This window comes from Streptomyces sp. NPDC020958 (assembly GCF_055562175.1).
In genome coordinates, this window is the sequence record NZ_JBVHFU010000004.1 from 339026 (window position 1) to 451024 (window position 111999).

Genomic DNA, 111999 nt, shown 5'->3' on the forward strand with positions numbered 1-111999 from the left:
GCTCCGCGAGCGGCTCCGTGAACTCCTCATGCTCGCCTTGTACCGCAGCGGCCGGCAGGCCGAGGCGCTCGCCGTGTACGCCGACACCCGCCGGCTGCTCGCCGAGGAACTCGGCGTGGACCCGCGGCCCGGCCTGCGCGAGCTGCAGCAGCGGATCCTCCAGGCCGACCCGGCCCTCGCGGAGCCCTCCGCCCCCGCGGCCGAGCCGCCCGCCGCCGCGGTGCGCCCCGCCCAACTCCCGGCGACCGTGCCCGACTTCACCGGGCGTTCCGCCTTCGTCGCCGAGCTGAGCGAGGTGCTGGCCTCGGCGGAGGGCCGGGTGATGGCCGTGTCCGCGCTGGCGGGCATCGGGGGCGTCGGCAAGACCACCCTCGCCGTGCACGTGGCCCACCAGGCGCGGGCGGCCTTCCCGGACGGCCAGCTGTACGTCGACCTCCAGGGCGCCGGGGCACAGGCGGCGGACCCGGAGACGGTCCTCGGCTCCTTCCTGCGCGCCCTCGGCACGCCGGGCTCCGCCATCCCCGACTCCCTCGACGACCGGGCGGCCCTGTACCGCTCGGTCCTGGACGGCCGCCGGGTGCTCGTCCTGCTGGACAACGCGAAGGACGCGGCCCAGGTACGACCGCTGCTGCCCGGCACGGAGGGCTGCGCGGCCCTGGTCACCTCCCGGGTCCGGATGGTCGACCTGGCCGGGGCGCACCTGGTCGACCTGGACGTGATGTCCCCCGAGGAGGCGCTCCAGCTCTTCACGAGGATCGTCGGCGAGGAGCGGGTGGCCGCGGAGCGCGAGGCGGCCCTGGACGTCGTCGCGGCCTGCGGTTTCCTCCCGCTCGCGATCCGGATCGCGGCGTCGCGGCTCGCGTCGCGCCGCACTTGGACGGTGTCGGTGCTGGCGGCGAAGCTCGCCGACGAACGCCGCCGCCTCGACGAACTCCAGGCCGGTGACCTCGCGGTGAAGGCGACCTTCGAGCTGGGCTACGGCCAGCTGGAACCGGCCCAGGCCCGCGCCTTCCGGCTGCTCGGCCTGGCCGACGGCCCGGACATCTCCCTCGCCGCGGCCGCGGCGGTCCTCGACCTCCCGGCGGAGGACACCGAGGACCTCCTGGAGGCCCTGGTCGACACCTCCCTGCTGGAGTCGGCGGCACCGGGCCGCTACCGCTTCCACGACCTGGTCCGGCTCTACGCACGCGCGTGCGCGGAACGGGACGAGCAGCCGCCGGGCGAACGCGAGGCGGCGCTGTCCCGCCTGCTGGACTTCTACCTGGCCACGGTGGCCGGGGTGTACGCGAGCGACCGGCCCGGCGACCGGCTGGTGGACCACCTGGAGACCACCGCGTACCCGGGGCTGGCCTTCCAGGACCGCCACCGGGCGCAGGACTGGCTCTACGCGGAGGCGATGTGCCTGCTGGCCTGCGTCCGCCAGTCGACGGCGCCGGCGCTGCTGCGGCGGGCCGTGGACCTGCTGTGGGCGGCCGTCGACCTGACGGAGTCGGGGCTGTACTCCCGGGAGTACGAGACGACGGCCACCTGCGTGCGGGACGCGGCGCGTGCCGCGGCGGACGTGCGGGCGGAGGGCCGCGCCCTGGTCACGCTGGCCAACGGCCACCATCTGATCGGTCGTTTCGAGCTGGCGAACGAGCAGGCGAGCGAGGCGGTCCGGCTGTCGGCCCTGGCGGACGACCCGCTGCCCGGCTGCTGGGCGTCGAACATGCTCGGCATCATCGCGATCTACCACAACCGGCTGGAGGACGGCGAGGTTCACCTCACCCGCGCCATCGACAGTTTCCGCGCCTGCGGGGACGAGCCCGGCGAGGCCAGCGCGCTCTGCAACCTCTCCCGGATCCGGCTGTCCATGGGGCAGACCACGAGCGCGGTCCGGCTCGCCCAGCAGGGCACGGACATGTACGACGCCATGGGGCACGCGCTGAAGGGCGCCAACGGCCGCTACGCGCTGGGCCTCGCGCTCACCAGGGGTGGGCAGTACGAGCAGGCCGCCGAGCGTCTCCAGGAGGCTCTGGAGGTGTTCCGGGACTGCCGGATGCGGCTGTGGGAGGGGATGTCCCTGTTCCGGCTCGCCGAACTCGACCTGGCGGCCGGGCGGCCGGCCCAGGCCGCGACCAACGCCGAGTCCGCCCTCACCCTGCTGCGCGGCGTCGGCGGGGAGTGGCGGCGCGGGAACGTGCTGTCGGTGCTCGGCCAGGCCCTGAGCCGGATCGGGCACTCCGGCCGGGCGACGGTGTGCTGGCGCGACGCCCTCGCCATCTTCGAAGGGCTCGGGGCGACCGAGGCCGAGGAGGTCAGGGCCCTGCTCAAGGCGGGCGCCGTCGCCTGAGCCGAGGCCCGAGCGGGGCCGGGGCCCGGACCGGCGGGGGCGTTCATCATTCGTTTATCGCGTGAGGGCACTCTCGTCGTGTCGATCCGTCGCGTCGGGGGGCAGACGGTTCGGCCGGAGGCCGCGCCCTTAAGGTGAAGCGGCCCGGATGCGTCCGTCCGGCGGCCCTACGGGGGAGTCGCCGGACGGACGTTCCTGCCCACAGCGTCAGAAACATTCAGGGGAGCGAACGATGAGCGACGAGACGAAGACCACCGAGGGCGGCGCGGCGACCACCGAGAGCGCCGAGATCACCACGCTGAACAGTCACGCCACCAGCGAGCCCCTGAACATCACGACGCTGAACAGCCACGCCACCAGTGAGCCGCTGAACGGCACCGTCCTCACGGCGGACGCGGGCACCACCGTCACGCCGGACAACTCGCACGCCACGGACGAGAAGGCCTGACGAAGGACCACACCCGGACGGGGACGGCCGCGGCGGCGCGGAGGGGGAGCCGCCGCGGCCGAGGTGTGTCGTGGCGGAGGCGCGCCTCGCGTCATCCGGTACCGGTGACGGGCCGGCCCCGCAGCGCCCCCTTGAGCACCTTCCCGCTCGCGTTCCTCGGCAGTTCCGTCACGAAGTCCACCGTGCGCGGCACCTTGTAGTTCGCCATCTCGCGGCGGGCCCAGGCGATCAGGTCGTCGGCGGTCAGGGGGGCGCCCGGGCGGCGTACCACGAAGGCCTTGCCGACCTCGCCGAGGCGGGCGTCCGGTACGCCGATCACCGCCACGTCGGCGACGTCCGGGTGCAGGCCGAGCAGTTGCTCTATCTCCGCCGGGTAGGCGTTGAAGCCGCCGACGATGAACATGTCCTTCAGGCGGTCGGTGATGCGGAGGTTGCCCGCCGCGTCCAGGACCCCGACGTCCCCCGTGCGCAGCCAGCCGTCCGGGGTGAGGGCGGCGGCCGTCGCCGCCGGGTCCTCGTAGTAGCCGCGCATCACGTTGAAGCCGCGGACCAGCACCTCCCCGGCCTCGTCCACCCGCACCTCGGTCCCGGGTATCGCCCGGCCGGAGGTCGACGCGATCACCGTCGGGTCGTCGCCCCGGCGGCACATCGTGACGATCCCGCTCGCCTCCGAGAGGCCGTAGGCGGTGAGGACCGTCTCGACGCCGAGTTCCCCGCGCAGGCGCTCGACGAGCCGCAGGGGTACGACGGCCGCTCCCGTCACCACCAGCCGCAGCGCGGACAGGTCGTGGGTGTCGCGTGCCGGGTGGTCCAGGAGGGACTGGTGCAGGGTCGGCGGCCCGGGGAGCACCGACACCCGCTCCGTCGCCACGTTCGCCAGGACCGCCGCCACGTCGAACACCGGCTGCGGGATCATCGTGGCGCCCCGCATCAGGCAGGCGATCACGCCGGCCTTGTAGCCGAAGGTGTGGAAGAAGGGGTTGACGATGAGGTAGCGGTCGTCGGTGCGCAGGCCCGCCAGGTCCGCCCACACCTCGTAGGCGCGCAGGGTCTGCGCATGCGTGATCATCGCGCCCTTGGGGCGGCCGGTGGTGCCCGAGGTGAAGACGAGGTCGGAGAGGCAGTCGCCGTCCAGTGCGGCCGACCTGGCCGCCACCTCGCCGGCCCCGACGCCCTCTCCGGCCGCCAGGAAGTCCTTCCAGGTGCGGAAGTCGGCGGGCGCGTCCGCCGCCAGCACCACCACGTCCCGCAGCTCCGGCAGGCCGGGCAGCGGACCGGACCCGGCGCCCTCCCCCGCCGCCCTGCGCAGTGACGCCACGTACGAGGTGCCGAGGAAGGTGCCCGTCACGAACAGCAGCCGGGCCCCGCTCCGGCGCAGCACGTCCGCCGCCTCGGCGCCCTTGAAACGGGTGTTCAGCGGGACCAGCACCCCGCCCGCCGACACCGCGCCCAGCGCCGCGACGATCCACTCCAGGGAGTTCGGCGCCCAGATGCCCACCCGGTCGCCCGTCCTGACGCCCGCGGCCATGCAGGCGGCCGCCGCCCGTTCCACCCGGGCGCCCAGCTCGGTGTAGTCGATCCGGGTCCGGCCGTCCACCACCGCCTCGGCGTCCCCGTACCGCCGCGCCGCCGACCGCACCAGTCCCGGAACGGTCCCCCACTCCATGTCACCGCGCACAACCGGCCTCCCCGAACACATAGCTGACTGTCCGTCAGATTAGCTGTAGCCTGACGGCCTGTCAGCAAACCGCGACAGCCGTGGAGGTGCGGGCACATGGCCGGTCTCAGGGACATCAAGGACGCCACCGCCATCGTCGGGATCGGGCAGACCCGCTTCGCCAAACGGCTCGACGAGGACGAGCGGACCCTCGCCTGCCGGGCCGTCCTCGCCGCCCTCGACGACGCCGGCATCGACCCCGGCGAGGTCGACGCCCTCGCCTCCTTCACCATGGAGGAGACGGACGAGGTGGAGCTGGCGAAGGCGGTCGGGTTCGGCGACCTGACCTACTTCGGCAAGGTGGGGTACGGGGGCGGCGGCTCCTGCGCCACGGTCGCGCACCTCGCCGCCGCGATAGCGAGCGGGCAGGCGACGGTCGGCGTCGCCTGGCGGTCCCGCAAACGCGGCTCGGGCCCCCGCCCCTGGACCAACACCACCGTCCAACTTCCCACCCCGGCCCAGTGGACCCGGCCCTTCGGCCTGCTCCGGCCCGCCGACGAGATAGCCATGCTCACCCGCCGCTACCTGCACGAGTACGGCGCCACCCGCGACCACCTCTTCAACGTCGCCCTCGCCTGCCGCAACCGCGCCAACCAGAACCCCGCCGCGATCATGTACGACCGCCCGCTCACCCGCGAGATGTACATGACCTCCCGCTGGATCAGCGAGCCCCTGTGCCTCTTCGACAACTGCCTGGAGACGGACGGCGCGCTGGCCTGCGTGGTCGTCTCCCGGGAGCGGGCCCGGGACTGCGCCAAGGCCCCCGTCTACGTCCACGCCGCCGCCCAGGGCCTGCCCGCCCAGCACCACGGCATGGTCAACTACTGGAACGACGACCCCCTCACCGGACCCGCCTGGACCGCCGCCCGGCACCTGTGGAAGCACGCCGACCTCACCCCCGAGGACGTGGACGTCGCCCAGATCTACGACGCGTTCACCGCCCTCGTCCCGCTCTCCCTGGAGGGGTACGGGTTCTGCGGGCGGGGAGAGGGCGGGGCGTTCACGGAGGGGGGTGCCCTGGAGATCGGCGGGCGGCTGCCGCTCAACACCGGCGGCGGCGGCCTCAGCGAGGCCTACGTACACGGCTTCAACCTCATCACCGAGGGCGTGAAGCAGCTGCGCGGCACCAGTACCGCGCAGGTCCCCGGCGCCGTCAGCTGCCTGGTCACCGCCGGTGAAGGGGTTCCCACCTCCGCCCTCCTCCTCACCAACCGGAGCTGAGATGCTGCGACCGGTCACCGACACCGACGGCGCGCCCTTCTGGGAGTACGCGGCGCGCGGCGAACTGCGCGTCCAGGCCTGTGCCGACTGCCACGAACCCCGGTTCCCGCCCCGCCCGTGCTGCCCGCACTGCCGGTCCTTCGCGAGCGAGTGGCGGCCGACGAGCGGACGCGGCCGTATCTGGTCGTACGTCGTCCCGCACCCGCCGCTGCTGCCGGACTACGCCGCGCAGGCGCCGTACAACGTCGTGGTGGTCGAGCTGGACGACGCACCCCGGGTGCGGCTGGTGGGCAACGTGGTCAGCGAGGCCGGCGCGCCTCTCAACTCCGTCTCGCCGGACCGGATCCGGATCGGCGCCCGGGTGCAGGCGGTCTTCGCGGACGGTCTGCCGCAGTGGGTCCTGGAGCGGCCGTGACCCTGCGCGTCGCGACCGACAAGGAGACCGGGGTCGCCGTCGTCACCCTGGACCGCCCCGGGAAGCTCAACGCCATCGACCTGCCGACGGCCACCGAACTCTCGGCGACCTGGCGGGCGTTGCGCTTCGACGACGCGGTACGGGCCGTCGTCCTCACCGGGGCGGGCGGACGGGCCTTCAGCACCGGTCTCGACCGGGGCGCGGTGGTGCCGCAGCCCTCGTCGCCGTACAGCCAGGACGATCCGCTGCTCGCGATCGGGCCGAAGACGAACGACCTGTGGAAGCCGGTGGTCGCGGCGGTCGCCGGGATGGCCTGCGGGGGCGCCTTCTACCTGCTGGGCGAGTGCGACTTCGTGATCGCCGACGAGACCGCGACCTTCTTCGACCCGCACACCTCCTACGGCATGGTCAGCGCGTACGAGTCGGTGCTGATGGCCCAGCGGATGCCGTACGGGGAGGTGGCGCGGATGGTACTGATGGGCAACGCCGAGCGGGTCTCGGCGCGGCGGGCGTACGAGGTGGGGCTGGTGTCCGAAGTGACGGGCCCCGGACGGGCGTTGGACGCCGCCGTGCGGTGCGCGACCGTGATCGCCGGGTATCCGACGGAAGGGGTGCAGGGGAGCGTGCGGGCGCTGTGGGCGGCGAAGGGGGCGGGACGGGAGCGGGGGTTCGCGACGGCGCCGCACCTCATCACGCTGGGGAACCTGCCGGAAGAGCGGCAGGCGGAGCTGTTCGGGGGCCGGTCGCGCAGCGCCCCGCACATCCGGTGAACGGGGGCCGCCAAAGGGGGAGCGGCTCTGTGCCGTCGGGCGGCTGCGGGTGGGTTGTGGGCTGGTCGCGACTCACCCGTGGCCGCCCCCCGACCGGAGGCGCCCCTCACGCCGTGCGCGCCGTCCCCGTCCCCTTCTCCGCGTCCAACGCGTACACGCACCTGTCCTTGCTGCACGCGTACACGACCCCGTCGCGCACCACCGGCGACCCGGTGATCTCGCCCCCGGTGGCCAGCTTCCAGCGCAACCGCCCGTCGTCGGCCTTCAGGGTGTACAGGAGGTGGTCGGTGGAGCCGAAGTGGATCCGGCCCTCGGCCACCGCCGGGGCACCCACCACGTCGCCGCCCGCCTGGAAGCGCCACTTGGGCGTCCCGGTGACCGCGTCCAGCGTGTACAGCCCCTTGCCGCTGCCGACGTGCACGTGGCCGGCGGCCACCAGCACCGGCTCGATCGACGCCCGGGCCTCGGTGGCGATGCGCCAGCGGTCGCGCCCGTCGGTGGCGTCGAGGGCGTAGACGGTGCCGAGGTAGTCGGCGAGGTAGATGCCCCCGCCGGTGACCGCCGGTCCCGGCACGAACGTCGGCGGGGAGAGGAACACCGCCGGTGCCTCGAAGTGCCAGCGCACCCGCCCCGTCGCGGTGTCGATGGCGATGACGCGGGTGCCCGCGCTGGCGTACACGAAGCCGTCGTCGGCGTGGGTGAGGCGGACCGGGACGCCGCCGCAGGAGGCCGCGTCGCCGATGGGGTACGACCAGCGTTCGTCGCCGGTACGGGCGTCCAGCGCGCGCAGCCTGGCGTCCTGCCAGACGAAGACCGTGCCGTCGTACAGGGAGGGCCCGGACTCGGGGGTCTCGAAGTCGGTCTGGGCGCCGGACAGCTCCCAGAGCTTCTGCCCGTTGGAGGCCTCCCAGGCCTGGACCCCGCCGCCCCGGGTGCCGGTGACCAGGGTGCCGCGGTCGGCCTTGAGGGAGTACACCCAGGCGTCGGTGGACAGCCGCCACAGGTCGCCGCCCTCGCGGGCCTCCAGGGCGAACAGGGTGGGTCCGTCGGAGGCGTGGATACGGCCGTCGGCGACCGCCATGGACCAGGCGACGTCCCGGGTCTTGAAGCGGCGGCGGCCGGTGGCGACGTCGAGGGCGTGCACCTCGAAGGAGGTGACGTAGACGAGGTCGCCGTCGACGGAGGGGGTGCCCCAGACGTCGTTGGACATCCGGAACCGCCAGGGCCGCCAGCCGGACGCCGTCTCCGGGGGCTGGACGGGCACCGGCGGTACGACGGGGTCGACGCCGTTGACGCCGGGGCCGGGGCGGGACCAGCTGGCCACCAGACCGGCCTCGGGCGGGGGTGCCTTGACGGCGGCGGCGCGGGCGTCGGCGACGCGCGGGCCCGGCCCGATGGGGACCTGGGCGCCGGCCAGCCGGACCGGGCCGGCGTCGGGGGCGCCGACCGGCACGGGCGCGGGGACCGCGGGGTCGTACGACGGTGGCGGCGGGAGGACCGGACGGCCGCCGCTGCGGGCGCCGGACGGGTGCGCGGAGGGTTTCACGGCGGGGCGGCCGCCGCGGCGGGACTCGATCAGCCCGACCGCCTTCTCGGGCAGCCAGGCCGATGCCGTACCGCTGTCGTCGGAGCCGGAGCCGAACAGGTGGGGCGCCAGCTGGGCCTGGAGGTCGGCCGGGTTGGGGCGGGCGGCGGCCTCCATCTGCATGCAGGACTCGATGAGCGGGCGCAGCTCGTCCGGGAGGCCTTCGAGGTCCGGGCCCTCGCGCAGCAGCATGAAGACGGTCTCGACCGGGTTGGCGCCGTGGAAGGGCGGGTGGCCGGTGGCCGCGAAGACCAGCATGGAGCCGAGCGAGAAGACGTCGCTGGCGCCGGTCACGCTGCGGGAGTCCTTGGCCTGCTCCGGGGACATGTAGGCGGGGGTGCCGACGGCGACGTTCGTCATGGTCAGGCGGGTGTTGGAGACACCGGAGGCGATGCCGAAGTCGATCACTCGCGGGCCGTCCTCCACCACGAGGACGTTGGAGGGCTTGAGGTCGCGGTGGACCAGTCCGGCGCCGTGGATCGACTGGAGGGCCTCGGCGACGCCCGCGGCGAGCCAGCGCACGGCCTGGGCCGGCAGCGGCCCGCAGTCGTTCACTATCTCTTCGAGCGAGGGCGCCGGCACGTAGGCGGTGGCGAGCCACGGCACGGCGGCGCGCGGGTCGGCGTCGACGACGGCCGCCGTGTAGAAACCGGAGACCGCGCGGGCCGCCTCCACCTCGCGGGTGAAGCGGACCCGGAACAGCTGGTCCTCGGCGAGCTCGGTCCGGACCGTCTTGATCGCCACGCGCCGGCCGGACGCCGAGCGCGCCAGATAGACCAGCCCCATGCCGCCGGCCCCCAGCCGTCCCAGCACCTCGAACGGCCCGATCCGCCGCGGATCGTGCTGCGTCAGCTGATCCACCACTTGCCTGCCACCTCCCCGTACGGGCCCCGTCACCCACATATGTACGCGACCCCGTGCAGCGTCTCACCACCGCACCGCCATGGCGGCACGCACCCCGATTCTTCCTGGCCCGGCCACAGGTTGCGAACCCGGTGACCAGTCGGGGTGTCTCATGACAAAGTGAGACATTTACCCACCGAAAGCCGCCTTCCGGTGGCCTCAGCGTTGCAGCAGCGCGAAGGACGCCCCCTGATTGTCGGTCACGACGGCCACTTTTCCGTACGACGTCTCGAAGGGCGGCGCCTGGACCCGGCCGCCGAGCCGCCGGACCGCCTCGGCCGCGGCCTCCACGTCCCCGGTGCGGAAGTGCACGACGAACTGGGCCGGCATCCCGGCCGCGAACACCTCGGTCACCGGGGCGCGGCCGAAGTCCGGGTCGGCGCCCGCCCCGAAGAGGGCGTCGTGGAAGACCTGGGCGTAGAAGGTGTCGGCGGCGCCGGTGTCAGGGGTGTAGAGCTGCGCCCAGGCGAAGCCGCCCGGGGCGTGCCGCAGGCCGAAACCGGCGTGGGCGGCGGCCTGCCAGACGCCGAAGACGGCCCCCTGCGCATCGGTGACCAGCGCGGCGGTGCCGAGCTCGCGGACGGGCGCGGGGGCCGTCACGACCTGCCCGCCGGCCGTCAGGATGCGCCGGCACAGACCCGCCGCGTCGGGGGTGGCGAAGTAGACCGTCCAGACGGTGGGCATCCGGCCGTCCCGCTTCCGCGCGAGCCGTGCCACGTCCGCACCGGCCAGCCGGGCCCACGCGGAACCGTTCCCGGCGTCCGCGAACGTCCACCCGAAGAGGTCACCGTAGAACCGCTTGCCCGCCTCGACGTCGGGAAGCTGCACGTCCACCCAGCACGGGACGCCCTCCGGGTATTCGGATGCCCTGTTTTCGGCCATGTCGTCAAAGTAACCGTCCGGCCCGCGCCGCGCAGACCAGCCGCACCCACCCGGAGTGACCGGGGCATTCCCGTCCGTTTCCCTTCCGGGCAGGCCCCCCCCGCACCCGCGCACCCCATTTGCAGTCGGCCGAATCGCGCTCCGATCACCCCTCGGTAAGCTGACGGCATGACAGGACAAGTGCGTACCGTCGACGGCCGCGTGGCCGGTCGGCGTGGGCAGGCGACCCGGCAGAAGCTGCTCGACTGCCTCAGCGAGATGCTCAGCTCCTCCCCTTACCGGGACGTCAAGGTCATCGATGTCGCCCGGAGGGCGGGGACTTCGCCCGCGACCTTTTACCAGTACTTCCCGGACGTCGAAGGCGCCGTCCTGGAGATCGCCGAGCAGATGGCCACCGAGGGCGGCCAGTTGACGGAACTGCTGGCGGGGCGCTCCTGGGTCGGCAAGGCCGGCTGGGCGACCGCGCAGGAACTCGTGGACGGGTTCCTGGAGTTCTGGCGCAAGAACGAGGCGATCCTGCGCGTGGTCGACCTCGGGGCCGCCGAAGGGGACAAACGGTTCTACAAGATCCGTATGAAGATCCTGAACTCGGTGAACAACTCCCTGGCCGACTCCGTCGCGGAGTTGCAGTCCAAGGGCCGGGTCGACAAGGACGTGAACCCGGCCGCGGTGGCCGGTTCGCTGGTCGCGATGCTCGCGGCCGTCGCCTCGCACCAGAAGGGTTTCCAGAGCTGGGGTGTGAAGCAGGCCGAACTCAAGCCGAACCTGGCGCTGTTGGTGCACCTGGGCGTGACCGGGAAGAAGCCCACGAAGTAGCACCCGCGCGAAGTCCTGTCTGGCAGGCGGTGGTTCACACACAGCGGTGAACCACCGCCTGTCGCCCTACGCGGGCAGCGGCCGGTCGCGCACCACGTGCTTCATCACCAGGGTCGAGGTGAGGCGCTGCACCCCCGGCAGGGTCGCGAGCCGTTCGTCGTAGAGCCGCTGGAAGGCGGCGAGGTCGGCGGTGGCCACCCGCAGCAGGTAGTCCGGTTCGCCGAACAGCCGCTGCGCGTCCAGCACATGGGGGATCTCGACGAGCGCCCGCTCGAAGTCGGCGACCGTGTCCCGGTCCTCCTGCCGCATCGACACGAAGACCAGCGCCTCGAAGGTCAGCCCCACCGCGGCCGGGTCCACCACCGCCCGGTAGCCGCTGATCGCCCCCGACCGCTCCAGCTCGCGCAGCCGGCGGTGGCAGGGCGAGACACTCAGCCGCACCCGTCCGGCCAGCTCCGTCACGGTCAGCCGGCCGTCCTGCTGGAGCTCGGCAAGGATTTTCCGGTCCACGTCGTCCATGGGGTAGATTCTCCCCTGAAACCGCTGGTCACGCGCAAACTTCGACAACACTTTCGAGCCGAACGCGCCTAGTGTCCCCAGCATGGACACCGCACCCCTGCTCTCCTTCCTCGCCGTCGACCTGCTGCTGGTCTGCGTCCCGGGCGCCGACTGGGCGTACGTGATCGCCGCGGGCGTGCGCGGCCGCTCGGTCGCGCGGGCGGTGGCGGGGCTGGTGGCGGGGTACGCGCTGCACACGGCACTGGCGGTCGCGGGACTCGCGGTGCTGGTGGCGGGTTCGCCGCGGCTCCTGACCGCGCTCACGGCGGCGGGCGCCGGCTACCTGCTGTGGCTGGGCTGGGGCGTACTGCGCCACCCGGCGGTGCCGCAGGAGGCGGGGGGCGGGGCGGACGGCGAGCGGGACCCCGGGGGCTTCTGGCGGGGGGCCGCGATCAGTGGGCTGAACCCCAAGGGGCTGCTGCTCTACCTCTCCGTGCTCCCGCAGTTCCTGGTCACCGAGGGGAACCACGCCCCGGTCGCCGTCCAGACGGCCGTGCTCGGCACCCTGCACATGGCCTGCTGCGCCGCCGTCTACCTGACCGTCGGCACCCTGGCCCGCCGCCTGCTCGCCGCCCGCCCCGGCGCGGCCCGCGCGGTCACCCGCACCTCGGGCGCGGCGATGCTCGGCATCGGCGCCCTCCTCCTCGCCCAGCACGCCCTGTGACCCGGCGCGTCCGCCGTCAAGGCCCGGAGTCCGCCGCCTGCAACCGGGCCACGGACCCCCCGTCCGGCGTCCGCCGATGCCGTCCGGTGTCCGTGGCGCTCCGCCCGGTGTCCGCATACTCGTCCGGCATCCGTAGCGTTCCGCCCGGTGTGCGCCCGCCCGGTTCCGTCCGCCGCCCGGCCGCCCCCACGGCCCGCTCGCCGCATCCACCCCGGCGTCCGCGTGCGCCGCGCGTGCCGGAGGCTCCGCCGCCCCGGGTGACGGTCAGGTACAGGTAGTCGCCACTCCCCGTTGCGCACCGTCCGGCATCCACCTCCGCAGCCCGCTCCCCACACCCACACCCGCACCCGCACCCGCACCCACCTTGGCCGTGCGCCGTCCGGCATCCGCGTTGGCCGTTCGGCGCTCCGACGTCGCATTACGTCCATGCCGTCCATGCCGTGCCGCGACCGATGCGCCGTCCTCCGTCCGCCTCTGCCGTCCCGGTGCTCGCCCCTGCTGTCCCGCGTCCGCTAGGGCGTTCTCCGGGTGAGTCGGAAGACTCTGATCTCGCGGTCCACCCGGGCCTGGTAGGCGGCGTACGGGGGCCAGAACGCCAGCAGTGCCTGCCAGGCCGTCGCCCGCTCCTGTCCGGTCAGCAGCCGGGCGGTGACGGGGATGTCCCGTCCCTTCCAGCTGATCTCGGCTTCGGGGTGCCGGAGCAGGTTGTGCGTCCAGGCCGGGTGCCCGGTCCGCCCGAAGTTCGACCCGACCAGGTACCAGCCGTCGCCGTCGGGCATGCACGCGAGCGGCGCCCGGCGGGGCTGCCCGCTGCGCGCCCCGGTGGAGGTGAGGATCACCCCGGGCAGCATCTGCGCGCTGAGCAGCACCCGGCCCCGGCTGAGCCGGTGCACGGCGCGGTCCAGCGCCGGGACCACATGCGGCGCCACCTTCGCGAACCCCCGCGTGGCGGACACCTTCTGCACCAGCCGTTCCCCGATCACATCGCCACCCCCGCTCCCTCGAACAGCCCGGCCCGCCCGGCCGCGTGGTCGCGCAGCCGGTGCACGGGCCCGAAGAGCAGCTCGTCCCCGGCGGCCCGCTTGAAGTACATGTGCGCCTCGTGCTCCCAGGTGAAACCGATCCCGCCGTGCAGCTGGATCCCCTCCCCCGCGGCCATCCGCAGCGCCTCCAGCGCCTGCGCGAGCGCGAGCCCGCCCACCCGCTCCCCACGGACCGCCGCCCAGGCCGCGTAGGAGGCCGCCGACCCGGCCGCGCGCACCGCCACGTACACGTCGGCCAGCCGGTGCTTGACGGCCTGGAAGGACCCGACGGGCCGCCCGAACTGCTCCCGCTGCTTCACGTACTCCACGGTCCGCTCCAGTATCCGGTCGGCCGCCCCCACGGCCTCGCACGCGAGCACGACGGCGGCCGTGTCCCCGACGGCGGCGAGGGCGGGGTGCACGTCGGTGTCCTCGTCGCCCAGCATCTCCGCCGCCACGTCCCGCAGTTGGACGCGCGCCTGGGCGCGGGTCGGGTCGAGGGCGGTGCGCCGGGTCCGGACGACCCCGGGGGCGTCCCCGGCCACCAGGAAGAGCAGGACCCGTGACCGGGCGTACCCCCCGGCGTGCGCGGGGACGAGCAGGAGGCCCGCGCTGTGCCCGTCCAGCACCTGGTCGGCCTCCCCGTACAGCCGCCAGCCCCCGTCGGTGCGCCGCGCCTGGACCCCGCCGGCCCGCCCGCCGCCGGCCCAGTCCCCGGCGAGCGGCCCGGTGAGCGCGAGGGCGGCGGCCAGCCGGGTGCCGGGGACGGCGAGGGCCGCGGTGAGGCCGCCGCCGGTGATCCTCGGGAGCAACTCGGCACGCTGGGCCCCGGTGCCGAGGGCGAGGAGCAGCGGGGCCGCGAGGACGGCGGTGGCGAGGAACGGGGAGGGGGCCAGGGCGCGCCCCAGCTCCTCGGCGGCCGGTGCGACCTCCCGGACGGTGCAGCCGACACCGCCGTACTCCTCGGGCAGCGCGAGTCCGGGCAGGCCGAGCTGCTCGGCGAGGGCGGTCCACAGGCCGGGGTCATGGCCGGGTGCCCGGTCGACGGCGGCCCGTACGTCCTGCGTTCCGCAGCGCTTGTGGAGCAGTTCCCGCAGGGCGCGCCGGATCTCGTCCTGCTCGTCGGTGAAGCGGGCGTCCATGACGGACCTCCTGACGATCTGACGGTCCGTCATGCTAGGGGGGCGGGATGCAGATGCACAGGGGCGGAGCGGGGCCGATCTGATGTACCGTCAGATTCATGACTGGACCCCGCAAGGTCGCCGTGGTCGGTGTGGCGCTCTCCGACTGCGGCCGGGTGGACGAGGCCACCCCCTACGCCCTGCACGCCCAGGCGGCCCGCCGGGCGCTGGCCGACGCGGGCCTCGGCCGGGAGGTGGTGGACGGCTTCGCGTCCGCCGGGCTCGGCACGCTCGCGCCGGTGGAGGTGGCCGAGTACCTGGGCCTGCGCCCCACCTGGGCCGACTCCACCTCCGTAGGGGGCGCCACCTGGGAGGTCATGGCGGCGCACGCGGCGGACGCGATCGCCGCGGGCCACGCGAACGCGGTCCTGCTCGTGTACGGCTCGACGGCCCGCGCCGACATCAGGGCGGGGCGCCGGACCGGCGACCTGTCCTTCGGCGCCCGGGGCCCGCTCCAGTTCGAGGTCCCCTACGGCCACACCCTCATCGCCAAGTACGCGATGGCCGCCCGCCGCCACATGATCGAACACGGTACGACCATCGAGCAGTTGGCCGAGGTGGCGGTCCAGGCCCGGGCGAACGCGGCGCTGAACCCGGAGGCGATGTTCCGGGACCCGATCACGGTCGACGACGTCCTGTCCGGACCGATGATCGCCGACCCCTTCACCAAGCTGCACTGCTGCATCCGCTCGGACGGCGGCGCGGCGGTGCTGCTGGCGGCCGAGGAGTACGTACCGGACTGCCGTACGGCGCCGGTGTGGGTGCTCGGCACGGGCGAGTGCGTGTCCCACGCGACGATGTCCGAGTGGCCCGACTTCACCGTGTCCCCGGCGGCGGTCAGCGGCGAACTGGCCTTCCGGCGGGCGGGCGTGACGCCTGCCGACGTCGACTTCGCGGAGATCTACGACGCGTTCACCTACATGACGCTGGTGACGCTGGAGGACCTGGGGTTCTGCGCGAAGGGCGAGGGCGGGGCGTTCGTGCAGAAGGGCCGGCTGCGGGTGGCGGGCGGCGAGCTTCCTGTGAACACCGACGGGGGCGGCCTGTCGGCCCAGCACCCCGGCATGCGGGGCCTGTTCCTGCTGGTGGAGGCGGTACGGCAGCTGCGCGGGGAGGGCGGTGACCGGCAGGTGCGGCGGGCCGGCGGGGAGCTGCCGGAGCTGGCGGTGGCGTCGGGGACGGGGGGCTGGTTCTGCTCCTCGGGGACGGTGGTGCTCGGACGCGGGTGAGCCGGACCGGCCTTTCGTCCGTATGGAGATTCGGCGTGCCGCGGCAACCTTTCCGGCCCCGGCGGCCACTGCCGTACCGGAAGCTCTCACGTTCGAAGAACGTGCACCGTCGACCGCGTAAGGATCACTCCGTGGCCTCCTCCTCACACCGCCGCCGTCCGCAGCCGGACCGGACCTTCGCATGGCGCCCGGTCCGCGCCCCGTTGCTCGCGGTGACCGCCGTCGCCGGCCTCGCCCTGCTGGTGACCCTGATCGTGGCCTTCCGTCCGGGCGGCTCGGGCGGCACCGGGCAGGACCGTGCCGTGTCCGCGTCCTCCTCGGCCACCGCGACCGGCACGCCGGAACCGGCGTCGGCGTCGGTGTCGGCGTCACCCACGTCGCCGAAATCGCCGTCGGCCTCGCCGAAAGCGGCGGCGATCAGATCCGCCACGCCGTCGGCGTCCGCGACCCGGACTTCGTCCTCCCCGGCCCGGCGGGCCTCGACCGGCACCGCCCGCACTCCGTCCACCACCACCGCCGCCGCGCCCGGCCGGATCCGCCCCGGGACCACCTACGACGGGGTCGCCACCTCCTACGACATCGGCAACGGCGACGGCGCCTGCTCGTACGGCCCCACCTCCGACGTGATGACGGCGGCGATGAACACCGCCGACTACGAGACGGCGAAGGCGTGCGGGGCGTTCGTGTCCGTCCGCGCGGCGAGCGGCACGTCGATCACGGTACGGATCACCAACGAGTGCCCGGCGCCCTGCGCGGTGGGCCAGCTCGACCTCAGCAGGCAGGCGTTCGCGAAGCTCGCGCCGCTCTCGGCCGGCCGGATCGCGGTCACCTGGAGCCTGCTCAGCCCGGCCACCTCCGACACCGTCTCCATCCGCTACAAGACCGGCTCCTCCCCGTACTGGTGCGGCATCCAGGCGATCGGCCACCGCAACCCGCTGGCCCGGCTCGAAGTGCGCACCGGCGGCGGCTGGCTGGCGCTGGCCCGCACCGGGTACAACTACTTCCTCTCCGAACACGGCACCGGCTGCGGGAGCGCCATCCGCCTCACCGACATCTACGGCGAACAACTCGTCGTCCCCGCACTGCCGGTACGCCCGAACACGGTCCAGCCGACGGGCCTCCAGTTCACCCGGCACTGAGAGCGACTAGCCGCGGGCCCGGACGACACGGTGGGCGCGGTGGGGGGCGGGGCCGTCGGGGAGGAGGGTGACGCCGGTGTGGGTGCGGCGGACCGTGAACGCGGTCAGGGCCAGGACGAGGGAGACGGCGGCCACGCCCAGCGGGATCAGGGCGGGCGTCGACCGCCCCGCGGGAAGGTTCCCCGCGTGGACGGCGCCGGCGAGCGAGACGGCGCAGAGCAGGAGCGCGAGGAGGCAGGCCGCCCCCCAGCCCGCGCGGACGCGCCGGGTGCGGGCGTGGTCGCGCACCTCGGCCAGGACCGGGGCCGCGCAGACGGGACACTCCAGCTCGACGCGTTCCCTGCCGTCGGCCGGCCGCACCAGCTGGAAGTCACGGGCGGCCCAGGTGGCCGTCCGCCGCCCGCGCCGCCCGACATCGCCGCGTACGTGGCGTACGGCCACTTTCACGGTCCTCGGTCCCCTCATGCCGGACAGTGTGCGTCCGGGGCACAGCTGCGCGCAGGGGTTTGCCCGGCCGCGTCCGGCACGTGCGGCGCCGGGGAACGCGCACCGGCCGTACGGCCCCTGATGGCGCGGCTGCGGGAGGCTCCCGAGTGATACTCGGCACATGGCAGCAACGGATCTCCACACGCTCCTGAAGTCGCTCCGCGTCTGGTCCCCCGAGACCACGGAGCTACGGCCGTTCGACCCGGCGACGGCGCCGGACGCCCCGCTCCCGCTGTTCACCACGTGGTTCGCGGAGGCGGTGGCGGCCGGCCAGCCGGAGCCGCACACCGTGTCGCTGGCGACGGCGGACGAGCGGGGCCGGGCGGACGTGCGGATCGTGATGCTGCACGGCGCGGACGCGCACGGCTGGTCCTTCGGCTCGCACGTCACCAGCCGCAAGGGCCACCAGCTGAGCGTCCACCCGTACGCGGCCCTCGCCTTCTACTGGCCGGTGCTGGGCCGCCAGGTCCGGCTCCGCGGCCCGGTGTCCGCGGCACCGGCCAGGGAGAGCCAGGCGGACCTGCACGCCCGCTCGACGGGCGCCCTCGCGTCGGCGCTCACCGGCCGCCAGAGCGGTGTCCTGTCCTCGTTGGAGGAACTCCGCACGGAGTCGGAGGCCGCCTGGCAGCGCGCCCGTGCCGACCCGTCCGCCCCCTCCCCGACCTGGACCCTCTACCGGCTGCACCCCCAGGAGGTGGAGTTCTTCCAGGGCGACCCCGACCGACGCCACGTACGCCTGCGGTACGTCACCGAGGCCGACGGCGGCTGGCGCAGGGAACTGCTCTGGCCGTAGGCACGGGCGCGGCGCGGCCTACTCCGCGAACTCGTACTCCGCCCAGTCGGCGACCTGCCGATAGCCGATGCGCTGGTACAGGGCGTTGCTCGTCGGGTTGGCCAGGTCCGTGAAGAGGAGGAGCTCGCCCACTCCCGCGGCCAGCGCCGCCCGGCTGACCCGCGCCGTCACCGCCCCGGCGTAACCGCGGCCGCGCAGTTCCGGCGGGGTGTAGACGGGCCCGACCCGGGCCTGTCCGGCGACCGTCGGGGTGACGCCGGCCATGGAGACCGGGGTGCCGTCCGGGGTCTCCCAGAGGGTGACCCCGCCGTAGGAGAGCCGGAAGTCGGCCCAGTCCTCGCCACCCCGGCCCCCGGGCAGGCCCGCGTCGGCGACGAAGGCGTCGTACCAGCGGATCAGCAGTTCCCGGTCCGCCTCGCCCGCGACCCGTGCCCGCCCCTCGGGCAGCGGCGACGGGTCGGTCAACTCGGCCAGCCGGTACAGCCGTTCCCTTCCGCTGAGGCACCCGGACACCCCGGTCCCGCGCTGCCACGCCGCGGCGAACGCCTCCGCCGTGGCCCGCTCCGAGGCGAAGCCGGTCACGGGGTGGCCCAGGTCGAGGAGAGCGGTGACCAGCGTCTCGGCCTCGTCGGCCGTGAGCCGGGTGGTGCGCAGGGCGTACGGCGGGGTGTGCAGCAGCGCGGCGCCCACGGTGCCGTCCGCCCGGACCAGGCGGCCGAGGAACGGCGGCCGGCCGCCGTAGGCCCGCGGTCCGCGCCGCCGCAGCTGCTCGGTCACCGTCAGGTGGACGGTGTGCAGGTCGGGCCGTGAGTGGAGGAAGTCCTGCGCGTGGGACAGGAATGCGTCGATGTCGGAGGTGAAGTGCCAGGCGGGCGCGTGCGTTTCGGCTTCCATGGTCGATGATCCCGCCCGACCGCCCTGCCGGGCATCCGAATTAGATGCCGGCGACTTCCGGGTCCGTCGCGAGGCGGGCGTGCAGGTGGACGTCGCGGAACGCGTCCTGCCTGCCCGCCTCGAACATCGCGTCGCGCAGCGTCCCCTCGTGCCGGAAGCCGCAGGTCCGCGCTGTCCGGCAGGACGCCTCGTGGCCGAGGGCGTGCCCCAGTTCCAGCCGGTGCAGATCCAGTTCGGTGAAGGCCCAGCGGGCGGCCAGGGCCAGGGCGTGGGTGGCGACCCGGCGGCCGCGCGCCTCGGGGAGCACCCAGTAGCCGACCCGGGCCGACCGGAAGACCCGGTCGATCAGGTTGATGCCGATGTGGCCGAGGGTCGTACCGCTCGCCTCGTCCGCGACGCGGAACGGCGCGCAGATCCCGTCGTCCGCCTGCGCCTGCTGTCGGACCATGGCGGCCCGGGCACCGGCGAGGTCGCTCTCCGTCGTGAGCGGGGTGTTCCAGCGGCGGAAGTCCGGATCGGTGCGCCCGCGCAGCCAGCTCTCCACATGGGCTTCGACGTCCGGGTCCCAGCGGTCGAGCCGCAGGCCGTGACCGTGCGGTGGCGGGCCGGGTCGGCGGGCGGCGGGCTGTTCCTCGATCAGGGCCATACGCCCATTGAAACCCGTGGGGCGGGTGGTGGCCCAGCCGGTTTCAGCTCGCCGCCGGGCGGAACACCGGTACCCCGCGCCGGAAGGCGACCTCCAGGGGGAGACCGGGGCGCGGCTCGGAGGTGTCGACCAGTTCGGTCATCATGCGCGGCCCTTCCGCCAGGTCGACCACGGCCGCCACGTACGGGACGCGGTCGCCGAAGGGCGGGAGGTCGTTGCGGTGGACGACGGACCAGGTGTAGAGGGTCGCGCGGCCCGTCGCCTGCTCCCAGGTGCCGTCCTCGCTCCAGCAGTGCGGGCAGAACTCCCGGGGGTAGTGGTGGGCCCGTCCGCAGGAGCGGCAGCGGCGCAGCAGGAGCCGGCCCTCGGCCGCCGCCTGCCAGTAGGGGCGGGTGAAGGCGTCCGCCTCGGGGATGTCCATGCGTCTGACGGTACGTCAGCTGAACCGGAAAGCCGAGAGCCGGGGCGAAAGGGCCGCCCACGGCTTGCGCACCCCGCCTCTTCCGTTTCCGTTCAGACCAAGTGGGCTACGCCACACATCCCACCTGTTTCTCCACGGGTGTGATCAATCCGCAACCAATTCCGGTCTTGACCGAGACCCATCAACGTGAAGCGTGATTACGCTCCCGCTCATGGCCGTGTTTCCCCCCACCGTTTCGCCCGTCTACGTCATCGGCGCCGGCCCCGGAGGTCTCGCCGTCGCGTACGCGCTGCGGGCCCGGGGCGTCCGTGCCGTCGTCCTGGAGAAGTCCGACAACGTCGGCGCGTCCTGGCGCCGCCACTACGACCGGCTCCACCTGCACACCACCCGCCGGCTGTCCGCCCTGCCGGGGCTGCCCATGCCGCGCCGCTTCGGCCGCTGGGTCTCCCGCGACGACGTGGTGCGCTATCTGGAGAAGTACGCCGAGCACCACGAACTGGAGATCGTCACCGGTGTCGAGGTCTCCCGCGTGGAGCGCTCGCCCGGCGCGGACGGCTGGCTGCTGCACGCGTCCGGCGGCCGGGAGCTGACGGGCTCCGCGGTCGTGGTCGCCACCGGTTTCAACCACACCCCGCGCATCCCCGACTGGCCCGGCCTGGACGGCTACCAGGGGCGGTTCCTGCACGCCGGGGAGTACCGCGACGCCGGGCCGTTCGCCGGTCAGGACGTGCTGGTCGTCGGCATCGGCAACACCGGCGCCGAGATCGCCGTCGACCTGGTGGAGGGCGGCGCCGCCCGGGTACGGCTGGCCGTCCGCACGGTCCCGCACATCGTGCGCCGCTCCACGGCCGGCTGGGCCGCCCAGTACAACTCGATCCTGGTACGGCGGCTGCCCACCCGCCTCGTCGACCGGCTCGCCCGCACCATGGCCAAGGTGAGCGTGCCCGACCTGGCCGCCCACGGCCTGCCCCGCCCCGACACCGGCCTCTACAGCCGGGTCAAGCAGGGCTCCATCCCGGTCCTGGACGTCGGCCTCATCGACGCGGTGCGGCGGGGCCGGGTCGAGATCGTGGCCGCCGTCGAGGGCTTCGAGGACGGCAAGGTCGCCCTCGCCGACGGCACCCGCACCTCCCCCGACGCGGTGATCGCCGCGACCGGGTACGTCCGGGGCCTGGAGAGCCTGGTCGGCCACCTCGGCGTCCTCGACGACCGCGGCCGCCCGGTCGTCCACGGCTCCCGCGCCCCCGGGAACGCCCCCGGCCTCTACTTCACCGGCTACACCAACCCGATCAGCGGCATGTTCCGCGAGATGGCCCTCGACGCGGAGAAGATCGCGAAGGCGCTCGCCAAGCGCCTGCGGACGGCGTAGAGATCCTCAACCTCCTTACGTACGAACCGTGTTACTCATGTGACGCATGCGACGAGAGCGTTTTGTTACCGGCGGTAGCACCAAGCCCGTGCCCGAGACCAGAATGTGAGCCCTGCTCAACTTTCCGGCTTCACCCCTCTCGCTCCGTACGGAGGACGCACGTGGCACGCGAAAGACAGCTCTCCCGCCGCTCCCTTCTCGGCGGTGCCGCCGCCGGGGCGGTGGGCCTCACCGCGGTCTCCGCGGGCCCGGCCGCCGCGGCGGCCTCCCGGACCGTCGACGTCGCGATCGTCGGCGGCGGCATCGCCGGACTCACCGCGGCCCGCGACCTGGTGGCCGGCGGCCGGACGGTCGCCGTCCTGGAGGCCCGGGACCGGGTCGGCGGCCGGGTGGTGAACCTGAAGCTGGCCAACGGGGGTCACACCGAGGGCGGCGGCGAGTTCATCGGCCCCACCCAGGACCGCATCAAGGCCCTCGCGGACTCCCTGGGGGTGGCGACCTTCACCACGTACAACACGGGCGACAACCTCCTCTACAAGGACGGCAAGCGCACCCCGTACGACACCGGCGGACTGCTCGGTTCGGTCCCGCCGGTGGACGCGGCCGGGCTCGCCAACGCGGCGATCGTGCAGTCCGAACTGGACAGCATGGCCGCGCAGGTGCCGGTGGACGCGCCCTGGACCGCGCCCAAGGCCGCGGAGTGGGACAAGCAGACCTTCGAGAGCTGGCTGAACGCGAAGGCGGTCATCCCCTCGGCCAAGTTCCTCCTGGACGTGGCCTGCACGTCGATCTTCTCGGCCCAGCCCCGCGAACTCTCCCTCCTCTACGTCCTGTACTACATCGCCGCCGCCGGCAACGAGTCCACGGCCGGCACCCTGGAGCGCCTCACCGACACCGCGGGCGGCGCACAGGAGTCGCGTTTCGTCGGCGGTTCCCAGCAGGTCCCGATCAAGCTGGCGGCGACCCTCGGCGACCGGGTGGTGCTGAGCGCCCCGGTCCGCTCGATCGCCAGGGCAGGCGGCTCGTACGTGGTCACGGCGGACGGCATCACGGTCACCGCGACCCGCGTCGTCGTCGCCCTGCCGCCCCCGCTGGCCGCCCGCATCAGCTACGACCCGCTGCTGCCGGCCGCCCGCGACCAGCTCACCCAGCGGATGCCGATGGGCTCGATCGGCAAGGCCATCGCCGTGTACGACACCCCCTTCTGGCGGGCGGACGGCCTCAACGGGCAGGCCGTCAGCGACTCCGGCGTGGTCCGCTCGACCTTCGACAACTCCCCGCCGGACGCCTCCTACGGGGCGCTGATGGGCTTCATCGAGGCGGACGAGATGCGGGCCTACGACGCGGCGGGCGAGGCCGAGATCAAGGCCGCCGTCCTGGCGGACTACGCCAACTACTTCGGCGACAAGGCCAAAAACCCCACCTCCTTCGTGCTCCAACGCTGGGACAATGAGGGCTTCTCACGGGGCGGCCCGGTGGCCTACGCACCGCCCGGGGTGCTGACCGAGTACGGTGCGGCGCTGCGCAAGCCGGTGGACGGGATCCACTGGGCCGGCACGGAGACCTCCACGTTCTGGACGGGATACATGGACGGAGCGGTGCGCTCGGGCGAGCGGGCGGCGAAGGAGGTACTGGCCGCCCTCGGGTGACCGGGAGAGCGTTTTAAGCCCCAACTTTGCGTGCAGAGCGGTTCCTGACGCAGTGTCAGTTCAGTAATCTGACACTGCGTCAGTTTATCGTGCTGTCACACAGAGGCGGGCGGACCGATGCTTGGATCAACCCACGGCACCCTCACCACCGACTCCCGCCGGGCCCGGGCCATCGCCTGCGGTGAGCAGCGCCCCGGGCCCGCCGTCCACGGCCGGACCGCCGCCGAGGACGACCTGGACGTCAGCGGCCGGCCGCTGTACGCGGACGTACCGGATCTCGACCGGTTCTTCCGGCCCGAGTCGGTCGCCGTGATCGGCGCCTCGGACGCCGAGGGCCGGCCCAACACCGGTATCACCCGGCAGCTCCTCGACTGGGCCGGGCGGGTCGGGGCCCGGGTGCACCCGGTGCACCCCACCCGGCCGGCCGTCTTCGGCATCGACTGCGTCCCTTCCGTCGCCGACCTGCCCGAGCAGGTCGATCTCGCCGTCCTGCTGGTCGCCGACCCGCTCCCGGTGATCGAGGAACTGGCCGCGGCCAAGGTCAGGTTCGCGGTCGCCTTCGCCTCCGGATTCGCGGAGACCGGCGCGGCGGGCGCGGCCGCCCAGGCCCGCCTCGCGGCGGCCGTACGCCGCTCCGGGCTGCGGCTGCTCGGCCCGAACACGAACCTGAACGCCTTCGAGCGGTTCCGCGACGACCTGGAGGGCCCCGCCATCGCCCTCATCACCCAGTCCGGCCACCAGGGCCGCCCGGTCTTCGCCGCGCAGGAGCTGGGCGTCCGCCTCTCCCACTGGGCGCCCACCGGCAACGAGGCCGACCTGGAGACCGCCGACTTCATCTCCTACTTCGCCGAGCGCCCCGAGGTCGGCGCCATCGCCTGCTACGTCGAGGGCCTCAAGGACGGCCGCGCCTTCCTGCTGGCCGCCGACCGCGCGGCCCGCCGCCGGGTGCCGGTGGTGGCGGTGAAGGTCGGCCGCACCGAGGCCGGCGCCCGCACCGCCGCCTCCCACACCGGCAAGCTGACCGGCGCGGACGACGTGGTCGACGCGGCGCTGCGGCAGTACGGCGTGATCCGCGTCGACGGTCTCGACCAACTCCAGGACACCGCGGCCCTGCTGGCGCGGGCGCGGGCGCCGCGCGCGGACGGCGTGGTGGTCTACTCGATCTCGGGCGGCACGGGCGCGCACGTCGCCGACCTGGCGTCCGGCCTGGGGCTGCGGCTGCCGGAGCTGTCCGAGGCCCGGCAGGCCGAACTGCACCAGTGGATACCGGAGTACCTGAGCGTGGCCAACCCGGTGGACAACGGCGGGCATCCGGTGGGCGACTGGCGCGGCCGCAAGATCATCGACTCGATCCTCGCCGACCCCGAGGTCGGCGTGCTGATCTGCCCGATCACCGGCCCCTTCCCCCCGCTCAGCGACAAGCTGGTCCAGGACCTGGTGGACGCGGCGGAGGCGACCGACAAACTGGTCTGCGTGGTGTGGGGCTCGCCGGTCGGCACCGAGGCCGCCTACCGCGACGTCCTCCTTCGCTCCTCCCGGGTGGCCACCTTCCGCACGGTCGGCAACTGCCTGACCGCCGTCCGCGCCCACCTGGACCACCACCGCTTCGTGAGCGACTACCGCTCCCCCTTCGACGAGGCCCCGCGCACCCCGTCGCCCTCCTACCGCAAGGCGCTCGCGCTGCTGCGGCCGGGACAGCAGCTGAGCGAGCACGCGGCGAAGCAGCTGCTGCGCGCCTACGGCATCCGGGTGCCGCGCGAGCAGCTGGTGACCAGCGCGGCGGCGGCCGTGCGCGCGGCCGGGCTGGTCGGCTACCCGGTGGTGATGAAGGCGTCCGGCGGGCAGATCGCGCACAAGACCGAGCTGGGCCTGGTGAAGGTCGGGCTGACCTCGGCGAGCCAGGTCCGGGACGCCTACCGGGAGCTGACCGACATCGCCCGCTACGAGGGGGTCGCCCTGGACGGGGTGCTGGTCTGCCAGATGGTGGAACGGGGGGTGGAGATGGTCGTCGGGGTCACCCACGACGACCTCTTCGGGCCGACCGTGACGGTGGGGCTCGGCGGGGTGCTGGTGGAGGTGCTGCACGACGCGGCCGTGCGCGTGCCGCCGTTCGGCGAGGACCAGGCCCGGGACATGCTGGCCGAACTGCGCGGGCGGCCCCTGCTGGACGGGGTCAGGGGGCGGCCGCCGGCCGACCTCGACGCGCTCGTCGAGGTGATCCTGCGCGTCCAGCGCATGGCCCTGGAACTGGGCGACCGGCTCGCCGAGCTCGACATCAACCCGCTGATGGTGCTGGAACAGGGCCAGGGCGCGGTGGCGCTGGACGCGCTGGCGGTGTGCCGCTGATGGACACCGTCCGGTACGCACGGGCGGAGCGGGTCGCCTACGTCACCCTCAACCGTCCCGAGGCCCTCAACGCCGTGACCCCCGCCGAGCGGGAGGAGGTCATCCGGCTGCTGTCGGACGCCTCCGCCGATCCGGAGCTGGGGGCGGTGGTGCTCACCGGCACCGGCCGGGGCTTCTGCGCGGGCGCGGACCTGCGCGGCTCCGGGTCCGCCGCGCCCCTCCCCGGTGACGTGGCCCGCACCATCCGGCGCGGCGCCCAGCGCCTGATCACCGCCGTCCTCGACTGCGAGAAACCGGTGATCGCGGCCGTCAACGGCACCGCCGCCGGCCTCGGCGCGCACCTGGCGCTCGCCTGCGACCTGGTCCTGGCCGCCGAGTCGGCCCGTTTCATCGAGGTGTTCGTCCGCCGCGCCCTGGTCCCCGACGGCGGCGGCGCCTACCTGCTGCCCCGGCTGGTCGGCCCGCACCGCGCCAAGGAGCTGATGTTCTTCGGCGACGCGCTCCCGGCGCCGGAGGCCGAACGTCTGGGCCTGGTCAACCGGGTCGTACCGGACGAGGAGCTGGCGAAGACGGCCCGGGAGTGGGCACAGCGCCTGGCCGCCGGCCCCACCCGCACCCTGGCCCTGACGAAACACCTGCTCAACGCGTCCCTGGAGAGCGACCGGACAGCCGCCTTCGCCGCCGAGGCCGCCGCCCAGGAGCTCAACATGACGACCCACGACGCCCAGGAGGGCCTACGCGCCTTCACGGAGCGCAGAAGCCCCGAGTTCCGGGGCCGGTGACGGCGGCAGACCGCCGTTTCGAACGCCCACCCCTTCCCATCTGACGATCCGTCACTTTCAATGGAAGGGTGATGGGACACGCTGGGGCGGCCGCGGCTGCCGTTCGTTATCTCAGGTCGGTTCCCGCGCCGGGGCCCGTGGAGGCCCTGCCGCGCCCGGAGTTGCGGTGTGTGCGGGCGGACGAGCGGGCGCCGGTCGACCCCGTGGAGTTCCGGCGGGTGCTCGGGAACTTCGCGACCGGGGTGACCGTCGTCACCGCACCGGCCGCCGAAGGCGAGCCCTCCCCCGCCGGATTCGCCTGCCAGTCCTTCTCCTCCCTCTCCCTCGACCCGCCCCTGGTCTGCTTCATGGTCGCCCGCACCTCGGCCACCTGGCCGCGCATCGCCCGCGCGGGTGCCTTCTGCGTCAACGTGCTCGGCGCGGGCCAGGGCGAGCTGTGCCGCGCCTTCGCGAGGAGCGGCACGGACAAGTTCGCGAGCGTGGCGTACGACGCGGCCCCCGCCTCGGGCGCACCCCGCCTGGCCGGCGCCACGGCCTGGATCGACTGCGCGATCCACGCCGTCCACACGGGCGGCGACCACCTGATCGTGGTCGGCCGGGTACGAGCCCTGGGCACGGCCGACGGAAGCCTCCCGGACCAGGCCCCGCTGCTGTTCCACCGGGGGCGGTTCGGCAGGCTGGAGCCGGAGGGTTAGGGGCTGTCCGGCGGATCATGCCGCAGACGCGGGGTCCGGCACGCCCTCCCCCACTGCCCGAAAGGCGTGGGGGGACCCCCAGCGGCGGTGTCGTCGATCACCGACGTCCCCCAGCCTCCGGCCGGGAGGTGCCCCCACCGCGTCGCCCGCCGCGGCAGCGGCTGATCGGCCACGGCTCCTCCGCCGTGCAGCCGGACGCACCAGACCCCGCTCACCTCGGCCGACGAGCCACCCTTGCTTCCCTGCGACCTGATCCGCCGGACAGCCCCTAGACGGCGAGAGCGGGCACGGGCGGCATCGGTCGGCGGCGGATCACCAAGGCCATCAGGGCCGCCGCCGCGCACAGGGCGCCGGAGGCGTACCAGACCATGTCGTAGGTGCCGAAGACGTCGCGGGCGACGCCGCCGAGCCAGGCGACGAGGGCCGCGCCGACCTGGTGGGAGGCGAGGACCCAGCCGAAGACGATGGCGCTGTCCTCGCCGTACTGCTCGCGGCACAGGGCGAGGGTGGGCGGGACGGTGGCGACCCAGTCCAGGCCGTAGAAGACGATGAAGAAGATCATCGGTGGGTGGATCGCCGGGCCGAGCAGCATCGGCAGGAAGAGCAGCGAGAGGCCGCGCAGGGCGTAGTAGACGGCGAGCAGGCGGCGGGGTTCGAAGCGGTCGGTGAACCAGCCGGAGGCGATGGTGCCGACGACGTCGAACACGCCGATGACCGCGAGCAGCGAGGCCGCGGCGGTGACCGGCAGGCCGTGGTCGTGGGCGGCGGGCACGAAGTGGGTCTGGATCAGGCCGTTGGTGGAGGCGCCGCAGATCGCGAAGGTGCCGGCGAGCAGCCAGAAGGGCCCGGTGCGCACGGCGGAGCGGAGCACCCCGATCGTCCGGCGGGCGGCGCCGGTGACCGGCGGCGGCTTGGGCACGAACTGGTCGGCGCCGTACGGCTCGAGGCCCACGTCGGCCGGGTGGTCGCGCAGCAGCAGCCAGACGAACGGGACGACCGCGAGGGCGGCCAGGGCGACGGTGACGGCGGCGGGACGCCAGTCGTACGTCTCGACCATCCAGGACAGCAGCGGCAGGAAGATCAGCTGGCCCGAGGCGGAGGCGGCGGTGAGGATGCCGGTGACCAGGCCGCGCCGGGCGGTGAACCAGCGGTTGGTGACGGTGGCTGCGAAGGCGAGGGCCATCGACCCGGAGCCGAGCCCGACCAGAAGGCCCCAGCAGAGCAGCAGCTGCCAGGCCGCCGTCATCCACACGGTCAGGCCCGAGCCGAGCGCGATCACGGTCAGGGCGACGGCGACCACACGCCGTATGCCGAAACGGTCCATCAGGGCGGCCGCGAAGGGCGCGGTGAGCCCGTACAGCGCGAGATTGACGGAGACGGCCGCCCCGATCGTGCCGCGCGACCAGCCGAACTCCGCGTGCAGCGGGTCGATGAGCAGGCCGGGCAGGGAGCGGAAGGCGGCGGCGCCGATGATCGTGACGAAGGTGACGGCGGCGACGAACCAGGCGCGGTGGATGCGTGGTGCGCGGGCCGGCTTCGGGTGCTGGAGGGCTGCTGCGGGTTCCGTTGTCTGGGGCACGCCATAAAGCTTCGGCCAGCGGATTCACTCCATCGAGTGGCCCGAAGGACAGTATTCGCTAGGATCGGGCCATGGACAGCCAACTCCATGAGCCCGGGGCGCCCGGTTTCCGCCCGCACCGTGTGGTCGTCCTCGCCCTGGACGGTCTGCTCCCCTTCGAGCTGGGCATCCCGCACCGCATCTTCGGCCGCCCCAAGGACCGCCGGGGCCGCCACCTGTACGAGGTCGTGACCTGCTCGGTGCGGCCACCGGGACCGGTCGAGACCGACGCCGACTTCGCGATCCACGTGGCGCACGGCCCTGAGGTGCTGGCCACCGCCGACACGGTGGTCGTCCCGGCCTCGTACGAGCTGGGCCCGGTCTTCGAGGAGGGCGTCCTCACCCCCGAACTGGCCGCCGCCCTGGCCCACATCCGCCCGGGCACCCGGCTCGCCTCCATCTGCACCGGCGTCTACGTCCTGGCCGCCGCCGGCTACCTGGACGGCCGCCCGGCGACCACGCACTGGGCCGAGGCGGACCATCTCCAGCGGCTGTTCCCGCGCATCGAGGTCGACCCGGAGGTCCTGTTCATCGACGACGGCGACGTACTGACCTCCGCCGGGGTGGCCGCCGGCATCGACCTGTGCCTGCACATGGTCCGCCGCGACCACGGCACCGCCGTCGCCAACGACGTGGCCCGCCGCACCGTCGTACCCCCGCACCGGGACGGCGGCCAGGCCCAGTACATCCACCGCCCGGTCCCCGACCTCCAGACGGCCACCACCACGGCCGCCCGCGCCTGGGCCCTGGGCCGCCTGCACGAACCGATCCAGCTGCGCGACATGGCCGAGCAGGAGGCCATGTCGGTACGGACCTTCACCCGCCGCTTCCGCGAGGAGACCGGCGTCAGCCCCGGCCAGTGGCTCACCCGGCAGCGCGTCGAACGCGCCCGCCACCTCCTGGAGTCCACCGACCTCTCCGTCGACCAGGTGGCCAGGGACGCCGGCTTCGGCACCGCCCAGTCGATGCGCCAGCACCTGCAGACGGCGCTGGGCGTCACCCCGACCGCCTACCGCCGTACCTTCCGCACGGGGACCTCACAGACCACGGGGACCACGGGGACCACGGGGACCGTCAGAACGTGAGCACCCCCCGGGCCACCCGTCCCGCCTCCGCGTCCGCGCGGGCCTTCTCGAAGTCCTCCACCGGGTAGGTCGCGGTCACCAGTTCGTCCAGCATCAGGCGGCCCTGCCGGTACAGCTCGGCGTACAGGGCGATGTCGTGCTGGGGGCGCGAGGAGCCGTAACGGCAGCCCAGGATGGACTTGTCCAGGAACAGGGAGGCGACGACGAAGGACGCCTCGGCGGTGGCGGCGGGCACGCCGAGGAGGACCGCCTGGCCGTGCCGGTCGAGGAGGTCGACGGCCTGCCGGACCAGTTCGACGCGGCCCACGCACTCGAAGGCGTGGTCGACGCCGTGCGGCAGCAGGTCCTTCACCCCGTCCGTCGAGGTCAGGAAGTCGGTCGCGCCGAACTGCCGGGCCACCTCCTCCTTGGCCGGGTTGGCGTCCACGGCCACGATCCGCAGCGCGCCCGCGATCCGGGCGCCCTGGATGACGTTCAGCCCGATCCCGCCGGTGCCGATGACCAGCACGGTGTCGCCGCGGTCCACCCGGGCCCGGTTGAGCACCGCGCCCACACCGGTCAGCACCCCGCAGCCGATCAGCGCGGCGGACGTCAGCGGGATGTCCTTCGGGATGCGCACCGCCTGCACGGCCCGGACCAGGGTGCGTTCCGCGAAGGCGGAGTTGCAGGCGAACTGGTGGACGCCCCGGCCACCGCGCGTGAACGGCTGCTGGGGGCGCCCGATGGCCTTGCGGCACATGGTCGGCCGCCCCCGGTCGCAGTCGGCGCAGGTCCCGCAGTTGGCGAGCGTGGAGAGCGCCACGTGGTCGCCCGGCGACACGTGACCGACCCCCGCGCCCACCGCCTCCACCACTCCGGCGCCCTCGTGGCCGAGCACCACGGGAACGGGGAAGGGTATGGTCCCGTCCACCACGGACAGATCGCTGTGGCAGAGCCCGGCCGCCGCCACGGACACCAGCACCTCACCCGGACCCGGCTCCCGGACGTCCAGGTCGTCGACCACCTGGACCTGCTTCCCGTCGAACACCACACCGCGCATCACGACTCGACCCCCTTCGGTTCCCTCGGCAGACCGAGCACGCGCTCGGCGATGATCGTGCGCTGGACCTGGTCCGAACCGCCGTAGATGGTGTCGGCCCGCGAGAAGAGGAACAGGTGCTGGGCGGCGTCCAGTTCGTAGGACGCGGCGGCCGACCAGTCGGCCGGTCCGACGCTCGCGGCCGCGCCCCGCACCAGCACGGCGAGCTCACCGAGCCGCTGGTGCCAGCCGGCCCACAGCAGCTTGGCCACGCTGGGCGCGCCCGGCTCGGCGGCCGAACTCCCTAGTGTGCGCAGGGCGTTCCACCGCATCACCCGCAACTCGGCCCACTGCCGCACCAGCCGCGCGCGGACGACGGGGTCGGCGGCGGCGCCGCTCGCCACGGCGTCCCGCACCACCCGGCCCAGTTCCTCGGCGAACCCGATCTGCTGGGCGAGCGTGGACACCCCCCGCTCGAAGCCGAGCAGGCTCATCGCCACGCGCCAGCCGTCGCCCTCGCCGCCGACGACATGGTCGGCGCGCGCGTACGCGCCGTCGAAGAAGACCTCGTTGAAGTCGCTGGTGCCGGTCAGCTGCCGGATGGGCCGGACCTCGACGCGGCCGGGCTGGTCCATGGGCACGAGCAGGAAGCTCAGCCCGTGGTGCCTGCGGGAGCCGGGCTCGGTCCGGGCGAGCACGAAGCACCAGTCGGCCTCGTGGGCGAGGGAGGTCCAGATCTTCTGCCCGGACACGCGGTAGCCGTCCGCCTCCCGTACGGCCGCGGTCCGCACCCCGGCCAGGTCCGACCCGGCGCCGGGCTCGCTGTACCCCTGGCACCACAGCTCCTCGCCGGCGGCGACGGGCGGCAGGAACCGCGCCTTCTGCTCGGGCGTGCCGTGCGCGAGGAGCGTCGGGGCAAGGAGGTTCTCCCCGATATGCCCGGAGCGCGGCGGGGCGGCCGACCGGGCGTACTCCTCGGCCCAGACGACCTGCTGCGTGAGCGTGGCGGTCCGGTTCCCGTACCCGCCCTCCGCCCACCCGAGCCCGATCCACCCGTCGGCCCCGAGCGTCCGCTCCCACCCGCGCCGGTCCACCCCGCCGTCCACGTGCGCCCCGAGCCAGGCCTGCACCTCCCCACGAAAGACCTCGTCCTCCGAACCCGAGCCGAACTCCACGGTGCCCTCCAGAGATGGTTCGATTCGACCGACCAACGGGCGCTGGGGGTCCCCCCGGCCGAAGGCTGGGGGGAGGAACTGCGCGAGGAACCACGACGGCGCCGCACTCGCCCACACGCCGCACCCCCCTAGGCGTTCGGCCGCCCCCCGCCCCGCGCAGCGGCCTCCATCGCCGCCACCCGCGCCAGCATCGGCATCGGCTCCACCCCCACGCTCCCCGGCAGCACCTCGGCGATCCGTTCCGGCGTCCAGGAGCCCCCCTCGGCGTACGCGGCCCGCACCTCGCTCGGCTGGGCCCACACCGCGATCTTCGGCCCGGCGACCGTGTAGACCTGCCCGGTGACCCCCGCGTCCCGCGCGGCGTCCGAGAGCAGGTAGACCACGAACGCGGCCACGTCCTCGGGCTCCCCGATCTCGGCGAGTTCCATCGGCACCCCCGCAGACATCCGGGTACGCGCCACCGGTGCCACCGCGTTCGCGGTCACCCCGTACTTGTGCAGGCCGAGCGCCGCGCTGCGCACCAGCGAGATGATCCCGCCCTTGGCCGCGCTGTAGTTGGCCTGCGAGACGGAACCCTGGTGGTTGCCGCTGGTGAAGCCGATCAGGGTGCCGGCGCGCTGCCCCCGCATCACCGCCGACGCCGCCCGGAACACCGTGAACGTGCCCTTGAGGTGGGTGGCGACCACCGGGTCCCACTCCTCCTCGGTCATGTTGAACAGCATCCGTTCCCGCAGGATCCCGGCCACGCACACGACCCCGTCGAGCCGGCCGTACGACGCCAGTGCGACGTCCACGATCCGCTGTCCGCCCGCCATGGTGGAGATGTCGTCGGCCACGGCGACCGCCTCGCCGCCCGCCGCCTCGATCTCCTTGACGACGGCCTCGGCGACCTCGCTGGTGGGTGATGCGCCGTCGACCGAGACGCCGTAGTCGTTGACGACGACCTTCGCCCCCTCGGCCGCCGCGGCCAGCGCCACGGCCCGTCCGATACCGCGCCCGGCACCCGTCACGGCGACGACCCTGCCTGCCAAGAAGTTCCCCATGCCCGGCCCCTTCCCGCGGTTTCTGACGGACCGTTAGATTTTATGGCGCGTCTGATGTGCGGACACAAGCCCCGGGGAGGAACCGGATGTCACTGCCGGCTGAGTTCCACGACATCGCCAAGCGCGTCAACAACTGGGGACGCTGGGGCACCGCCGACGAGCTCGGCACGCTGAACCTGATCACCGACGAGGTGGTCCGGGAGGCGGCCGCGACCGTGCGCACCGGCCGACGGGTCCCCCTGGCCCTGCCGCTGCGGGAGGACGGCGTGCAGACCGGGATGATCCCCGGGCGGGTCAACCCGCTGCACGCGATGGTGCAGATCAACCAGGAGCTGTTCGGCCCGGGGACGGTCGCGTGCAGCGACGACGCCGTGACGATGGGACTGCAGGCGGGCACCCACTGGGACGCGCTCACCCATGTCTCGCACTCGGGGCGGCTGTACAACGGCCGCCCGGCGGACACCGTGACCGCGCACGGCGGGGCCCGGTTCGCGGGGATCGACAAGGCGCGGCACATCGTCTCGCGCGGGGTGCTGCTGGACGTGGCACGCGCGCGTGGCGTCGAGCGGCTGGCGGGCGGCCACGCGGTCACCCCGGAGGATCTGGACGCCGCGCAGGAGCTGGCCGGGACGACGGTCCGCGCCGGTGACATCGTGCTGGTGCGGACCGGGCAGGTGCAGGTGTACCTCGCCGGGGACAAGCACGGGTACGGCTACCCGTCGCCGGGTCTTTCGGTGCGGACCCCGCAGTGGTTCCACGCACGTGACGTCGCGGCCGTCGCCAACGACACCCTCACCTTCGAGATCTTCCCGCCCGAGATCGAGGACCTCTGGCTGCCCGTGCACGCCCTGGACCTGGTCGAGATGGGCATGCTCCAGGGCCAGAACTGGAATCTCGAAGAGTTGTCCACAGCCTGTGGAGAAACCGGCCGGTACGCGTTCCTGCTGTCGGCGACGCCCGAGCCGTTCGTGGGCGCGACGGGCAGCCCCGTCGCACCCGTGGCCGTCCTCTGAAGCCCGGCACGGCGCGAGGGGGAGTCCGAGTCGGTGTCACGCCGGGAACCGGCGTGACACCGACCCTCCCCCATCCCCCCGGGACCCGGACGGCCACGCGCGCCGGCCCGCCCCGAGCCGGGCCCCGCACGCCAGCGTCCGTCTCGACCCACACTCGACGAGGACGTCCGTGGCCGGACCCCTCGCCGTCCCCTCGCGGCGAATCGCAGACCTCAAGCGTGTTCACATGGTCACGTGGCGTCAACACCCGTTCGGGGTTTACCCGTCACGCCCCGGTTCACCGTGGGCGCGCACGGATGCAACCCCCGGCGCATCACCGCACACGGGGATCACACCGCCTCGAACGCCAGCCCCTCGAAGGAGGCCAGGCCGCCCCCGTACGCCACCGCCGCACCCTGCCGGGGCTCCGAGCACCGGTCGAGTTCGCACCAGATGCGCTTGCCGGCGCCTTCCCGGCTCCAGCCCCAGCGGTCGGCGAGTCCGTCGACGAGGGCGAGGCCGCGGCCCCCGGTCGCGTCACCGTCGACGCACCTCGGCACGGGCGCGCGGGTGCTGTCGTCGGCGACCTCCAGCCGTACGGTGGCCGGGTCCTCGGCGGCCGCGCGGTCCACGCCCGGCAGCGAGAGCCGCAGCACGGCGGGTCGGCCGGTGTGCACGACGGCGTTGGTGACCAGCTCGGAGACGAGCAGGATCAACGTCTCGGCGAGCGGCTCGTCCACCGCTATACCGGACCCGGCGAGGCGCGAGCGGGCCCACCTTCTGGCCCGCCCCACCTCCGCGGGGTCGGGCCGGATCTCCAGCTGCACTTGAAGCACCTGCACCGCTCACACCATCCGAACCGGCGGACACATGGACCCGCGCCGAGCGGGCGCCGCGACGAGGACCGCGACGACGAGGGCGACGAGGGCCACGATCGTAGCCATTTTCTGCATGGCCAGAACAACGGCCAGAGCAAGGGTCACGGAACGTGATTCCCTTACGAGACAGCATGGTTGACGTACAGTCACCCCAACAAGCGCTTCGGGCATATTCCAGCGCGAAGGAGTACGCCTAGGGCATACTGTGCGACGCTCGCGGCGGGGACTCGAACAGGCGGGGGCGCAAGCCCTTACCGCCCTGCGAACAGCGGCACGCGCCACGAGCCGCGGGGCCGCCTCGACGGCGCCGCGGGCATGGCTCGTCCTCGGAACCACTCGCATCCCACAGAAGGTACCGGAGCGGACACCCGACTCCAGGCCGTGACGAGTCACGCGTTGGACACAACCCGGTATCAACGCTCCGTGATCACGCCGTGCCACAATCCGCGACATCCCGGTCGTCCAGGCGCCGATTCCCCAGCCCAGAGCCCTTGCGAACGGTCACCCGAGCAGGTCGGCCGCGAGCTTCTCCTCACTCTCCGTGACGTCCCCACCACGATGGGACCGCACCCAGGCCCGTTTCAGGAGGAGGTGCACCTCCGTCTCCCAGGTGAAGCCCATCCCGCCGTGCACCTGGAGACAGTCCCGGGAACCGGCCACGGCGGCCTCGTCGGCGAGCAGCCGGGCCGCCGCGATGTCCAGCGGGTCGGCGGTCACGGCGGCCGCGTAGACGGCCGCACGCGCGGTCTCGGCCCGCACCAGCATCTCCGCGCACAGGTGCTTGACCGCCTGGAACGCCCCGATCGGCTGCCCGAACTGCACGCGTGTGCGAGCGTGTTGCACGGCGAGCTCGCACGCGCGCACCGCCGTGCCGAGCTGCTCGGCGGCGGTCAGGAGCACCGCCACCGGATCCGGGTCTCCCCCACCGGCGCCCGGCACCCGGTGCAGGGGCGTCAACGGGTCGACGGAGCGCAGCGGTACCGCCTCCGACACGTCCCCCGCGCCCCCAGCGCCGCCCGTCACCACGTCGGCCTCGGCCAGCCACTCCACCAGGGCGCCGTCCACGCGGGCCACCACGGTCTCCCCCTCGGCCGCGCCCGGCACGTCGGCGGCCGCGAGGTGGGTGGCCAGCAACGGGCCGGTCAGCAGCGCCCGTCCGGCCTCCTCGAACACCAACACGGCCTCCGGCAGACCCAGTCCGACCCCGCCCGCGGCCTCCGGCAGCCGCAGCGCGAAGAACCCGGCCGCGCCCAGCTCCCGCCACAGCTCCCGGTCCAGGCCCGGCGCGGCCACGGCCGCCCGCAGCACCGCGCCGTCGAACCGGCGTCCGAGCAGCGCCCGCATGCCGTCCCGCAACGACCTCTGCTCACCGGTCAGCCGGAAACGCACGTCCGTTCACCGCCCCTTCGGCAGTCCGAGGATCCGCTCGGCCACGATGTTCCGCTGGATCTGCGAGGTCCCGGCGGCGATGGTGTACGAGAGGGAGGAGAGCCGGTCGAGGACCCACGGCCGGTCCAGGTCGAGCGCGTCGGGGCCGAGCACGGCGGCCGCCGCGTCGTACAGCTCCTGGCGCGCGTGCGAGTAGCGCAGCTTGAAGACCGAGCCGCCGACGCCGGGCACGCCCCGGCCCTCCGCCTCGCTGACGTTCCACTGGGTGAGCCGCCACAGCGCCCGGAACTCGGCGTTCAGCCGGCCGAGGCGGCGGCGCAGCACCGGGTCGTCCCAGCTGCCGTTCGCACGCGCCGCGCGCGCGAGGTCGCCGAGCACCCGGCGGCAGGCGACGACCTCGCCGACGAAGGCGGTGCCGCGCTCGAAGGAGAGGGTCACCATGGTGACGCGCCAGCCGTCGTTCTCGGCGCCCACCCGGTTGGCGACGGGGACCCGCACCTCGTCGAGGAACACCTCGGCGAACTCGTCGGAACCGGCGAGCGTGCGCAGCGGCCGTACGGTGACGCCCGGGGCGTCCATGGGCAGGGCCAGCCAGCTGATGCCCCGGTGCTTCGGCGCCCCGGGGTCCGTCCGCACCAGCAGCTCGCACCAGTCGGCGACCTCCGCGTGCGAGGTCCAGATCTTGGATCCGCTCACCACGTAGTCGTCGCCGTCGCGCCACGCGCGCGTGCGCAGCGCGGCCAGGTCGGAGCCGGCGTCCGGTTCGCTGAAGCCCTGGCACCACACCTCGTCGCCGCGCAGGATCGGCGCCAGCCAGCGGGCCCGCTGCTCCGCGGTGCCCTCGGCCGCGATGGTCGGGCCCGCGTGCAGCAGGCCCACGAAGTTGGCGCCCACATAGGGCGCGCCGGCCCGCTCGGTCTCCTCCAGGAAGATCAGCCGGGTGGTCGGGGAGGCGTCCCAGTGGACGTCGGCGTACCCGGCGTCGTACAGGGTGCGCTGCCAGCCGAGGTCGTAGGCGCGGCGGCCCGGCCAGTCCTCGGGGCGCGGCTTCGGCGGCAGACCCGGGAGCACCTTGGTGAGCCACTCCCGAAGGCGCGCCCGGAAGTCCTCCTCCTCGGGCGTGTACGACAGATCCACCGGCAGGCACCCCCACGGAGCTGATGGTTCGTCAGATCTCGCAGGCTAGCCCCGCACCCCTGGACCGGCAAGGCACCAGGACCTACGATCTGACGACTCGTCAGCTGGAGAGGGACAGGGGCCCGGCCATGGACGACACGAACGCCATCGCACACGAGCTGAGCGCCTCCCGCACCCTCTGGGACCTGGCCGCCCGCCGCGCCGAACTCACCCCGGACCGGCCGGTGTTCCTCCAGGGCGACCGGGCGCTGTCCTTCAGCGGACTGCGCGCGCGTGCCGAACGCGTCGCGGCCGGCCTGTACGGCATGGGCGTGCGCCCCGGCACGGTCGTCGCCTGGCAGCTGCCCACCCGGATCGAGACGGCCGTGCTGTCCTTCGCGCTGGCCAGGCTCGGCGCCGTGCAGTCCCCGGTCATCCCCTTCTACCGGGACCGCGAGGTCGGCTTCGCGCTGCGCGAGTCCAGGGCCGAGTTCTTCGCCGTACCGGGCGTGTGGCGCGGCTTCGACCACACGGAGCTGGCCCGGCGGCTGGGCGCGAAGGGCGTCTTCGAGGTGTACGACGCCGACCGGCTGCCGGACGGCGACCCGGCCGTCCTGCCCGCCCCGCCCGCCGAGGGCACCTCGGTCCGGTGGATCTACTGGACCTCGGGCACCACCTCCGACCCCAAGGGCGTGCTGCACACGGACCGTTCGCTCATCGCGGGCGGTTCGTGCCTCGCGCACGCCCTGCGGCTCACGGCGGACGACGTGGGCTCCATGGCCTTCCCGTACGCGCACATCGCGGGCCCCGACTACACGGTGATGCTGCTGCTGTACGGCTTCCCGGCGGTGCTGTTCGAGCAGTTCGCACTGCCGGACGCGCTGCCGGAGTACCGCAGGCACGGGGTGACGGTGGCGGGCGGGTCGACGGCGTTCTACTCGATGTTCCTGGCCGAGCAGCGCAAGCGGCCGGGGACCAGGGTGATTCCGTCACTGCGGCTGCTCGCGGGCGGCGGGGCCCCCAAGCCGCCGGAGGTGTACCACGCGGTGGTACGGGAGATGGGGGTGCAGCTGACGCACGGCTACGGCATGACCGAGGTGCCGATGATCACGATGGGGGCGCCGGACGACACGGCGGAGAACCTGGCGACGACCGAGGGGCGGCCGCCGGCCGGGATGGAGATACGGATCGCCGAGGGCGGCGAGGTACGGCTGCGCGGGGAGGCGGTGTGCCAGGGGTACCTGGATCCCGCGCAGACCGCGGAGGCCTTCGACGAGGACGGGTTCCTGCGGACCGGCGACCTGGGGCAGGTGACCGAAAGCGGTCACCTGGTCCTCACCGGACGGCTCAAGGACGTGATCATCCGCAAGGGCGAGAACATCTCGGCGAAGGAGATCGAGGACCTGCTCGCCGCGCACCCGGCGGTGGGCGACGCGGCGGTGGTGGGACTGCCCGACGCCGAACGCGGGGAGCTGGTGTGCGCGGTGGTCGAGCAGCCGCCCGGCGCGGCCGTGCTGACGCTGCCGGAGGTGGTGGCGTACCTGCGCGCGGAAGGGCTGTCGGTGCACAAGCTGCCGGAGCGGCTGGAGGTGGTGGACGCCCTGCCGCGCAACGAGACGCTGCGCAAGGTGCTCAAGTACCGGCTGCGCGAGCGGTTCTCGGGCTCCTCCGCGGCGGCCGCTACCCCGGAATCGTGAAGTAGCGGGCGAACGCCGGGATGATCTCCGCCTCCGCGACCCTGCCGTCGCCGTCGGTGTCGAGGCCCGCGGCGACTGTCCGCGCGGTCTCCGGGGGCACGCCGAGGGCGCGCAGTACGCGCTCGGTGTCGGGGACGGTGGCCGTGCCGTCGCCCGCGGTGTCGGCGAGCGCGAGGGCCGCGTGCAGGAAGGGGCGGGCGATCTCGGCGAACCGGTCGGGGTTGTCGTGCAGCCGCTTGACCGCGCCGCTCACGAACTCCTCGTGGGTGATGCGCTGGTCGCCGTCCCGGTCCGCCATACCGGCCATGCCCTGCCAGAAGGCCTCGGCGCCGGCGTACAGGGCCTGGCCCTTGTCGGAGCGGGCCGGGGCGCCGAACTCGGCGAGCAGCGCCTTGGCCGCCGAGTTGAAGTCCTCGCGGGCGATCCAGCCGTTGCCGTCCTGGTCGAAGGTTGCGAACCGGGCGGCGATCCGTCGCTCGTACTCGGTGCTGACCATGTCTGTTCGGGCCGCCTTACGTGACGTGGGGGTTCTCCTCGCAGGGAGCGTACGACGCGGGCGACGGCCGGGGAGCGGGAAGGCGTCGTTTGTGCCAAGACCGGGGGAATTCCGGGACAACTGTGTGGCAATGTCGGGGCAGCGCCCTAGGCGGACAGGGGGTTCTCCTCGTCGGAGACCGCGCTGTCGGTGTCGGCGTAGACGTCGAACAGCCGCCGGACGCCGAGGGCGCCGAGGACCCGGTTGACGTGAGAACCGTCACTCGCGCCCCGGGCCGGCAGGATCAGCCGCAGCCGGCCCCGGCAGGAGCGGATCAGGCGCCGGGCGGCGATGAGGACGCCGACCCCGCTGGAGTCGCAGAAGAAGACGTCGGACAGGTCGAGGACCAGACTGTGGTGGCCCTCGGCCACCACGTCGTGCACCCGCTGGCGCAGGACCGGCGAGGTCACCAGGTCCAGTTCGCCCGACACCGCGAGCACGGCCCACTCGCCCTGTTCCTCGCCGGTCACCTTGAAAGCCACGGCTCAGCCCTCCGCTCGCCGGATCTCCGGAACCGCCCGGAAACGGAGCCAGTTCCTACGCTTCTTTTCGCGCGGCTGCCCAGCGGCCGTTCCCCGAAACCCCGGATGACAAACGAGGGACGATCAGGAAAGGTCTTGTTTCGGTCACTGTCGATCCTTATCGATCTTGTTCGATCCCGGTCGATCTCGGTCGTTCGGCAACGGGAGGCTCCGGCGGCCTTTACCACTCCAGGTCCGGCACGGGGCGCGCATTGGCACAAAGGGGCGTGCGCCGCCGGACGTGCCGACTACATTCGAGGAGACGGTGCGGACACGCTGGACACGGGCACGGGGAGGGGGCCGCATGGCGAAGAGGGAGACACCGCCCCGCTGGGACCGCAAGATGCAGCAGCGGCTCGCACGTGGCGAGGCCGCCGCCCTCGGTGAGCTCTACGACCGCTTCGCCTCGCTCGTGCACGGCCTCGCCCACCGCGTCCTCGGCGACGAGACCGCCGCCGACTCCATAACCCGCGAGGTCTTCGTCCACGTCTGGGAGCATCCCGACGCCTACGACCCCAGGCAGGGGCCGCTGCGCTCGTGGGTCGCCGCGCTGACGCACCGGCTGGCCGTGCAGCGCCTGCGGGCCACCGAGACCGCCGCGCTCCCGGCCGACGAGGGCGGCGGCACCGAGGCCGCGGAGGAGCTGGAGCGCAGGGTGCGGCGGGCGTCCGTCGCCGCCCGCGCGGACTACATCGTGCACTCCATGCCGACCCCGCTGCGGGCCGCCCTCGACCTCGCCTACTTCCAGCGCCGCGACTACCGGGGGACCGCGGCGGACCTCGGCGTCACCGAGGACGAGGCCCGCCGCCGGCTCCGCCTCGGCCTGCAACTCCTCTCCACCGCCCACGACACCACCACCCCGCCGGGCTACGGAGCCGACGCATGAGCGCCCCCTTCGACCCCCCGAACGACCCCGCCCCCGACGAGGGCGCCGACCCGACCCCCGCCGGGGACCACGGCACCGGCTCCGATCGCGGGCGCGGTTCGGGTTCCGGTGCGGAGCGTGGGCCCGGTGGCGGGGGCGAACGGGGGCGCGTGCCGCGCATACCGTTGCCTCGACTGTCCGTCGAGGACGGTGGGCAGCCGTTGCCCGAGGCGGCCGAACCGCCTCCCGCACCGCTGGAGTTGTCGCACGACGTCCTGAAGTCGCTGCTCGGGGCGTGGGCGTTGGCCGCGTGCTCGGCGGCGGAGGCCCTCGCCGTCGAGGCCCACCTCGGGAGCTGCGGGGCCTGTGCGGACGAGGCGCGGCGGCTGCGGGAGGCGGTCGGGCTGCTGCACCAGCCGGAGAGCCTGGACCTCGACCCCGGGCTGCGCACCCGCGTCCTGGAGGCCTGTCTGGACCGTCGGCCGGCCCGGATCCCGATCCCCGCGTGGGCGGCGCCCTACGACGCCGAGACCGCTCGCCTGGACGCCCTGCTCCAGGACATCGGCGACGCGGAGTGGCACGCGCCGGTACGGCTGCGCTGGTTCGACGGTTCGACCCCGACGAGCCGCCGTACGACCGTCGCCGGGGTCATCGCGCACCTGCTGTCCGTGGACGGTCTGGTGGCGACCGCGCTGGGCCTGGAGGACCCGCTGGGCGACGCCCGCGCGACCGGCCCCGCGGCCCGTACCGAGGCCTTCTGGCAGGCGTCGTACTTCCCGCCGACCCGGGCGCTGCGGGTGCCCTGGCGGGAGCAGAGCCACCGTCTCGTGCAGACCGTCTCCTTCACCGGCGGCGGCGCCGGGCGCCTCGGGGTGTCGTACGGCGACTTCGAGCTGCCGCTGCACGATGCGATGCTGGACCGGGCGTTCGAGTGCTGGGTGCACGCGGGGGACATCGCGGACGCCGTGGACTACCCCTACGGGCCGCCCGCCCCTCGGCACCTGCACAGGATGATCGACCTCGCGGCACGGATGCTGCCCCTCGTCCTCGCGGCACGCCGGCAGGCGGGGCTGGCGGCGCCCGGCCCGACGCCCCACCTGGTCCCCGCCGGACAGCCCGGCCGGAGCCTGCGGCTGGAGATCGAGGGCAGCGGCGGCGGCGAGTGGCTGATCCCGCTGGACTCGCCGGGAGCGGTGGGCTCCGCGAAGTTCGAGGTGGCGCATGTGGCCCTGGACGACGTGGAGTTCTGCCAGCTGGCCGCGGGGCATGTGCCGCCGGAGGAGGCGGCCGCCGGCCAGCTGGGCGACCGCACGGCGATCAGGGACGTCCTGTTCGCGGCGGCGAGCCTGAGCAGGATGTAGCGCACTGCGGGGAGGGTGGTCCGGTACGTCGGCGGCCACGGGTGCGTGGGGGCTGGTCGCGCAGTTCCCCGCGCCCCTGAAGGGGCGCTGCTGCAACGCGCCCTTCAGGGGCGCGGGGAACTGCGCGGGCGACCACGACGGACCCGCAGCCGCCCTGCGGCAGGGACCGCCCCGCCCGCTAGGCGAAGACGACCGTACGGCGGCCGTTCAGCAGGATGCGCCGCTCCGCGTGCCACTTCACCGCTCGCGCCAGCGCCTGGCACTCCACGTCGCGGCCGATCGCGACCAGCTGGTCCGGGGTGACGTCGTGCCCGACCCGCTCGACCTCCTGCTCGATGATCGGCCCCTCGTCGAGGTCGGCGGTCACGTAGTGCGCGGTCGCGCCGATGAGCTTCACGCCTCGCGCGTGCGCCTGGTGGTACGGCTTCGCGCCCTTGAAGCTCGGCAGGAACGAGTGGTGGATGTTGATGATCCGGCCGCTCAGCTGCTTGCACAGGTCGTCCGAGAGGACCTGCATGTAACGGGCCAGCACGACCAGCTCGACGTCCTGCTCACGGACGAGTTCGAGCAGCCGAGCCTCGGCGTCGGCCTTGGTCTCCTTCGTCACCGGGATGTGGTGGAAGGGGACGTGGTAGGACTCCACCAGTTCCTGGAAGTCCGTGTGGTTGGACACCACCGCGGCGATGTCGACCGGCAGCGCGCCGGTCCGGGCGCGGAAGAGCAGGTCGTTCAGGCAGTGCCCGAACTTGCTGACCATGAGGACGATGCGCATCCGCTCGTCGGCCCGGTTGATCTGCCAGTCCATGTGGAAGGAGTCGCCGATCGCCGCGAAGCTCGCCCGGAGCTTGTCGACCGTCACCGGTGCCTCGGCCGAGAAGTGCACGCGCATGAAGAACAGACCGGTGTCGTGGTCCCCGAACTGCTGGCTGTCCTCGATGTTGCAGCCGGTCATGAACAGGTAGCTCGACACGGCGTGCACGATGCCCTGCTTGTCGGGGCAGGAGAGGGTGAGGACGTACTGGTCGGCCGGGGCGGCCTGGGCTCGGGTGGGCTGATCGGTCATGCATCACAGAATCTCATGCCCCGCCGCCCCCGACACCGGGTGTCCGCCACGCGGACCGCCGGGCGCTACGCCGCCCGCGTCATGATCCGCAGCACTTCGAGGCTGCGCGGCGGTGCGTCCGGGTCGTCGCCGTCGCTCGTCGCCAGGCGCAGGTGCGCGTCCCGGGCCGCCCGGACCGCGTCCGGCCACCCCTGGTGGTCGAGGTAGGCGGAGACCGGCGCGTCCGGCCCCACCTGGTGCATGATCCGCAGCACCCGCAGCACGGCGGTGTCGACGAGCGCCGCCTCCTGCGAGTCCCGGAATATCGTCCCGACGTACTTCTCGGCGGACCAGTTGTCCAGCCAGGTGTCCTCGACCAGCCGGTAGACCGCGTCGGTCACATCGCCGTACCCGTCCTGGCCGGCCAGCCAGACGTTCCGCTGGAAGTCCGGGTCGGAGAGCATGTGCAGCGCGGAACGCACATTGCTGCGCCAGCGCCACCACGGCATGTCATTGAGTGGCATGTCGCCCATGGTGGAGGAGCGACGGCCGCGACGGGAAGAGTTCTCCGAACCTTGCACGGTCATCGATCGTACGTTCCTCGTCACAAGCCCTTCACCCGCCCCCGTAATTCACCTGCGTGTCACCCTTCGTTGACCGATGGTCACTCCCGGGTTCTCGATGTGGGGGAATCGTGCGTGAACATGACCGGCAGTCGGCACAAGCGCAGCACCTTTCCTCCTTCGCCCCACCGGCCCCGCAGAGCCACCGTCCTGTCCGCGGTGGCCATGGCGGCCTGTGCGTCACTCGCCGCCGGTTGCGGGACCTTCCCAGGTCTCGCCGGCCCGGCGGACGACGTGATCAAGGTGATGACCTGGGCACCGCAGGAGACCGGCGCCACCAACAAACCCGGTATGCCCGCCATGGCGTCCGCCGTCGTGCGCTGGCTCAACTCCCGGGGCGGCCTCGGCGGCCACCAGCTCAAACTGCTCACCTGCAACGACCACAACACCAGCGTGGGCGCCGCGAACTGCGCGCAGCGCGCGGTCGACGAGAACGTCGTCGCGGTGGTCGGCTCCTACAGCCAGTTCGGCGACTCCTACTTCCCCCCGCTGGAAGGCGCGGCCATCCCCTACATAGGCGGCTACGGGGCCTCGAACGAGGAGTTCACCAGCCCCGTCTCCTACCCCGTCAACGGCGGGCAGCTCACCCTGCTGGCCGGGCTCGGGGAGGCGCTGGCCGCGTCCTGCGGCCCGGTCACCCTGGTCCGCCCCGACAGCATCGCCGGCGACCAGCTGCCCCAGCTGCTCGACTCGGGCCTGCGGGCGGGCGGCCACGGCAAGGCGATCGACCAGCTCGCGGCCGAGGACCTCACCGCGTACGACGAGCAGTCGAAGCAGGCGCTGGAGAGCGCGTCCTCGGAAGCGGCGAGGACGGGCTGCGTGGTGCCCGAGCTCGGGGGCCGCACGGCCACCTTCATGGACAGCTTCCAGCGCGCCCGCCAGGACTACCCGAAGGTGAGGACGGCCGCCGAGATCGGCAGCGTCGACCAGACGGTCGTCAACTCCACCGGCGGGGCGTCCGGCCCGTACGAGGGGTCGTACATCACCGGCTGGTACCCGGTCGCCTCGGATCCGCACTGGGACGAGATGAAGAGGGTCATCAGCAAGGAGGCCTTCGGCGACAACCGGATCGACCCGGCCGACGCCGGGGTGCAGACCACCTGGATCGCCTTCAAGGTGCTCGCCGCCGCCCTGGCGAAGGCCGGCGACGGCGAGGTGACCTCCGACAGCGTGCGCCGCGCCCTCAACAACGGCCTGAAGGTCTCCACCGGCGGCCTCACCCCGACCCTGACCTGGCCCTACCAGGGGAAGCTGGCCGCCGCCGGCTTCTCCCGGCTGGCCAACACCGACGTCAACGTCCAGACGGTCAGGGGCGGCCTGCTGCAGTCGGCCAACAGGACCGCCCTCGACATGACGCGGACCCTGGAGAACGCCGACCTCAGCTGACCGGCCCCCGGGTCACAGCTGGGTCGGCTGCCGCTGGGTCAGCCCGTACTTGCTCGCGATGGCGTTCCACAGCGCGGCCGCCTTCGCCTTCTGGGAGCTGGCGGTGCCGCTCTCGCGGTTGCCGGCCGCGGTCTGGCCGGTGCTGCGGGCCTGGCCCTTGTGGCAGCCGTGCTTGCCGCCCGCCTGGTCGGCCCAGGCCGCGTAGTGGTTGTCGGCGTTCGCGGAGGCCTGCCAGGCCTTGGTGAGCGAGGCGGTCAGCTCCGCGTTGTTCGCCAGCTTGTCGACGGACAGCTTCGACAGCCGGGTGATCAGCTCGGTGCGCTGCCTGGCCGCGTCGCGCAGGTCGGAGGCGGAGCCGCCGAGGTTCTGGCACTGCTTCACACTGGCGACGGCGCTGATCACACTGGCCCGGCTGCTGCCGCTGTCCGCGAGCAGCTTGTCCAGGGCCACGGCCTGCGCCTTCGCGGGGTCGCCCGCGGCCTGCGAGGAGTCCGCACCGGCCGACGCGGACGCGGCGACCGTCTTGTTGCCGCCGGCCGAGCCGCCGCCCCCGCCGAGCAGGGCACCGGCGCCGACCCCGAGGGCCACGATGCCGACCCCGATCGCCGCGATCAGGGGCACCTTCGACCGGCTCCGGCCACCCCGGCCGCCGCCGTCACCGGCGTCGTCGTAGCGGTCGTACGACGGCGGGGGCTGGGACGGGGTGTAACCGGGCTGGGGCCCCTGCTGGAAGCGGGGCAGCTGGGCGGTGGACGCGGCGGGGGGCTCGCCGCCCGGCCCGCTGCGGAAGAGGTTGTCGAACTCGGCGGGCGGCCGGCGGTCGCCGCCCTGCGCGCCCTGGGGGCCGCCGGCCGGGTAGGGCGCGATGTACTGCGTGGCATCGGCGTCGGAGTGCGCCGCGGGCGCGCTCCGGTCGAGGAAGGCGGTCCGCTCGTGCGGGTTCTCCGGCGGCAGCGCCCCGGGGCCGACCGGCGGGATCAGCTGGGTGGCTCCCTCGGGGCCCGCCGCCACCGGCGGCAGGTACTGCGTGGCGCCCTCGTCCACCGGCGCGGCCGGCACCGGGGGTATGTACTGGGTCGCGCCCTCGTCGGCGGGCGGCAGCGGGGCGCCGTAGGGGGCCTGTCCCGCGGCCGGGGGCAGCGGGGCGCCGCCGTAGGACGGCTGCTGCTGGGAGGGTGCGCCGTAGCCGCCGTACGACTGCTCGTAGCCGCCGCCGTACGACGCCCCCTCCGGCGGGAGCGGGCCGACGCCCGAGGTGGGGGCGGTCTGGGACCGGTCGTCCCAGGCGGGCGGGCGGCCCGGGGTGTTCCACTCCTGGCCCGCCGCCTGCGGCCAGTCCTGCTGGGGCCGGGGCGCGCCCTGGTGGTGGCCGGGCCCCCACGGCTGACCCCACTCCTGGCCCTCGGAGGGCGCGGCGGCCGGCGCCGGGGGCGCGGCGGGCGGCTGGACCGGGCGGGCGGAACCGCCCGTCATGCCCGGCAGCAAGGGCTCGCCGCCGTCGGAGGGCAGCACGATGCCTTCGCGCGCGGGCTCGCCCTGTCCACTCTGCGTCACCGGGACTCCTACTAATGGGGGACCTTGTGAATCGTCGGCTCACGCTACCGGGTCCCCTCCACCAGGTGCCACGCAGCCAAAGGCGCGATCTTGTTCCCTGTGACAGGAGTGACGAAACCGCCCCGCGCTGCGCTGTATATGCCGTCTCTCGAGCGGCAACGTGTGGTTTCCCACACGTTCACGCATGCGCGGGGCATGAATTCATGCGGCCGCCTGCAGACCCAGGCGGGCGCCGAACTCCCTTACCACCGGTTCGTCCCGGAACGGCTCCAGACGCTGCTGGAAGTCCTCCAGGTACTCGGCGCCCCGGTTGGACCGGACCGTCTCCAGCAGTTCGACCGCCTTCGTCCCGGTGGCGCAGGCCTGTTCGATCTCGCGCTGCTGCACCTGCGCTGTGGCGAGGAGCACATAGCCGATGGCACGGCGCCGCGCCCGGGTCGGCGGGTGCCCGTCCAGTGACTGCCGGGCGCACCGCGCCGCCGCCTCGGCCTGCCCGAGGTCACGGTGGCAGTGCGCCAACTCGTCGGCCAGGTAGGCCTCGTCGAAGTGCGCGATCCACGCCGGGTCGTCACCGGAGGACGGATCGGCCGCCTCCATCGCGGACACCGCCCGCCCGGACGCCAGTTGCGCGGCCCGCGCGTCGCCGAGCAGCGCGTGCCCGCGGGCCTCGGCCGCGTGGAACATCGCCTCCGCGCGCGGGGTCACCCGACCGCGCGCCCCTTCCTGCGCCGCCCGCGCCAACTGGGCGATCTCCCGGGGGTTGCCGAGCTGCGCGGCGAGGTGGCTCATGGAGGCGGCGAGCACGTAGCCGCCGTAGCCGCGGTCCCCGGCGGCCTGCGCGAGCCGCAGCGACTGGATGTAGTACCGCTGGGCGAGACCGGGCTGGCCGGTGTCCACGGCCATGTACCCGGCCAGTTCGGTGAGCCGGGCCACCGCGGCGAACAACTCCCGCCCGACCGACTCCCGGTAGGAGCCGGCCAGCAGCCCGGACACGACGCTGTTGAGGTAGTGCACGACGACCGGGCGCACGTGCCCGCTGCCGAACTGGTGGTCCAGGTCGGTCAGCGCCTGTGTCATCGCCCGCACGGCCGCGACGTCCGACTGCCCGACCCGCGGTCCCGCCTGCCGCGCCACCTGCGCGTCCGGCGCCGAGATCAACCAGTCCCGGCTCGGCTCCACCAGCGCGGACGCGGCCACCGAGGAACCGGACAGGAAGTCCCGGCGCCCCACGTCACTGCGCCACAGCTCGCAGACCTGCTCGATGGCCCCCAGTACGGTCGGCGAGAACTGGAGACCGACGCCCGACGCGAGGTTCTTGCCGTTGGCCATGCCGATCTCGTCGATCGTGACCGTACGGCCCAGCTTGCGCCCCAGCGCCTCGGCGATGATCGCGGGCGCCCGGCCCCGCGGCTGCTGGCCGCGCAGCCAGCGCGCCACGGACGTCTTGTCGTACCTCAGGTCGAGCCCGTGCTCGGCGCCGCACATGTTGACCCGGCGGGCGAGCCCGGCGTTCGAGCACCCCGCCTCCTGGATGAGCGCCTGCAACCGTTCGTTCGGCTGCCGCGCGACAAGCGGCCTTGCGGCCATGGCGTACCCCCTGCGAACTCCCTGTAGGGAAAAGATCCGGCCTTTGCGATCACTGCCCAGCGGACATACCGAAAATGCGGGACATGCGAGGATTGCCGGGTAAACGCGGCGGAACTGCGGGGACGACCGCCGCCAACCCCCCACAGGTGACTACCCGCTCACGCCCCGGTTCCTCCTGCGCGCCCCCACACATGCATCCATGCGCCCCGATTGCGGAAAAGATGCTCCTCTCCCGCGCGCGTAACGCCCGTAACTCCAGGTGGATGCGGGAGTTGTGTTGAGCGTGGAAGAGACGATCGTCGGCACCGAAGCCGCTCAGATTCCGAAGCAGCGGGGGGAATCGCTGCTGGAGACCGCCGTACGCTACGCCGAGGAGCGTCACTGGGACGTCTTCCCCGGCACCTGGCTGGAAGCGGCCGAGGGGGTGCAGCGCTGCTCCTGCGGGCAGGTCGCGTGCGCGGCGCCCGGCGCGCACGCGGCGCGTCCGGACTGGGCGACGCAGGCGACCGGTAGTGCGACGGTCGCGCGCCGGATGTGGCAGAAGCAGCCGACGGCGTCGATCCTGCTGCCCACGGGGCGTACCTTCGATGCGCTGTCCGTGCCGGAGACGGCCGGGTTCCTGGCGCTGGCGCGGATGGAGCGGATGGAGCTGACGCTGGGGCCGGTGACGCTGACCCCTGATCGCCGGATGCAGTTCTTCGTCCTGCCCGGGGCGTCGGTGAAGCTGCCGGAGCTGGTGCGGAAGCTGGGCTGGTCGCCGGCGTCGCTGGATCTGACGGCGCTCGGAGAGGGCGCGTACGTCCCTGCCCCGCCGACGCGGTACGGGTCGCGGGGGGCGGTGCAGTGGGCCTGCCGGCCGACGGCGGCGAACCGGTGGCTGCCGGACGTGGAGGAGTTGATCTCGGCGCTGGCCTATGCGTGCGGGCGGGAGAGGGACCGGTAGCGGCCAGTGGGGTGCCGGGTGCTGTGATCGTGCGGCTGCGGGTGCGATGTGGCTGAGCGCGCAGTTCCTCGCGCCCCTGAAGGGGCGCTCCCCCCGTAGGGTTCACCCATGACCGATGCCGTGCGTGTTCGTGGGCTCTGGAAGCGGTTCGGGCAGCAGGTCGCCGTCGGCGGGATCGACCTGTCGCTGCCCGCCGGGAAGTTCGTCGGGCTCGTCGGGCCCAACGGTGCCGGGAAGACCACCACCCTCTCCATGGTGACCGGGCTGCTCCGGCCGGACCAGGGCAGCGTCGAGGTGGTCGGGCACGACGTCTGGCGGGACCCGGTCGCCGTGAAGGCCCGGATCGGCGTCCTCCCCGAAGGACTCCGGCTCTTCGAGCGGCTCTCCGGACGCGAACTGCTCGGCTACTCGGGACGGCTGCGCGGCCTGCCCGGCGCCGAGGTAGACAAGCGGGCCACCCAGCTCCTGGACGTGCTCGACCTCGCCGGTGCCCAGCACAAACTCGTCGTCGACTACTCGACCGGCATGCGCAAGAAGATCGGTCTCGCGGCCGCCCTCCTGCACAACCCCGAAGTGCTCTTCCTGGACGAGCCGTTCGAGGGCGTGGACCCGGTGTCCGCGCAGATCATCCGAGGCGTGCTGGAGCGCTACACCGGCTCCGGGGCCACCGTCGTCTTCTCCTCCCACGTCATGGAACTCGTCGAGTCGCTGTGCGACTGGGTCGCGGTGCTGGCGGCGGGCCGGATCCGCGCGACGGGAACACTCGCCGAGGTGCGCGGGGAACACCCCACCCTCCAGGCGGCGTTCCTCGAACTCGTCGGGGCGAGCGGCCGGGACACCGCCTCGGACCTGGACTGGCTGGGCGGCGGGGCCCGATGACCGACGTGACCTCCACCGTCGTCCGGCTGAAGCTGTCGCTGCTGCGCAACGGACTGCGGCAGTCCGGCGGGCGGCGGGCCGCGTTCGTCGCCTCGGCGGTCGTCGCGCTGCTGTTCGCGGTGGTGCAACTGCTGGGGCTGGTCATGCTGCGGGGGCAGCCGCACGTGGACGCGGTCGCCGTGCTGGGCGCCGTCGTGCTGGCACTCGGCTGGGCGTTCATGCCGCTGTTCTTCCCGAGCGGCGACGAGACCCTGGACCCGACCCGGCTGGTGATGCTGCCGCTGTGGCCACGCCCGCTGGTCCGGGCCCTGCTCGCCGCCTCCCTGGTCGGCATCGGACCGCTGTTCACCCTGGTGCTGCTGGTGGGCTGCGCGGTGTCGGTGGCACACGGGGCGGCCGGGTACGGCGTCGCGGTCGTCGGCGTCGCCCTCGCGCTGCTGATCTGCGTGGCGCTCGCGCGGGTGATCGCCACCGCCAACGTACGGCTGCTCAGCAGCCGCAAGGGACGGGACCTGGCCGTACTGAGCGGCCTCGTCATCGCGGTCGGGGCGCAGCTGGTCAACTTCGCGGCCCGCAGTCTGGGTTCGGCCGGCCTCGGGGAGCTGGCGCCGGTGTCGGACGTGGTGCGGTGGCTGCCGCCCGCGTCGGCGATCGGGGCGGTGCACTCGGCGAGCGAGGGGTCGTACGGCACGGCGGTGCTGCAACTCGCCCTGTCCGTCGCCGCACTGGCGCTGCTCATCGGGGTGTGGGCGCGGACCCTGACCCGGCTGATGACCGCACCCGACGGTTCCACGCTCCAGGCCCCCGACCGGGCGGCGGACTCCAGGGGCCGGGCGTCGGCGGGCGGCGGCCTGGGGGCCCTGCTCCCGGCCGGACGCACCGGCACCGTCATGGCGCGCAGCCTGCGCTACGTCTGGCGCGACCCGAAGACCAAGGCGGCCTGGGTGACCTCGCTGGCCATCGGTCTGATCGTGCCCGTCTTCAACGCCGTGCAGGGCACCGGGTCGATCTACTTCGCGTGCTTCGCGGCCGGGATGCTCGGGATCCAGATGTACAACCAGTTCGGGCAGGACACCTCCGCGTTCTGGATGGTGGCCATGACCATCTCGTCCGCCCGTGACGCCTACGACGAGCTGCGCGGCCGGGCCCTGGCCCTGCTCCTGATCACCCTGCCGTACGCGACGCTGGTGACCGTCCTGACCACGGCGGTGCTGGACGACTGGGGCCGGCTGCCCGAGGTGCTCGGCCTCTCCTTCGCCCTGCTCGGCGCGATGCTTTCCACCGGCGCCTGGACCTCGGCCCGCTTCCCGTACTCCATCCCCCAGGAGGGCCACCGCAACGTCGCCGCGGGCCAGACCGGCCTGGCCTGGATCGCGATCTTCGGCGGCATGGTCTCGGCGGCCCTGCTCTGCGCCCCCGTCATCGCCCTGGCCATCACGTTGAACGTGTCTGCCGGGGGCGACGCCTGGACGTGGCTCCTGCTACCGGTGGGCGCGGCCTACGGGGCGACGATCACCTGGGCGGGCCTGCGCCTGGCAGCACCGCGCACGGCGGCCCACCTCCCGGAGATCCTGACAGCTGTCAGCAAGGGCTAGCTGCAGCGCGCCCCAAAGGGGCGCGAGGAACTGCGCGACCAGCCACACCCCACCCGCAGCCGCGGCACGACATCACGCCCCCTCCGCCCGCGCCCCCTTCACTCCCCCAGCCGGTCCAGAAACGGCTCCACAGCCGCCCGCCACGCCTCAGGCCGGTCATAGGGCAACAGGTGCCCGGCGTCGGCCACCTCCGCGTACTCCCCCTTCGGCAGCACCCGGACCATCTCCTGCGCCTCCGCCCGCCCCAGCTCCCCGTCCACCCCGCGCACGACCAGCGCGGGACACGGCACCTGGGCCAGCTCCTCCCAGTGCGCGTCGTACACCCAGGTCTCCCGGGAGCTCAGCATCCGGTCGGGATCGAACACCGGCCGCCACCCGTCCGCGCACTCGTGCATCACCTCGGCGTAGAACTCCCCGCGCGCCGGGTTCGGCCGCTCCACCCAGGGGTCGTCCTCGCCGAACCACTTGCGCACGTCGGCGAGCGTGGCGAAGGGGACGGGCCAGGCCTTGAACCATTCGGCCCACTCGCGCTGCGAGGCCGCCCCGAGGGCGGAGGCCCGCATGTCGCAGATGATCACAGCCCGGACCAGTTCGGGGCGGTTCGCGGCGAGCTGCCAGGCGGTCAGCGCGCCCATGGCGTGGCCGATGACCACCGCCGGGGCGAGTCCCAGCTGCTCGACGGCGGCCGCTGCGTCCTCCACGTACGCCTCACGGGTGTACGCGGCCTGTGGGGGCTTGTCGCTCTGGCCGTGGCCGCGCTGGTCGAGCGCGACGGCCCGGTGCCGTCCGGAGAGCCAGCGGGCGGTGGACGCCCAGTGCGAGGCGCGGCCCATCAGGCCGTGCAGTAACAGCACCCCGGGAGACGGCCGCTCCGGGTCGTCCTTCTTGGGCGGGTCCGCGAACTCCCAGGCGGCGAGGTGCACGCCGCCGGCTCCTGTCACGTCGATGCGCCGTGCCATGGGCCTGGCACCCCCCTAGCTCCACGTGCCTAGTGTCGCCTCGTATCGCTTCGCGCTGCTCCGGTACCCCTCAGACTATCGAATACCTATTCGAAAATCGGCTTCCTGCCGACAACACCCCTCCTTCGAGTGACGCCTCCCCAGGCATGATCGGCGCCGCCGGGGGGATTTCTTCTGCGGGGGACGGACCGCTCGGGGAAAACGGTCCGAGGGGATGACCCTGGGAGCTCGGGGCTCCGGGTCAGCACTGGGGAGGACAGGCCCCGGCGCCGAAAGGCGCCGGGGCCAAGCCCATGCCCACCGCCACGTCTTCGGGGCACCCTGCCCACCCCCACGCTCAGCGCTTGGCGACGAACACGTGGGAGGCCACGACCGACTCCAGCTCGGCCGCCTCACCGCCGCTGCCCACCAGCACCCCACCGGCCGACTCCGTCACGCTCACCACCGAACCGGGCTGCACACCCGCCCGCCGCAGCGTGTACATCAGCTGCGCGTCGGTCTGGATGGGCTCACCGATCCGGCGTACCACCACCGTCTTGCCGTCCGTGCCCGGATCGAGGTCGGCCAGCGACACCATGCCCTCGTCGAGGAACGGGTCGGCGCTGTCCTTCTCGCCCAGCTCCTCCAGACCCGGGATCGGATTGCCGTACGGCGACTCGGTCGGATGCCGCAGCAGCTCGAGCACCCGCCGCTCCACCGCCTCGCTCATCACGTGCTCCCAGCGACACGCCTCGGCGTGCACCTGCTCCCACTCCAGGCCGATCACGTCGACCAGCAGGCACTCGGCGAGCCGGTGCTTGCGCATCACGCGCGTCGCCAGCCGACGGCCCTCGTCGGTCAGCTCCAGATGACGGTCGGAGGCGACGGACACCAGCCCGTCCCGCTCCATCCGCGCCACCGTCTGGCTCACCGTCGGCCCGCTCTGGTCGAGCCGCTCCGCGATGCGGGCGCGCATGGGGACCACGCCTTCCTCTTCGAGCTCGAGGATGGTGCGGAGATACATCTCCGTGGTGTCGATCAGTCCGGACATACGTGCCCCTCGATTACCTCTGCCGACGGCCCGGCCGCGTGCGCCGGCCCTGAAAACCAATTCTGCCGGATCCCACTGACAACCGGGGCGCACCGGAAAAACGGAGCCGTACGGCAGGAGCGGCCGCGGCCCCGCCGGACCACCGGCCGTATTGACACCGAGATGGTCCAGACCGGAGGGTGATCCGCGACACAGACGCTGACGCCGACCGTGCAAAGGGGCCCGTATGAGCGACGGCACGCCCGCCGACCTGTTCCTCGACGCCGCCATCGGCCTCCTGCAACGGGTCCGCGACGAGGAGGCCGAGGCCATCGCCACCGCGGGCACCCTTCTCGCCGACACCGTCGCGGCCGGCGGCAGGCTGTTCGCCTTCGGCGCCGGGCACTCCTCGCTCCCCGCCCAGGACCTCGTCTACCGCGCGGGCGGCCTCGCCCTCATGAACCTGCTGTCCGCCCCCGGCCTCGTCGGCGTCGACGTGGTGCCCGCCACCCTCGGCTCCCGCCTCGAACGCGTCGACGGCCTCGCCACCGCCATCCTCGACACCTCGCCCCTGCGCGCCGGCGACACCCTCGTGATCATCTCCCTCTCCGGCCGCAACGCCCTGCCCGTGGAGATGGCCGTCGAGGCCCGCCGCCGCGGCGCCCGCGTCATCGGCGTGACCTCCGTGGCCTACGCAGGGCAGACCACGTCACGGCACTCCTCCGGCACGTACCTCAAGGACCACTGCGACGTCGTACTCGACTCGAAGATCGCCGTCGGGGACGCCGAGCTGACCCTCGACACCATCCCGGCGCCCTTCGCGCCCGCCTCCACCGTCGTCACCAGCGCCCTGCTGCAGGCGGTCCTCGCCACCACCGCGGCCACCCTCGCCGACCGCGGCCTGGAACCCCCGCTGCTGCGCTCGGGCAACGTCGACGGCGGCCACGAGTGGAACGCCCGGGTGTTCGCGGAGTACGCCGACCGCATCTTCTACCAGCAGTGACGCCGCCCGGCGCACCCTCCCCCGCCGCCGCGGGCCGACGCTAACGCTGCTGTCGCGCGAGCCCCGCCAGATCCAGCGCCGCCGCGATGCGCACGGCCACGTCCTCCGCGTAGACGGCGTCCAACCGTTCGAAACGACTACGTCCCGGCCCGCGCAGGAACGTCAGCACACCCAGCGTCCGTCCCCGGCTGCGCAGCACCGCGCACATGGCGTGCACCGCGTCACCGGGCCACTGCCGGTCCAGCGCCCACGCCCGCGCCCGGTCCGGCGGCACCGCCCCGGCATCCGCCCGCACACTCCCCGCCCGCGCCACGCACTGCAACGCCGGATGCCCCTCCTCGTACCGCACCGGCAGCCCGGCCGCACCCGTCAGCAGGCTCGGCCCCGGCGCCCCGGTGGGCGTGGTGGCGATCCGCACCAGCCGTACCGGACCCGCCTCCCCGTCCGCACGGGCACCGCCCACCACCCGGTCGATCACCGCGTGGTCGGCGAACCCGGCCAGCGCGAAGTCCAGGTGCACGGTGGCGCCCTCCGCCGGGTCCTCGCACTCCGCGGCCGCGCGGGCCGCACGGTGCAGCTGGTTGGCCCGGAACCGCAGCACGGCCGCCTCCTGCTCGGCGAGCCTGCCCTCCGTGACGTCCTGGAACAGCCAGCCCACCCCGAGCGGAACCGGCTCCTCCGCGAGCGGTGAGGCCAGCCGCAGGAAACCGGACCGCCAGCACCGCCGCTGCTCGCCCTCCGGCGTCCGCACGCTCACCCACATCTCGGCCGGCGCCGGCGGGGCGCCCTCGGCCAGCACATGCGTGAGCGCACTCTCCAGGTCCTCCACGCCCTGCGCGAGCAACTCCCCGAGCGGCCGCCCCAGCGCCGACGAACGCCCGATGCCGAGCGCCCGCGCGGCATGCGCGTTGACCACGGCCGGCCGCAGATCCGCGTCGACGAGCACGACACCCCAGGCCGCGTCCTCGAACAGGGCCTCGCTCAGCGCGATCGACCGCTCCAGGTCGATCTGCGCGTGCACCTCGCTGAACGCGCAGTACACGCCGGCGGGCTTGCCGTCAGGACCGCGCACGGCCGCCGACTGGGTCCGTACGAGGACCCGCCCGCCGTCCTTCGTCAGCAGGGCGAACTCGTGCACCTGACGTCCGGAGGCGTGCATGGCGGCCATCAGCCGCCCCTCGATCTCCTCGGCGTCCGCCTCGCGCACCGCCCACCCGGCGAACCCGCGCCGGCCCACCGCTTCGGCCGCCGTCCAGCCCAGGATCCGCTCGGCCTCACGGTTCCAGTGGGTGACGAAGCCGTCCGCGTCGAAGGCGCACAGGGCCGCGTCCATGCCGTCGAGGAGCGCGGCGAGCAGGTCGGACCCGCCCGAGTCCTCCGGAGCGCCCCGCTCCGGCTCCGGCTCGGGCTCGTCGGGCCCCAGCTCGTCCGTGGACCCACTACGCCGCGAAGCACTCACCTGGACCCCCATCAGGCTCACTCACTGAGCTTCATTCAACTCGAACGTGATGCAGCCCACACTGTGTTCCCGCAAGATTGAGGCAATCGTTGCAAGCTCCCCGTCACATCCCTCCTCCACCATCTCCAAAAAAACAGTTGAGTCCCGCCCCGCGGCTTCTTAGGGTGGCTGTTACGTGAGAAGGGAGGTGATCGGGTACATGAGTGAAACCCGGACGCGCGAGGTGGCTGCGGGCTAGCGGCTCGCCACCACACGATGTGCGGTGCCGGACCGGCGTGCACTGGATGCACGCAGTCGGCCCAATCCAACGCAGTCACCCGACCCGTGAGCTCGCCGGTACGTCCGGCCGGCTCCTCCGCCGAGGCGGAGGGACCCGAGCTCGCGGGTCGTCTGCGTTTACGGGGTCCGGTCAGGGGCTGAGGCGTTCCACGCGCCAGGTGGCGTCCGGGGTGGCCGTGTAGCGGAGGCGGTCGTGGAGGCGGTTGAAGCGGCCCTGCCAGAACTCGACCGTCTGGGGGGCGATGCGGAAGCCGCCCCAGTGCGGGGGCACGGGGACCTGCTCGCCCTCGGGGTAGCGGGCGCTGAGTTCGGCGTAGGCGGTGTCGAGTTCGGCGCGGGAGGGGATGACCGCGGACTGGGTGCTGGCCCAGGCGCCGAGCTGGGAGCCGTGCGGGCGGGTGCGGAAGTAGGCGGCGGTCTCGTCGCGGCCGGTGCGGCGGGCGGTGCCGGTGACGACGACCTGGCGGCCGATGGGGTGCCACGGGAAGAGCAGTGCCACGTGCGGGTTCTCGGCGAGGTCGCGGGCCTTGCGGGAGCCGTAGTTGGTGTAGAAGACGAAGCCCTGGCTGTCGTACTGCTTCATCAGGACCGTGCGCGAGCTGGGGCGGCCGTGGGCGTCGGCGGTGGAGACGATCATCGCGTTGGGTTCGTAGATCATGCCGTCGTCGGCCGCCCGCACGGCGTGTCGGAACCAGTGGGTGAACTGGTCCATCGGGTGTGCGGCCAGGTCGCTCTCGTCGAAACCCTCGGCCCGGTAGTGCTGGCGCATCGCGGCGGGATCGTGGAGGGAGTCGTCGTAGTCGTCGTAGTCGTCGGAGGCGGCGTCGTCGTCACGGTCGATCACGCGGTCATCTTGCCGTACCGCTCCGCGCGACATCAGTGAGCGGCATCGGAAGGTGGCACTGAGTGCCGCTGGGCTCCCCAATTCTGGCACTCGGAGTTATGGTGACGTTGCCTCCGCCCACATCCCATGAGGAGCCGCCCCATGTCCGACTTCGTACCCGGGCTCGAAGGAGTCGTCGCGTTCGAGACGGAGATCGCCGAACCGGACAAGGAGGGGGGCGCCCTGCGGTACCGGGGCGTCGACATCGAGGATCTGGTCGGCCACGTCTCCTTCGGGAACGTGTGGGGGCTGCTGGTCGACGGGGCCTTCAATCCGGGGCTGCCGCCCGCCGAGCCCTTCCCCATCCCCGTCCATTCGGGTGACATCCGGGTGGACGTGCAGTCCGCGCTCGCCATGCTCGCCCCCGTGTGGGGGCTGAAACCGCTGCTCGACATCGACGCGGCGCAGGCCCGGGAGGACCTCGCGCGGGCCGCGGTCATGGCCCTGTCGTACGTCGCCCAGTCCGCGCGCGGGCAGGGGCTGCCGATGGTGCCGCAGCGGGAGATCGACAAGGCGCACTCGGTGGTCGAGCGGTTCATGATCCGGTGGCGCGGGGAGCCGGACCCGAAGCACGTCGCGGCCGTGGACGCGTACTGGACCTCGGCCGCCGAGCACGGCATGAACGCCTCGACGTTCACGGCCCGGGTCATCGCCTCCACTGGCGCGGACGTCGCCGCCGCCCTGTCGGGTGCGGTGGGTGCCATGTCGGGGCCGCTGCACGGCGGTGCGCCGTCCCGGGTGCTGGGGATGATCGAGGAGATCGAGCGAACCGGGGACGCGGAGGCCTACGTCAAGCAGGCTCTGGACCGCGGCGAGCGGCTGATGGGGTTCGGGCACCGGGTGTACCGGGCGGAGGATCCGCGGGCGCGGGTGCTGCGGCGGACGGCGCGGGAGCTGGGGGCGCCGCGGTTCGAGATCGCGGAGGCGTTGGAGAAGGCGGCGCTGGAGGAGCTCCACAACCGTCGGCCGGACCGGGTGCTCGCCACCAACGTCGAGTTCTGGGCGGCGATCATGCTGGACTTCGCGGAGGTGCCGGCGCACATGTTCACGTCGATGTTCACGTGTGCGCGGACCGCCGGGTGGTCGGCGCACATCCTTGAACAGAAGCGGACGGGGCGGTTGGTGCGGCCGTCGGCGAAGTACGTGGGGCCGGGGGCGCGGAAGCCTCAGGACATCGAGGGGTACGGGGATATCGCCCACTGAGGTGCGTCTCGGGGTGTGTGGGCGGGTGCGGGTGCGGGGGGGGGCTTGTCGCGCCCGCGCGGCGGTAGCCGGGGATCGAACACAGCCCCGCGCCCCTGAAAAGCGGGCCCTTCGGGCCCTGCTTTTCATCCCAGCGTCTCCTCCAGCAGTGCCGCCCACTGCGTCACCACCCGTTCCCGTCGCGCCCTGTCGTCCGTGAGCAGGTTCGCCAGGCCCAGGCCTCTGGCCATGTCCAGGAGGCCCTGGACCGTCTCCCGGGTGCCGGGGCGGGTCTCGTCGGCGTTCAGGAGGTCGACGGCGATGCGGTGGGTCTCGCGGCCGACGCGGCCTTCGAGTTCGGTGACCCGGGGGCGGAGCTGGTCCTCGTTGGAGGCGGCGACCCAGAGGTGGAGGGCGGCGCGGAAGAGGGGGCCGGTGTAGAGGTCGACGAGGGCCGAGACGACGGCCCTGCGGTCGTCGGCCGCGCCCTGCGGGAACAGGGCGCGCAGGGCCGTGGAGCGTTCCTCGGCGACGTACTCGACGGCCGCGGTGAAGAGGTCCTCGCGGGTCGGGAAGTGGTGCTGGGCGGCGCCCCGGGAGACGCCGGCGCGTTCGGCGACGACGGCGACCGTGGAGCCCGCCCAGCCGTGTTCGGCGAGGCAGGCCACGGCGGCTTCCAGGAGCCGTTGCCGGGTGGCCCGGCTGCGGTCCTGCTTGGGGGCGCGGTCCGGTTGGGGACCGCGTGCGCGTTCCGTCGTACTCACACCACCCATGCCGCGTCCCGTCGTTCGAGGAAGGCCGTCATCCCCTCGCGTGCGTGGTCGGAGGAGAACAGCCGGGCCGAGAGTGCGGTCAGGTGGGCCGCGTCCCGGTCGAATGTCTCCAGCACCCTAGCCGTGAGCAGCTGTTTCGTCTCGGCCAGGGCCTGGGGTGCGGAGTGGCGCAGGCCGTCGAGGACGGGTGCGAGGGCGGTGTCGACGTCGTCGGCCGTGGTGGTGAGCAGGCCGAGGCGGACGGCTTCGGCGGGGGTGAAGCGTTCGCCGGTGAGGTAGTAGCGGGCGAGGGTCCGGGGGTCGGTGCGGGGCAGGAGCGGGAGGGAGATGACGGCGGGGGCGACGCCGATCCGCACCTCGGTGAAGGCGAACGTGGAGTCGGTGGACGCGGCGGCGATGTCGCAGGCGGCGAGCAGGCCGAGGCCGCCCGCGCGGACGTGGCCGGCGACCCGGGCGACGACCGGTTTGGGCAGTTCGACGATCTGGCGGAGCAGGCCGACCAGGGCGTCGGGGTGGGGCGGGTCGCGCAGGTCGGCGCCGGCGCTGAACGTCGTACCGGTGTGGGTGAGGACGATCGCGCGGACGTCGGGGTCCTTCGCGCAGTCGGTGAGGGCCTCGGCGAGTTCGGTGACGAGGGCGGCGGACAGGGCGTTGCGGGTGGCGGTGGCGTCGAGGCTGAGGGTGGTGACGGCGCGGGTGCGGGTCTGTCCGATCGACGTCACGGGCCCTCCTCGGGTTCCCCGGCGGTCTTCGCCAGGTCGCGCAGTTCGCGGCGGAGGATCTTCCCGGAGGCCGCGCGGGGCACCGCGGTGACGAAGGTGACCCTGCGGACGCGTTTGTAGGGTGCGACGCGTTCGGCGACGTACAGCATGGTCTCGTTCTCGGTGAGGGCGGCGGCGGGCTGGCGGACGACGAAGGCGTGCGGTATCTCGTTGCCGTCGTCGTTGTAGGCGCCGATGACGGCGGCGTCGGCGATGCCGGGGTGGGTGAGCAGGAGTGCCTCCAGTTCGGCGGGGGCCACCTGGAACCCCTTGTACTTGATGAGTTCCTTGACCCGGTCGACGACGAACAGCCAGCCGTCGGCGTCCGCGTGGCCGACGTCCCCGGTGTGCAGCCAGCCGTCGGGGTCGATCAGGGCGGCGGTGTCGTCGGGGCGGCCGAGGTAGCCCTTCATCACCTGGGGGCCGCGGATGAGGATCTCGCCGGGTTCCCCGGGGGCGACGTCCTTGTCGGGGTCGTCGAGTGACACGATCCGCATCTCGGTGCTCGCGATGAGCCTGCCGACGGTGCCGGGCGGTGCCTGGTGCATGGCGTCGAGGGGGACGACGTGGGTGCCGGGTGACAGTTCCGTCATGCCGTAGGCCTGTCCGACCGGTGGCAGTCCGAGCCGTCGCGAGCAGGCGGCGGCGAGCTGGGCGTCCAGGGGTGCGGCGGCGCTCATGACGTACTTCAGGGACGACAGGTCGTACTGCTCGACCAGGGGGTGCTTGGCGAGGGCGAGGACGATCGGCGGGGCGACGTACAGGCCGGTGATGCGGTGGTCCTGGATCGCCGCGAGGAAGGTCTCCAGGTCGAAGCGGGGCAGGACGACGACGGTGGCGCCCTTGCGCAGGGGCGCGTTCATGAGCGCGGTGAGGCCGTAGATGTGGAAGAGGGGCAGGACGGCGAGGATGCGGTCGCCGGGGCCCGCCGGGACGGAGGCGTCGAGCTGGGCCAGGTTGGTGGCGATCTGCCGGTGGGTGAGCATCACGCCCTTGGGGACTCCGGTGGTGCCGGAGGAGTACGGCAGCGCGGCGACGTCCTCGACGGGGTCGATGTCGACCCGTGGTTCGGGGGCGGTGGAGCCGAGCATGTCGATGAGCGAGCGGTGTCCGGTCGCGCTGTCGCAGACGAATATCTCCTCGACGCCGCCCGCGAGTTCGGCCGCCCGGCGGGCCGTCTCCAGCAACGGCGAGACGGTGACGATCCAGCGGGCCGCGGAGTCCCCCAGCTGTTTGGCGAACTCCTCCGGGGTGGCGAGGGGGTGCACGGTGGTGACGGCGGCGCCCGCCCGGGTGGCCGCGTAGAACGCGGTGGGGAAGGCGACCGTGTTGGGGCTGTGCAGGGCGAGGACGTCGCCCTTGCGGACACCGGCGTCGGCGAGCGCGGCGGCGATCCGCCGGTGGAACCGGTCCAGTTGTGCGTACGTGAGGGTGGTGCCGTCGGTGCCGTCGATCAGGGCGGGAGCGTCACCGAACTCGGCGGCCCGGCCCAGCACGGCCTCGTGGATGGGGAGTTCTACGGGCGGAACGTCTGCGTACTCGCTGCGGAACACGGTTCCTCCAAGACGGCCTTGAGCGTCAGTACGACTTGGGCAGGCCGAGGGTCTGGTGGGAGACGTAGTTGAGAATCATCTCCCTGCTCACCGGAGCAATACGAGCCACGCGCGCGGCCGTTATCAACGAGGCGAGTCCGAACTCGCGGGTCAGTCCGTTGCCGCCCAGGGTGTGCACGGCCTGGTCGACGGCGCGCACGCAGGCCTCCCCCGCCGCGTACTTCGCCATGTTGGCGGCCTCACCGGCGCCGGCGTCGTCCCCGGCGTCGTACAGGTGCGCCGCTTTCTGCATCATCAGGCGGGCGAGTTCGAGGTCGATGTGCGCCTGCGCGAGAGGATGGGCGATGGCCTGGTGGGCGCCGATGGGGGTCTTCCAGACGGTGCGGTCGCGGGCGTACTCGATCGCCTTGGACAGCGCGTGGCGGCCCATGCCGATCGCGAACGCGGCCGTCATGATCCGCTCCGGGTTGAGTCCGGCGAAGAGCTGGAGGAGGCCGGCGTCCTCGTCGCCGACGAGCGCGTCCGCGGGCAGCCGTACGTCGTCGAGGGTGAGTTCGAACTGCTTCTCGGCGGCGTTGAGTTCCATGTCGATGGGGCGCCTGTGGAAGCCTTCGGCGTCCGTCGGGACGATGAACAGGCAGGGCTTGAGGCGTCCGGTACGGGCGTCCTCGGTGCGGCCGACGATCAGGACGGCGTCCGCCGTGTCGACGCCGGAGATGAAGACCTTGCGGCCGGTGAGCAGCCAGTCGCCGCTCGCCGGGTCGCGGCGGGCGGTGGTGGTGATGCGGTGGGAGTTGGATCCGGCGTCGGGTTCGGTGATGCCGAAGGCCATGAGGAGTGAGCCGTCGGCGAGGCCGGGGAGCCAGGTCCGCTTCTGGTGCTCGGTGCCGAAGCGGGCGATCACCGTGCCGCAGATGGCGGGTGAGACGACGAGCATGAGGAGGGGGGAGCCGGCTGCGCCGAGTTCCTCCAGGACGATGGAGAGTTCGGTGATGCCGCCGCCTCCGCCGCCGTGTTCCTCCGGGAGGTTGACGCCGAGGTAGCCGAGTTTTCCGGCCTCCTGCCAGAGTTCGGTCGGGGGGCGGCCTTCGCTGATCGTGCGGGTGAGGTAGGCGCGGCCGTACTTGGCGCCGAGGGTGGCCACCGCTGCGCGGAGTGCCTTGTGTTCGTCTGTTTCGATCTGGGGGGACACGGTGCTCCTTCGGGTGCGGGTGGTGTGTGGTTGCTCGCGCTCGCGCGGCGGTAGCCGCATATCCGATACAGCCCCGCGCCCCTAAAGGGGCGCTTGTACTACCGCCAGTAGGGAGCCGGGCTGCACCTGTTGGCCCTCGGTCACGTGCAGGGCGTCGAGTGTTCCCGTCGTCGGGGCCGAGATGACGTGCTGCATCTTCATCGCCTCCAGCCAGAGGAGCGGCTGGCCTGCCTCCACCGTCGCTCCCACCTCAAGGCCCTCCGCCACCCGTACGACCGTCCCCGGCATCGGGGCCAGGAGGGACCCCGGCGCCAACTGGGCCTCGGCGTCGGGGAATCGGGGCAGGGCGGTGAGGACGGTGTTGTTGACGTGGATCTGGTCGCCGTACCGGGCCACCTCGAACTTGCGTCGGGCGCCGTCGATGTCGAGTACGACGCGACGCGCGTCGGCGTGCACGACCTGTACGCCGTCCGCCGTGAGGCCCTCGCGGGTGTGCCGGTAGTGGGCCTCGTGCTCCTCACCGGCCATCAGGTAGCGCTTGGTCGCTGGTTGGGAGGGGACGTTGCGCCAGCCGCCGAAGCGGGAGCGGCCGTGGGCGTCCGCCAGGGCGGCGACGAGGGGGGCGTGCGGGTCGGGGGCGGGTGCGGTCAACTCGGTGAGGTGACGGTCGTAGAAGCCGGTGTCCATGCGGGCTTCGGTGAACTCCTGGTGGCGCAGGGAGCGGACGAGGAGGTCGCGGTTGGTGGTGGGGCCGTGGAGGGTGGCCTGTTCCAGGGCGTGGGCCAGTTTGCGCAGGGCCTCCGCGCGGGTGGGGGCGTGCGCGACCGCTTTGGCGAGCATCGGGTCGTAGTGGACACCGATCTCGTCGCCGTCGGTGTAGCCGGTGTCCAGGCGCACGGAGGCGGGGACGGCGAGGCGGTGCAGGGTGCCGGTCTGGGGCGCCCAGTCGTGGGCGGGGTCCTCGGCGTAGAGGCGGGCCTCGATCGCGTGGCCGCGTGCGGGCGGCGGGTCGAGGGGCAGGGCGTGGCCCTCGGCGACGCGGAGCTGTTCCGCCACCAGGTCGATGCCGAACACGGCCTCGGTGACGGGGTGTTCCACCTGGAGGCGGGTGTTCATCTCCAGGAAGTGCGCCTTCCCGTCGGCGACGAGGAACTCGACGGTGCCCGCGCCGACGTACGCGACGGAGCGTACGGCGCGCACGGCCAGCGCGTACAGCTCCTTCACCAGGCCGTCCGGGAGTCCGGGTGCCGGTGCCTCCTCGATGACCTTCTGGTGTCTGCGCTGGAGGGAGCAGTCGCGGGTGCCCAGCGGCCAGACCGTGCCGTGGGTGTCGGCGAGGATCTGCACCTCGACATGGCGGCCGGACTCCAGGTACGGCTCGACGAAGACCTCGCCGTCCCCGAAGGCGCTCGCGGCCTCGGCGCGTGCGCTGTCCAGGGCGGCGCTCAGCTCGTCGAGGCGGCGCACGACGCGCATGCCGCGCCCGCCGCCGCCCGCGGCCGCCTTCACGAGAACCGGCAGGTCGGACGGGGTGACCTCGCCGAGCGGTGGGATGCCCAGCAGTTCCTTGGCGCGGGTCTTGGACGCCATCGCCTCGATCGCCTCGGGCGGCGGGCCGATCCAGGCCAGTCGGGCGTCGAGGACGGCGCGCGCGAAGTCGGCGTTCTCGGAGAGGAAGCCGTACCCGGGGTGCACGGCGTCCGCGCCGGCGGTCACGGCGGCCTTCACCACCAGGTCGGCGCGGAGGTAGGTGTCGGCGGGGGTGGCGCCCGGCAGCCGTACCGCGGTGTCGGCCAGACGGGCGTGCAGGGCGTGTTCGTCGGCGTCGGAGTGCACGGCGACGGTCCTGATGCCGAGTTCGGCGCAGGTGCGGAAGATCCGGCAGGCTATCTCGCCGCGGTTGGCGACCAGCAGGGTCGAAATCACGTGATCCCTCACATCCGGAAGACGCCGAAGCCGCCGCGCGCGCCTTCGTAGGGGGCGGTGTGGATGGCGGACAGGGCGAGGCCGAGGACGGTGCGGGTGTCACGCGGGTCGATGACGCCGTCGTCGTAGAGCCGCCCGGACAGGAACATCGGGAGCGACTCGGACTCGATCTGCTGCTCGACCATGGCGCGCAGGGCCGCGTCGCCCTCCTCGTCGTACGGCAGGCCCTTGGCGGCGGCCGACTGGCGGGCGACGATCGACAGCACCCCGGCGAGCTGCTGCGGGCCCATGACGGCGGACTTGGCGCTGGGCCAGGCGAACAGGAAACGGGGGTCGTAGGCGCGGCCGCACATGCCGTAGTGCCCGGCGCCGTAGGAGGCGCCCATGAGGACGGAGAGGTGCGGGACGCGGCTGTTGCTGACCGCATTGATCATCATGGCGCCGTGCTTGATGATCCCGCCCTGCTCGTACTCCTTGCCGACCATGTAGCCGGTGGTGTTGTGGAGGAAGAGGAGGGGGATGTCGCGCTGGTTGGCGAGCTGGATGAACTGGGCGGCCTTCTGGGACTCCTGGCTGAACAGCACGCCCTGGGCGTTGGCGAGGATGCCGACGGGGTAGCCGTGCAGGCTCGCCCAGCCGGTGGCGAGGCTCGTCCCGTACAGGGGCTTGAACTCGTCGAAGTCGGAGGCGTCGACGAGGCGGGCGATCACCTCGCGCGGGTCGAAGGGGATCCTGAGGTCGCCGGGGACGATGCCAAGGAGTTCCTCCGGGTCGTACTTGGGCGGTTCGGCCGGCCCGGGGTCGGGGTGGGCCTTGCGGTGGTTGAGGCGGGCGACCACCCGTCGGGCCTGGCGCAGCGCGTCCGGTTCGTCCACGGCGAAGTAGTCGGCGAGGCCCGACACGCGCGCGTGCATCTCGGCGCCGCCGAGTGACTCGTCGTCGCTCTCCTCACCGGTCGCCATCTTCACCAGGGGCGGCCCGCCGAGGAAGACCTTGGCGCGCTCCTTGACCATGATCACGTGGTCGGACATGCCGGGGACGTAGGCGCCGCCGGCGGTCGAGTTGCCGAAGACGACGGCGACGGTGGGGATGCCGGCGGCCGAGAGCCGGGTGAGGTCGCGGAAGATCGCGCCGCCCGGGATGAAGATCTCCTTCTGCGAGGGCAGGTCGGCGCCGCCGGACTCGACCAGGCTGATGCAGGGCAGCCGGTTGGCGAGGGCGATGTCGTCGGCGCGCAGGGCCTTCTTCAGCGACCAGGGGTTGCTGGCGCCGCCGCGCACGGTCGGGTCGTTGGCGGTGATCAGGCACTCCACGCCCTCGACCACGCCGATCCCGGTGACGAGTGAGGCGCCGACGGTGTGGTCGCTGCCCCAGGCGGCCAGCGGGGACAGCTCCAGGAACGGCGTGTCGGGGTCGAGGAGCAGTTCGATGCGCTCGCGGGCGAGGAGTTTGCCGCGGGCCCGGTGCCGCGCGACGTACTTCTCGCCGCCGCCCGCGAGGGCCTTGGCGTGCTCGGCCTCCAGGTCGGCGAGCTTGGCGAGCATGGCGTCGCGGTTGGCCCGGAAGTCGGGGGTGTTCGTGTCGAGGGTGGTCTCGATGACCGTCACAACAGGGCCTCCGGGATGTCCAGGTGGCGGGAGCGGAGCCATTCGCCGAGGGCCTTGGCCTGGGGGTCGAAACGGTGCTGGGCGGCCACGCCCTGGCCGAGGATGCCCTCGACGGTGAAGTTGAGGGCGCGCAGGCGGGGCAGGACGTGCCGATCGACCGTCAACTTCGCTGTCTCCGGCAGCAGTCGGCGGAAGGTCTCGACCGTCAGGGTGTGCGCGAGCCAGCGCCAGGCCCCGTCGGAGCGCGCCCAGACGCCGACGTTGGCGTTTCCGCCCTTGTCCCCGCTGCGGGCCCCGGCGACGAGCCCGAGCGGTGCCCGCCGGGTGGGGCCACCGGCCGGGTACGGCTCGGGCAGGGGCGGTTCGGGCGGATCCCGGAGTACGAGGATGTCCTGAGCCGGCGGCACAGGGATCCGTCGCCCGTCGTGGAGGACCGCCACATGGGGCACGTCGCCCTGGGGGACGTACACATCCTCGAAGACCCCGTAGGGTGCGCCCTTTCCCGGCGGGGCGAGCACATGAAAGCCGGGGTAGCTGGCGAGCGCCAGTTCCACCGCGGCTCCGGTCAGCGCCCTTCCGACCGTCTCCTGGTCCCGGTCCCGGACGACGAGTCGGAGCAGTGCGCCGGCCGTCTCCTCGGTGTCCGCGTCGGGGTGGTCCGTACGGGCCAGTTCCCAATGGGTCTGGGCCGGGGGTGACGTGGCGAGTGCGTCGGCCATCTGGTCCTGTACCAGTGCGGCCTTCGCCTCGATGTCGAGGCCGGTGAGCACGAAGACGACCTCGTTGCGGAAGCCGCCGAGCCGGTTGCGGCCGACCTTGAGGGTGGGGGGCGGTGCCTCACCGCGGACGCCCTCGATCCGCACCCGGTCGGGGCCGTCCTGGATCAGCCGCACGGTGTCGAGGCGGGCGGTGACGTCGGGGCCGGCGTACCGGGCGCCGCCGGTCTCGTACAGGAGCTGGGCGGTCACCGTGCCCACGTCGACGAGACCGCCGGTGCCGGGGTGCTTGGTGATGACGCAGCTGCCGTCCTCGTGGAGTTCGGCGAGCGGGAAGCCGGGGCGTCGCAGGTCCCGGCCCGCGGCCGTCGCCTCGGCGAAGAACGCGTAGTTGCCGCCGGTGGCCTGCGTCCCGCACTCCAGCACGTGCCCGGCGACGACGGCGCCCGCGAGCCGGTCGTAGTCGTCCGCTCGCCAGCCGAAGTGGGCGGCGGCGGGGCCGGTGACCAGGGCCGCGTCGGTCACCCGGCCGGTGACCACGATGTCCGCGCCGGCCCGCAGGCACTCGGCGATCCCGAAGCCGCCGAGGTAGGCGTGGGCGGCGAGGCTGCCGGGGTGGGCGGCGGTGAGGTCGTCGCCCTCCACATGGGCGACCCGCACACCGATACCGAGCCGGGCGGCCAGTTCCCGTACCGCGTCGGCGAGTCCGGCGGGGTTGAGGCCGCCCGCGTTCGTGACGATCCGCACGCCCCGCTCCTGGGCCAGGCCGAGGCAGTCCTCCAGCTGGCGCAGGAAGGTGCGGGCGTATCCGGCGCCGGGATCCTTGAGCCGGTCCCGGCCCAGGATGAGCATGGTCAGCTCGGCGAGGTAGTCACCGGTGAGGACGTCGAGTTCACCGCCGGTGAGCATCTCGCGCATGGCGTCGAAACGGTCGCCGTAGAAGCCGGAGGCGTTGCCTATGCGCAGGAGGGTCACGCGGAGCCGCCCTTCGGGGTGCGGCCGGGTCCCGGCGGGCCCGCGAAGGCCTGGGCGATGTCCAGCCAGCGGTCGGCGTCGGAGCCGACGGTCTCGAGGGCGAGGTCGGCGCGGTGGGCGCGCTGGGTGACCAGGAGGCAGAAGTCGAGGGCGGGGCCGCTGACCCGGTCGTCGGCGTCCTCGGGGCCGTACGTCCACAGGTCGCCCGACGGAGCGGTCAGTTCGACGCGGAACTCCTCGAACGGCACGGGCAGTCCGTGCACGCCGAAGGCGAAGTCGCGGGTGCGCACACCGAGCCGGGCGATGTGCCGGAGGCGGTCGGTGGGGGCGCGGGTCACGCCCAGCGCGTCCGCGATGTCCAGGCCGTGCGCCCAGGTCTCCATGAGGCGGGCGGTGGCCATCGAGGCGACCGACATAGGGGGGCCGTACCAGGGGAAGCGGGCGCCTGCGGGTGCCGTGCGCAGTGCCTGGTCGAGGGCCTCCCGCCCGGCTCGCCAGTCCGCCAGCAACCGGGCGGGGGGCTTGGCGGCACCCTCCTCCGCCCCGTTGTCCACGAAGTCCCCGGGCGCGGTCAGCGCTTTCTCGACCTCGTGGGCGAAGGCGTCCTGGTCGGTCACGGCCAGCAGCGAGGAGTGGTCGGTCCAGGCGAGGTGGGCGATCTGGTGGGCGACGGTCCAGCGGGGCGCGGGGGTGGGCAGGGCCCACTGCTCGGTTCCCGACCCGGCCACCAGCCGGTCGAGTTCCTCGCTCTCCACACGCAGGTCGTCGATGACGGGCGTCGGATCGGACATGGGGAGGAGCATGGCAGCGGCCCCTAAAACAATCAAGCGTGCTTGCATTAATTCCGCCGACGGACTTGGTGACAGACGGCCCTTGGCGACCTCCGGGGTGATCCTGGGCCATTCCTTGGGGCGGTCCGGCGGGGCGAGGGCGGCCCCATGCCCTATGTTCGATGCGAACATCCGGCGATGGAGTGATGTGCGAGGCGTTCGGGGCGTGCGGAGGACTGATGAACTCGCCGTGGGGGCGGAGGCGACGGCCGTCGCGGCACCCTCCGCGAGCGGTGGCCCGGTGGACACGGCGGCCGGGGGCCCGCCCCCGCGGGAACTCCCCCGCTTCTGGCTCCTGGTCTTGGTGGCCGCCGCCGTCCTGCCCGGCACCGCCCTCTTCCTCGTCGGTCAGGGCGTCAGCAAGGCCGCGTTGCAGGCCTGGCAGACGGTGTGTCTCGCCGTGATCGTGCAGGCGACGCCGTTCCTGCTGCTCGGTACGGCACTGTCGGGGGCGATCAACGCGTTCGTGCCGGAGCGGGTGTTCACGCGGCTGCTGCCCGAGCGGCCCGCGCTGGCCGTGCCGGTCGCCGGAATCGCGGGCGTGGTGCTGCCGGGCTGCGAGTGCGCGTCGGTGCCGGTGGCCGGCAGCCTGATCGGGCGTGGCGTCACCCCGGCCGCCGCGTTCGCGTTCCTGCTCTCGGCGCCCGCCATCAACCCGGTCGTGCTGACCGCCACCGCCATCGCCTTCCCCGGCACCCCCCTGATGGTGCTGGCCCGGCTGGTCGCCTCGCTGGTGACCGCGGCCGTGATGGGCTGGCTGTGGCTGTGGCTGGGCCGGGAGGAGTGGCTGCGGCCCGCCGTTCGGCACACCGGGCACCAGCCGGGACGCCACCGGTGGACTGAGTTCCGGCGCGCCTTCCAGCACGACTTCCTGCAGGCCGGCGGGTTCCTGGTGGTCGGCGCCATGGCCGCGGCCACGTTCAACGTGGCGGTGCCGCGCCCGGTGCTCGACACCTTCTCCGGTTCGCCGTGGCTGTCGGTGCTGTTCCTGGCCGCGCTGGCGGTCATCCTCGCGGTGTGCTCGGAGGCGGACGCGTTCGTGGCGTCGTCGCTCACGGGCTTCTCGCCCACCGCCCGGCTGACGTTCATGGTGGTCGGCCCCATGGTCGACCTGAAGTTGATCGCCTTGCAGGCGGGCACGTTCGGCCGGGCCTTCGCGGCCCGGTTCTCGGCCGCCACGACGGTCGTCGCGGTGCTGTGCGCCACCCTGGTCGGAGGGATGCTGCTGTGAGACGTCCGCTCCAGGTGATCCTGCTGGTCCTCAGCGGCCTGGGTCTGCTGCAGTCCGCCCTCTTCACCGACATGTGCCTGCGGTACGTCAAGCCGGGGATGCGGCCGTTGCTGATCGCGTCCGGTTTCGTACTGCTGGTGCTGGGCGTCGCGGAGGCGGTGGCACGGGAGGGACGCACGGCGCACGGCGGCCATGACGCACAGGAGGGCCACGACCCGCACCACGGTCACGACCACGCGGCCGTCCCCCGGGTCGCCTGGCTGCTTCTGCTGCCCGCGCTCAGCCTGCTCTTCTACGCCCCGCCGGCGCTCGGCGCCTACACCGCCTCCCGGCAGCCCGCGAAGGTCGTCGCGGAGCAGGACAGCTTCGACCCGCTGCCGAGGACCTCGCCCCTGCCCATCACGCTCACGGACTTCACCACCCGGGTGCAGCAGGACCGGTCACTGGCCATCAAGGCGCGGACGGTGGAGATGAGCGGGCTGGTCACGCCCGCCGCCTCGGGCGGGAGCTGGTACCTGACGCGGATCATCATCTCCTGCTGTGCGGCCGACGCGCAGTCCGTGAAGGTACGGATCTACAGCAACGGCATGCCGCCCGCCAACACCTGGGTGTCGGTCACGGGCAACTGGCATCCCGGCGGGAAGCTGGGCACGAAGTCCGCGCCGGTCGCGCTGGACGCGCAGACGGTGAAGAAGATCCAGCGCCCCGCGAACGGCTATCAGGACGCGCTGCCGTTCCCCTCCGCCTGAGAACCCACCACCGGCTCGGGTCGCACCCCGGCGACCTGCTCCGGCTGGGCGCCGATCACCGGCACCGCCTCCGCCCGCGGACCGCCGGCCGGTCGGCGTCGACCGCGGCCGCGGCCCACCTGGCTGCGGACCGCGCCGATGCTCGCCGCGATGACGAGGGCGATGGCGGCCGCTTCGGTGGCGGTGAGGGCCTGGTCGAGGACGAGGAAGCCGGCCGTGGCGGCGAGCGCCGGTTCCAGGCTCATGAGGACGGCGAAGGTGTGGGCGGGCAGGCGCCGCAGGGCGAGGAGTTCGAGGGTGTAGGGCAGCACGGAGGAGAGGATCGCGACCGACGAGCCGAGGGCGAGGGTGGTCGGGTTCAGCAGCCTGGTTCCGGCGGAGGCGATGCCCAGCGGGAGGAACAGCAGGGCCGCGACCGCCATGGCCAGGGCGAGGCCGTCGGCCTGGGGGAAGCGGCGGCCGGTGCGGGCGCTGAAGACGATGTACGTGGCCCACATGGCGCCCGCGCCCAGGGCGAAGGCGACGCCCACGGGGTCGAGGTCTCCGAAGCCCCCGCCGCCGAGGAGGAAGACCCCGCCCAGCGCGAGGCCCGCCCAGAGCACGTTGATGAGGCGCCGGGAGGCCAGGACGGAGAGGGCCAGCGGGCCGAGGACCTCCAGGGTGACGGCGGTGCCCAGCGGGATGCGGTCGACGGCCTCGTAGAACAGGCCGTTCATCGCGCCCATGGTGATGCCGAAGACGACGACCGTGCCCCAGTCGGCGCGGGAGTGGCCGCGCAGCCGGGGCCGGCAGACGACGAGCAGGACCACGGCGGCGGCGAGGAGCCGCAGGGTGACCACGCCGAGCGCGCCCGCCCTGGGCATCAGGGTCACCGCGAGAGCACCGCCGAACTGCACGGAGATCCCCCCGGCCAGCACCAGACCGACGGGACCGAGCGAGCCCAGCCGACCAGGGGTGCCCGCGGCGGCGGACGGGGGCGCGGGGGTGGGCGTCGGCTGCGGGGTGCTGGGGGTGCTCACGGGCGTTCCAGGGGACTCGTCGTTCATTGCGATGCACTTTTCAGTCCAGGGTAATGGACTTGGACAGGCGCGTGAACTCTTTATGGGGCTGTCCTGGATGCTGAGATGCCGGCCATGTCAAGCGCCGGGCCCCGGTACGGCTGGTTGCCATACCGGGGCCCTGTCCTTGCCGCGGGCCGTACCTACGGCACGACCGGGACGACGTGGAGGTAGCCTTCGTCGACCAGTTCCAGGTAGCCGAACCCCTCGCCGACCGCGAGGAGCGTCTGGTGCTCATGCGGGCCGACGGGTAGGGCCAAGGCCTTCAGCACCCGCAGGAAGAGCCGGAAACCCAGGTCCCCGTCGACGCTCTGGACCACCTCGGTCAGAGCGGGCACCAAGCCGAGGAGCTTGGGAGGCCAGGCCCGGTTCTCCGTCGCGGCCGCCAGCCGGGGCGCCACCCCCTGGATGATTTCCAGGACCGCCGCGCGCAGACCCGGATCAGGCGCCGACACCGGCGGAGACGGGACGAAACCCGGGTTCGCCAGCCTCTCGGCATCCAGCCACGCCGCCTCGATGTCGGCCAGCCAGTCCCGGATGCTCTCCTCGTCCCACCGGGGATCGAAGGCGGTGTCCGTGCCTTCAGCCCACACGGTGCGCAGCACGGTGTCGTCGAGAGGCGACTCCAGCAGCAGTCGTACGTCCCGGCCGAGCAGGGTACGGCTCGGCGCGGGAACGTCGGTCATCGAACGCGCAGCGATCATCAGCAGAGCCGGCCTGGGGCCGCGCTCGACAAGGCAGTCCAGTTCCGCCACGGTCATGGTCTGCTCAAGGCCGTCGCACTGCATGGACAGCCAGGAGAGTCCGAACTCCGCCGTCATGATCATCCCTCCGGATAGGCGGTGAAGACGACCCACTTCTCGTAGTGGCGCGGGGTCTTACCAATGTATTTGAGGGTGACGACCACCTTGGTCCCGGCGGCCTTGCCCTCGAGATCACCGCCACGTACCCAGACCTTGCCCAGCGAGGAGCCCATGTCCCGGACGTCCCAGGTGAACGTCTTCGGCTCCAGCAGGCTTCCCGCCTTCATAAGACCCGCCTGCCTGGTCTGCCAGTTCTTTAGCTGAACGGCGTTCTTCGTCGTCCAGGCGGTGACGGCCTTGTTAACCGCTTTGGCAGCCGTCGCCTTGTCGGTCCACCGAGTGGCGACACCATTCTTCTCGGCATTCGCCTTGGCCAGCATCGCCTGGTCCGACGGGTCGACGTGGTCCGCGATGGTGTGTGCACCCCCTAGCCCCTCGTCCCCGATGATGTCGGTGCAGTTGTGGACGAGGACGTCCCGAGACCGGGATCCGTCGGCACGGACGTAGAAGGTGTGCGTGCCTTGGACGGTGAGGTCGTACACCTCGCGAGGCGCCAGGACGCCGTGCTCGCGCAAGGCGGTCACCGGGCTGAGCGAACCGTCGGGTGCCCGGAGCAGATCCCCGACGCGCAGGTCCGACACTGCCGTCCAACCACGGCCGTCGACGTAGAAGCGGTGGCCTGTCGTGCTGGTGACCAGCGCGCCGCCGACGGTGACGTCGGTGAGTGCGGAGGTGTTGTGCCGGTGGGTGGAGATCACCGGTTCGGTGACGGTCCGGCCGGTGACCGGATCCGTGGTGCGGAGGAGGTCGCCGGTGCGGACCGCGCGGATGCTCTTGACGGAACCGTCGGCCAGCAGCACGCCCGTGCTCGCCGTGAAGCTGTCCTTGGTGCAGACCGAGATGACGTCTTCGAGTTCGTCGACGGCGTCCTCGATATGCTTCAGCGTCGAGGGGTCGAGGCCGTCGATGGTCTTCAGGGCATCGAGCGCGTCGCGGATGCCGGTGCCGGCCTCCATCGCCGCGTCGAGTGCCCGGAACCCCTCGGCGATCTTCTCGAGAGTCTTGCCGGGGATGAAGTTGGAGGCGGCCCAAGCGCAGCCGCTGGCACTTCCGTGCCAGCAGTCCACGAAGTCCTGGACCAGGATCTCCTTGCCGACGGTCTGGTAGGTGTGCAGGAGGCCCTTGAGGATGTCGAGCTGGGTGAAGGTCTTGGTGTCGTCCTTTGTCAGGCCCTTGAGCTGCTCGGTCTTGAGGAACAGAGTGTCCTCGTCGGGGCAGCCGGCCGCGGTCGCGGGTACGTCGGGGTTGACGCACAGGTAGAAGTCGACCGACACGTCGAACGTGTAGGTGAAGGTCACCGTGCAACTGGTGCCGAAGCCCGGTGGGATCTCACAGGGCTTGTCCTGCTTGACGTCCGTGACGTTGAGGGTGCCCTTGTCGATGACATAGAAGGTGCCGCCGATACCCGTTCCGGCACCGGAGCCGACTTGCTGGTTGGCCTGCGCGTTGGCTGCCTCCGTGGCCGCCTGCTGGGCGGATTCGGCGTACTTCTGGGCGTCCTTGGCGGCTTCTTCGGCCGCGGTGGCCTGGGCGTCGGCGTCCTTGGCGGCGGCCCGGGCGTCTGCGGCGGCCTGTTCCGCCTGGCTGGCGGCATCCCGGGCGGCCTGGGCGTCGAGGGCGGCGGCGTCTGCGGAGTCGCGGGCCTGCGTGGCGTAGCCGTCGGCGCGGCCTGCGGCGTCGTCGGCGGCCTTGGCGTCGGCGGTGGCCTGCTTGTCATAGTCGGTGGTGCGGGCGAGGGACTGGGCGGCCTGGGAGGCGTACCCGGCGGCTTCGGCGGAGTAGTCCAGGGCCTGCTTCGCAGAGGCGCGGGCGTCGGCGGCGTAGCCTGCGGCCTCGGCGGCAAGGGTGTACGCGGCCTTGGCGTCGCCGGTGGCCGCGTTGGCGGTGCTCTGTGCCTGTGCTGCGGCCTCCTGGGCGTTCTGGGCGTGGGCCTCGGCGACGGCCTGCTGCTGCTCGGCGATCGTCTTGGTGGACTGCCCGGTCAGGACGGCGAGGCCGGCGGCGGAGTCGGTGGTGACATAGGGGGCGCCGAGTTGGACGGCGTCGTTGGCGGGGGCGGCCACCTGGCGGGCGGCGTTGCCGGCGTCGACGGCGGCCTGGGCGGCGGCGTAGGCGTGTCCGGAGGCGACGTTGGCGCCGGCGATCGCGGTCTGGGCGGCCGTGCTGGCCGCGTCGGCCTGTGACTTGGCGTCGGCGGCGTGCGCCTCCGCCTCGTCGGCGAGTTTCACCGCTGCGCTCGCGGCGGTGGCGGCTGTCTTGGACGCGGCGATCGCGTCGGCGGCGGCGCTGGTCGCGGTGGCGACGGCGGCGTCCGCGTCCTCCTTGGCGGACCGGGCGGCGTCGGCGTCGGCGTGGGCCCGCTTGGCCGCGGCCTCCGCACGGGTGGCGGCGGCGTCGGCGTCGGCCGCGGCCTGGGAGGCCGCGTCCGCCTCCGAGCGCGCCGAGTCGGCGGCGCTCTCCGCGTCGTCGGCCGCGGCGTTCGCGGCATCCGCGGCCTGCCGGGACGACTGGGCCTGATCGTCGGACTCGTGTGCCTCGGCGAAGGACTCCTTGGCGTACGACTTCGCGCGGGCGGCGTCCGCCTTCTGCTTGGCGTCCCAGGCCTTGTCGCGCAGATCCTTCGCGTTGTCCGAGGCGGTCTCCGCGGCCTGCCGCTTCGCGGTGGCGGTGGCGTCGGCCGCCTCGGCCTTGTCCTTGGCGTCCTCCGCCTGGCTCGCGTAGCCCTGTGCCTTGGTCTTGTGGTCGGCGGCCTCCGCCTGCTTCTGGGCGGCGGTCTCCTTCTCCGCCTTCGCGGTGGCCTCCTCGGCCTCCGCGTCCATTCGGCGGGCGTGCGCGGTGGCCGCGGCGGCCTTCGCGTCCGCCTCCGCCTGGGTGGCCACGGCCAGCTTGGCCTTGGCGGTGTCCCGGGCGGCCTTGGCGTTTCCGGCCTGCACCGCGGCGGCGTCGGCGGCGGCCTTCGCCTGCTCCTTCGCCGCCTCGGCGGCCGCGTTGCGGAACGCCGCCGTCGAGGCCGCGCCCTGGGTCACGGCGCGGGCGGCGATGGTCGCGCTGTCCGCCGCGGACGCCTTGGTCGCCGAGAGCGCGGTCTGGGCAGCGGCCTGCATCGCGTTGATCGCGGCTGACGACGCCTTGGTCACCTGCGCCTTCTGCAGACCGACCAGCAGACCCCTGCCGCGAGGTGCGCCCGCCTGGTCGGCGATCGCGTAGGCGGCGTTGAGGGAGGTGTCGGTGCTGGTGACGGCGGAAGTGGCGGTCTGCGCCTGCTTCTGGATCAGCGTCAGCTGGGTCTGCGCGGCGGACTGGGCGGCGGCGATGCCCTTGGTCGCCTGGAGGAACTGGGCCGTGGTCGGGTAGTCGAGGTCGTCGGTGCCGTTGTGCCCGGCAGAGACGATGTCCAGCTTCTGGTAGGCGCTGCCGGAGCAGGTCGCCAGGGTGGCGTCCTGGCTGTTGGTGTAGGACGCGAGGTTCAGGCACTTGCCGTTGCCGAGGTTCGTCAGCGGCGTGGTGGCGTGCGGGTTGTACTTCCACCGGTTGGCACTGGTACTGGTGACGTCGCAGGCCCCCTGTACCATCGCCGTGCCGTCCGCGCTCGCGGAGGCCTTCGGCACCAGACACTTGCCGGAGTTGACGTTGACCAGCGTGTCACCGGATATCCGCCACTGCTGGTTCACGTTGCCGTTGCAGGTGTAGATCTGCACGATCGCGGCGTTGGCGGTCGAATTCCCACCGACCTCAAGACACTTGTCGGAGGACCCGTGGACGTGGATGGCCATCGGGCTGTCCCCGATCCAGCCGGCGCCCCCGGCGGACCAGTAGTCCTGCCAACGGGCCAGGTGGTCGGCGATCCAGGACTGGCCGAGCATCTCACCGAGCGCCTGCGCGGTCGTGGTGAGCGCCTTGGTGGCGGTGGTATTGGCGTCGATGATCTGGTTGCGCTGGGTGGCCTGGGCGGCCAGTTCCTGCTGCCACTCCGCGGACGCGGTGGCGACCTCCTGCCCCAGGACCTTGTTCGGGTCGATCGGGTTGCGCCAGGCGCAGGCCGCGAACCGGGACTTCAGGTCCTCGACGGCGATCCGGAACTCCAGGCTGCCGGGTTCGGCGGCGGAACGCGGGAACCCGCCGGAGGACAGGAACATCCGGGCGTCGTCGGCACCGGTCCCGTTGTAGTCGCTGATCAGTTTCCCGAACGCCTCGTACTCGGCGTAGGCCTGCTGCCACTGCTGCGTGGGCAGCGATGGATCGACGCTCCCGTACAGAGGTGTACCCAGATCCTTCACCGCCTGGACGGTGGCGTCGTCGGCCTGCGCGGTGGGGTCCTTGTAGAGGTCGCCCTCGGTCTTCCACCACTGCTGGCCGAGCCACTTCCCGTAGCCCACCTGGTTGAAGAAGTCGTCGCCCGCACCGGACACGCCCGGCGGCCAGTAGAACTCGGCGTCGGTGGCGAAGTTGTCGGGGAAGGAAAGACCTTTGAGCGGTGTCTGCCAGGCCGCGAGCCGGGTGGTCAGCACATCGCTCGCCGCGCGGATGGTGTCCCGGTCCTGCTGGAACGCGGTCGACAGCGGTGTGTCGTTCCAGTACTCACGGTCGGCGGCGGTGTGCAGCTGGTCGGCGGTCTGGTTCAGCGCGTTCTGCGCCAGCGGCACCGTGGAGGTGCCGCCGATCCGCAGTGCGTCGGCCATCAGGCACTGGTCTTGGCGCAGTTGCTCGGCCGCCGCGGCGTCGAAGCCGTCGTAGCTGTCCGCCACGTTGGTCATGGCGGGCCCTGTCGGTGCGGGGCTGCCACCCAGCAGTCCCCCGAGAACTGCGCTGATGACGCCCAGCGGAACGAGAGAGTCGTTGACGCGGCGGCGGCGCGCGAGCCGACCACCGGGTGAGGCACCCGAAGCCGACTTCGGCTCGGCTGCCGGAGAGCGATGAAAGGGTTTGTACGGACGTCTGAATCGCAAGGAAGTGCCCTTCTCCATGACGGAGGCGGACAAGAGGCCCGATCGGGCGCGCGGCACGAGATCAACACGTGTCACGCAAGACGAATCCCCCAGCTGCGGCAACAAGCCCCCCGTCGCCCACTTGGCAACCCAGGAGGGCTCTGCCGCAGCCGAACCCGAAACCAAGGTTCTGATCATGGTCACGACAGAATGTGGAGTCGAGGTGAAGGAACGGCAACCGAGAGGAGACCGGAAGACGGCTTGCAGGTAGTGGTCCCGTCCTGACCGGCCAATTCGCGTCACCATGCCGCCTTCAAGCCACAGCGTGCCGAACGACGCCTTCACTCACCAGAGTCGCGGGCCGTCCGGGGCGGCCGTTCAGATGCCCGGCCACGGCTCCTCGTCGTGGAACAGGGGACGGCCGTCGGAGAGGGTGGTGGGCACATCCGCCCCGTAGCCGCCGTCCACATGGGTGGCCTCCATGTGGGCTGGCTCCGTACGGGCCTCGTACACGGGCTGCGGCCACAGGCCCGCGGTCGCGTACACGTTGTAGTCGTACATGTTTCCGTACGGCTGCTGATAGGCGTACCCACCGTCCCCGCCACCCTGCGCCGCCGCGTAGGAGGCCTGGGGCACCGCCGCCCCCGCAGCTCCCACGGCCCCCGCCGCCGGAACGGCACCGCCCTGTCCCACGAACAGCGGCAGGCGCAGCTCGCCGGTGTCCATGATGGCGTTGTTCTGGGAGCGGTGCAGCCGGGAGTAGGCGCCGCCGCGGGCGAGGAGTTCGTCGTGGCGGCCGGTCTCCACGATCCGGCCGCCGTCGACGACGAGGATGCGGTCGGCGTCGGGGGCGAGGTTCAGGTCGTGGGTGATCATGATGGTGGTACGGCCGGTCATCAGGCGGCGCAGCGGCTTGACGACGCGGCGCGCGGCCATCGCGTCCAGGCCGGTGGTCGGTTCGTCGAGGACCAGCACCGGGGCGTCGCGCAGGATGGCGCGGGCGATGGCCAGGCGCTGGAGCTGTCCGCCGGAGAGCCGGGCCGAGTTGGGGTCGACCCTGGTGTCGTAGCCGTCGGGGAGCCGGACGACGAAGTCGTGCGCGTCGGCCGCCCTCGCGGCGTCCTCGATGGCCTGGTCGCTGGCGCCGGGCCGGCCGCAGGCGATGTTGGCGCGGACGGTGTCGTGCAGGACGAGGGTCTCCTGGGGCAGGAGGGTGATGTACTCACGCAGCCGGGCCAGCGGGAAGTCGCGGACGGGGACGCCGTCGAGGAGCACGTCACCGGCGTCCGGGTCGTAGAAGCGGAGCAGCATCTTGGAGACGGTGGACTTGCCGGCGCCGCTCGGGCCGGTGATGATCACGAGTTCGCCGGGGCGGACCGTGAAGGACAGGCCGTCCAGCGCGGTCCGGTCGGCGCCGGGGTAGCGGAAGCCGACGTCGCGGACCTCGACGGCGCCGTCGGGCCGGCCGGAGTCGGTGCCGCGGCGGGGATCGGTGACCGAGGGCCGCACGTCGAGGATCTCGATCAGCCGCTCCGCGCCCGCCGTGGCGGCGGTGACGGTGAGGCCGAGCTGGGCGAGGCCGCGCACGGGCGGGTAGAGGTAGCCGAGGAAGGCGGAGAAGGCGAGGAGCTGGCCGAGGGTCATGCGGCCGGTGGAGATCTCCCAGGCGCCGATGCCGATCACCGCGAGGACGCAGACGGTCTCGATGACCGCGACGAGTTGTTCGTAGGCCTCGTTGAGTCGGGTGGAGCGGACGGAGGCGCGGAACCAGGCGTTCGCCTCCTCCTTCAGGCGCCGGCGTTCGGCGTCCCGGCGGCCGTACGCCTGGGTGAGCACGATGTTGCCGAGGGACTCCTCGACGACGGACGTGATGGCGCCGTCGGCGACCCGGCCCTGCCTGGACACGTCCTTGATGGAGCCGGAGAAGCGGCGCGCGGCCAGCCAGAACAGCGGGGCGAGGACGAAGGTGGCGGCGGCCAGGTCCCAGCGCAACCAGAACGCGGCGGCGGCGTAGAAGACCGCGCTGAACAAGGCGGACGCGGCACCCACGAGTCCGGACACGACCAGGGTCTCGATGGTGTCGACGTCGCTGGTCAGCCGGGACAGCAGGTCGCCCTGGCGGTGGCGCTGGAAGAAGTGCGGGGGCAGCTGCTGGACGTGGTCGAAGACGTGTTCGCGCAGCCGCATCACGAAGCGTTCGGTGGTCCAGGCGGCGAGGGAGTTGCCGGCGTACGCGACGATCGCGCCGACGATCGCCACGCCCAGCCACTGGGCCGCCGGGCTCCAGAAGGCGTTCAGCGAGCCCTTCTGCAGGGCGTGGTCGGTGAGGTCGCCGAAGAGGAGGATGGCCTCGGTCTCGGCGAGTGCGGCGATCACCGTGCACACCCAGACGATCACCAGCCAGCGGCGCAGGCCCCTGGTGAGCGGCCAGAAGCGGCGGAACGCGGTGCGGGCCGGAATGGTGGGCGTGTTTTCGTCGCCCTCGTCGCCTTCGTCGCCCTCCTCGTATTCGTATTCCGCGCTCTCACTCTCCTTCACGTGCATTGCACACCACCTCCACCCATCGACACCTGAATAACTGGAATTCTGGAAGCGAAAAGGACCGACGGCGAACCGTCGGCCCTTTTCAAAGCTGCGTCAGTCGTCCTGACCCGGGCCCTGGATGGGCTTCGGAGCCGGCTTCGGAGCCCTCTTCTTGGGCTTCGGCGGCGGGGGCGGGGGCAGCTGCTTCTTGGGCTTGGGGGGCAGCGGGGCGAGCTTCTTGAGGCTCATTCCGACTCCTTGAGAGTTCGTAGTGCAAGTGGTGCGATTGGTGCGAGAATTCTCTGGGGCAATGGACGGGGATTTCGGATCGTCATCCTCGGCAATCCCCGCCGCCCGACATCGATGAACCTACACGGCCCAGATCCCAAGCAACGGCAAATTCGGCTCGCCAACGGCAAACTAGTGCTGTGAATACCTGGGTAACAGCTGTATAACGGCCCCGAACCTGAGAGTTCTCTTGAGAAGCTGAGAGCCCGCTTAAGAAACAGCGCCCGCCGAACGCCCGTCCTTCGGGGCCCAGGCCGTCAGCACCTCCGCGTCCGTCGCGCGGGCGTGGAGGAAGTAGTCGGCCCACTGACCGATCTCCGGGTAGGCGCACTCCCGCACCAGACGGGCCACCGCCGTCGCCGTGTCGTACGGCGTGACGCGCAGGTCGGTGCCGGGGCCGAGGAGGCACCAGTGGGCGCCGGGGCGGCCGTAGGGCATGCCCACACTGCCCGGGTTGACGACCAGGCGGCCGTGGGCGAGGCGGACGTAGGGCATGTGGGTGTGACCGCAGACGACGGTGCCGATGTCCGGGTCGAGGGCGGTGAGGACCTCCGCCCAGCGGTTCAGGGGCGAGTCGACCAGGACGATCTCCTCGTCGTCACGGGGAGTCGCGTGGCAGAACAGGACTCGGCCGAGGCCCCGGATGCCGAGGGTCGCCGTCCGCGGCAGGGCGGCCAGGAAGTCGACCTGGGCCTCGGTCAGCGCGTTCGCCGCGAACACGCCTATGGGGTCCGGGATCTCCGTACGCTCGCCCCTGCGGTACTCCACCAGTTCCCGGTCCGCGTTCCCCGACAGCCACAGCACCCGGTCACCCAGCTCGCGCAGCCTGTCGATCACCGCGGCGGGTTGCGGGCCCGCCGTGATGTCACCGGTGAGGACGATGCGGTCGGCCTCGGACACGTCCGGCTCCGCCAGGACCGCCTCCAGCGCCGGCAGCACCCCGTGGACGTCGGAGAGGACCGCCACCCGGTCCACCACCGGGTCCGCCGTCCGGTGCGGCCCTGTGCCCTGTGCCGTCATTCCCGCATCCTCCGCCCCCTCCGTATGTGCCACAGCCGCGCCAATATCGTCGTACAACCCCACAGTCCAGGGCGTGGCGCGATCTCGTCTCATCGAACGGACACGGTTCCGTCCCGTTTCTCCCACCGGATACCCTCCGACTCGTGGCTGACATCCAGATTCCTGCTGACATCAAGCCCGCGGACGGTCGGTTCGGCGCGGGTCCCTCCAAGGTGCGGGTCGAGGCGCTGGACGCGCTGGCCGCCACCGGTACCTCCCTCCTCGGCACCTCCCACCGCCAGGCCCCGGTGAAGAACCTGGTCGGCCAGGTCCGCGAGGGCATCAGCGACCTCTTCTCCCTGCCGGACGGCTACGAGGTCGTCCTCGGCAACGGCGGCTCCACCGCCTTCTGGGACGTCGCCACCCACGGGCTGATCGACACCAAGTCCCAGCACCTCAATTTCGGCGAGTTCTCGTCCAAGTTCGCCAAGGCGGCCAAGCTCGCCCCCTGGCTGGCCGAGCCCACCGTGATCGCCTCCGACCCGGGCACCCACCCGGAGCCGCAGGCCGAGGCGGGCGTCGACGTCTACGCCTTCACCCACAACGAGACCTCGACCGGTGTCGCCATGCCGATCAAGCGGGTCACCGGCGCCGACGAGGGCGCGCTCGTGCTCGTGGACGCCACCTCCGGCGCGGGCGGCCTCCCCGTCGACGTCAGCGAGACCGACGTCTACTACTTCGCCCCGCAGAAGTCCTTCGCCTCCGACGGCGGCCTGTGGATCGGCGTCTTCTCCCCGGCCGCGATCGAGCGCGCCGAGCGCGTCCACGCGTCCGGCCGGCACGTCCCGGAGTTCTTCAGCCTCCCCACGGCGATCGACAACTCCCGCAAGAACCAGACGTACAACACCCCGGCCCTCGCCACCCTCTTCCTGCTGAACCAGCAGCTGGAGTGGCTCAACGGCCAGGGCGGCCTCGCCTTCTCCACGGCCCGGACGAAGGACTCCTCGACCCGCCTGTACACCTGGGCGGAGGAGTCGAAGTACGCCACGCCGTTCGTCTCCGACCCGGCCAAGCGCTCCCAGGTCATCGGCACGATCGACTTCGCCGACGAGATCGACGCGGCCGCCGTCGCCAAGGCGCTGCGCGCCAACGGCATCGTCGACACCGAGCCCTACCGCAAGCTCGGCCGCAACCAGCTGCGCGTCGCGATGTTCCCGGCGATCGACCCGGCGGACGTCGAGGCGCTGACGAAGTGCATCGACTACGTGATCGAGAAGCTCTAGCAGCGCCGCGGCAACTCCCGTAACAAGCTGCTGGTTTACCCGGAAGGCATGATCAAGGCAAAGCCTTCCGGGGACCGTTGAGTCCCCTTCGTCGCACACCGGACACTATGTGCCCCATGCGCCCCCTGCGGGCCGTGCGACGAAGGAGACCCACGCGCACATGAACAGACCGATACCGGGCACCGTCGAAGTGGCCGTGCGCCACGTCCTCAGCGACAAGGTGACGGGCTTCCTCGTCCGCACCCGCACCATGATCTGGAAGGACAACGTCTTCCGGGTCCGCCGCCCGGGGGCCGGCAAGCAGACCGTGGAGCTCACCTGCCCCGTCTGTGACGCGTCCCTGCTGGCCGAGGTCCGCACCGAGGCCCGTACCCGGCGCACCAGAATCATCCTGCGCGTCCTGGCCGCTGTCTGCGTGATCGTCTTCTTCACCGCCTTCCCCTACGCCGTCCACGTGGGCGGCAGAACGCTGCCCGAAGGCCAGTCACTGCCGACGCTCTTCCCCATCAGCATCGTGGCGATCGGCGTCTCGTTCGTCACCGCTCCCGCGCTCTTCGTGCAGAGCCGCATCTACAACGGCGTCAGCCTGCTGGACGCCCCCAGACCACGCCGCAGGCACAGCCTCAGGCCGGTGCGGAACTGAGCGCCGAGCACGACCGAGGGGCGCCCGGCGGACCACCGCGGGCGCCCCTCGTCGTCACTCCCCGATGAGCGCCAGGTACGCCTTGGCGTCGAGCAGCCCGTTGGAGGAGGTACCGCCGGTGGGCCGGATCCTGAAGAGCCAGGTGTCGTAGGGATCGGAGTTGACAGACTCGGGGTCGTCGACGGCGTCGGAGTTGATCTCGACGATCTCCCCGGTGACCGGCGTGTACAGGTCGGACGCCGCCTTGACCGACTCCACCGTCCCCACCGGGCGCCCGGCCTCGACCTTCGTGCCGACCTCGGGCAGCTCGAAGAAGACGATGTCACCGAGGTTCTTCTGGGCGTGGTCGGTGATGCCGACGACCAGGCTGCCGTCGGCTCCGGTGCGGATCCACTCGTGTTCTTCGGTGTAGCGGAGGTCGGTGGGCACGTGGGACATGGCTGGGCTCCTTCGGCGGTCGCGGTGCGATCGGGAACAGCCTGACGCCGGGGAACCGCACATCCGTGCATTTCGGGCGCCACGGTCCACCAAGCAGGTGACGGCGCCCGTCCCGTCCGGGCTCGGGCGCCCCGCCTCACGTCACGTCGCCGTACAGCTCACGCTCGGCACGGCACCGCCGCCCGGCGCGCCCCCGAACCCGAAGCTCGCCGAACCACCGACCGGGACCGTCCCGTTGTGCGCGGCGTTCACCGCCGTGACCGTCCCCCCGCTCTGGGTGTACGACGCGTTCCACATGTTCGTCACCTGCTGCGACCCGCTCCACGTCCAGCTCACCTTCCAGGAACCGAGCGCGGCCGTACCGGTGTTGGTGACCGTCACGGTGGCGTTGAAGCCGCTGCCCCAGTCACTGCTGACGGCGTACGAGGCCGCGCAGGAGGCGGTCGTCCCGCCGCCCCCTCCCCCGCCGCCCCCGCCGCCCCCACCGCTCCCGGTGCTCGGGAACAACGGCGCCTTGATGCTCGTCAGGTACCCGTCCTTCACGGTGTCCACGGTCGTCCAGTCGTCCTTCAGGATCCCGCCGGTGTCACCGGAGTTCGGGTTCCAGGACCAGAAGGTCCACTGGAACGAGTCGGCACCGTACGTCGACGTCGGCCGCAGGTAGCTCACCAGCGCGGCCAGCCACTTCTGGTCCACCGCCGAGGCCAGCGTGGTACCGAACTCGCCCACCCACACCGGGGCGATGTTCTGCTTGAAGATGTAGCCCCAGTACGAGTCCCACACCCCCGGCATGTTGGCCGGGAACGCCGGATCGCTGAACCAGCTCTGCTGGGCCACGCTGGTGGCGTAGTCGTGGGCCGAGTACACCACCCGGTTGGCCACGTTCAGCTGCACCGGGTACTGCGCGACACCCATCAGGTTGCCGCCCCACCAGCCCGAGACGCCGTTGAAGGTCTGCACGCCCTCCACGAAGACCAGCAGGTCCGGGTTGACGGACAGGACGGCGTTCCCGGCGCGCTGGGCGGCGAGCCGCCAGTCGACGGACACGTCCCCGCAGCCCCAGCAGGCCGGATCGTGCGGCTCGTTGTGCAGGTCGATGCCGATGACGGTCGGATCGGCCGCGTACCGTGCCGCGAGCGCCTTCAGATCGGCGATCCACGTCGACTCGGGGACGGACGAGGTGTACCAGAGCGCCGACTGGCCGCCGGCGTCCGGACGGTGCCGGTCGAGGATGACCTTGAGGCCGTCCTGCCCGGCGTACGCCACGATCCTGTCCATGACCTGCAGCGAGTTCAGCCCTCGCAGGTCGGCGTTCTTGCCGTTGCTGAAGTCGATGCTGTTGGGGACGGTCGTGCTCTTGAAGATGTCGTCGCTGTAGGGCAGCCGGATGGTGTTGTAGCCCAGCGACCTCATCTGGTCGATCATGCTCTTGTAGTCGCGCGACCAGAGGCCGTGCACCACGTAGTTGGCGGTCTCGAACCCGAACCAGTTGATCCCGGCGATCCGGACCGGCTGCCCGGCCGCGTCCAGGATCTGCCGGCCACTGGTGTGCCAGTAGCCCGCTCCCGGGGCGGTCGCCGCGTGCGCGGAGGTGGCCGCGTGCGCGGAGGTCGCCGCACCGGCGAGGGGAAGGAGGAGCGCGGCGGCCGCGGCACAGAGCGCTCTTCGCAGGCTGCGTAGGCGGAACATGGGCTGTTCCTCTCGGAGTCTCACGGAGTCTCACTTGGGGGGCGCGCGGCCGCGGAACTCGATGGGAGCGCTCCCATTCACCGCGCACCTCTTAGGAAACTGACACACCATCACCGCGTCAAGACGTACGACCGGGGTTCAGTGCCCGCGGGCCGAGGGGCGTCGCAGCCGCCGCACCCCGAAGAAGACGAGCGCGACGACACCCACGGCAACGGCGCCGACCTTGACCCCGCCGGACGCCGGGCTGTCACTGCCGCCTCCGCCCGCCGACGCCCCGTCGCCGGAGGACGGCCTGCCGGAGCCGCCGGGCACGTCCTGCGCCTGCACCGGGCTGTCGACGCCCTCGCTCCCGTACAACAGCTTGGTCCCGTCGGGTGAGTAGCTGATCGACTCGCCCTGCTTCTGGAGCGGCACGTCCAGCCGCCCCGCCCGCTTGATCCGGCCGCCGTTCCAGTCGTAGTAGATCCCGCCGAAGTAGCCGCGTACGGCGAGTTGCCCGCCGTCGGGGGAGAAGGCCGCGTCGGTGGCCCAGAGGTCGACGGCGGCGGCGGGCCTGAAGATGTTCGTGCCCGACGCCGAGAGGGTGGCGGGGCCCTCGTAGAGATGGCCGCCGTCCTCCTTCTTGTCGATGATGTACACCCGGCCCGTTTTCGGGTGCACGACGAGTGACTCCGCGTTCCGCGCGCCGTTCGCGTACTTGACGACGTACTGCGTCGCCCTGATCGTCTGGTCCACGAGCCGCTTCGGCTCGGTCAGCCTGTAGATCCAGACGTACGGCCAGCTGCCGTCGAGGTTGTCGCCGATGTCGCCGACGTAGATCTGGTTGCCGGGGCCGATGGAGATGGCCTCGACGTCGCGGGGCGTTCCGACACCGCTGAGGGTGATCCGCGCGACGGTCTTCCCGGTCGCGCTGTCGACGGCGTAGATGTACGGGCCGTCGCCGCTGTCGTTGTGGGTCCAGTAGACGCCGGGGTGGAGGTGGGAGGCGGCGAGACCGCTGGACTCGGTGATGCGCGGGTCCTTGATCGTGAACCCGTGGTCGCCCGCGCCACCGGCCCCGTCGGCGGCGGAGGCGGGCGCGGCGGCGAGGGCACCCGTGAGCAGGAGCCCGGCGAGAAGGGCGAGCGGTCGTCGACGCATGGGCCAAGCCTGCCATCCCGCTCCCCGGGGCACGTGGTGGGCCTCACACGCCGCACCGGCCCCCGCCCTCCCCGTGATCGTCCATCATGAGCGGATGCTCAGGTTCATGCCCGTCGGGGACTCGATGACGATCGGCAGCGCGGGCGAACACACGTGGCGGTACCGCATGTGGCAACACCTGTGCGCGACGTACGGCGGTCCGTTCACGCTGGTCGGCCCGCGCGAGACGCTGTACGACAAGTCGGCCGAGGCCCCGACGTCGTACGCCTACGCCGATCCCGGCTTCCCGGGCGCCCACCTGGCCGGCTGGGGCGAGGGCTGGCTGCACATGGCCCCGCTGATCGGGGAGGCGGTACGGGCGCACCGCGCGGACGTGCTGCTCGTCTCCCTCGGCCTGATCGACCTGGGCTTCTACACGAACGCCGAGCAGACGGCCGCGAACGCACGGTCCTTCGTGGCAGCGGCACGGGAGGCCCGCCCGCGGATCCGGATGGTGGTGCTGCCGGTGATCCCGAACATCCGGGCCGCCTCGGACGAGGCGTTCGCCGCCCAGGTCGACCGGTTCAACGTGCTGCTCGCGAAGGTGGTCGCCGACCTGGACGAGCCCCGGTCGCCGCTCCTGCTGGCCTCGCCCCCGGAGTCGTACGACATCGACACGGACACCTACGACGGCACGCACCCGAACGCGAGCGGGGAGCACCGGATCGCGGGGGCGTTCGCGGAGGCGATGTGGCAGGGGTGGGGCCTGGGACAGCCGTACGAGGCCGCAACGAACTGACCGAAATCGGCCGTCGCCCGGTCACCGTGCGTATCGTTGAACCGCGCGGCCGCACCCGTTCGTGGGGCGGCCGGGGAGGAGCGCCACGATGACCGTCCTGGAGGACAGGATCGACATGGCCGACGCCGACGCCAACACCCAGCGCCTCGACGAGTGGTTCGAGCGCCTTGAGCGGATGCCCGTCCCCGAAGGTTTCCGGGTCGAGATCGTCGAGGGCAACGTATTCATGGTGCCGCAGCGGAGCACGCATTGGTTGATCATCCGGGAGATCATGCGAGCCCTGGAAAACAGGTTCGGGGAGGATGTCATCGTTTTCACAGACGTCCGTATCGATTTTCCCGGGTACGAGAACGGCTTCTGCCCGGACATCGCCATGCTCAAGGACTCGGCGAAGACTGACGCCACGGGACACTGGCGCTACCAGGACGTGGAGTTCGTCGCCGAGGTGATCTCCAAGGGCACGGCAGCCAACGACTACGGTCCGAAGAGGACCGCGTATGCGGAAGCCGAGGTCCCCGTCTATGTCATCGCGGACCCCTACCAAGGGCGCTGCCACGTCTACACGGACCCCAAGGACGGCGACTACGCCGACCCCGTACGGGTCGATTTCGGCACCCCCGTCGACCTGACCGGCACCGTGCTCGACCTCGTCATCAAAACCGACAGGTTCCCCCGCGACTGACGACCGAAATCCGCCGTTGCCCGGTCACCGTGCGTATCGTTGAACCGCGCGGCCGCACCCGTGTGGAGGCGGCTGGCGAGGAGTGCCAGGATGACCGTCCTCGACGAGCTGTTCGAGCAGATCGAGAAGATGCCCGCCTTCGAGGGGTACAAGGTCGAGATCGTCGAGGGAACCGTCTTCATGTCGCCACAGCGGGACGCCCGCTGGGAGATCATCGCGGACATCTACGAACAGTTGCGGACCACGTACCCCCGGAAGCGGGTCAAGTCCGACGTCCGCATCGACTACCCGGGGCACCTCAACGGGTTCGCGTCGGACGTGACGTTGATGGCCGAGGACGCCGCCAAGACGGACAGCGGGCTCTGGCGTCACCAGGACGTCGAGTTCGTGGCCGAGGTCATCTCCAAGGGCACGGCGGCGAACGACTACGGAGCGAAGAAGGCCGCCAACGCCACGGCCGAGGTCCCCGTCTACCTGATCGCCGACCCCTATCAGCGCCGCTGTCACGTCTACACCCACCCCAAGGGTGAGGACTACACGACCGAGACACGGGTCGCGTTCGGGGCTGACGTCGACCTCACGGGAACCGTGCTCGGACTCACTCTGAACACCGCCGAGTTCCCCACCGACTAGCCCTTTGCGCAGGGCATGTGGCCAGGTCCCGGTCCTTCTTTTCCGCGGGTCCTTGCCTAGAGCGCACTCCACGCCGTTGGCTGGGTGACCATGAAGTACACGCAGCTCGGACGTACCGGACTCAGGGTCAGCCGACTCGTCCTCGGCACCATGAACTTCGGCCCGCAGACCGACGAGGCCGACAGCCACGCGATCATGGACGCGGCGCTGGACGCGGGCATCAACTTCTTCGACACGGCCAACGTCTATGGGTGGGGTGAGAACAAGGGCCGTACCGAGACCATCATCGGCAACTGGTTCGCCAAGGACCCCGCGCACCGCGACAAGGTCGTGCTCGCCACCAAGGTGTACGGCAACATGGCCGCGGACGGCGACGCCTGGCCCAACCACGACAAGCTCTCCGCGCTGAACATCCGGCGCGCCGTGGACGCGAGCCTCAAGCGGCTCCAGACCGACCACATCGACGTCTACCAGTTCCACCACGTCGACCGCCGGACCCCCTTCGAGGAGATCTGGCAGGCCATCGACGTGCTGGTGCAGCAGGGCAAGATCCTCTACGTGGGGTCGTCCAACTTCCCCGGGTACAAGATCGCCCAGGCCAACGAGATCGCCGCCCGGCGCGGCGGGACCATCGGGCTGGTCAGCGAGCAGTGCCTCTACAACCTCGCCGAGCGGCGCGCCGAGATGGAGGTGATCCCGGCCGCGCAGGAGTACGGCCTCGGGGTGATCCCCTGGTCGCCGCTGCACGGCGGACTGCTCGGCGGTGTGATCAAGAAGGAGGTGGAGGGCGGGCGCCGGGCCGGTGGCCGGGCCGCCGACGCCCTCGCCAACACCACCCTCCGCGCCCAGGTGCAGGCCTACGAGGACCTGCTCGACAAGCACGGCGTGGAGCCGGGCGAGGCCGCGCTGGCCTGGCTGCTGACCCGGCCGGGGGTCACCGGCCCGATCGTCGGCCCGCGCACCGCCGAGCAGCTGGCGTCCGCGCTGCGGGCGGTGGAGCTGGAACTGAGCGACGAGCTCCTGACCGGCCTGGACGAGATCTTCCCGGGCCCGGGGCCGGCCCCGGAGGCCTTCGCCTGGTAGGCGCCCCGTAGGGATGAGCGCCCCACAGGGGCGCGGGGAACTGCGCGACCGGCCACCGACGGCCCGCAGCCGAAAACGGCGGCGCAGTTCCCCGTCCGGCCCTCACCTCATCGCGGACGCCAGGGCAACCACCACGAACAACAGCACAAGCACACCGGCCATGATCCGGTTCCGGGTCTTCGGGTCCACGCGACGAGCCTAACCGGCCGCGCCCAGCCCCCAGCGGGCGACCACCTCGTACCGGGGCTGCTCCCCCGGCACCCCCGACGTCGGCAGGTTGCTGCGCACCAGCGCCAGCTCCCCCACCGTCCAGCTCCGGCTCGCGAACTCGGCGAGCAGCGCGACGTACGGCCGTACGTTCACCGCCTCCCGGCTCCTGGCCACCGTCAGGTGGGCCTGGTAGCGGCGGTGCTCCCCCATCGGCACGCCCGCCTTGCGCGCCGCCGCCTCCGCGCGGTCGGCCAGCAGGCGCAGGGCGGCCAGATCGCCGTCCGCACCCGCCCACAGGGCCCGGCCGCGCCCGAACTGCCCGCCGCCCGCGACGGCCAGCGCGAAGGGCGCGGTACGGTGCGCCGCGCGGGCCAGCCGCTCCGAGAGGTCCGGTACGACGCCGTCCTCGACCTCGCCGTAGAACGCGAGCGTGTAGTGCCAGCCGGGCCGCCCGGTCCAGCGCAGCGCGTCCGCGCCCGGCATCCGGCGCAGCCGGTCGACGGCACCGGCGAGTTCCCCGACCACGTCGGCGGGCGGCAGCACAGCGGCGAAGAGTCTCATACCGCCACCCTGCCATCCGAGGGGGCGTGCGCTGGAGGGCCGGGGGTCAGGCCGCTGGGGCCAGTTGTTCCTGGGTTTCTCTCGGGACGAAGCGGACCCGGGGGTGGCCGCCCTGCCAGGCGACCGAGAGTCGCAGGTTGCCGACGCGGGCCAGGACGAGGCCGATGCCGACCGCCGCGGTGCCGGCGATCGCGCCGCCGACGGCGAGGCCCGCCCGGACGCCGTACGCGTCCGTGATCCAGCCGGCGATGGGGGCGCCGATGGGCGAGCCGCCCATGAACACCATCATGTAGAGGGCCATCACGCGGCCGCGCATGGCCGGATCGGTACCCATCTGGACCGTGGTGTTGCCCGTGACGTTGACCGTCATCCCGAACATGCCGATCGGCACCATGAGCAGGGCGAACAGCCACAGGGACGGGGCCGTGGCGGCCACCACCTCCAGGGTCCCGAAGGCGACCGCGGCCGCGATCATCACGCGCATCCTGGCCGTACCGCGCCTGGCCGCGAGCAGGGCACCGACCAGGGAGCCGACCGCCATCAGCGTGTTGAAGAGGCTGTAGGAGCCGGCGCCCGCGTGGAAGACGTCGTCGGCGAAGGCGGACAGGTACACCGGGAAGTTGAAGCCGAAGGTGCCGACGAACCCGATCAGGACGATGGTCCAGATGAGGTCGGGGCGGCCGGCGACGTAGTGCAGACCCTCCCGGAGCTGGCCCTTGCCTCTCGGCGCACGCTCCACCACGTGCAGGTCACGTGCGCGCATCAGCACCAGGCCGACGATCGGGGCGACGAAGGACAGGCCGTTGAAGAGGAACGCCCAGCCCGTGCCCACGCCGGTGATCATCAGACCGGCGACGGCGGGGCCGACGAGGCGGGCCGACTGGAAGTTCGCGGAGTTCAGGCTGACCGCGTTCTGCAACTGGGCCGGGCCGACCATCTCGGAGACGAAGGACTGGCGGGCCGGGTTGTCGACGACCGTGGCGAGGCCGACGAAGAAGGCGGCGAGGTAGACGTGCCAGACCTGGACGTGTCCGGAGAGGGTCAGCAGCGCGAGCGCGATGCCGGTGAGGCCCATGGCGCTCTGGGTGACGAGGAGGGCGCGCCGCTTGTTCAGCCGGTCGACGAGGACTCCGCCGTAGAGGCCGAAGAGCAGCATCGGCAGGAACTGCAGGGCGGTGGTGACACCGACGGCCGTCGCGGAGCCGGTGAGGCTGAGGACCAGCCAGTCCTGGGCGATGCGCTGCATCCAGGTGCCGATGTTCGAGACGACCTGGCCCGCGAAGAACAGGCGGTAGTTCCTGACCTTCAGCGAGCTGAACATCGACGACTTGCGGGGTGTGGGGGTAGTAGGGGCGGTCGGTGCGGGGGCGGAAGGTGCTCCGGATCCCGTACTCAAAGTGGGTTCGCCTCCTCGTAGAGCGTCTTACAGATGTGCGAGCTTCTCCAGTACGGGGGCGGCTGCGCGCAGCTTCGCCCACTCGTCCTCGTCGAGACCGTCGACCAGGCCGGCCAGGAACGCGTTGCGCTTGCGGCGGCTCTCCTCGAGCATCGCCTCGGCCTGTTCGGTCCTGGTGACGACCTTCTGGCGCCGGTCGTCGGGGTGCGGCTCCAGCCGGACCAGTCCCTTGGCCTCCAGCAGTGCCACGATGCGGGTCATCGAGGGCGGCTGGACGTGCTCCTTGCGGGCGAGTTCACCGGGGGTGGCCTGGCCGCAGCGGGAGAGGGTGCCCAGCACCGACATCTCGGTGGGGCTCAGCGACTCGTCGACCCGCTGGTGCTTGAGCCGTCGCGAGAGCCGCATCACGGCGGAGCGGAGAGAGTTCACGGCGGCCGCGTCGTCGCCATGGGTGAGGTCCGACATGTTCTCCACAGTAACTCGTTACTCTAACTAAGGACCACTCGGGACACGCCCAAATGCCCGTGACCTCGGCCACTGAACCGCAACATCACCCGTACGAGTGAGACAAGTCCGGAAAGTGACGCACCGGAGGCGCGGATGTGGCGCCCTCGTACCCATGGGGACCAGTGTGCTCAGCCTGCGGATAGACAAAGAGCTGCTCGACCGGCTCCGGCACCACGCGGCCAAAAGAGGAATGAGCGTCCAGGACTACGTGGTCCGGACGCTCATTCGCGACGACTTCGACGAGCGGTTCTCGGCCGCCGTCGAGGAGACGGAGAAGTTCTACGGGGTCACCTGAGGGGCCAGGTCGGACCCTGGGCCGTCAGGTCAGGCCCAGGGCCGGCATCAGGTAGTAGAAGGCGAAGACCGCCGAGACGACGTACATCGCGACCGGGACCTCCTTGGCCCTGCCGACGGCGAGGCGCATCAGCACGAAGGTGATGAAGCCCATGCCGATGCCGTTCGTGATCGAGTAGGTGAACGGCATCATCACCATGGTCACGAAGGCCGGGATCGCCAGGGTGTAGTCCGCCCAGTCGATCTCCTTGACCGAACCGGCCAGGATCAGGAAGCCGACCGCGAGCAGCGCGGGGGTGGCGGCCTGGGACGGGACCATCGTGGCGACGGGCGTCAGGAACAGCGCCACGACGAAGAGACCGCCGGTGACGACGTTGGCGAAGCCGGTACGGGCGCCCTCGCCGACGCCGGCCGTCGACTCGACGAAGCAGGTGGTGGCCGAGGAGGAGCTGGCACCGCCGGCGGCGACCGCGACACCGTCGATGAAGAGGACCTTGTTGATGCCCGGCATGTAGCCCTCGGCGTCGGTCAGCTTGGCCTCGTCGCTGACGCCCATGATCGTGCCCATGGCGTCGAAGAAGCAGGACAGCAGCACCGTGAAGACGAACAGGACGCCGGTCAGCACGCCGACCTTGTCGAAGCCGCCGAACAGGCTGACCTTGCCGAGCAGGCCGAAGTCCGGCGTGGAGACGGGGTTGCCCGGCCAGGTCGGGACGGTCAGGCCCCAGGTGGTCACGTGCGCGACGGAGTTGATGATCAGCGCCAGCACGGTCATCGCGACGATCGAGATCAGGATCGCGCCGGAGACCTTGCGGACGATCAGGGCGAGGGTGAGCAGTGCGCCGAGCACGAAGACCAGGACCGGCCAGCCGTTGAGGTGACCGTCGCTGCCGAGCTGGAGCGGGACGGTGGTCTGGGCGGCGTCCGGGATGCGGGTGACGAAGCCGGAGTCCACCAGCCCGATCAGCATGATGAACAGGCCGATGCCGATGGAGATCGCCTTGCGCAGGCTGTAGGGGACGGCGTTCATGACGCGCTCGCGCAGACCGCTGGCGACCAGCAGCATCACGACGATGCCGGCCAGCACCACCATGCCCATGGCGTCCGGCCAGGACATCCGGGGTGCCAGCTGGAGCGCGACGACGGAGTTCACGCCGAGGCCGGCGGCCAGTGCGATCGGGACGTTGCCGATGACGCCCATGAGCAGCGTCGTGAAGGCCGCGGTGATGACGGTGGCGGTGACCAGCTGACCGTGGTCGAGCTGATGGCCGTACACGTCCTTCGCGCTGCCGAGGATGATCGGGTTCAGCACGATGATGTAGGCCATCGCGAAGAACGTGGCGAAGCCACCGCGCACCTCGCGGCCCAGGGTGCTGCCCCGCTCGGAGATCTTGAAGTAACGGTCGAGCGCGCCGTACGCGGGAGTCGCACCCGGCTGTTCGGGGGCGGGGGCCTTGGTGGAAGCCGGGGTTGACATTGGAGGTTCCTACGAGCAGAAGTGGCCAGAGACAAACGGTTTCAGTATGAACGTATGATTACTAGATCGCTATCTCCGCGCGTAGACCCCGGGTCCGGCAAGGGGGTGCGTAAGCTGAGCGCCATGGCGAAGTGGACCCCCAAGCACGAGGCACCGGAACCCCTGGAGGGGCCGGTCGTGCCGACGATCATCGGCGGCACGATCGTCTGGTTCGTCCTCTTCCTGGCCCAGCTCCCGTTCTACGGCTGGTTCTCCGACAACGGCCACACCTGGTGGATCTGGACCTGCCTGGCCGGCGGCGGCCTCGGGCTGATCGGCGTCTGGTACGTGAAGCGGCGCGACGCCGCGATCAAGCGGGCGGAAGCGGCACGCTCCCTGTAGGACCCCCGCGCCCCCTGGAGGACCCCCGCGGCGTCGGCTACGACCTACGCACGACATCGGTCATCCCCCGGTCGGATCTTTGGTGCACTCGGCAGGTGAACGTGCAAATCCGCACGTACCGTCGAATGCATGCAGCACATCGACGCGGGCGCCGAGCTCGACCCCGTGCATCCCGTACCGCTGCCCGCCCCGGCCAGGGCCACCGGCCTGACGACGGCCGAGGTCGCGGAGCGGGTCGCCCGGGGTCAGGTGAACGACGTACCGCTGCGCAGCAGCCGCTCGTTCGGCGAGATCGTGCGCGCCAACGTGTTCACCCGGTTCAACGCGATCATCGGTGTGCTGTGGGTGGTCATGCTGTTCGTGGCGCCGATCCAGGACAGCCTGTTCGGCTTCGTGATCCTCGCCAACACGGGCATCGGCATCGTGCAGGAGTGGCGGGCGAAGCAGACGCTGGACTCGCTCGCGGTGATCGGCGAGGCCCGGCCGACCGTGCGCCGGGACGGGGCCGCCGTCGAAGTGGGCACGAGCGAGATCGTGCTGGACGACCTGATCGAGATCGGCCCCGGCGACAAGATCGTCGTGGACGGGGTGTGCGCCGAGGCCGACGGCCTGGAGATCGACGAGTCGCTGCTCACCGGCGAGGCCGACCCGGTCGTCAAACGACCCGGCGACCAGGTGATGTCGGGGTCCTTCGTGGTGGCGGGCGGTGGCGCGTTCGCGGCGACCAAGGTCGGCCGGGAGGCCTACGCGGCCCAGCTCGCCGAGGAGGCGTCCCGCTTCACCCTCGTCCACTCCGAGCTGCGCACCGGCATCTCGACCATCCTCAAGTACGTGACCTGGATGATGGTCCCGGCCGCGATCGGCCTGGTCGTCACCCAGCTGGTCGTGAAGAACAACGGCGTCAAGGACGCCGTGGCCCGCACCGTCGGCGGCATCGTCCCGATGGTCCCCGAGGGCCTCGTGCTCCTCACCTCCGTCGCCTTCGCGATCGGCGTGATCCGGCTGGGCCGGCAGCAGTGCCTGGTCCAGGAGCTCCCCGCGATCGAGGGCCTGGCCCGCATCGACACCGTCTGCCTCGACAAGACCGGCACCCTCACCGAGGGCGGCATGGACGTCACCGAACTGCGGGCACTGAACGGGGCCGACGAGTCGTACATCCGTACCGTGCTGGGCTCGCTCGGCGAGTCCGACCCGCGTCCCAACGCCTCCCTCCAGGCGATCATCGACGCCTGTCCCGACAGCGAGGAGTGGCGGTGCGTGGAGTCGCTGCCGTTCTCCTCCGCCCGCAAGTACAGCGGGGCGACCTTCAGCGAGGGCGACGGGGAGACCAGCACCTGGCTGCTGGGCGCGCCGGACGTGCTGCTCGGCGCCGACGACCCGGCCCTGGCCGAAACCGTGCGCCTCAACGAGGAAGGGCTGCGGGTGCTGCTGCTGGCCCGCGCCACCCGGGACCTCGACCACGCGAGGGTCGCCGAGGGCGCCCGTCCGACCGCGCTGGTGGTCCTGGCCCAGCGGCTGCGCCCGGACGCGGCCGACACCCTGCGCTACTTCGCCGCCCAGGACGTCCGGGCGAAGGTCATCTCCGGTGACAACGCGGTGTCGGTCGGTGCCGTGGCCGCGAAGCTCGGGCTGAGCGGTACGACGGTGGACGCGCGCCGGCTGCCCGCCGACCCCGGCGACATGGCCGAGGCGCTGGACCGGGGCACCGTGTTCGGGCGGGTCACCCCGCAGCAGAAGCGGGACATGGTGGGGGCGCTGCAGTCACGCGGGCACACGGTCGCGATGACCGGCGACGGCGTGAACGACGTGCTCGCCCTGAAGGACGCCGACATCGGGGTCGCGATGGGCTCGGGGTCCGAGGCGACCCGGGCGGTCGCCCAGATCGTGCTGCTCGACAACAGCTTCGCCACCCTGCCCTCGGTGGTGGCCGAGGGCCGCCGGGTGATCGGCAACATCACGCGGGTCGCGACGCTCTTCCTGGTCAAGACCGTGTACTCGGTGCTGCTGGCGGTGCTGGTGGTCTGCTGGCAGGTGGAGTACCCCTTCCTGCCGCGGCACCTGACGCTGCTGTCGACCCTCACCATCGGCGTCCCGGCGTTCTTCCTCGCCCTGGCCCCCAACAGGGAACGGGCCAGACCCCACTTCGTCCGCCGGGTGATGCGCTACTCGATCCCGGGCGGGGTGGTGGCCGGGGTCGCGACCTTCGTGACGTACCTGATCGCCCGCCACCACTACACCGGCAGTGACGCGCTGGACGCGGAGACCAGCGCGGCGACCCTGACCCTGTTCCTGGTCTCGATGTGGATCCTGGCGATCGTCGCCCGTCCCTACACCTGGTGGCGGGTGGTCCTGGTCGCGTCGATGGGCGTGGCGTTCGTCTGCGTGCTGGCGGTGCCGGCGTTGCAGAGCTTCTTCGCGCTGAAGCTGGTGGGGGTGGCGATGCCGTGGACTGCCGTCGGCGTGGCCGTGGTGGCGTCGGTGCTGCTGGAGTTTCTTTGGAAGTGGGTGGAGCGGAAATATCCGGTGTGATGCGGTGCGGTGCGGGGAACCGCGCGGGCCCGGTGGGGCTGGTCGCGCAGTTCCCCGCGCCCCTTACGGGGCGCTGCCCTACTGCACGTCGACGTAGTCGCCGGTGGCGTTGACCGCCGGGGTCGTGGACGTCCCCGCGAAGGAGTAGCGGTAGTAGCCGTCGACCGTCGCCGTGGTCGTCGTCTTCAGGGCGCCCGTGGCGGACGACTTGATGGTCTTCAGGGTGGTGTAGGTGCTGGAGCCCTTCTTACGGAACTGCAGCTTCACCGACTGGCTCGCGTAGCCCGAGTACTTCTTCGCGTCCCAGTTGGCGCGGGTCAGGGAGCCGGTGACCGTGATGGTCCTGCCCTTCTTGACCGGCTCGGGGGTGGCGTTGACGGTCAGCTTGGACAGGCGCTGGACCGAGACCTTGCCCAGGTTGTTCGTGAACGCGGGGTTGTCGTAGTTCTTGTCGAAGGCGACGCCGCCGGACTGCCAGGTACCGGCGATGCTGTTGACCAGGTCGGCGCGGCTGACGCTCAGGGTGGCCTTGCAGCTCTGGACGGTCGTCGAGCTGTCCGTGCAGCTGGGCTCGCCGGACGGGGCGACGCCGTACTCGGACTTCTCGATCGTGGAGCCGTGGTAGATGACCGGCATGGCGAAGAAGTCGCTGGTCTTCAGGCCGGCGGCGTGGGTCACCTTGTAGGTGATAGTGAACTTCACGGAGCCCGTGGCGGGCACGACGATGGCCTTGCCACCGTTGACCTTCATGGTGGAGAAGGTGATGTCCGGCGCGGTGCTGCCGACGGCGTGAGCGGCCGGAGCGACGAACGCGGACAGGGCCAGGGCGCCGGAGACGGCGGCCACAGTGGCACGAATGCGCATGGATTCCCCACGTGGAGAAGAGTGGGCGCGAGGCCCAGAGAACTAGGGAGTCTGTTGACTCGGGTGATGTGATCCACGAGAGGGGTGAATGGTTGTACGGGTGAGACGCAATCCGGCCAGCTTTTACTTCCTTTACGACCGGACTGCGTCTCCTGCGGCTTCTCAGTCGAACCAGCGGTCCCGGGCCAGTTCCTCCGTGCGGGACGGGTCCTCCAGGAGGGCCGCCACCTCGAAGCGGCGGGGCCACTGGCCGGCCGCCCAGGCGAGCCCGGCCGCGACGCCCTCCAGGGTCGCGGCGTGCAGGGTGCCGTCGCCGGTGAGGCGCCAGTCGATCTCGACGCCGTCGACCACCAGTTCCTCGTGCTCGACGTACGTCCGCGGGGTGCGCGGGCCCAGCAGGACGTGGACCGGCTCGGGGACGTCGTGTTCCGTGCCCTCGGAGTCGACCGAGCCCGTCACCGACTCGCTCAGCCGCCGGACCTGGAACAGTTCCGCCAACTCTGCGGCGCGCGCGGGGCGTACCGGCAGCAGCGGGACGCCGGTCGTGAACGGGAGCAGGTCCGGGGAGTCGACGACCACCGCGTCCGCCGCGTCCACCACCGTCACACGGCCGTCGATCACCGCCCGCACCTCGTCGGGCAGCGTGACCTGTTCGGGGTCCAGGTCGGCCAGCGCGCCGTAGAGGGCGTGCAGTTGGGCGGCGGTGACCGGACGGTCGGGGTCGGCCAGGCGGTCCAGGAGTTCGGCGGCGCCACCGGGCTCGTCGAGGAGCGCGGCCACCGACGTCCGTACGCCCAGCGCCCGCAGCACCTGCTCGTCCCCGAAGCCGGTCGCGTCGGCCTCCTCGTAGAGGCCGCGCAGCAGCGGGTCGCCGCCGGCCGCCAGCAGGCCCGCGGGGCGGCGGCCGTCCAGGACCGGGTGGCCGCGCAGCCACCAGGCCGTGTACGGGCGTACGACCTCGTGGGTGCCGTCCGGCAGCAGGACCCGGACCGGCTGGGTGAGGGCATCCCGCAGGGGCGGCTGGGCGAGCAGGGCCAGGGCCTCGGGCCAGTGGTCGTCGTCGACGAGGTCCAGGTCGCGGACGGCGATCAGTTCGGTGGCGACCGGCGGCACGGGGGAGTCCGGGAAGCGGTCGAGGATGTCCTCGCTCCAGACGTCGACCGCGTCCAGCAGCCCGGCGTCGTCGGGCTCCGCGAAGTCGCCCTCGCGAGGCTCCAGTTCGTCCGGGTCCAGGACCACGTCGGTGGCGCGCACGAGCGCGAAGTTGGCGAGGACCCCGCAGGCGGCCAGGGGCTGTTCGCCCCACTTCTCGGCCAGTTCGGCGTCTACGGCGGCCAGTTCGTCCTCGCGGATGATCCGCGCGAAGGGGCTGCCCGGGAGCACCAGTTCGCCCGCCGGGGCCAGTTCGCCGTCCTCGTCCGGCAGGGCGAGCGCGCCCAGCCAGGGCTCGTCACCGGGCTCCAGACCGGCGTCGCGCACCAACGCCAGGACCGTGTCCGCGAGTTCCTCGGCGTCCAGGGCGTCCTCCTCCCACAGCGCACCGCCCGCGTCGTCGAGGGAGGCGGCCACCGCGGCCCGCACCTGCGGGGTGGTGAGCACCGCGCGCGGGGACGCGGGAAGGGCGCCGAGCTTCTCCAGGAGGGGGTGGGCGGCGTCCTGGTGGGCGACCTTGAGGCCGAGCCGGGCGAGCGTCCCGGGGTCGATGGCGGCCGAGTCCGGGGTGGGCAGGAGCACCTGGCGGGGGCCGATGGCCGTACGGCTGTCGGCGAGCGGCACGGGCAGGCCGGACAGCCGGTCCGGGTCGACGCCCGCGAGGCTGTCGTAGAGCCGCCACCACCAGTCCGGGTCCTTCTCCAGGCCGGCCAGCCGGTCGATCGCGTCGGCGAGCGGCAGCCGGGCGACGGACAACGTGCGCAGTTCCACACGGCGTTCGAGACCGGCGGGCAGCAGGGTGGGCAGCACCTCGGCGAGGACGCGGACGGTCTCCGCGCCCGCCCCCTCGACGATCTCCGCGTCCCGCGGGCGCAGTGCCTCCGGAAGGCCGGGGTCCTCGGCGTCCTCGGGGCCGCCGGGCTCGACCGCGGGCGGCAGGAAGGCGGTGCGCGGCAGCCGGTCGAGGATCGCCTGGCGCAGCGCGCCGTCCAGCTCGCCCTTGCCGAGCGGGCCGGGCACGAGGTGGATGATCCCCTCCCCCACCGGCCGCCAGCCGGCCAGCAGTTCGGCGTACGCGTCGGCCGCGCGCTGCACCAGGAAGTCGGTGAGCGGGCCGGGGGCGGTGTGCCGGCGGGTGGTGTCGAGCGGGAAGGACGCGATGAGCAGGGCGGGCACCCCGAGGGGCTCGTCGCTGGGGGTGGGCGCGTGCACGACGGAGGCGGTGCGCGGGCGGTCCGGGGCGCCCTGGCCGTCGGTGGGTACGGCCCAGGTCAGCGACCAGTGCGGACGCAGCCGCTCCTCGACCGGCCGGTCCGCGAGCAGGTCCGGGGTGAGCGCGCCGTGCGCGGAGACGGTACGCCAGCGGGTCGTGCCGTGCCGTGAGTCCGATACGACCGTGTGGGCGCCGTCGGTGTCACGGCGCAGGGTGCGGACCGGCTGGTCGCCGTTCTCGATCACGACCTCTTCGAGTCCCGGCAGGGCGAGCAGAAGGGCGTCGTCGACGGCGTCCAGGAGGCGCTCGGCGAGGTCGGCGGCGGCGGTGTCCCGCAGCGGCAGGATGACGACGGTGTCGTACGGGTCCGGGGCGGTGCCCTCGGCGGCGAACGGGAGCCGGAGCAGCGGGACATGACCGTCCCGGCGGCGGATCTCGTCGCCGAGCCCGGAGCTGTGCGCCGCGGTCGCCTCGGCCAGTTCCCGGGCCTCGGCGAGGGACCAGCGGACGCCGCCGTGCCGGCCGACGACGGCGGGCTCGTCCGTCACCGCGAGCACGGCCGCGAAGCCGACGCCGAACCGGCCGACGGACCCCTCGGTCTCCTCCCGCTTCGCGGAGGCGCGCAGGGTGGAGAGGGATTCGGCGCCGGCCGCGTCCAGCGGGGCGCCGGTGTTGGCGGCGAACAGGACGCCGTCGCGCAGGGTGAGGCGGAAGCGGCCGGGGACGCCGGCGCGGGCCGCCGCGTCGGCCGCGTTCTGCGCGAGCTCCACGACGAGCCGGTCCCGGTAGCCGCCGAGGACCAGGTCCTCCTCGGCGTTGGCGTCCTCACGGAACCGGGCGGGGCTGGTGGCCCAGGCGTCGAGGACACCCCGCCGGAGACGGGCGGTCCCGAACGGGTCGGCACCCTCGGCTGCGGGCCGCACGAACTTGCTCACGTTCACTCTCCTCATCGGCGTGAGCACGAAGGTACCGCCTCGCCCGGGGCTCTTCGGCTGGAGGCCGCCGACCTCGACCGGGGGCTTCCGGAGCGTCGCGACCGTGACATCGGGCCGCTCCGGGTCCACCGGGTCGACGTCGGTCCCGGGCCGGGCACGGACACTCCTGCGCGAGTGGGCCGCCGGCATATTCACCGACCTCACTCTCGGAGCAGGGTGCGGGAGCGGCGAAGCACCCACGCCGCGCACGCGGCCCCTCTCACACTTTCGAGACCGCGACCGCCGGCGATTGCCGACCGGGCCGGCCCCGCCGCGGACGGTCCCCTGGGTACGGCCGCCGGTCAGGCCCTCGCCGGAAGCCTTGCCAGGGCCGAGGGGTCAGGGCCGAGGGGTCAGGGCCGAGGGGTTAGGGCCGAAAGCGGCCCGTCCGCCTAGGAGTGGCCCAGTTCGGCCGTCTCCTCGTCCGAGGTCGCCGGGACCGAGCCGGAGTCGGCGGCCGGGCGGAGGGGGAAGGGATCGACCCTCGTCTCGTCGATCACCGGCGGGGCCGGCTGCGGGGTCTTCGGCATGACCGCGGCCTCCGAGTGGCCGCCGCAGCCGTACGCGAGGGAGACCACGCGGCCGTCGGCCGGGGAGAACTCGTTGGCGCAGACGCCGAAGGCCTGCCCGAGGGAGCCGCCGATGGGGCTGAGGAAACCACAGCTGACGCAGGTCGCGGGGGCGGCCTGGGCCATCGGGGTCTTGGCGCCGAACGCCTCCTCCCAGCGGTCGGCGGCGACATGCAGGCCGTAACGGGACAGCACCCGGGCCCGGCGCATGCCGAGTTCCTCGGCGACCGAGGCGATCGTGCCCCGGGAGGGCACCGTCGGGAGGTGCGCGGGGGTGCCCGCGGTGACGTCGGCGTCCTCCGCCTCCGCCAGTTCCTCCATCTCCTCGGAGACCGGGGAGTTGGGCTCCGGCTCGTCCTCGCCGGTGTAGCCGGGCTCCAGGCGGAGGTCCTCCGCCTCGGTGGGCAGCAGGTCGCCCGGGCCCATGTCACCGGGGCGCAGCCGCTCGCTCCACGGCACCCACTCCGGGGCCAGCAGGGCGTCGGGGCCGGGGAGGAGCACCACCTCGTCCAGGGTGACGATCTTGGCCCGGGAGGCACGGGCGACCGTCACCGCCCAGCGCCAGCCGCGGTACCCGAGTTCCTTGCACTCGAAGAAGTGCGTCACGACGCGATCGCCCTCGGCCACCGTGCCTGCGTGCTCTCCCACCACCCCGGGTGCCGCGGCCTCCTCGGCGGCGGCACGGGCGAGGTCGACGGCCTCGGCGCACAGACGGTCGGGGGTGCGGCTTCGCGTTGTCGCTGCGCTCACAGGTATCGCTTCTCTCCTACGCCGTCTCACGAGTGCGGTCGCCTCCGGCGGTGGGGCGGACGGAGCGGACCTGGGGGCCGCATCGACGTCCGCGTCCGATCGCGCTCGGGCGCACCTATGCCATCCATTCTGCGCTATGGCTGAGATACGCACGCTACCCCGTCGCCGGTGGTGGGGGACAGTCCGGCGGGGCCGACGACGGCGGGGGCGCGCACCGGTCGTCGCTCGGCCGCGGACCGACGGAGCCCGGTGAGGGGCCCATGAAGGAACCAGTGGGGGGCTGCCGAGAGCCCGGTGGGGGCCGGTGTTGCGGCGGTCGCGCAGTGTCCGCCGCACCCCTGCGGGACGCTCCACCGCCGCTGCCTGCCCCGGTTCGCTTGGCGACAAAGTGCACTAGGAACTGCACTCTCAGGGCACTATGAAGCACGTGGCAACCGCGAAGTCCCCCCAACGCTCCGTCGGGGTCGGTAGCGGTGCGGGCCGGATGCGCGGTGCCGCCCGCTCGGTCGGCCGTGCCCTGCACCTCCCGGTGACCGGTACCGCCCGGGGTATCCGCAAGGCCACACACGCGCACGGCGCGGGCGAGTCCGGCCTCGGGAAGCTGATCGAACTGCACGCGGTGAACGGCGCCGGCGATGTCATGATCACCGTCGCGCTCGCCTCGACGGTGTTCTTCTCGGTGCCGACGGACGAGGCCCGGGGGCGGGTCGCGCTCTACCTCGCCATCACCATGGCCCCCTTCACCGTGCTCGCCCCCGTCATCGGCCCCCTCCTGGACCGGCTGCCGCACGGCCGCCGGGCCGCGATGGCCGCCGCGATGCTCGCCCGGGCACTGCTCGCGCTGATCATCGCCGGGGCCGTGGCGAGCGGCGGGCTGGAGCTGTATCCCGCCGCGCTCGGCGTGCTGGTCGCGTCGAAGGCGTACGGCGTGGTGCGCAGTGCGGTCGTACCGCGGCTGCTGCCGCCCCGGTTCTCCCTGGTCAAGGCCAACTCCCGGGTCACCCTCGCCGGGTTGCTCGCCACCGGTGCGGCCGCGCCGGTCGGCGCCGGACTGCACGCCGTCGGCGACCCCTGGCCGCTGTACGGCGCCTTCGTGATCTTCGTCGCCGGGACATTCCTCTCCTTCACCCTCCCCCCGAAGGTCGACTCCGCCAAGGGCGAGGACGTGGCGCTGCTCGCCGCGGAAACGCACACGCGGGGCGGGCAGAACGGGCAGAGCGCGAAGGCCCCGCACGCCTCACAGGCCTCACAGGCCTCACAGGCCTCACAGGCCTCGCAGCAGGATCCGCAGGACTCGATGGACCCGCCGGATTCGAAGGAGTCCAAGGAGTGCAGGGAGTCCAAGGAGGCGAAGCGGCCGGGGCTGCGGACCGTCGGGCCGGCCGTCACGCACGCGCTCGGCGCCAACGCGGCCCTGCGCTGCCTCTCCGGCTTCCTGATCTTCTTCCTTGCGTTCCTGCTCCGCGAGCACCCGCTGACCGGCGAGAGCGCCGCGGTGTCGCTGGGGATCGTCGGCGTCGCCGCGGGCGCGGGCAACGCGGTCGGCACGGCGGTGGGCTCCTGGCTGCGCTCCCGGGCACCGGAGATCATCATCGTGACGGTGGTGGCCGTGGTGCTGGGCACGGCGATCGTGGCGGCCCTGTTCTTCGGCGCCTTCCTGGTGGCCGTCCTCGCCGCGGTGGCCGGGTTCGCGCAGGCGCTGGCCAAGCTGTGCCTGGACGCGCTGATCCAGCGGGACGTGCCGGAGCTGGTGCGGACCTCGGCGTTCGCCCGCTCGGAGACGCTGTTGCAGATGGCCTGGGTGTTCGGCGGCGCGGTGGGCATCGTGATGCCCCTCAACGGCACCCTGGGGCTCGTGGTGGCCGCCGCGATCGTGGCCGCCGGCTGGCTGACCACGCTGCGCGGTCTGCTGGCCTCGGCCCGGCACGGCACCCGCACGCGCCCGCGAGTGGCGTAACGAACCGGGCACGCCGTACCCCACGTGGGGAGCGGGCCGAGAGCGCCCGATAGCCTTCGGCCATGACCACGCTGCACTCCCGCTCGCGACGCCGCCGCGTCGTCGCCGCCGCCGGCGCCGTTTCCGCCGGACTGCTCGTCCTGTCTGCCTGTGACAAGCCGACCCCGATCGCCACGGTCACCGTCGGCACGGCCTCGGTCAACTCCGAGGCCACCTGCTACAACGACGGCAAGGCCCTGGACACGGCCTCGCTCGCCAAGTGCCTCAAGGACACCGGGATCAAGTCGATCAAGGTGGACCCGGACGAGACCGTCCGCTTCGGCGTCGACCCGAAGATCGCGGACAGCGGCTGGACCATCCTGATGAACGGTCAGGCGCTCACCGAGTCCAGCACCAAGACCTACCGCACCATCCCGGGCAGCGTGTTCTTCAACGCCCAGTACGGCGCGTCCGGCAACTCGACCCTGGTCTCCATCAAGGAGGGCGACAAGTCGGTGCTGGGCCTGTGGTCCTTCAAGCTCAAGAAGGACGCCTGACCACGTCCGCCGTACGCGTCCTCGTAGCCACCGCGGTCCCCGCCGAACGGGATGCGGTGGCGACGGCGTTCGGTGACCGCACGACCGAGGTACGGCTGCCCGCCGGCACCCTGCTGCGCACCGCCGGGGGGTACGACCTCCTCGCCGCCGGGGTCGGCCCGGCCGCGGCCGCCGCGGGCACCGCGACCGCCCTGACCGCCGCCGCCCTCGAAGGACGCCCTTACACGCTGGTCGTCTCCGCCGGGATCGCGGGCGGTTTCCAGCCCCGGGCCCCCGTGGGTTCGCTGGTCGTCGCCGACGAGATCACCGCGGCCGACCTGGGCGCCGAGACGGCCGACGGATTCGTGCCGGTCACCGACCTGGGCTTCGGAACCGTAAGCCACCGTCCACCGAATTCACTCGTACGTGCGGTCGCCGGGGTGACCGGCGCGCGCCCCGGCACGGTGCTCACCGTGTCCACCGTGACCGGGACCGCCACCCGCGCCGCCGAACTGGGCGCCCGGCATCCTGGCGCCCTCGCGGAGGCCATGGAGGGTTTCGGCGTCGCCGACGCGGCCGCCGCGCACGACGTGCCCTGCCTGGAGATACGCGCGATCTCCAACCCCGTCGGCCCCCGCGACCGCGCCGCCTGGCGCATCGGCGACGCGCTGGCCGCCCTGACGGAGGCCTTCGGGAAGCTCACGCCCGCCTTGGAGGGTTGGAACCCACATGACCACCGGTGACCTGCTGAAGATCGCTTACTCGCCCTGCCCGAACGACACCTTCGTCTTCGACGCCCTCGCCCACGGCCGCGTCCCGGGCGCCCCCGCGCTCGACGTCACCTTCGCGGACATCGACGTCACCAACGGCATGGCCGAGCGCGGCGAGTCGGACGCGCTGAAGGTGTCGTACGCCGTGCTGCCGTACGTCCTCGACGAGTACGCGCTGCTGCCCTGCGGGGGCGCGCTGGGGCGGGGCTGCGGGCCGCTGGTGCTGACCCGGGAGGCCGGGGTGGACCTGACCGGCCGCACGGTCGCCGTGCCGAGCGAGAAGTCGACGGCGTACCTGCTGTTCCGGCTCTGGGCGGCCGACACCCTCTCGGACGGCGGGGTCGGCGATATCGTGGTGATGCCGTTCCACGAGATCATGCCCGCGGTGCGGGACGGCAAGGTCGACGCGGGGCTCGTGATCCACGAGGCACGCTTCACCTACCAGAACTACGGGCTGCACAAGCTCGCCGACATGGGCGAGCACTGGGAGGACACGACGGGCCTGCCGATCCCGCTCGGCGCGATCATCGCGAAGCGCTCGCTGGGCGCGGAGCGGCTGACGCACCTCGCCGACGCGATCCGTACGTCCGTCCACGCGGCCTGGGACGACCCCGAGGTCTCCCGGCCCTATGTCATGGCCCACGCCCAGGAGATGGACCCGGCCGTCGCCGACCAGCACATCGGGCTCTACGTCAACGAGTTCACCTCGGAACTCGGCGAGGACGGCTACGCCGCGGTGCGCGGACTGCTCACCCGCGCCGCGGCCGAGGGACTCGTCCCGCCCCTCGGCCCGCACGCCCTCGACTTCCCGTAGGCCCGCGGTTGCCCGCGGTACGTGAGCAGGCCCCGGACCGGGGTCAGGGGCCGTCCGGCGGGTCGCCGTCGGTGAGGTGGTCGGCCGGTGGCCACTCGGCCAGCGCCAGCATTCCCAGGACCTTGCGGATGAGGAACCCCGCCAGCGGCACCTCCACGAAGACCGCCAGCACGGCCGACTGCCACACGTCCGGGGTGCCGAGGGCGAGCGACACGTCGAACCAGGCGTCGCAGACCAGCAGCGCCCCCGTGGCGACGGCCGTCACCACGACGGCCCGGTGCCGGCGCCAGCCCAGCACGGCGGTGGCCGCCATGGCGAGCACGAGCAGGACGTCGAAGCCGACCCAGGTGGTCCGCCACTGACGGACCGTGTACCCGCTGGGCAGCGTGAACGCCAGCAGGAGCGTCCACGGGACGAGACCGACGGCGCAGACGGCGAGCAGTTCCAGGATGTGCCGCCGCTGCCGCCGAATCCGTGCCAGCAGTTCGGGGGACGCCCCGTCGGTCCGTATGTCGCTCACTTCGGCTTTCCCCGGCGGCCTACACGTCCAATTGGTCCGCGACCGCGCGCAGCAGACCGGCGATCTTCTTGCCCGCGGTCTTCTCGGGGTAGCGGCCGCGCTCCAGCATCGGCGTGATGTTTTCGAGCAGTGTCGTCAGGTCCTGCACGATGGAGGCCAGCTCGTCCGGCTTCTTGCGCTGGGCGGCGGCGACCGACGGGGTGGGGTCGAGAATGACCACAGAGAGCGCCTGGTCACCGCGTTGACCGGCGACGACGCCGAACTCCACGCGCTGACCGGGCTTGAGGGCATCGACCCCGTCGGGGAGAACCGAGGAATGGACGAAGACGTCACCGCCGTCGTCACGGGAGAGAAAGCCGAAGCCCTTCTCGCTGTTGAACCACTTGACCTTGCCGGTAGGCACGTCTGTCCTCGTCCTCGTATCTCGTCGGGAACTGCTCGGAAAAGTTCTGAATGCAACAGCTCTGAACGGGCCTTGATAGCACTCGGGCGGGTCGACCATGACCCGCCGGTACCAAGGCTAATGGTCTTCGGGCGCGTGACAAGACGTCGCCCGGTTGTTCCTTCGGGCAGGGAACTACCCTGGTCGAGTGCGTGACAAAACCCAAGCGAATTCCGCCGGGCCCGGTGACCGACTGATCCGCGCCGGTGCCGTGGTCTTCTTCATCGGTACGGTGGCCACACTCGTCACCGTGATACCGCTGTTCCTCGGTGCGAAGCCTTTTCCGACCTACATGTACCTGCTGAGCATGCTCATGGGCGTCGGCTTCCTGATCGCGGGCGCCGGGGTGCTCCAGTCGATCGCCGCCGGCCGCCGTCAGGCCCGGGCGGCGTCCTCCCGGTAGCCGTCCTCCCGGTGGCCGTCCGCGCGGTACCGGGCCAGCCAGGCGGGCAGCTCGGTGAGGTCGGTGAGCACCACGTCGGCGCCGGCGGCGCGCAGCTCCCCGGCATCGCACGGTCCGGTGGCCACGGCCACCGACAGCGCACCCGCCGTACGGGCTCCCCGCACGTCTCCGACGTGGTCGCCCACGTACACGCCCGCGCCGTGCTCGCGCAGCGCCACGGCCTTCTGCTCGGCCCACAGGTCGCCCACCACCGCGTCCGGGACGATGCCGAGGTGGCCGAGGTGCAGCTTCGCGTTGGGCTCGTACTTCGCGGTCACCACGAGCGTCTTCCCGCCGGCGTCCCGCACGGCGGCGATCGCCTCCCGGGCGCCGGGCATGGCGGGCGTCGCGGTGATCGCGATCTCCGGGTACATGGCCCGGTACAGATCACTCATCTCCGCGATCCGCTCGGCCGGGAACCAGTGGACCAGTTCCTCGGCGAGGGGTGGCCCCAGCCGGGTGACCGCCAGATCGGCGTCGATGAACGTCCCCGTCCGCTCGGCGAGCGCCGTGTAGGTGGCGTGGATACCGGGCCGGGAGTCGATGAGCGTCATGTCGAGGTCGAAGCCGACGGTGAGCGGGCGAGAAGTCATATCGGCCATTGTGCCGCTCCCCGCAACCCCGAAACACGCCCCGTCAGGCGCCCGGGACGTGCCCCGTAAGGGGCGCGGGGAACTGCGCGATCAGCCCCCACCGACCCGCAGCCGCCGTACGACAGCCGCCCCCTCCCCCTACCGCGCCCCCAACGCCCCCAGCGCCCCCTACCGCGCCCGCTGCGACCGCCACACCACAAACACGGCCGAGCCCAGCGCAGCGCCCCGCACGACCCACGGCCACGTCTCCGCCACGGCCCCGCTCATGTGCCCCTCGGCGATCGGCGCCCCCCAGCGCCCCGCACTGCGCCCCCACAGCCACACCAGCCCCGCCGCCACCGACAACCCCGGCACCCACATCACCGCCAGCTTGGTCTCCGCCGGGGTGAGGCGCCGGGAACCGTAGGCGATGAGCCAGCCCAGGATCAGCGCGAACCAGTTGCCGAGCACCGCGCCCACCACCAGGGCCGCCGCGGCGAGCAGGAGCAGCGGGTTGGTCCAGCCGGCCGCCGGGCGGGGGACGAAGCGGATCCCCCGGCGCGGCGCCGCGGCGGCCTCGACCACGGGGGCCGCCTCCTCGGGCTCGGCGGCCCCGCCGCGGCCGTCCCCCGGCTCCTCCTTCTGGAAGCTCGGCCTGCGGAGCATCTCCGGGATCTCCACACCGCCGACGAACCCGGGCACACTGTCGGCGTCCCCGAACGGACTGCTGTCCACCCGCCACCAGTCGGTGGGAGCGGCCCCTTGCCCGGGGCCGCCCGGCTCGGCGGGCCGGGGCCGCGGTACGACCCGGCGCGGCTCCTCCGACGAGCCCGACGAGCCCGACGCCCCGGACGCGGCCTTCGACGGGCCCCCGTCCGGCTGGACCGGCACCGCGGCCGGCGCCGGCTGCGGCCCGCCGTCCGTCGTACCGCCCGCCGCCTCGACGACCTCGTCGGGCGTGCCCAGCCGGTCCAGGATGCGGCGTACGGCCGCGGGGCTGTCGACGGTCGCCTTCGACCGGTGCCGGTCGATCTCGTTGCGCAGCCCGGACACCAGCCGCATGCGTTCCGCCGACGACAACTGGCGCTGGTGCGCGATGTCCCCGACACGGCTCAGATACTCGTAGACGACCTGATCGCTCTCGATACCCACGAAGTCCCCTCCGGGGCCGCTGCGTTGAATGACCCGCAACGACGGTAGCGCAGGCCATGGCCGATGTCGGTACGGCACCAACCGTCGGTGGGCGGTCGGTGCGGGGTGTCGCCGGAGGTGCCGTGGCCCGGAGAGCTGATGCCGGTCCCGACGCCGCACCCGCTACCGTGGGTCGGATGAGCAACCCGGCCACACCGCCGCGCTCCCTCGCGGAGGCGCTCCGCGCCAGGGACGACGCCTCCCTGGCCGTACTGCTGCGCGCCCGCCCCGACCTCATCACCCCCGTCCCCACCGACCTCACCCAGCTGGCCACCCGGGCGGGCACCCGCGCCTCGGTGCTGCGCGCCCTGGAACGACTGGACCGCTTCGCCCTGCAGACCGCGGAGGCGCTGGCGGTGGCCGGTGACCCGGCGCCGTACCCGGAGCTGCTGCGGCTGATGGCCGGCGACGACGGCGACCCGGCCGTGACCGCCGCCCTGCCGGCCGCTCTCGGTGCGCTCCGGGACCAGGCCCTCGTGTGGGGCGACGACGAGCGGCTGCGGCTGGTGCGCACCGCGCGGGAGGTGCTCGCGCCGTCCCCGCAGCACCCGTCCCCGACCGGTCTCGGCCCGACCGTGCGGGAGGCCACCTCGGGGATGTCCCCGGGCCGGATCCAGGAGATCCTGACCAACGCCGGACTGCCCTCCACCCATGACCCGGTGTCCGCGGTGGACGCGCTCACCAAGCTGTTCGGCCACCGCAGGAAGATGGCCAAGCTGCTCGCCGCCGCGCCCGCGGAGTCGCGCGAGGTGCTGGGCCGGCTGGTCTGGGGGCCGCCGTACGGCCAGGTCACCCCCGAGCCTGCGGCCCATCTGCGCTGGCTCCTCGACCGCGGTCTGCTGCTGCCGACCGCCCCGGGCACGGTGGTGCTGCCCCGCGAGGTCGCCCTGCACCTGCGCGAGGGCCGCGCGCACCGTGCGCCGGAGCCGGTGCCGCCCGCCGTGGAGCCGGCCGCCACGCACCGTCCGCAGGTGGTGGACGCCACCGCGGCCGGACAGGCGTACACCGCGCTCGCGACCGTCGAGGAGCTGCTGAAGGACTGGGACGAGGGCGGCCCTTCCGTGCTGCGGGCCGGCGGGCTCAGCGTCCGGGACCTGAAGCGGACGGCCGTGGCACTGGACGTGCCCGAACCGACCGCCGCCTTCTGGGTCGAGCTGGCGTACGGCGCCGGGCTGCTCGCCTCCGACGGCGAGGCCGACGAACGCTACGCGGCGACCCCCGCCTACGACGAGTGGCTGGACCGCCCGCCCGCCGAACGCTGGGCCCAGTTGGCCGAAGCCTGGCTGACCGCGACCCGCACCCCCGGTCTGGTCGGCGGCCGGGACGCCAAGGACCGCGCCCTGTCGGCCCTCGGTCCGGGCCTGGACCGGTCCGCCGCACCGGAGGTACGGCACCGGGTGCTGACCCTGCTGGCCGGGCTCCCGGAGGGCACCGCTCCCGGCGCCGATTCGGTGCTGGCCAGGCTCCGCTGGGAACGCCCGCTGCGCGGCCCGCAGCAGCAGGGCGACGACCTGCGCACCCGGCTGGCGCGCTGGACCCTGTCCGAGGCCGAGCTGCTCGGCGTGACCGGACGCGGGGCGCTGTCGGCGCACGGCCGCGCCCTGCTCGGCGCACCCGCACCCGCGAAGGCCGCCGAACCGCCGGCCGCCGGCCCCGGCCCCGGCGACAAGCTCCCCGTGCACCATCACCGTCCCGTCCCCGCACGGGAACCCCTCTCCGCGCCCGAGCAGGCGGTCGCCACCGCGACCGCCGGCCGGCTCCTCGCCCCGCTCCTTCCCGAGCCCCTCGACCACGTACTGCTCCAGGCCGACCTGACAGCGGTCGCCCCGGGCCCGCTGCGACGCCCGCTCGCCGAGGCGCTGGGCGTCCTCGCCGACGTCGAGTCGAAGGGCGGCGCCACGGTCTACCGCTTCACTCCGGCC

General features: G+C 72.5%; 98 protein-coding genes (2 of these 98 only partly in view). 43 read left to right on the plus strand and 55 right to left on the minus strand.

Translation table 11 applies throughout. From position 1 onward, the window contains the following. A protein-coding gene (gene afsR / locus ACZ3KP_RS15415) for an SARP-family global regulator AfsR (RefSeq protein WP_467499758.1) crosses the window boundary here: on the plus strand, positions 1 to 2332 show its 3' portion. It extends 620 nt beyond the left edge of the window; the window shows 2332 of its 2952 coding nt (coding positions 621–2952); the start codon falls outside the window, past its left edge; its stop codon occupies positions 2330 to 2332. Between the two features lie 232 nt (positions 2333 to 2564). Then, entirely contained in the window at positions 2565 to 2780 is a 216-nt protein-coding gene (locus tag ACZ3KP_RS15420) for a hypothetical protein (protein ID WP_467499760.1), read from the plus strand. A 91-nt stretch (positions 2781 to 2871) separates the two neighbouring features. On the opposite strand, the gene ACZ3KP_RS15425 is transcribed toward ACZ3KP_RS15420, so the two are convergent. After that, entirely contained in the window at positions 2872 to 4458 is a 1587-nt protein-coding gene (locus ACZ3KP_RS15425; RefSeq protein ID WP_467499762.1) for a FadD3 family acyl-CoA ligase, read from the minus strand. Between the two features lie 96 nt (positions 4459 to 4554). On the opposite strand from ACZ3KP_RS15425, the gene ACZ3KP_RS15430 reads away from it, so the two are divergent. Genes ACZ3KP_RS15430 through ACZ3KP_RS15440 form a run of 3 tightly spaced genes read left to right on the plus strand, consistent with a single transcriptional unit; the run spans position 4555 to position 6903 of the window. Continuing rightward, positions 4555 to 5718, plus strand: coding sequence for a lipid-transfer protein (locus tag ACZ3KP_RS15430; RefSeq protein ID WP_132891598.1), 1164 nt, complete (start codon positions 4555 to 4557; stop codon positions 5716 to 5718). Between the two features lies 1 nt (position 5719). After that, on the plus strand, positions 5720 to 6133 hold the full coding sequence (locus ACZ3KP_RS15435) for a Zn-ribbon domain-containing OB-fold protein (protein ID WP_467499765.1): 414 nt from the start codon (positions 5720 to 5722) through the stop codon (positions 6131 to 6133). Next, positions 6130 to 6903, plus strand: coding sequence for an enoyl-CoA hydratase/isomerase family protein (locus ACZ3KP_RS15440; protein WP_467499767.1), 774 nt, complete (start codon positions 6130 to 6132; stop codon positions 6901 to 6903). Before ACZ3KP_RS15435 ends, ACZ3KP_RS15440 begins: the two co-directional genes overlap by 4 nt. A gap of 106 nt (positions 6904 to 7009) precedes the next feature. On the opposite strand, the gene ACZ3KP_RS15445 is transcribed toward ACZ3KP_RS15440, so the two are convergent. After that, on the minus strand, positions 7010 to 9352 hold the full coding sequence (locus ACZ3KP_RS15445) for an outer membrane protein assembly factor BamB family protein (RefSeq protein WP_467499769.1): 2343 nt from the start codon (positions 9350 to 9352) through the stop codon (positions 7010 to 7012). A gap of 198 nt (positions 9353 to 9550) precedes the next feature. Beyond that, positions 9551 to 10273, minus strand: a complete 723-nt coding sequence (gene kbpA, locus ACZ3KP_RS15450) for an AfsK-binding protein KbpA (protein WP_467499771.1) — start codon at positions 10271 to 10273, stop codon at positions 9551 to 9553. 168 nt (positions 10274 to 10441) lie between these two features. Between kbpA and ACZ3KP_RS15455 the strand changes: the two genes are divergently transcribed. Next, the gene (locus ACZ3KP_RS15455) at positions 10442 to 11089 is read left to right on the plus strand and encodes a TetR/AcrR family transcriptional regulator (protein WP_358974076.1); all 648 of its coding nucleotides are present in this window, start codon (positions 10442 to 10444) and stop codon (positions 11087 to 11089) included. 66 nt (positions 11090 to 11155) lie between these two features. On the opposite strand, the gene ACZ3KP_RS15460 is transcribed toward ACZ3KP_RS15455, so the two are convergent. Next, positions 11156 to 11608, minus strand: coding sequence for an Lrp/AsnC family transcriptional regulator (locus ACZ3KP_RS15460; protein WP_467499773.1), 453 nt, complete (start codon positions 11606 to 11608; stop codon positions 11156 to 11158). A gap of 82 nt (positions 11609 to 11690) precedes the next feature. Here ACZ3KP_RS15460 and ACZ3KP_RS15465 point away from each other — a divergent pair, with 82 nt between their 5' ends. Continuing rightward, positions 11691 to 12311 carry a LysE family translocator gene (locus ACZ3KP_RS15465; protein WP_467499775.1) on the plus strand — a complete coding sequence of 207 codons (621 nt, stop codon included), beginning with the start codon at positions 11691 to 11693 and terminating at the stop codon, positions 12309 to 12311. A gap of 512 nt (positions 12312 to 12823) precedes the next feature. Here the strand turns inward: ACZ3KP_RS15465 and ACZ3KP_RS15470 are convergent. Then, on the minus strand, positions 12824 to 13294 hold the full coding sequence (locus tag ACZ3KP_RS15470) for a nitroreductase family deazaflavin-dependent oxidoreductase (protein WP_467499777.1): 471 nt from the start codon (positions 13292 to 13294) through the stop codon (positions 12824 to 12826). Beyond that, the gene (locus ACZ3KP_RS15475; RefSeq protein ID WP_467499779.1) at positions 13291 to 14475 is read right to left on the minus strand and encodes an acyl-CoA dehydrogenase family protein; all 1185 of its coding nucleotides are present in this window, start codon (positions 14473 to 14475) and stop codon (positions 13291 to 13293) included. Before ACZ3KP_RS15475 ends, ACZ3KP_RS15470 begins: the two co-directional genes overlap by 4 nt. A 98-nt stretch (positions 14476 to 14573) precedes the next feature. Here ACZ3KP_RS15475 and ACZ3KP_RS15480 point away from each other — a divergent pair, with 98 nt between their 5' ends. Together ACZ3KP_RS15480 and ACZ3KP_RS15485 are read left to right on the plus strand one after the other, a co-directional pair. Further along, positions 14574 to 15743 (plus strand): thiolase C-terminal domain-containing protein, encoded by a 1170-nt coding sequence (locus tag ACZ3KP_RS15480; protein WP_467499781.1) that lies wholly within the window; start codon positions 14574 to 14576, stop codon positions 15741 to 15743. A 131-nt stretch (positions 15744 to 15874) separates the two neighbouring features. Beyond that, positions 15875 to 16882, plus strand: a complete 1008-nt coding sequence (locus ACZ3KP_RS15485) for an expansin EXLX1 family cellulose-binding protein (RefSeq protein ID WP_467499783.1) — start codon at positions 15875 to 15877, stop codon at positions 16880 to 16882. 6 nt (positions 16883 to 16888) lie between these two features. Here ACZ3KP_RS15485 and ACZ3KP_RS15490 read toward each other — a convergent pair whose 3' ends face one another. After that, a complete protein-coding gene (locus ACZ3KP_RS15490; protein ID WP_467499785.1) occupies positions 16889 to 17347 on the minus strand; it encodes a hypothetical protein in 459 nt (152 codons plus the stop codon). Between the two features lie 142 nt (positions 17348 to 17489). Here ACZ3KP_RS15490 and ACZ3KP_RS15495 point away from each other — a divergent pair, with 142 nt between their 5' ends. After that, a complete protein-coding gene (locus ACZ3KP_RS15495) occupies positions 17490 to 18161 on the plus strand; it encodes a pyridoxine/pyridoxamine 5'-phosphate oxidase (protein ID WP_467499787.1) in 672 nt (223 codons plus the stop codon). Positions 18162 to 18179: 18 nt separating this feature from the next. Here ACZ3KP_RS15495 and ACZ3KP_RS15500 read toward each other — a convergent pair whose 3' ends face one another. The 3 genes from ACZ3KP_RS15500 to ACZ3KP_RS15510 are packed head-to-tail and all read right to left on the minus strand — an operon-like array spanning position 18180 to position 20122. Continuing rightward, complete coding sequence (locus ACZ3KP_RS15500; RefSeq protein ID WP_467499789.1) at positions 18180 to 19055, minus strand: GNAT family N-acetyltransferase; 876 nt, start codon at positions 19053 to 19055, stop codon at positions 18180 to 18182. Between the two features lie 40 nt (positions 19056 to 19095). Then, positions 19096 to 19701, minus strand: coding sequence for a GNAT family N-acetyltransferase (locus ACZ3KP_RS15505; RefSeq protein ID WP_467499791.1), 606 nt, complete (start codon positions 19699 to 19701; stop codon positions 19096 to 19098). A 43-nt stretch (positions 19702 to 19744) separates the two neighbouring features. After that, positions 19745 to 20122, minus strand: coding sequence for a Zn-ribbon domain-containing OB-fold protein (locus tag ACZ3KP_RS15510; RefSeq protein ID WP_467499793.1), 378 nt, complete (start codon positions 20120 to 20122; stop codon positions 19745 to 19747). A gap of 211 nt (positions 20123 to 20333) precedes the next feature. Here ACZ3KP_RS15510 and ACZ3KP_RS15515 point away from each other — a divergent pair, with 211 nt between their 5' ends. The 5 genes from ACZ3KP_RS15515 (at position 20334) to ACZ3KP_RS15535 (ending at position 26963) form a co-directional block, all read left to right on the plus strand. Continuing rightward, the gene (locus tag ACZ3KP_RS15515) at positions 20334 to 21491 is read left to right on the plus strand and encodes a flavin-containing monooxygenase (protein ID WP_467499795.1); all 1158 of its coding nucleotides are present in this window, start codon (positions 20334 to 20336) and stop codon (positions 21489 to 21491) included. Between the two features lie 161 nt (positions 21492 to 21652). After that, a complete protein-coding gene (locus ACZ3KP_RS15520; protein ID WP_467499797.1) occupies positions 21653 to 23140 on the plus strand; it encodes a flavin monoamine oxidase family protein in 1488 nt (495 codons plus the stop codon). Positions 23141 to 23257: 117 nt separating this feature from the next. Then, positions 23258 to 25486 carry an acetate--CoA ligase family protein gene (locus ACZ3KP_RS15525; RefSeq protein WP_467499799.1) on the plus strand — a complete coding sequence of 743 codons (2229 nt, stop codon included), beginning with the start codon at positions 23258 to 23260 and terminating at the stop codon, positions 25484 to 25486. Next, complete coding sequence (locus ACZ3KP_RS15530; protein ID WP_467499801.1) at positions 25486 to 26268, plus strand: enoyl-CoA hydratase/isomerase family protein; 783 nt, start codon at positions 25486 to 25488, stop codon at positions 26266 to 26268. The genes ACZ3KP_RS15525 and ACZ3KP_RS15530 overlap by 1 nt, the downstream gene beginning before the upstream one ends. Before the next feature lie 71 nt (positions 26269 to 26339). After that, positions 26340 to 26963: a flavin reductase family protein gene (locus tag ACZ3KP_RS15535; protein WP_467499803.1), complete on the plus strand. Its 624-nt coding sequence runs from the start codon at positions 26340 to 26342 to the stop codon at positions 26961 to 26963. 268 nt (positions 26964 to 27231) lie between these two features. On the opposite strand, the gene ACZ3KP_RS15540 is transcribed toward ACZ3KP_RS15535, so the two are convergent. Beyond that, positions 27232 to 28542: an MFS transporter gene (locus ACZ3KP_RS15540; RefSeq protein ID WP_467499805.1), complete on the minus strand. Its 1311-nt coding sequence runs from the start codon at positions 28540 to 28542 to the stop codon at positions 27232 to 27234. A 71-nt stretch (positions 28543 to 28613) separates the two neighbouring features. Between ACZ3KP_RS15540 and ACZ3KP_RS15545 the strand changes: the two genes are divergently transcribed. After that, complete coding sequence (locus tag ACZ3KP_RS15545) at positions 28614 to 29666, plus strand: GlxA family transcriptional regulator (protein ID WP_467499807.1); 1053 nt, start codon at positions 28614 to 28616, stop codon at positions 29664 to 29666. Here the strand turns inward: ACZ3KP_RS15545 and ACZ3KP_RS15550 are convergent. From ACZ3KP_RS15550 to ACZ3KP_RS15560, 3 genes are all read right to left on the minus strand, one after another. Continuing rightward, the gene (locus ACZ3KP_RS15550; protein WP_467499809.1) at positions 29656 to 30705 is read right to left on the minus strand and encodes a Zn-dependent alcohol dehydrogenase; all 1050 of its coding nucleotides are present in this window, start codon (positions 30703 to 30705) and stop codon (positions 29656 to 29658) included. The two genes, ACZ3KP_RS15545 and ACZ3KP_RS15550, sit on opposite strands and share 11 nt — an antisense overlap. Further along, complete coding sequence (locus ACZ3KP_RS15555) at positions 30705 to 31859, minus strand: acyl-CoA dehydrogenase family protein (protein ID WP_467499811.1); 1155 nt, start codon at positions 31857 to 31859, stop codon at positions 30705 to 30707. Before ACZ3KP_RS15555 ends, ACZ3KP_RS15550 begins: the two co-directional genes overlap by 1 nt. Positions 31860 to 31987: 128 nt before the next feature. Further along, positions 31988 to 32902, minus strand: coding sequence for an SDR family NAD(P)-dependent oxidoreductase (locus tag ACZ3KP_RS15560; protein WP_467499813.1), 915 nt, complete (start codon positions 32900 to 32902; stop codon positions 31988 to 31990). Positions 32903 to 32988: 86 nt separating this feature from the next. On the opposite strand from ACZ3KP_RS15560, the gene ACZ3KP_RS15565 reads away from it, so the two are divergent. Further along, entirely contained in the window at positions 32989 to 33915 is a 927-nt protein-coding gene (locus ACZ3KP_RS15565; RefSeq protein ID WP_358974126.1) for a cyclase family protein, read from the plus strand. Positions 33916 to 34244: 329 nt separating this feature from the next. Here ACZ3KP_RS15565 and ACZ3KP_RS15570 read toward each other — a convergent pair whose 3' ends face one another. From ACZ3KP_RS15570 to ACZ3KP_RS15580, 3 genes are all read right to left on the minus strand, one after another. Continuing rightward, positions 34245 to 34721 carry an ATP-binding protein gene (locus ACZ3KP_RS15570; protein ID WP_467499815.1) on the minus strand — a complete coding sequence of 159 codons (477 nt, stop codon included), beginning with the start codon at positions 34719 to 34721 and terminating at the stop codon, positions 34245 to 34247. Between the two features lie 552 nt (positions 34722 to 35273). After that, positions 35274 to 36161, minus strand: coding sequence for an acyl-CoA dehydrogenase family protein (locus ACZ3KP_RS15575; RefSeq protein WP_467499817.1), 888 nt, complete (start codon positions 36159 to 36161; stop codon positions 35274 to 35276). Between the two features lie 6 nt (positions 36162 to 36167). Beyond that, a complete protein-coding gene (locus tag ACZ3KP_RS15580) occupies positions 36168 to 37298 on the minus strand; it encodes an acyl-CoA dehydrogenase family protein (protein ID WP_467499819.1) in 1131 nt (376 codons plus the stop codon). A 128-nt stretch (positions 37299 to 37426) separates the two neighbouring features. On the opposite strand from ACZ3KP_RS15580, the gene ACZ3KP_RS15585 reads away from it, so the two are divergent. Next, entirely contained in the window at positions 37427 to 38974 is a 1548-nt protein-coding gene (locus ACZ3KP_RS15585; RefSeq protein WP_467499821.1) for a class I adenylate-forming enzyme family protein, read from the plus strand. Here the strand turns inward: ACZ3KP_RS15585 and ACZ3KP_RS15590 are convergent. Together ACZ3KP_RS15590 and ACZ3KP_RS15595 are read right to left on the minus strand one after the other, a co-directional pair. After that, complete coding sequence (locus tag ACZ3KP_RS15590) at positions 38958 to 39470, minus strand: EF-hand domain-containing protein (protein ID WP_467499823.1); 513 nt, start codon at positions 39468 to 39470, stop codon at positions 38958 to 38960. The two genes, ACZ3KP_RS15585 and ACZ3KP_RS15590, sit on opposite strands and share 17 nt — an antisense overlap. A gap of 146 nt (positions 39471 to 39616) precedes the next feature. Beyond that, positions 39617 to 39991, minus strand: coding sequence for an STAS domain-containing protein (locus ACZ3KP_RS15595; RefSeq protein WP_467499825.1), 375 nt, complete (start codon positions 39989 to 39991; stop codon positions 39617 to 39619). A 343-nt stretch (positions 39992 to 40334) separates the two neighbouring features. On the opposite strand from ACZ3KP_RS15595, the gene ACZ3KP_RS15600 reads away from it, so the two are divergent. Next, positions 40335 to 40916, plus strand: a complete 582-nt coding sequence (locus tag ACZ3KP_RS15600; protein ID WP_467499827.1) for a sigma-70 family RNA polymerase sigma factor — start codon at positions 40335 to 40337, stop codon at positions 40914 to 40916. Then, a complete protein-coding gene (locus tag ACZ3KP_RS15605; protein WP_467499829.1) occupies positions 40913 to 42256 on the plus strand; it encodes a maleylpyruvate isomerase N-terminal domain-containing protein in 1344 nt (447 codons plus the stop codon). The genes ACZ3KP_RS15600 and ACZ3KP_RS15605 overlap by 4 nt, the downstream gene beginning before the upstream one ends. A 178-nt stretch (positions 42257 to 42434) precedes the next feature. Here ACZ3KP_RS15605 and purU read toward each other — a convergent pair whose 3' ends face one another. Both purU and ACZ3KP_RS15615 read right to left on the minus strand, forming a co-directional pair. Then, complete coding sequence (gene purU / locus ACZ3KP_RS15610; protein ID WP_358974147.1) at positions 42435 to 43319, minus strand: formyltetrahydrofolate deformylase; 885 nt, start codon at positions 43317 to 43319, stop codon at positions 42435 to 42437. Positions 43320 to 43384: 65 nt separating this feature from the next. Further along, positions 43385 to 43885: an SCO4402 family protein gene (locus tag ACZ3KP_RS15615; protein ID WP_358974149.1), complete on the minus strand. Its 501-nt coding sequence runs from the start codon at positions 43883 to 43885 to the stop codon at positions 43385 to 43387. 117 nt (positions 43886 to 44002) lie between these two features. On the opposite strand from ACZ3KP_RS15615, the gene ACZ3KP_RS15620 reads away from it, so the two are divergent. Continuing rightward, a complete protein-coding gene (locus ACZ3KP_RS15620) occupies positions 44003 to 45307 on the plus strand; it encodes an ABC transporter substrate-binding protein (protein ID WP_467499831.1) in 1305 nt (434 codons plus the stop codon). Positions 45308 to 45319: 12 nt separating this feature from the next. On the opposite strand, the gene ACZ3KP_RS15625 is transcribed toward ACZ3KP_RS15620, so the two are convergent. Together ACZ3KP_RS15625 and ACZ3KP_RS15630 are read right to left on the minus strand one after the other, a co-directional pair. Further along, complete coding sequence (locus ACZ3KP_RS15625) at positions 45320 to 46861, minus strand: hypothetical protein (protein WP_467499833.1); 1542 nt, start codon at positions 46859 to 46861, stop codon at positions 45320 to 45322. Positions 46862 to 47062: 201 nt separating this feature from the next. After that, on the minus strand, positions 47063 to 48448 hold the full coding sequence (locus ACZ3KP_RS15630) for a transcriptional regulator (protein WP_467499835.1): 1386 nt from the start codon (positions 48446 to 48448) through the stop codon (positions 47063 to 47065). Between the two features lie 274 nt (positions 48449 to 48722). On the opposite strand from ACZ3KP_RS15630, the gene ACZ3KP_RS15635 reads away from it, so the two are divergent. The 3 genes from ACZ3KP_RS15635 to ACZ3KP_RS15645 all read left to right on the plus strand — a co-directional run bounded on the left by ACZ3KP_RS15635 (position 48723) and on the right by ACZ3KP_RS15645 (position 51865). After that, positions 48723 to 49391, plus strand: a complete 669-nt coding sequence (locus tag ACZ3KP_RS15635; protein ID WP_467499837.1) for a bifunctional DNA primase/polymerase — start codon at positions 48723 to 48725, stop codon at positions 49389 to 49391. Positions 49392 to 49499: 108 nt separating this feature from the next. Further along, the gene (locus tag ACZ3KP_RS15640) at positions 49500 to 50270 is read left to right on the plus strand and encodes an ABC transporter ATP-binding protein (RefSeq protein WP_132891636.1); all 771 of its coding nucleotides are present in this window, start codon (positions 49500 to 49502) and stop codon (positions 50268 to 50270) included. Further along, entirely contained in the window at positions 50267 to 51865 is a 1599-nt protein-coding gene (locus tag ACZ3KP_RS15645) for a transporter (RefSeq protein WP_467499839.1), read from the plus strand. The genes ACZ3KP_RS15640 and ACZ3KP_RS15645 overlap by 4 nt, the downstream gene beginning before the upstream one ends. Before the next feature lie 98 nt (positions 51866 to 51963). On the opposite strand, the gene ACZ3KP_RS15650 is transcribed toward ACZ3KP_RS15645, so the two are convergent. Continuing rightward, positions 51964 to 52824 (minus strand): alpha/beta fold hydrolase, encoded by an 861-nt coding sequence (locus tag ACZ3KP_RS15650; RefSeq protein WP_358974164.1) that lies wholly within the window; start codon positions 52822 to 52824, stop codon positions 51964 to 51966. A gap of 337 nt (positions 52825 to 53161) precedes the next feature. Continuing rightward, a complete protein-coding gene (locus ACZ3KP_RS15655; RefSeq protein WP_467499841.1) occupies positions 53162 to 53854 on the minus strand; it encodes a metal-dependent transcriptional regulator in 693 nt (230 codons plus the stop codon). Positions 53855 to 54080: 226 nt separating this feature from the next. On the opposite strand from ACZ3KP_RS15655, the gene ACZ3KP_RS15660 reads away from it, so the two are divergent. Further along, a complete protein-coding gene (locus ACZ3KP_RS15660; protein WP_467499843.1) occupies positions 54081 to 54836 on the plus strand; it encodes an SIS domain-containing protein in 756 nt (251 codons plus the stop codon). Positions 54837 to 54876: 40 nt separating this feature from the next. Here ACZ3KP_RS15660 and ACZ3KP_RS15665 read toward each other — a convergent pair whose 3' ends face one another. Both ACZ3KP_RS15665 and pdxH read right to left on the minus strand, forming a co-directional pair. Continuing rightward, positions 54877 to 56295 carry a PAS domain-containing protein gene (locus ACZ3KP_RS15665; RefSeq protein ID WP_467499845.1) on the minus strand — a complete coding sequence of 473 codons (1419 nt, stop codon included), beginning with the start codon at positions 56293 to 56295 and terminating at the stop codon, positions 54877 to 54879. Between the two features lie 409 nt (positions 56296 to 56704). Continuing rightward, positions 56705 to 57451, minus strand: a complete 747-nt coding sequence (gene pdxH, locus ACZ3KP_RS15670) for a pyridoxamine 5'-phosphate oxidase (RefSeq protein ID WP_467499847.1) — start codon at positions 57449 to 57451, stop codon at positions 56705 to 56707. A gap of 108 nt (positions 57452 to 57559) precedes the next feature. Here pdxH and ACZ3KP_RS15675 point away from each other — a divergent pair, with 108 nt between their 5' ends. Further along, a complete protein-coding gene (locus tag ACZ3KP_RS15675; protein WP_360561538.1) occupies positions 57560 to 58660 on the plus strand; it encodes a citrate synthase 2 in 1101 nt (366 codons plus the stop codon). Between the two features lie 125 nt (positions 58661 to 58785). Here ACZ3KP_RS15675 and ACZ3KP_RS15680 read toward each other — a convergent pair whose 3' ends face one another. The 8 genes from ACZ3KP_RS15680 to ACZ3KP_RS15715 form a co-directional block, all read right to left on the minus strand. Next, entirely contained in the window at positions 58786 to 59412 is a 627-nt protein-coding gene (locus tag ACZ3KP_RS15680; RefSeq protein ID WP_467499849.1) for a TetR/AcrR family transcriptional regulator, read from the minus strand. After that, positions 59400 to 60134: an enoyl-CoA hydratase family protein gene (locus ACZ3KP_RS15685; protein ID WP_467499851.1), complete on the minus strand. Its 735-nt coding sequence runs from the start codon at positions 60132 to 60134 to the stop codon at positions 59400 to 59402. Before ACZ3KP_RS15685 ends, ACZ3KP_RS15680 begins: the two co-directional genes overlap by 13 nt. After that, positions 60131 to 61726, minus strand: a complete 1596-nt coding sequence (locus ACZ3KP_RS15690) for a 4-coumarate--CoA ligase family protein (protein WP_467499853.1) — start codon at positions 61724 to 61726, stop codon at positions 60131 to 60133. Before ACZ3KP_RS15690 ends, ACZ3KP_RS15685 begins: the two co-directional genes overlap by 4 nt. Positions 61727 to 61751: 25 nt before the next feature. Continuing rightward, positions 61752 to 62918 (minus strand): acyl-CoA dehydrogenase family protein, encoded by a 1167-nt coding sequence (locus tag ACZ3KP_RS15695; RefSeq protein WP_467499855.1) that lies wholly within the window; start codon positions 62916 to 62918, stop codon positions 61752 to 61754. An 81-nt stretch (positions 62919 to 62999) separates the two neighbouring features. Then, positions 63000 to 64844, minus strand: coding sequence for an acetyl/propionyl/methylcrotonyl-CoA carboxylase subunit alpha (locus ACZ3KP_RS15700; RefSeq protein ID WP_467499857.1), 1845 nt, complete (start codon positions 64842 to 64844; stop codon positions 63000 to 63002). 8 nt (positions 64845 to 64852) lie between these two features. After that, complete coding sequence (locus tag ACZ3KP_RS15705) at positions 64853 to 66451, minus strand: acyl-CoA carboxylase subunit beta (protein WP_467499859.1); 1599 nt, start codon at positions 66449 to 66451, stop codon at positions 64853 to 64855. Continuing rightward, the gene (locus ACZ3KP_RS15710) at positions 66448 to 68085 is read right to left on the minus strand and encodes an acyclic terpene utilization AtuA family protein (protein ID WP_467500281.1); all 1638 of its coding nucleotides are present in this window, start codon (positions 68083 to 68085) and stop codon (positions 66448 to 66450) included. The genes ACZ3KP_RS15705 and ACZ3KP_RS15710 overlap by 4 nt, the downstream gene beginning before the upstream one ends. A gap of 53 nt (positions 68086 to 68138) precedes the next feature. Then, positions 68139 to 68933: a TIGR03084 family metal-binding protein gene (locus ACZ3KP_RS15715; RefSeq protein WP_467499861.1), complete on the minus strand. Its 795-nt coding sequence runs from the start codon at positions 68931 to 68933 to the stop codon at positions 68139 to 68141. 205 nt (positions 68934 to 69138) lie between these two features. Here ACZ3KP_RS15715 and ACZ3KP_RS15720 point away from each other — a divergent pair, with 205 nt between their 5' ends. Continuing rightward, positions 69139 to 70203, plus strand: a complete 1065-nt coding sequence (locus ACZ3KP_RS15720) for a permease (protein ID WP_467499863.1) — start codon at positions 69139 to 69141, stop codon at positions 70201 to 70203. After that, entirely contained in the window at positions 70200 to 70952 is a 753-nt protein-coding gene (locus ACZ3KP_RS15725) for a TIGR03943 family putative permease subunit (RefSeq protein WP_467499865.1), read from the plus strand. Before ACZ3KP_RS15720 ends, ACZ3KP_RS15725 begins: the two co-directional genes overlap by 4 nt. Here the strand turns inward: ACZ3KP_RS15725 and ACZ3KP_RS15730 are convergent. From ACZ3KP_RS15730 to ACZ3KP_RS15755, 6 genes are all read right to left on the minus strand, one after another. Beyond that, positions 70922 to 71998 carry an EamA family transporter gene (locus tag ACZ3KP_RS15730; protein ID WP_467499867.1) on the minus strand — a complete coding sequence of 359 codons (1077 nt, stop codon included), beginning with the start codon at positions 71996 to 71998 and terminating at the stop codon, positions 70922 to 70924. The genes ACZ3KP_RS15725 and ACZ3KP_RS15730 overlap by 31 nt on opposite strands. Before the next feature lie 155 nt (positions 71999 to 72153). Then, positions 72154 to 72831, minus strand: coding sequence for a hypothetical protein (locus ACZ3KP_RS15735; protein ID WP_467499869.1), 678 nt, complete (start codon positions 72829 to 72831; stop codon positions 72154 to 72156). A gap of 2 nt (positions 72832 to 72833) precedes the next feature. Continuing rightward, positions 72834 to 77627 carry a ricin-type beta-trefoil lectin domain protein gene (locus ACZ3KP_RS15740; protein ID WP_467499871.1) on the minus strand — a complete coding sequence of 1598 codons (4794 nt, stop codon included), beginning with the start codon at positions 77625 to 77627 and terminating at the stop codon, positions 72834 to 72836. A gap of 549 nt (positions 77628 to 78176) precedes the next feature. Further along, a complete protein-coding gene (locus ACZ3KP_RS15745) occupies positions 78177 to 80342 on the minus strand; it encodes an ABC transporter ATP-binding protein (RefSeq protein ID WP_467499873.1) in 2166 nt (721 codons plus the stop codon). Between the two features lie 93 nt (positions 80343 to 80435). Continuing rightward, a complete protein-coding gene (locus tag ACZ3KP_RS15750) occupies positions 80436 to 80570 on the minus strand; it encodes a hypothetical protein (RefSeq protein ID WP_358974206.1) in 135 nt (44 codons plus the stop codon). Between the two features lie 249 nt (positions 80571 to 80819). Beyond that, entirely contained in the window at positions 80820 to 81629 is an 810-nt protein-coding gene (locus tag ACZ3KP_RS15755; protein WP_467499876.1) for a metallophosphoesterase family protein, read from the minus strand. Between the two features lie 143 nt (positions 81630 to 81772). On the opposite strand from ACZ3KP_RS15755, the gene serC reads away from it, so the two are divergent. Together serC and ACZ3KP_RS15765 are read left to right on the plus strand one after the other, a co-directional pair. Then, positions 81773 to 82891: a phosphoserine transaminase gene (gene serC / locus ACZ3KP_RS15760; protein WP_467499878.1), complete on the plus strand. Its 1119-nt coding sequence runs from the start codon at positions 81773 to 81775 to the stop codon at positions 82889 to 82891. A 160-nt stretch (positions 82892 to 83051) separates the two neighbouring features. Beyond that, complete coding sequence (locus tag ACZ3KP_RS15765; RefSeq protein WP_467499880.1) at positions 83052 to 83534, plus strand: hypothetical protein; 483 nt, start codon at positions 83052 to 83054, stop codon at positions 83532 to 83534. Between the two features lie 54 nt (positions 83535 to 83588). On the opposite strand, the gene gcvH is transcribed toward ACZ3KP_RS15765, so the two are convergent. The 3 genes from gcvH to ACZ3KP_RS15780 all read right to left on the minus strand — a co-directional run bounded on the left by gcvH (position 83589) and on the right by ACZ3KP_RS15780 (position 86801). Further along, positions 83589 to 83972, minus strand: a complete 384-nt coding sequence (gene gcvH / locus ACZ3KP_RS15770) for a glycine cleavage system protein GcvH (protein WP_467499882.1) — start codon at positions 83970 to 83972, stop codon at positions 83589 to 83591. A gap of 141 nt (positions 83973 to 84113) precedes the next feature. Then, positions 84114 to 85661: a cellulase family glycosylhydrolase gene (locus ACZ3KP_RS15775; protein ID WP_467499884.1), complete on the minus strand. Its 1548-nt coding sequence runs from the start codon at positions 85659 to 85661 to the stop codon at positions 84114 to 84116. A gap of 138 nt (positions 85662 to 85799) precedes the next feature. Next, a complete protein-coding gene (locus tag ACZ3KP_RS15780; protein ID WP_467499886.1) occupies positions 85800 to 86801 on the minus strand; it encodes a WD40 repeat domain-containing protein in 1002 nt (333 codons plus the stop codon). Between the two features lie 94 nt (positions 86802 to 86895). Here ACZ3KP_RS15780 and ACZ3KP_RS15785 point away from each other — a divergent pair, with 94 nt between their 5' ends. From ACZ3KP_RS15785 to ACZ3KP_RS15800, 4 genes are all read left to right on the plus strand, one after another. Next, positions 86896 to 87579, plus strand: a complete 684-nt coding sequence (locus ACZ3KP_RS15785; protein ID WP_467499888.1) for an SGNH/GDSL hydrolase family protein — start codon at positions 86896 to 86898, stop codon at positions 87577 to 87579. 88 nt (positions 87580 to 87667) lie between these two features. After that, complete coding sequence (locus ACZ3KP_RS15790; RefSeq protein ID WP_467499890.1) at positions 87668 to 88261, plus strand: Uma2 family endonuclease; 594 nt, start codon at positions 87668 to 87670, stop codon at positions 88259 to 88261. 90 nt (positions 88262 to 88351) lie between these two features. After that, positions 88352 to 88894 carry a Uma2 family endonuclease gene (locus tag ACZ3KP_RS15795; RefSeq protein ID WP_467499892.1) on the plus strand — a complete coding sequence of 181 codons (543 nt, stop codon included), beginning with the start codon at positions 88352 to 88354 and terminating at the stop codon, positions 88892 to 88894. A 90-nt stretch (positions 88895 to 88984) separates the two neighbouring features. After that, positions 88985 to 89977, plus strand: coding sequence for an aldo/keto reductase (locus ACZ3KP_RS15800; RefSeq protein WP_467499894.1), 993 nt, complete (start codon positions 88985 to 88987; stop codon positions 89975 to 89977). Between the two features lie 198 nt (positions 89978 to 90175). Here ACZ3KP_RS15800 and thpR read toward each other — a convergent pair whose 3' ends face one another. The 3 genes from thpR to ACZ3KP_RS15815 are packed head-to-tail and all read right to left on the minus strand — an operon-like array spanning position 90176 to position 92609. After that, positions 90176 to 90748: an RNA 2',3'-cyclic phosphodiesterase gene (gene thpR, locus ACZ3KP_RS15805; RefSeq protein WP_467499896.1), complete on the minus strand. Its 573-nt coding sequence runs from the start codon at positions 90746 to 90748 to the stop codon at positions 90176 to 90178. A 46-nt stretch (positions 90749 to 90794) separates the two neighbouring features. Then, positions 90795 to 92144 carry an MFS transporter gene (locus ACZ3KP_RS15810; RefSeq protein ID WP_467499898.1) on the minus strand — a complete coding sequence of 450 codons (1350 nt, stop codon included), beginning with the start codon at positions 92142 to 92144 and terminating at the stop codon, positions 90795 to 90797. Positions 92145 to 92171: 27 nt separating this feature from the next. Beyond that, positions 92172 to 92609 carry a MarR family winged helix-turn-helix transcriptional regulator gene (locus ACZ3KP_RS15815; RefSeq protein WP_132891666.1) on the minus strand — a complete coding sequence of 146 codons (438 nt, stop codon included), beginning with the start codon at positions 92607 to 92609 and terminating at the stop codon, positions 92172 to 92174. A gap of 154 nt (positions 92610 to 92763) precedes the next feature. On the opposite strand from ACZ3KP_RS15815, the gene ACZ3KP_RS15820 reads away from it, so the two are divergent. Further along, on the plus strand, positions 92764 to 92946 hold the full coding sequence (locus ACZ3KP_RS15820) for a ribbon-helix-helix protein, CopG family (RefSeq protein WP_358974238.1): 183 nt from the start codon (positions 92764 to 92766) through the stop codon (positions 92944 to 92946). A 24-nt stretch (positions 92947 to 92970) separates the two neighbouring features. On the opposite strand, the gene ACZ3KP_RS15825 is transcribed toward ACZ3KP_RS15820, so the two are convergent. Beyond that, on the minus strand, positions 92971 to 94422 hold the full coding sequence (locus ACZ3KP_RS15825) for an NCS2 family permease (RefSeq protein WP_358974241.1): 1452 nt from the start codon (positions 94420 to 94422) through the stop codon (positions 92971 to 92973). A gap of 123 nt (positions 94423 to 94545) precedes the next feature. Between ACZ3KP_RS15825 and ACZ3KP_RS15830 the strand changes: the two genes are divergently transcribed. Then, complete coding sequence (locus ACZ3KP_RS15830) at positions 94546 to 94803, plus strand: DUF2530 domain-containing protein (RefSeq protein ID WP_467499902.1); 258 nt, start codon at positions 94546 to 94548, stop codon at positions 94801 to 94803. A gap of 129 nt (positions 94804 to 94932) precedes the next feature. Beyond that, positions 94933 to 97332: an HAD-IC family P-type ATPase gene (locus ACZ3KP_RS15835; protein ID WP_467499904.1), complete on the plus strand. Its 2400-nt coding sequence runs from the start codon at positions 94933 to 94935 to the stop codon at positions 97330 to 97332. A 78-nt stretch (positions 97333 to 97410) separates the two neighbouring features. Here ACZ3KP_RS15835 and ACZ3KP_RS15840 read toward each other — a convergent pair whose 3' ends face one another. From ACZ3KP_RS15840 to ACZ3KP_RS15850, 3 genes are all read right to left on the minus strand, one after another. Continuing rightward, positions 97411 to 98196, minus strand: coding sequence for a hypothetical protein (locus ACZ3KP_RS15840; protein WP_467499906.1), 786 nt, complete (start codon positions 98194 to 98196; stop codon positions 97411 to 97413). A gap of 162 nt (positions 98197 to 98358) precedes the next feature. Then, on the minus strand, positions 98359 to 101496 hold the full coding sequence (locus ACZ3KP_RS15845; RefSeq protein WP_467499908.1) for a sacsin N-terminal ATP-binding-like domain-containing protein: 3138 nt from the start codon (positions 101494 to 101496) through the stop codon (positions 98359 to 98361). A gap of 431 nt (positions 101497 to 101927) precedes the next feature. Further along, positions 101928 to 102854, minus strand: coding sequence for a DUF3027 domain-containing protein (locus ACZ3KP_RS15850; RefSeq protein WP_467499910.1), 927 nt, complete (start codon positions 102852 to 102854; stop codon positions 101928 to 101930). A gap of 484 nt (positions 102855 to 103338) precedes the next feature. On the opposite strand from ACZ3KP_RS15850, the gene ACZ3KP_RS15855 reads away from it, so the two are divergent. The 4 genes from ACZ3KP_RS15855 (at position 103339) to ACZ3KP_RS15870 (ending at position 106910) form a co-directional block, all read left to right on the plus strand. Then, positions 103339 to 104811, plus strand: a complete 1473-nt coding sequence (locus tag ACZ3KP_RS15855; protein ID WP_467500283.1) for an MFS transporter — start codon at positions 103339 to 103341, stop codon at positions 104809 to 104811. Positions 104812 to 104873: 62 nt separating this feature from the next. Further along, positions 104874 to 105347: a DUF2771 domain-containing protein gene (locus ACZ3KP_RS15860; RefSeq protein ID WP_467499912.1), complete on the plus strand. Its 474-nt coding sequence runs from the start codon at positions 104874 to 104876 to the stop codon at positions 105345 to 105347. Beyond that, entirely contained in the window at positions 105317 to 106069 is a 753-nt protein-coding gene (locus ACZ3KP_RS15865) for a futalosine hydrolase (RefSeq protein WP_467499913.1), read from the plus strand. The genes ACZ3KP_RS15860 and ACZ3KP_RS15865 overlap by 31 nt, the downstream gene beginning before the upstream one ends. After that, on the plus strand, positions 106056 to 106910 hold the full coding sequence (locus tag ACZ3KP_RS15870; RefSeq protein ID WP_467499915.1) for a 1,4-dihydroxy-6-naphthoate synthase: 855 nt from the start codon (positions 106056 to 106058) through the stop codon (positions 106908 to 106910). Before ACZ3KP_RS15865 ends, ACZ3KP_RS15870 begins: the two co-directional genes overlap by 14 nt. Before the next feature lie 43 nt (positions 106911 to 106953). Here the strand turns inward: ACZ3KP_RS15870 and ACZ3KP_RS15875 are convergent, their stop codons facing one another. Both ACZ3KP_RS15875 and ACZ3KP_RS15880 read right to left on the minus strand, forming a co-directional pair. After that, positions 106954 to 107430, minus strand: coding sequence for a hypothetical protein (locus tag ACZ3KP_RS15875; protein ID WP_467499917.1), 477 nt, complete (start codon positions 107428 to 107430; stop codon positions 106954 to 106956). Between the two features lie 19 nt (positions 107431 to 107449). Further along, the gene (locus ACZ3KP_RS15880; protein WP_132891678.1) at positions 107450 to 107833 is read right to left on the minus strand and encodes a cold-shock protein; all 384 of its coding nucleotides are present in this window, start codon (positions 107831 to 107833) and stop codon (positions 107450 to 107452) included. Positions 107834 to 108020: 187 nt separating this feature from the next. Between ACZ3KP_RS15880 and ACZ3KP_RS15885 the strand changes: the two genes are divergently transcribed. Further along, complete coding sequence (locus ACZ3KP_RS15885) at positions 108021 to 108275, plus strand: hypothetical protein (RefSeq protein ID WP_132891679.1); 255 nt, start codon at positions 108021 to 108023, stop codon at positions 108273 to 108275. Here ACZ3KP_RS15885 and ACZ3KP_RS15890 read toward each other — a convergent pair. Both ACZ3KP_RS15890 and ACZ3KP_RS15895 read right to left on the minus strand, forming a co-directional pair. Continuing rightward, entirely contained in the window at positions 108248 to 108916 is a 669-nt protein-coding gene (locus ACZ3KP_RS15890) for an HAD family hydrolase (RefSeq protein WP_467499920.1), read from the minus strand. The genes ACZ3KP_RS15885 and ACZ3KP_RS15890 overlap by 28 nt on opposite strands. A 159-nt stretch (positions 108917 to 109075) precedes the next feature. Beyond that, the gene (locus ACZ3KP_RS15895; RefSeq protein ID WP_467499922.1) at positions 109076 to 110038 is read right to left on the minus strand and encodes a hypothetical protein; all 963 of its coding nucleotides are present in this window, start codon (positions 110036 to 110038) and stop codon (positions 109076 to 109078) included. A 176-nt stretch (positions 110039 to 110214) separates the two neighbouring features. On the opposite strand from ACZ3KP_RS15895, the gene ACZ3KP_RS15900 reads away from it, so the two are divergent. Beyond that, positions 110215 to 111999: the 5' portion of a helicase-associated domain-containing protein gene (locus ACZ3KP_RS15900; RefSeq protein ID WP_467499924.1), read on the plus strand. The gene runs 750 nt beyond the window's last position; 1785 of the gene's 2535 nt are visible here — the first part of the coding sequence; the start codon lies at positions 110215 to 110217; the stop codon falls past the right edge of the window.

Excerpts from the sequence above, each read along its gene's own strand:
- ACZ3KP_RS15420 (WP_467499760.1), top strand. The coding sequence starts at position 2,565 with ATGAGCGACGAGACGAAGACCACCGAGGGCGGCGCGGCGACCACCGAG.
- ACZ3KP_RS15430 (WP_132891598.1), top strand. The coding sequence starts at position 4,555 with ATGGCCGGTCTCAGGGACATCAAGGACGCCACCGCCATCGTCGGGATC.
- ACZ3KP_RS15435 (WP_467499765.1), top strand. The coding sequence starts at position 5,720 with ATGCTGCGACCGGTCACCGACACCGACGGCGCGCCCTTCTGGGAGTAC.
- kbpA (WP_467499771.1), bottom strand. The coding sequence starts at position 10,273 with ATGGCCGAAAACAGGGCATCCGAATACCCGGAGGGCGTCCCGTGCTGG.
- ACZ3KP_RS15455 (WP_358974076.1), top strand. The coding sequence starts at position 10,442 with ATGACAGGACAAGTGCGTACCGTCGACGGCCGCGTGGCCGGTCGGCGT.
- ACZ3KP_RS15460 (WP_467499773.1), bottom strand. The coding sequence starts at position 11,608 with ATGGACGACGTGGACCGGAAAATCCTTGCCGAGCTCCAGCAGGACGGC.
- ACZ3KP_RS15465 (WP_467499775.1), top strand. The coding sequence starts at position 11,691 with ATGGACACCGCACCCCTGCTCTCCTTCCTCGCCGTCGACCTGCTGCTG.
- ACZ3KP_RS15475 (WP_467499779.1), bottom strand. The coding sequence starts at position 14,475 with ATGGACGCCCGCTTCACCGACGAGCAGGACGAGATCCGGCGCGCCCTG.
- ACZ3KP_RS15480 (WP_467499781.1), top strand. The coding sequence starts at position 14,574 with ATGACTGGACCCCGCAAGGTCGCCGTGGTCGGTGTGGCGCTCTCCGAC.
- ACZ3KP_RS15490 (WP_467499785.1), bottom strand. The coding sequence starts at position 17,347 with ATGAGGGGACCGAGGACCGTGAAAGTGGCCGTACGCCACGTACGCGGC.
- ACZ3KP_RS15495 (WP_467499787.1), top strand. The coding sequence starts at position 17,490 with ATGGCAGCAACGGATCTCCACACGCTCCTGAAGTCGCTCCGCGTCTGG.
- ACZ3KP_RS15500 (WP_467499789.1), bottom strand. The coding sequence starts at position 19,055 with ATGGAAGCCGAAACGCACGCGCCCGCCTGGCACTTCACCTCCGACATC.
- ACZ3KP_RS15505 (WP_467499791.1), bottom strand. The coding sequence starts at position 19,701 with ATGGCCCTGATCGAGGAACAGCCCGCCGCCCGCCGACCCGGCCCGCCA.
- ACZ3KP_RS15510 (WP_467499793.1), bottom strand. The coding sequence starts at position 20,122 with ATGGACATCCCCGAGGCGGACGCCTTCACCCGCCCCTACTGGCAGGCG.
- ACZ3KP_RS15515 (WP_467499795.1), top strand. The coding sequence starts at position 20,334 with ATGGCCGTGTTTCCCCCCACCGTTTCGCCCGTCTACGTCATCGGCGCC.
- ACZ3KP_RS15525 (WP_467499799.1), top strand. The coding sequence starts at position 23,258 with ATGCTTGGATCAACCCACGGCACCCTCACCACCGACTCCCGCCGGGCC.
- ACZ3KP_RS15530 (WP_467499801.1), top strand. The coding sequence starts at position 25,486 with ATGGACACCGTCCGGTACGCACGGGCGGAGCGGGTCGCCTACGTCACC.
- ACZ3KP_RS15535 (WP_467499803.1), top strand. The coding sequence starts at position 26,340 with ATGGGACACGCTGGGGCGGCCGCGGCTGCCGTTCGTTATCTCAGGTCG.
- ACZ3KP_RS15545 (WP_467499807.1), top strand. The coding sequence starts at position 28,614 with ATGGACAGCCAACTCCATGAGCCCGGGGCGCCCGGTTTCCGCCCGCAC.
- ACZ3KP_RS15550 (WP_467499809.1), bottom strand. The coding sequence starts at position 30,705 with ATGCGCGGTGTGGTGTTCGACGGGAAGCAGGTCCAGGTGGTCGACGAC.
- ACZ3KP_RS15560 (WP_467499813.1), bottom strand. The coding sequence starts at position 32,902 with ATGGGGAACTTCTTGGCAGGCAGGGTCGTCGCCGTGACGGGTGCCGGG.
- ACZ3KP_RS15565 (WP_358974126.1), top strand. The coding sequence starts at position 32,989 with ATGTCACTGCCGGCTGAGTTCCACGACATCGCCAAGCGCGTCAACAAC.
- ACZ3KP_RS15585 (WP_467499821.1), top strand. The coding sequence starts at position 37,427 with ATGGACGACACGAACGCCATCGCACACGAGCTGAGCGCCTCCCGCACC.
- ACZ3KP_RS15590 (WP_467499823.1), bottom strand. The coding sequence starts at position 39,470 with ATGGTCAGCACCGAGTACGAGCGACGGATCGCCGCCCGGTTCGCAACC.
- ACZ3KP_RS15600 (WP_467499827.1), top strand. The coding sequence starts at position 40,335 with ATGGCGAAGAGGGAGACACCGCCCCGCTGGGACCGCAAGATGCAGCAG.
- ACZ3KP_RS15605 (WP_467499829.1), top strand. The coding sequence starts at position 40,913 with ATGAGCGCCCCCTTCGACCCCCCGAACGACCCCGCCCCCGACGAGGGC.
- purU (WP_358974147.1), bottom strand. The coding sequence starts at position 43,319 with ATGACCGATCAGCCCACCCGAGCCCAGGCCGCCCCGGCCGACCAGTAC.
- ACZ3KP_RS15615 (WP_358974149.1), bottom strand. The coding sequence starts at position 43,885 with ATGACCGTGCAAGGTTCGGAGAACTCTTCCCGTCGCGGCCGTCGCTCC.
- ACZ3KP_RS15620 (WP_467499831.1), top strand. The coding sequence starts at position 44,003 with ATGACCGGCAGTCGGCACAAGCGCAGCACCTTTCCTCCTTCGCCCCAC.
- ACZ3KP_RS15630 (WP_467499835.1), bottom strand. The coding sequence starts at position 48,448 with ATGGCCGCAAGGCCGCTTGTCGCGCGGCAGCCGAACGAACGGTTGCAG.
- ACZ3KP_RS15640 (WP_132891636.1), top strand. The coding sequence starts at position 49,500 with ATGACCGATGCCGTGCGTGTTCGTGGGCTCTGGAAGCGGTTCGGGCAG.
- ACZ3KP_RS15645 (WP_467499839.1), top strand. The coding sequence starts at position 50,267 with ATGACCGACGTGACCTCCACCGTCGTCCGGCTGAAGCTGTCGCTGCTG.
- ACZ3KP_RS15650 (WP_358974164.1), bottom strand. The coding sequence starts at position 52,824 with ATGGCACGGCGCATCGACGTGACAGGAGCCGGCGGCGTGCACCTCGCC.
- ACZ3KP_RS15655 (WP_467499841.1), bottom strand. The coding sequence starts at position 53,854 with ATGTCCGGACTGATCGACACCACGGAGATGTATCTCCGCACCATCCTC.
- ACZ3KP_RS15660 (WP_467499843.1), top strand. The coding sequence starts at position 54,081 with ATGAGCGACGGCACGCCCGCCGACCTGTTCCTCGACGCCGCCATCGGC.
- pdxH (WP_467499847.1), bottom strand. The coding sequence starts at position 57,451 with ATGTCGCGCGGAGCGGTACGGCAAGATGACCGCGTGATCGACCGTGAC.
- ACZ3KP_RS15675 (WP_360561538.1), top strand. The coding sequence starts at position 57,560 with ATGTCCGACTTCGTACCCGGGCTCGAAGGAGTCGTCGCGTTCGAGACG.
- ACZ3KP_RS15680 (WP_467499849.1), bottom strand. The coding sequence starts at position 59,412 with ATGGGTGGTGTGAGTACGACGGAACGCGCACGCGGTCCCCAACCGGAC.
- ACZ3KP_RS15710 (WP_467500281.1), bottom strand. The coding sequence starts at position 68,085 with ATGCGCGAGATGCTCACCGGCGGTGAACTCGACGTCCTCACCGGTGAC.
- ACZ3KP_RS15715 (WP_467499861.1), bottom strand. The coding sequence starts at position 68,933 with ATGTCCGATCCGACGCCCGTCATCGACGACCTGCGTGTGGAGAGCGAG.
- ACZ3KP_RS15730 (WP_467499867.1), bottom strand. The coding sequence starts at position 71,998 with ATGAACGACGAGTCCCCTGGAACGCCCGTGAGCACCCCCAGCACCCCG.
- ACZ3KP_RS15735 (WP_467499869.1), bottom strand. The coding sequence starts at position 72,831 with ATGACGGCGGAGTTCGGACTCTCCTGGCTGTCCATGCAGTGCGACGGC.
- ACZ3KP_RS15740 (WP_467499871.1), bottom strand. The coding sequence starts at position 77,627 with ATGACCAACGTGGCGGACAGCTACGACGGCTTCGACGCCGCGGCGGCC.
- ACZ3KP_RS15745 (WP_467499873.1), bottom strand. The coding sequence starts at position 80,342 with ATGCACGTGAAGGAGAGTGAGAGCGCGGAATACGAATACGAGGAGGGC.
- ACZ3KP_RS15750 (WP_358974206.1), bottom strand. The coding sequence starts at position 80,570 with ATGAGCCTCAAGAAGCTCGCCCCGCTGCCCCCCAAGCCCAAGAAGCAG.
- ACZ3KP_RS15755 (WP_467499876.1), bottom strand. The coding sequence starts at position 81,629 with ATGACGGCACAGGGCACAGGGCCGCACCGGACGGCGGACCCGGTGGTG.
- ACZ3KP_RS15765 (WP_467499880.1), top strand. The coding sequence starts at position 83,052 with ATGAACAGACCGATACCGGGCACCGTCGAAGTGGCCGTGCGCCACGTC.
- gcvH (WP_467499882.1), bottom strand. The coding sequence starts at position 83,972 with ATGTCCCACGTGCCCACCGACCTCCGCTACACCGAAGAACACGAGTGG.
- ACZ3KP_RS15775 (WP_467499884.1), bottom strand. The coding sequence starts at position 85,661 with ATGTTCCGCCTACGCAGCCTGCGAAGAGCGCTCTGTGCCGCGGCCGCC.
- ACZ3KP_RS15780 (WP_467499886.1), bottom strand. The coding sequence starts at position 86,801 with ATGCGTCGACGACCGCTCGCCCTTCTCGCCGGGCTCCTGCTCACGGGT.
- ACZ3KP_RS15785 (WP_467499888.1), top strand. The coding sequence starts at position 86,896 with ATGCTCAGGTTCATGCCCGTCGGGGACTCGATGACGATCGGCAGCGCG.
- ACZ3KP_RS15790 (WP_467499890.1), top strand. The coding sequence starts at position 87,668 with ATGACCGTCCTGGAGGACAGGATCGACATGGCCGACGCCGACGCCAAC.
- ACZ3KP_RS15795 (WP_467499892.1), top strand. The coding sequence starts at position 88,352 with ATGACCGTCCTCGACGAGCTGTTCGAGCAGATCGAGAAGATGCCCGCC.
- ACZ3KP_RS15800 (WP_467499894.1), top strand. The coding sequence starts at position 88,985 with ATGAAGTACACGCAGCTCGGACGTACCGGACTCAGGGTCAGCCGACTC.
- thpR (WP_467499896.1), bottom strand. The coding sequence starts at position 90,748 with ATGAGACTCTTCGCCGCTGTGCTGCCGCCCGCCGACGTGGTCGGGGAA.
- ACZ3KP_RS15815 (WP_132891666.1), bottom strand. The coding sequence starts at position 92,609 with ATGTCGGACCTCACCCATGGCGACGACGCGGCCGCCGTGAACTCTCTC.
- ACZ3KP_RS15820 (WP_358974238.1), top strand. The coding sequence starts at position 92,764 with ATGGGGACCAGTGTGCTCAGCCTGCGGATAGACAAAGAGCTGCTCGAC.
- ACZ3KP_RS15825 (WP_358974241.1), bottom strand. The coding sequence starts at position 94,422 with ATGTCAACCCCGGCTTCCACCAAGGCCCCCGCCCCCGAACAGCCGGGT.
- ACZ3KP_RS15830 (WP_467499902.1), top strand. The coding sequence starts at position 94,546 with ATGGCGAAGTGGACCCCCAAGCACGAGGCACCGGAACCCCTGGAGGGG.
- ACZ3KP_RS15835 (WP_467499904.1), top strand. The coding sequence starts at position 94,933 with ATGCAGCACATCGACGCGGGCGCCGAGCTCGACCCCGTGCATCCCGTA.
- ACZ3KP_RS15840 (WP_467499906.1), bottom strand. The coding sequence starts at position 98,196 with ATGCGCATTCGTGCCACTGTGGCCGCCGTCTCCGGCGCCCTGGCCCTG.
- ACZ3KP_RS15855 (WP_467500283.1), top strand. The coding sequence starts at position 103,339 with ATGCGCGGTGCCGCCCGCTCGGTCGGCCGTGCCCTGCACCTCCCGGTG.
- ACZ3KP_RS15860 (WP_467499912.1), top strand. The coding sequence starts at position 104,874 with ATGACCACGCTGCACTCCCGCTCGCGACGCCGCCGCGTCGTCGCCGCC.
- ACZ3KP_RS15870 (WP_467499915.1), top strand. The coding sequence starts at position 106,056 with ATGACCACCGGTGACCTGCTGAAGATCGCTTACTCGCCCTGCCCGAAC.
- ACZ3KP_RS15890 (WP_467499920.1), bottom strand. The coding sequence starts at position 108,916 with ATGGCCGATATGACTTCTCGCCCGCTCACCGTCGGCTTCGACCTCGAC.